Annotated in this window: 80 protein-coding genes and 2 riboswitches (1 of these 82 only partly in view); of the genes, 63 read left to right on the top strand and 17 right to left on the bottom strand. The window is 44.0% G+C overall.

What is annotated here, in order from left to right:
• Positions 1–272 precede the first annotated feature (272 nt).
• On the bottom strand, positions 273–1,448 hold the full coding sequence (locus tag G476_RS0119415) for a pyridoxal phosphate-dependent aminotransferase (RefSeq protein WP_026691552.1): 1,176 nt from the start codon (positions 1,446–1,448) through the stop codon (positions 273–275).
• A gap of 93 nt (positions 1,449–1,541) precedes the next feature.
• On the opposite strand from G476_RS0119415, the gene G476_RS0119410 reads away from it, so the two are divergent.
• Complete coding sequence (locus tag G476_RS0119410; RefSeq protein ID WP_026691551.1) at positions 1,542–2,330, top strand: carbon-nitrogen family hydrolase; 789 nt, start codon at positions 1,542–1,544, stop codon at positions 2,328–2,330.
• Positions 2,331–2,544: 214 nt separating this feature from the next.
• Here G476_RS0119410 and G476_RS0119405 read toward each other — a convergent pair whose 3' ends face one another.
• From G476_RS0119405 to G476_RS0119390, 4 genes are read right to left on the bottom strand one after another with little or no spacing between them, the layout of a single operon-like run.
• Positions 2,545–3,093, bottom strand: a complete 549-nt coding sequence (locus G476_RS0119405; RefSeq protein ID WP_026691550.1) for a cupin domain-containing protein — start codon at positions 3,091–3,093, stop codon at positions 2,545–2,547.
• A 13-nt stretch (positions 3,094–3,106) separates the two neighbouring features.
• Complete coding sequence (locus tag G476_RS0119400) at positions 3,107–3,733, bottom strand: methylthioribulose 1-phosphate dehydratase (protein ID WP_026691549.1); 627 nt, start codon at positions 3,731–3,733, stop codon at positions 3,107–3,109.
• On the bottom strand, positions 3,730–4,404 hold the full coding sequence (locus tag G476_RS0119395) for a 2-hydroxy-3-keto-5-methylthiopentenyl-1-phosphate phosphatase (RefSeq protein ID WP_026691548.1): 675 nt from the start codon (positions 4,402–4,404) through the stop codon (positions 3,730–3,732). The genes G476_RS0119400 and G476_RS0119395 overlap by 4 nt, the downstream gene beginning before the upstream one ends.
• Before the next feature lie 8 nt (positions 4,405–4,412).
• Complete coding sequence (locus tag G476_RS0119390) at positions 4,413–5,648, bottom strand: 2,3-diketo-5-methylthiopentyl-1-phosphate enolase (RefSeq protein WP_026691547.1); 1,236 nt, start codon at positions 5,646–5,648, stop codon at positions 4,413–4,415.
• Positions 5,649–5,729: 81 nt separating this feature from the next.
• Positions 5,730–5,845, bottom strand: a riboswitch (SAM riboswitch).
• A gap of 168 nt (positions 5,846–6,013) precedes the next feature.
• Positions 6,014–6,160: riboswitch (SAM riboswitch) on the top strand.
• A gap of 809 nt (positions 6,161–6,969) precedes the next feature.
• Here G476_RS0119390 and G476_RS0119385 point away from each other — a divergent pair.
• The 5 genes from G476_RS0119385 to mtnA are packed head-to-tail and all read left to right on the top strand — an operon-like array spanning position 6,970 to position 12,858.
• Positions 6,970–8,076 carry a sugar ABC transporter substrate-binding protein gene (locus tag G476_RS0119385; protein WP_026691546.1) on the top strand — a complete coding sequence of 369 codons (1,107 nt, stop codon included), beginning with the start codon at positions 6,970–6,972 and terminating at the stop codon, positions 8,074–8,076.
• 12 nt (positions 8,077–8,088) lie between these two features.
• Entirely contained in the window at positions 8,089–9,585 is a 1,497-nt protein-coding gene (locus G476_RS0119380; protein ID WP_026691545.1) for a sugar ABC transporter ATP-binding protein, read from the top strand.
• Position 9,586: 1 nt separating this feature from the next.
• The gene (locus G476_RS0119375) at positions 9,587–10,576 is read left to right on the top strand and encodes an ABC transporter permease (RefSeq protein ID WP_026691544.1); all 990 of its coding nucleotides are present in this window, start codon (positions 9,587–9,589) and stop codon (positions 10,574–10,576) included.
• A 15-nt stretch (positions 10,577–10,591) separates the two neighbouring features.
• Positions 10,592–11,800 (top strand): S-methyl-5-thioribose kinase, encoded by a 1,209-nt coding sequence (mtnK, locus tag G476_RS0119370; protein WP_026691543.1) that lies wholly within the window; start codon positions 10,592–10,594, stop codon positions 11,798–11,800.
• Positions 11,797–12,858 carry an S-methyl-5-thioribose-1-phosphate isomerase gene (gene mtnA / locus G476_RS0119365; protein WP_035187467.1) on the top strand — a complete coding sequence of 354 codons (1,062 nt, stop codon included), beginning with the start codon at positions 11,797–11,799 and terminating at the stop codon, positions 12,856–12,858. The genes mtnK and mtnA overlap by 4 nt, the downstream gene beginning before the upstream one ends.
• A gap of 165 nt (positions 12,859–13,023) precedes the next feature.
• Here the strand turns inward: mtnA and G476_RS0119355 are convergent, their stop codons facing one another.
• Positions 13,024–13,818, bottom strand: a complete 795-nt coding sequence (locus tag G476_RS0119355; protein WP_084405856.1) for a nuclease-related domain-containing protein — start codon at positions 13,816–13,818, stop codon at positions 13,024–13,026.
• Positions 13,819–14,144: 326 nt separating this feature from the next.
• The gene (locus G476_RS22605) at positions 14,145–15,437 is read right to left on the bottom strand and encodes a globin-coupled sensor protein (RefSeq protein WP_051314955.1); all 1,293 of its coding nucleotides are present in this window, start codon (positions 15,435–15,437) and stop codon (positions 14,145–14,147) included.
• 357 nt (positions 15,438–15,794) lie between these two features.
• Between G476_RS22605 and G476_RS22600 the strand changes: the two genes are divergently transcribed.
• From G476_RS22600 to G476_RS0119335, 3 genes are read left to right on the top strand one after another with little or no spacing between them, the layout of a single operon-like run.
• Positions 15,795–16,733, top strand: a complete 939-nt coding sequence (locus G476_RS22600; protein ID WP_245579706.1) for a glycoside hydrolase family 16 protein — start codon at positions 15,795–15,797, stop codon at positions 16,731–16,733.
• 1 nt (position 16,734) lies between these two features.
• Positions 16,735–18,099, top strand: coding sequence for a glycosyltransferase family 2 protein (locus G476_RS0119340; RefSeq protein WP_026691540.1), 1,365 nt, complete (start codon positions 16,735–16,737; stop codon positions 18,097–18,099).
• The gene (locus G476_RS0119335) at positions 18,096–18,422 is read left to right on the top strand and encodes a hypothetical protein (protein WP_026691539.1); all 327 of its coding nucleotides are present in this window, start codon (positions 18,096–18,098) and stop codon (positions 18,420–18,422) included. The genes G476_RS0119340 and G476_RS0119335 overlap by 4 nt, the downstream gene beginning before the upstream one ends.
• Before the next feature lie 304 nt (positions 18,423–18,726).
• Here the strand turns inward: G476_RS0119335 and G476_RS0119330 are convergent, their stop codons facing one another.
• Genes G476_RS0119330 through opp1C form a run of 4 tightly spaced genes read right to left on the bottom strand, consistent with a single transcriptional unit; the run spans position 18,727 to position 22,603 of the window.
• Positions 18,727–19,746 (bottom strand): ABC transporter ATP-binding protein, encoded by a 1,020-nt coding sequence (locus G476_RS0119330; RefSeq protein ID WP_026691538.1) that lies wholly within the window; start codon positions 19,744–19,746, stop codon positions 18,727–18,729.
• Positions 19,712–20,752, bottom strand: coding sequence for an ABC transporter ATP-binding protein (locus G476_RS22595; RefSeq protein ID WP_035187465.1), 1,041 nt, complete (start codon positions 20,750–20,752; stop codon positions 19,712–19,714). The genes G476_RS0119330 and G476_RS22595 overlap by 35 nt, the downstream gene beginning before the upstream one ends.
• Positions 20,753–20,770: 18 nt before the next feature.
• Entirely contained in the window at positions 20,771–21,694 is a 924-nt protein-coding gene (gene nikB / locus G476_RS0119320) for a nickel ABC transporter permease (protein WP_026691537.1), read from the bottom strand.
• Positions 21,695–21,715: 21 nt separating this feature from the next.
• Positions 21,716–22,603: a nickel/cobalt ABC transporter permease gene (gene opp1C, locus G476_RS0119315; protein ID WP_026691536.1), complete on the bottom strand. Its 888-nt coding sequence runs from the start codon at positions 22,601–22,603 to the stop codon at positions 21,716–21,718.
• Positions 22,604–22,923: 320 nt separating this feature from the next.
• Here opp1C and G476_RS0119310 point away from each other — a divergent pair, with 320 nt between their 5' ends.
• Positions 22,924–24,540: a glutathione ABC transporter substrate-binding protein gene (locus tag G476_RS0119310; protein ID WP_026691535.1), complete on the top strand. Its 1,617-nt coding sequence runs from the start codon at positions 22,924–22,926 to the stop codon at positions 24,538–24,540.
• A 785-nt stretch (positions 24,541–25,325) separates the two neighbouring features.
• A complete protein-coding gene (locus G476_RS0119305) occupies positions 25,326–26,228 on the top strand; it encodes a nuclease-related domain-containing protein (RefSeq protein ID WP_026691534.1) in 903 nt (300 codons plus the stop codon).
• Between the two features lie 685 nt (positions 26,229–26,913).
• Here G476_RS0119305 and G476_RS23060 read toward each other — a convergent pair.
• Entirely contained in the window at positions 26,914–27,456 is a 543-nt protein-coding gene (locus G476_RS23060) for a hypothetical protein (protein ID WP_051314954.1), read from the bottom strand.
• Positions 27,457–27,707: 251 nt separating this feature from the next.
• Between G476_RS23060 and G476_RS23055 the strand changes: the two genes are divergently transcribed.
• From G476_RS23055 to G476_RS0119230, 13 genes are all read left to right on the top strand, one after another.
• Positions 27,708–28,211, top strand: a complete 504-nt coding sequence (locus G476_RS23055; protein ID WP_051314953.1) for a YtxH domain-containing protein — start codon at positions 27,708–27,710, stop codon at positions 28,209–28,211.
• Positions 28,212–28,310: 99 nt separating this feature from the next.
• Positions 28,311–28,856: a hypothetical protein gene (locus tag G476_RS0119285; protein ID WP_026691532.1), complete on the top strand. Its 546-nt coding sequence runs from the start codon at positions 28,311–28,313 to the stop codon at positions 28,854–28,856.
• Positions 28,857–28,871: 15 nt separating this feature from the next.
• A complete protein-coding gene (gene gvpA, locus G476_RS0119280; protein ID WP_026691531.1) occupies positions 28,872–29,132 on the top strand; it encodes a gas vesicle structural protein GvpA in 261 nt (86 codons plus the stop codon).
• Positions 29,133–29,231: 99 nt separating this feature from the next.
• A complete protein-coding gene (locus tag G476_RS0119275) occupies positions 29,232–29,504 on the top strand; it encodes a gas vesicle protein GvpO (RefSeq protein ID WP_026691530.1) in 273 nt (90 codons plus the stop codon).
• Between the two features lie 6 nt (positions 29,505–29,510).
• Positions 29,511–30,707, top strand: coding sequence for a gas vesicle protein GvpN (gene gvpN / locus G476_RS0119270; protein ID WP_245579705.1), 1,197 nt, complete (start codon positions 29,511–29,513; stop codon positions 30,705–30,707).
• Between the two features lie 15 nt (positions 30,708–30,722).
• The gene (locus tag G476_RS0119265) at positions 30,723–31,481 is read left to right on the top strand and encodes a GvpL/GvpF family gas vesicle protein (protein WP_026691528.1); all 759 of its coding nucleotides are present in this window, start codon (positions 30,723–30,725) and stop codon (positions 31,479–31,481) included.
• Entirely contained in the window at positions 31,478–31,741 is a 264-nt protein-coding gene (locus G476_RS0119260) for a gas vesicle protein GvpG (RefSeq protein ID WP_026691527.1), read from the top strand. The genes G476_RS0119265 and G476_RS0119260 overlap by 4 nt, the downstream gene beginning before the upstream one ends.
• 4 nt (positions 31,742–31,745) lie before the next feature.
• Complete coding sequence (locus tag G476_RS0119255) at positions 31,746–32,582, top strand: GvpL/GvpF family gas vesicle protein (protein ID WP_026691526.1); 837 nt, start codon at positions 31,746–31,748, stop codon at positions 32,580–32,582.
• A 13-nt stretch (positions 32,583–32,595) separates the two neighbouring features.
• Positions 32,596–32,808, top strand: coding sequence for a gas vesicle protein (locus G476_RS0119250; RefSeq protein WP_026691525.1), 213 nt, complete (start codon positions 32,596–32,598; stop codon positions 32,806–32,808).
• Positions 32,801–33,103 carry a gas vesicle protein K gene (locus tag G476_RS0119245; protein WP_084405853.1) on the top strand — a complete coding sequence of 101 codons (303 nt, stop codon included), beginning with the start codon at positions 32,801–32,803 and terminating at the stop codon, positions 33,101–33,103. Before G476_RS0119250 ends, G476_RS0119245 begins: the two co-directional genes overlap by 8 nt.
• A gap of 39 nt (positions 33,104–33,142) precedes the next feature.
• Positions 33,143–33,454, top strand: coding sequence for a gas vesicle protein (locus tag G476_RS0119240; protein WP_026691523.1), 312 nt, complete (start codon positions 33,143–33,145; stop codon positions 33,452–33,454).
• 11 nt (positions 33,455–33,465) lie between these two features.
• The gene (locus tag G476_RS0119235) at positions 33,466–33,672 is read left to right on the top strand and encodes a hypothetical protein (RefSeq protein ID WP_026691522.1); all 207 of its coding nucleotides are present in this window, start codon (positions 33,466–33,468) and stop codon (positions 33,670–33,672) included.
• Between the two features lie 343 nt (positions 33,673–34,015).
• Positions 34,016–34,534, top strand: a complete 519-nt coding sequence (locus tag G476_RS0119230; RefSeq protein ID WP_026691521.1) for a VanZ family protein — start codon at positions 34,016–34,018, stop codon at positions 34,532–34,534.
• An 89-nt stretch (positions 34,535–34,623) separates the two neighbouring features.
• Here G476_RS0119230 and G476_RS22580 read toward each other — a convergent pair whose 3' ends face one another.
• The 4 genes from G476_RS22580 to pgsB (G476_RS22575) are packed head-to-tail and all read right to left on the bottom strand — an operon-like array spanning position 34,624 to position 39,725.
• Positions 34,624–36,540 carry a gamma-glutamyltransferase family protein gene (locus G476_RS22580; RefSeq protein ID WP_084405852.1) on the bottom strand — a complete coding sequence of 639 codons (1,917 nt, stop codon included), beginning with the start codon at positions 36,538–36,540 and terminating at the stop codon, positions 34,624–34,626.
• On the bottom strand, positions 36,537–37,895 hold the full coding sequence (locus G476_RS0119220) for a CapA family protein (protein ID WP_026691520.1): 1,359 nt from the start codon (positions 37,893–37,895) through the stop codon (positions 36,537–36,539). Before G476_RS0119220 ends, G476_RS22580 begins: the two co-directional genes overlap by 4 nt.
• Before the next feature lie 15 nt (positions 37,896–37,910).
• Positions 37,911–38,366 (bottom strand): poly-gamma-glutamate biosynthesis protein PgsC, encoded by a 456-nt coding sequence (gene pgsC, locus G476_RS0119215; protein WP_026691519.1) that lies wholly within the window; start codon positions 38,364–38,366, stop codon positions 37,911–37,913.
• A 39-nt stretch (positions 38,367–38,405) separates the two neighbouring features.
• Positions 38,406–39,725 (bottom strand): poly-gamma-glutamate synthase PgsB, encoded by a 1,320-nt coding sequence (pgsB, locus tag G476_RS22575; protein WP_245579704.1) that lies wholly within the window; start codon positions 39,723–39,725, stop codon positions 38,406–38,408.
• 960 nt (positions 39,726–40,685) lie between these two features.
• Here pgsB (G476_RS22575) and pgsB (G476_RS0119205) point away from each other — a divergent pair.
• Genes pgsB (G476_RS0119205) through G476_RS23735 form a run of 5 tightly spaced genes read left to right on the top strand, consistent with a single transcriptional unit; the run spans position 40,686 to position 45,356 of the window.
• Positions 40,686–41,885, top strand: coding sequence for a poly-gamma-glutamate synthase PgsB (pgsB, locus tag G476_RS0119205; RefSeq protein ID WP_026691518.1), 1,200 nt, complete (start codon positions 40,686–40,688; stop codon positions 41,883–41,885).
• A 16-nt stretch (positions 41,886–41,901) separates the two neighbouring features.
• Positions 41,902–42,351 (top strand): poly-gamma-glutamate biosynthesis protein PgsC, encoded by a 450-nt coding sequence (gene pgsC, locus G476_RS0119200; protein WP_026691517.1) that lies wholly within the window; start codon positions 41,902–41,904, stop codon positions 42,349–42,351.
• 14 nt (positions 42,352–42,365) lie between these two features.
• The gene (locus G476_RS0119195; RefSeq protein ID WP_035187462.1) at positions 42,366–43,529 is read left to right on the top strand and encodes a CapA family protein; all 1,164 of its coding nucleotides are present in this window, start codon (positions 42,366–42,368) and stop codon (positions 43,527–43,529) included.
• 9 nt (positions 43,530–43,538) lie between these two features.
• On the top strand, positions 43,539–45,188 hold the full coding sequence (locus tag G476_RS22570; protein WP_051314951.1) for a gamma-glutamyltransferase family protein: 1,650 nt from the start codon (positions 43,539–43,541) through the stop codon (positions 45,186–45,188).
• On the top strand, positions 45,189–45,356 hold the full coding sequence (locus G476_RS23735; protein ID WP_156906645.1) for a hypothetical protein: 168 nt from the start codon (positions 45,189–45,191) through the stop codon (positions 45,354–45,356).
• Positions 45,357–45,943: 587 nt separating this feature from the next.
• Here the strand turns inward: G476_RS23735 and G476_RS22565 are convergent.
• Positions 45,944–46,906: an LCP family glycopolymer transferase gene (locus G476_RS22565; protein ID WP_051314950.1), complete on the bottom strand. Its 963-nt coding sequence runs from the start codon at positions 46,904–46,906 to the stop codon at positions 45,944–45,946.
• Between the two features lie 236 nt (positions 46,907–47,142).
• On the opposite strand from G476_RS22565, the gene G476_RS0119175 reads away from it, so the two are divergent.
• The 34 genes from G476_RS0119175 to G476_RS0119005 all read left to right on the top strand — a co-directional run.
• Complete coding sequence (locus G476_RS0119175) at positions 47,143–47,892, top strand: YveK family protein (protein ID WP_026691515.1); 750 nt, start codon at positions 47,143–47,145, stop codon at positions 47,890–47,892.
• Complete coding sequence (locus G476_RS0119170) at positions 47,873–48,586, top strand: CpsD/CapB family tyrosine-protein kinase (protein ID WP_342664072.1); 714 nt, start codon at positions 47,873–47,875, stop codon at positions 48,584–48,586. The genes G476_RS0119175 and G476_RS0119170 overlap by 20 nt, the downstream gene beginning before the upstream one ends.
• Before the next feature lie 131 nt (positions 48,587–48,717).
• A complete protein-coding gene (locus tag G476_RS0119165) occupies positions 48,718–49,482 on the top strand; it encodes a tyrosine-protein phosphatase (protein WP_026691513.1) in 765 nt (254 codons plus the stop codon).
• A 43-nt stretch (positions 49,483–49,525) separates the two neighbouring features.
• Entirely contained in the window at positions 49,526–49,669 is a 144-nt protein-coding gene (locus G476_RS23850; RefSeq protein ID WP_169720901.1) for a hypothetical protein, read from the top strand.
• 342 nt (positions 49,670–50,011) lie between these two features.
• A complete protein-coding gene (locus G476_RS0119155) occupies positions 50,012–51,832 on the top strand; it encodes a nucleoside-diphosphate sugar epimerase/dehydratase (protein WP_026691512.1) in 1,821 nt (606 codons plus the stop codon).
• 18 nt (positions 51,833–51,850) lie between these two features.
• Entirely contained in the window at positions 51,851–52,738 is an 888-nt protein-coding gene (gene galU / locus G476_RS0119150) for a UTP--glucose-1-phosphate uridylyltransferase GalU (protein WP_026691511.1), read from the top strand.
• 312 nt (positions 52,739–53,050) lie between these two features.
• Positions 53,051–54,166 (top strand): DegT/DnrJ/EryC1/StrS family aminotransferase, encoded by a 1,116-nt coding sequence (locus G476_RS0119145; RefSeq protein WP_156906652.1) that lies wholly within the window; start codon positions 53,051–53,053, stop codon positions 54,164–54,166.
• Positions 54,166–54,822, top strand: a complete 657-nt coding sequence (locus G476_RS0119140) for a sugar transferase (RefSeq protein ID WP_026691509.1) — start codon at positions 54,166–54,168, stop codon at positions 54,820–54,822. The genes G476_RS0119145 and G476_RS0119140 overlap by 1 nt, the downstream gene beginning before the upstream one ends.
• A complete protein-coding gene (locus G476_RS0119135; RefSeq protein ID WP_026691508.1) occupies positions 54,819–55,916 on the top strand; it encodes an aspartate aminotransferase family protein in 1,098 nt (365 codons plus the stop codon). Before G476_RS0119140 ends, G476_RS0119135 begins: the two co-directional genes overlap by 4 nt.
• On the top strand, positions 55,913–56,926 hold the full coding sequence (locus tag G476_RS22560) for a peptidoglycan bridge formation glycyltransferase FemA/FemB family protein (protein WP_035187460.1): 1,014 nt from the start codon (positions 55,913–55,915) through the stop codon (positions 56,924–56,926). Before G476_RS0119135 ends, G476_RS22560 begins: the two co-directional genes overlap by 4 nt.
• Positions 56,927–56,953: 27 nt before the next feature.
• Entirely contained in the window at positions 56,954–58,252 is a 1,299-nt protein-coding gene (locus G476_RS0119125; RefSeq protein ID WP_035187458.1) for an ATP-binding protein, read from the top strand.
• Entirely contained in the window at positions 58,249–59,172 is a 924-nt protein-coding gene (locus tag G476_RS0119120) for an NAD-dependent epimerase/dehydratase family protein (protein ID WP_026691506.1), read from the top strand. The genes G476_RS0119125 and G476_RS0119120 overlap by 4 nt, the downstream gene beginning before the upstream one ends.
• Positions 59,173–59,237: 65 nt before the next feature.
• Positions 59,238–60,440 (top strand): glycosyltransferase family 4 protein, encoded by a 1,203-nt coding sequence (locus G476_RS0119115; RefSeq protein ID WP_026691505.1) that lies wholly within the window; start codon positions 59,238–59,240, stop codon positions 60,438–60,440.
• A gap of 35 nt (positions 60,441–60,475) precedes the next feature.
• Positions 60,476–61,627, top strand: coding sequence for a glycosyltransferase (locus G476_RS0119110; protein ID WP_026691504.1), 1,152 nt, complete (start codon positions 60,476–60,478; stop codon positions 61,625–61,627).
• A 14-nt stretch (positions 61,628–61,641) separates the two neighbouring features.
• Entirely contained in the window at positions 61,642–62,691 is a 1,050-nt protein-coding gene (locus tag G476_RS0119105; protein ID WP_026691503.1) for a glycosyltransferase family 2 protein, read from the top strand.
• Between the two features lie 93 nt (positions 62,692–62,784).
• Positions 62,785–64,107, top strand: a complete 1,323-nt coding sequence (locus G476_RS0119100; RefSeq protein ID WP_026691502.1) for an O-antigen ligase family protein — start codon at positions 62,785–62,787, stop codon at positions 64,105–64,107.
• A 416-nt stretch (positions 64,108–64,523) separates the two neighbouring features.
• Complete coding sequence (locus tag G476_RS0119095) at positions 64,524–65,645, top strand: polysaccharide pyruvyl transferase family protein (protein ID WP_026691501.1); 1,122 nt, start codon at positions 64,524–64,526, stop codon at positions 65,643–65,645.
• A gap of 13 nt (positions 65,646–65,658) precedes the next feature.
• Positions 65,659–67,185, top strand: a complete 1,527-nt coding sequence (locus G476_RS0119090; protein WP_026691500.1) for a lipopolysaccharide biosynthesis protein — start codon at positions 65,659–65,661, stop codon at positions 67,183–67,185.
• 66 nt (positions 67,186–67,251) lie between these two features.
• A complete protein-coding gene (locus G476_RS23395) occupies positions 67,252–67,539 on the top strand; it encodes a GDP-mannose 4,6-dehydratase (RefSeq protein WP_425387242.1) in 288 nt (95 codons plus the stop codon).
• A gap of 472 nt (positions 67,540–68,011) precedes the next feature.
• A complete protein-coding gene (locus tag G476_RS0119085; protein WP_026691499.1) occupies positions 68,012–68,782 on the top strand; it encodes an REP-associated tyrosine transposase in 771 nt (256 codons plus the stop codon).
• Positions 68,783–68,922: 140 nt separating this feature from the next.
• Positions 68,923–70,458, top strand: a complete 1,536-nt coding sequence (locus G476_RS22555) for a YifB family Mg chelatase-like AAA ATPase (protein WP_051314949.1) — start codon at positions 68,923–68,925, stop codon at positions 70,456–70,458.
• Between the two features lie 162 nt (positions 70,459–70,620).
• On the top strand, positions 70,621–70,767 hold the full coding sequence (locus G476_RS23730; protein WP_156906644.1) for a hypothetical protein: 147 nt from the start codon (positions 70,621–70,623) through the stop codon (positions 70,765–70,767).
• 271 nt (positions 70,768–71,038) lie between these two features.
• Complete coding sequence (locus tag G476_RS22550; protein ID WP_051314948.1) at positions 71,039–71,278, top strand: DUF4190 domain-containing protein; 240 nt, start codon at positions 71,039–71,041, stop codon at positions 71,276–71,278.
• Positions 71,279–71,354: 76 nt separating this feature from the next.
• Positions 71,355–71,678: a hypothetical protein gene (locus G476_RS0119060; RefSeq protein ID WP_026691498.1), complete on the top strand. Its 324-nt coding sequence runs from the start codon at positions 71,355–71,357 to the stop codon at positions 71,676–71,678.
• Positions 71,679–72,052: 374 nt separating this feature from the next.
• Positions 72,053–73,411: a glucoamylase family protein gene (locus G476_RS0119055; RefSeq protein ID WP_026691497.1), complete on the top strand. Its 1,359-nt coding sequence runs from the start codon at positions 72,053–72,055 to the stop codon at positions 73,409–73,411.
• A 222-nt stretch (positions 73,412–73,633) separates the two neighbouring features.
• A complete protein-coding gene (locus G476_RS0119045) occupies positions 73,634–74,875 on the top strand; it encodes a sugar ABC transporter substrate-binding protein (RefSeq protein WP_026691496.1) in 1,242 nt (413 codons plus the stop codon).
• Positions 74,876–75,006: 131 nt separating this feature from the next.
• Complete coding sequence (locus G476_RS0119040; RefSeq protein ID WP_026691495.1) at positions 75,007–75,888, top strand: carbohydrate ABC transporter permease; 882 nt, start codon at positions 75,007–75,009, stop codon at positions 75,886–75,888.
• 11 nt (positions 75,889–75,899) lie between these two features.
• Positions 75,900–76,715 (top strand): carbohydrate ABC transporter permease, encoded by an 816-nt coding sequence (locus tag G476_RS0119035; RefSeq protein WP_245579703.1) that lies wholly within the window; start codon positions 75,900–75,902, stop codon positions 76,713–76,715.
• A gap of 134 nt (positions 76,716–76,849) precedes the next feature.
• Positions 76,850–79,075: a beta-glucosidase BglX gene (gene bglX, locus G476_RS22545; RefSeq protein WP_084405848.1), complete on the top strand. Its 2,226-nt coding sequence runs from the start codon at positions 76,850–76,852 to the stop codon at positions 79,073–79,075.
• The gene (locus G476_RS0119025; RefSeq protein ID WP_051314947.1) at positions 79,076–82,420 is read left to right on the top strand and encodes a GH36-type glycosyl hydrolase domain-containing protein; all 3,345 of its coding nucleotides are present in this window, start codon (positions 79,076–79,078) and stop codon (positions 82,418–82,420) included. It abuts the gene before it with no gap.
• A gap of 75 nt (positions 82,421–82,495) precedes the next feature.
• On the top strand, positions 82,496–83,479 hold the full coding sequence (locus tag G476_RS0119020; RefSeq protein ID WP_026691492.1) for a LacI family DNA-binding transcriptional regulator: 984 nt from the start codon (positions 82,496–82,498) through the stop codon (positions 83,477–83,479).
• A gap of 37 nt (positions 83,480–83,516) precedes the next feature.
• Positions 83,517–83,678, top strand: coding sequence for an InlB B-repeat-containing protein (locus tag G476_RS23390; RefSeq protein ID WP_205620311.1), 162 nt, complete (start codon positions 83,517–83,519; stop codon positions 83,676–83,678).
• 293 nt (positions 83,679–83,971) lie between these two features.
• A complete protein-coding gene (locus G476_RS0119010; protein ID WP_035187455.1) occupies positions 83,972–84,973 on the top strand; it encodes a LacI family DNA-binding transcriptional regulator in 1,002 nt (333 codons plus the stop codon).
• A gap of 107 nt (positions 84,974–85,080) precedes the next feature.
• A protein-coding gene (locus tag G476_RS0119005) for an ABC transporter permease (RefSeq protein WP_035187551.1) crosses the window boundary here: on the top strand, positions 85,081–85,321 show its start. The gene runs 716 nt beyond the window's last position; 241 of the gene's 957 nt are visible here — the first part of the coding sequence; it begins with the start codon at positions 85,081–85,083; its stop codon lies beyond the right edge, outside the window.

The following is an 85,321-nucleotide window of genomic DNA, read 5'->3' as shown; positions in this document are numbered from 1 at the left end:
TTTGGGTAGGATTCTGCTTCTGATCATGGGCTCTTTTTTCTTAAGGTAGAAAAAATCGGATTTGCGGTAGGATTATTGCTTTTTGTGGTAGGAATATCTCTCTTTGCGGTAGAAAAAAGCGGCGTTTAGGTAGAATTCAGCTTCTGATCATGGGCTCTATCTTCTTAAGGTAGAAAAAATTAGATTGGCGGTAGAATTACGCTGCATTTCGTAAGAACCCTTCCTCTCTCCAGCACAAAAACAGCACCGCCCAAAAGGCGGTGCTGCACCATTTATTCAAACAACTTCAGTTCATCGATTCGACGCACGGCTTCTAGTAAAACGTCTTCATCGGCGAGGAGGCCAACGCGCAAATAGCCTTCGCCGCTCTTGCCGAATCCGTTGCCTGGCGCGGTGACGACGTGGGCTCGGTCGATCAAAATCTCTGAGAATTCTTCCGACGTATACCCATCAGGCACCGGGAGCCACGCGAAGAACGATCCTTTAGGCATCGGCACTCTCCAGCCGATCTCGTTCAACGCGTTAATAAAGACGTTCCGGCGCCGCTCGTAGGTTTCAACGAGATCATTGACCGCCGTTTGGTCGCCAATCAAGGCTTTGGCCGCTGCTTGTTGGACCGCTCCGAACAAGCTTACGTAGCGGTGATCTTGTATCAAGTTGAGGTACTTTATCACAGACGGATTGCCCACGGCAAAACCGACGCGCCAACCTGCCATGTTGTATGTTTTCGAGAGGGTGTACATTTCCACTCCAACTTCTTTTGCTCCCGCACTCTCAAGGAAACTACGGGGCTTTTTTCCATCGAATCCGATGGCACCGTACGCGAAGTCATGGACGATGCAAATGTCGTGTTTTTTTCCCAACTGAACGGTTTCATCAAAAAAGGAGCGGTTGGCCACTCCGGCAGTGGGGTTGTTCGGATAGTTCAAAAACATAAGCTTAGCCTGGTCCAACGTGTCACTGTCGATCGCGCCATAGTCGGGTAAAAAGCCGTTCTCCTCCAGTAGAGGCATGAACGCGGTTTTCGCATTGGCCAAGGCGATCCCGGACATGTAATCGGGGTAGCCTGGGTCGGGTAAAAGAGCGGTGTCTCCAGGGTTCAGGAGGCATTCACTGATTTCCACGAGGCCGGTTTTCGCGCCGAAGAGGACGGCCACTTCCGTATCGGGGTCCACGTCCACATCATACTCCCGCTTGTAAAATTGGGCGATCGCTTCTTTTAAAAAGCGGTGACCGGTGAAGGGGGAGTATTTGTGGTAAGTCGGATCCGTCGCGGCCCCTTGAAGTTCTTCGACGATGTGATCGGGAGTGGGGAGGTCGGGATTTCCTTGCCCCAAGTTGATCAGGTCGTGACCTTCAGCGGTGAGCTGTTGGACTTTTCCGGCGAGCCGGGCAAAAAATTGCTCGGGCAGGCGTTGTAATGTATGAGAAGGTTTGAACGTATGCATGGCTATCACTCCAAAAATAATTCTCGTAATACTTGAAATAGTAACATAAATCTTATACTGTTGATCACAACGAGTACGAAATGGGGTCAGACTATGAACATTGCAATCATTCAAATGGATATCGCTTTTGGCGATCCGAAAGCAAATGAACGTAAAGTAGAACAGTATTTTCACGAGGCGTGTCAAAGCGCGACGGACGTGGTTGTCCTCCCAGAGCTTTGGACAACGGGTTATGACCTTGATCGTCTCGATGAGATCGGCGACCTGGAAGCGGCCGGTGCGATTCAATTTATCGGCCAGTTGGCTAAAAAATACGGCGTAAACGTCGTGGCGGGCTCGGTTGCGAAGCGATCCCAGGATGGTGCGATCACGAATACGATGCTCGTGATCGATCGAGACGGGAAGCTCGTAAAAGAGTACTCGAAAGCCCATTTGTTTCGCCTCATGAATGAGGAAAAATATTTGCAGGAAGGCAACACGGACGGGCTGTTTGAGATCGATGGAGAGCTGTCCGCCGGCGTGATCTGCTATGATATTCGCTTTCCGGAATGGATCCGTACCCACATGCTCGCAGGGGCGAAGACACTTTTCGTTGTAGCCGAGTGGCCGAAACCTCGTGTGGATCACTGGCGGGCGTTGCTCATTAGTCGCGCCATCGAAAATCAGTGCTACGTGGTGGCGTGCAACCGCGTTGGGAGCGATCCGAACAACGAATTTGCCGGACATTCCATCATCGTAGACCCGTGGGGCAAGGTCGTTGCCGAGGCTGACGGGGTGGAGGAGACGGTCCTTCGCGGCGCCATCGATATGGGTGAGGTGGACGCCATTCGTGAGCGGATGACCATTTACGAGGACCGCCGCCCAGAATTATACAAGCTTTAGATGGGATTAGGGACAAGCCTTTTGGGCTTGTCTTTTTTGTTGTTTGAGAATGGGTGCAGAAAGAAGCCTCGTAATTCTTCCAAAAGGCGTGTTATTTCTTCCGGAAAAGGGCGTATTCCTGCCCAAAACAGCAATAATTCTTCCACCCAAAAAATACCTGCCCCCCAATCCCAAACAAATACACGCCCCCACCAAGAGAGCGTGCACAAAACCCTTACTTCGTCTTCGCTTCCTCAAACTCCGGATCGTTGAACGTGTGCGCCACCCAGCCCTCAGGATCGATGAACAAACGAACAGCCACAACTTGACGCTCATCACTCAGCGTAAAGAAGTGAGGCACGTTTACCGGAACGGAAATTACGTCGCCAGGCTCCAAATTCACATCAAAATAACCCGTATCTTCACCTTTAATCACAAACGTGCCTGAGCCCGCCGTAATCGCCCGCACTTCATCCTCTGTGTGCGTATGCACTTGCTCAAACTTCGCCAGCAATTTATCCAAATCCGGCGTGTCTTTATTTAACGCAATCACGTCCCATTTCTTGTAGCCGCGCCGCGCCGCCAACGAACGAATCTCCTCGTCAAACGTGGCCAGCACCTGCTCCTTGTCCTCGTCATTCAAATGGCAAACCCCTTGCAACTCCTCAGGCAATTTTGCCGGCTCCCAAAACTCATACAAAACCTCCTGGCTATCTAAAAACGCCCGAACGTTCTCTTCTCCGCGAATTTCCTCACCTGTGTTACGTACATGAATCACTGCCATCGTACATTCCTCCTTAAAGTTTGTATAATCGCTTTTTCAACGTATAGCTAAACAAAAATTCAAAGGCTTCCAAATGCTTTTTCGCTTCAAACCCATTTCGGCCCCACACGGTAATGCCGTGATTTAAAATAAGCACCCCGTACACGCCCGGCGCGATCTGCTCAGCCACCGCATCACCCAGTCGCTTGAGATCTGCATGGTTCTCCACAATCGGCACCGTAATTTCACCATCTTCTTCCCAAATGTTGAACGCCTTGATCAGCTCCTGCCCGCGAAACGTGACAAATCCTTGACCCGCGTACAAATCCGAAATCACATTGTTATCGACTGTATGAACGTGGAGAGAACACCCCGCATCGGTCCGCTCATAAATTCGCTGGTGAAGAACCGTCTCCGCCGACGGCTTCAGCGCCGTATCCTCAACAGGACGCCCATCAGCCCCAACGAGCAAAAAGTCCTCGCCGGTCCGCTTTCGTTTGTCCTTCCCACTCGCCGTGACCAAAAACGTCAACGGGTCATCACTCACCTTGATCGAAAGGTTCCCACTCGTTCCCGGAAACCAATCCCGCACAGCCAACTCATCTTTAATGTCAGCAAGCTCGTTCCATCGTTCATTCACTCGTTCCTTCGCAATCGTCATCGTCGTCCAGCCACCTCTCGCTGAGTCTCCAACTGCCCAATCACATCATAAAACGTCTCAAAAGACGTGTGATTCAAATTCAACTCACGGCACTTCTCGAGCAAGAAGTCGTCACAAGCAAACACCTGATCCGCCACTTTCGCCGCCTCAAGATCCGTAATCGAATCCCCAATCACAATCTTGTAATACTCATCATCCGGGTAATTCCTCAAAATTGATGCCTTGCAGCACCCGCAATCGTTCTCGCACCCCTCATCACACGCATGAGGCCACGTAATCCGAATCCTCTCACCGGAAAAATCGCTACCATTACAATACGTCTGATCAATCAACCCATAAGGCTCCACCAATGGATGAACGAAAAAATCAATCCCGCCACTCACCACTTTGAAATCAAGGCCCCTGTTTTTTGTGAAGGCTAAAAATTCGGCGAATCCCTTTCGAATCTCCGCCTGTTCCAAAACGTAAGCGGTTATCTCCAGTTTCTTCGCGCTTGAAAGAAGTGCAAACATCCGCCCCACGCCTTCGCGAATGGAGATTCGCTCGGCCAACACATCATCCTTCAACGCTTCCCATTCGGGCGGCGCAAATTTCTTCATAATCGCAATGATATTGTCTTTCGTCGTAATCGTCCCATCAAAATCACAAAAAATAATCGGCTGTCTTTTCATCAACCGGCTCATTGTGGCTGCCCCCAAAGGTCGAGCGCCGTCTCAAGCTCTCGCTTTTCTTTGGCCGTTTCAGAAAGAGACTCTCCTCTAAGTACCCCGTCGATCGCCTGACGGAACGCACGTGCGCCCGCTTCGGCACCACCCGGATGTCCATGAATCCCACCACCAGCATTGATCACCGAATCTACGCCAAAATCATTCGCGAGTAGGGGAGTCAGCCCCGGGTGAATCCCTGCAGACGGTACAGGAAACGCCGTTTTCAAAGCGTTACTTTCTTTTGTAAGAGCATGTTTGATCGCAAGCGTATCTTCTTTTTTCATCGCCACGCTACCATACGGAGACGGGAACAACACAAGATCCGCCCCTGCCAAACGAAGGAACTTCCCTAAAAGGACTTCGTTTGAAAACCCGTAAAACGGTGACGCCGTGAGCGCACCGGACACCGCCGGATGAGCCATGATCGGAACGGAAATCTCCGGATCTTCCGCAAGGCTTTGCAACACATCAAGCCCGTAAGCAAACACGTTAAACAGAAGAGCAGAAGCCCCAGCATCAACAGCCCGCTTAGCTTTCTCCTTTAGTTCAAACGTCCGCCCACTCAAATTCACAGCGTAAAGGGTTTTCTCACCCGTCGCCTCATAGGACTCCCTCACTACCGAAGCTCCTACACGAACCCGCTCATCAAAAGGAGTAAGAGGGTTATCAAACAAAATCTCATCATCTTTCACCAAATCCACCCCGCCACGGGTCTGACCCCGTAACTGTGTTTCAAATTCATCGATCCCTTTTCCGATCATCCCTTTAAAGATGCTCATCAATAGAGGGCGATCGTGGACACCGAGGGTTTCACGAATCCCGTTAATGCCTACTTTTGGTCCTGGGAACTTGGCTTCAAGCTCCTCACTCAATTCCACATCCACCAATTTCACTTCACCGTCCAAAGACAGTTTTCCGAAGATGGTCGTTAAAATCGCTGGAATGTCGGCGCTAAAGTTCGCCGCAGGATACTTTATTTTTAAAAGACCGGTCGTTCTCGTTTCAGGGAAGAAGCGCACCGCTTCCTCTGATTGAGGGATGGCTTCTACTGATACCACTTCTCCTTTATGCTTTTCAAGCTGCTTTTTTTCAAGGGATGGGAGGTGGGTCCACGAGCCGATCGTGAGGCCCAGGGCAATCGCTTCCCCTTTTTTCTCAAGGTCCCCTTTTTTGTCATGCACAAGGTACGTTGCTGTAATGTGGCTCAACGTGTAGCACTCCTTTCAGTGTTAAAAACTAAAAAACGTCCTCTTCAAAAGAGAAGAGGACGTAAAAGGTCAGGTCAGGTCCTCTTATCTGTCATGCTTTCGCTTGAGAGAATTAGCACCTTGAATCAGCGCAGGTTGCGCCAAAACAGGTTGCCGGGTTTCATCGGGCTCGTCCCTCCACCTGCTCTTAATAAGAGTGTTGCGTTTTTCAATTGCTTTGAATTATGACAGGGATTGAGTTGTCTGTCAATTGAAAAAATAAATTGTTTGAATCTATTGACAAAAGATCGTTCAGCTTTTAACATAAGGCTCAACATCTTTTTTCCAACCGCAGGCATCCGCTTGCACAACCAATTGAATACCATCTCTTATCGAGAGCTGGCTGAGGGAATTGGCCCTGTGAAGCCCGGCAACCGACCTAATCACCCTATGTGGTGAAGACTTTTAAAGGTTTTAAGGCACGGTGCTACATCCAACAGATAGCGACTTTTCGCTAGTCTGAAAGATAAGAGGACGGACACACACCTTTCCGCCTCTTTCTTTCATAGAAAGAGGCTTTTGTTTTGTAGTTTTTGAGGGTTAGAGGTTGAAGATTACTTGTCCAAAGAGTTCCATTGCGCTACAGGCGACTGTTTTTTGGAGCTTTGATTGATGAAGAGAGGAGGGGGATGCAGCCGACATGGCCTTCGCTTTCCGCGGGGGCGCCGGTGAGCCTCCTCATGCTTCGCATTGCGGGGTCTCACCCGGGCTCCCGCTCCCGCAGGAGTCTCGGCCCTCTCGGCTGCATCCACTTTCTTACAAACGGGAGTTGCGAATAAACAATTATTAACCATGCGTCTTGGTCTGAAACACCTTTCTCTATTTTGAGTTTTGGTTGATAAAAAGAGGAGGGGGGATCCGCTACAGGCGGGCGCTTTCCGCGGGCATCGCTTCAGCCTCCTCGAGAAAACCACTCTGCGGGGTCTTCAGCTGATGCTATTCCCGCAGGAGTCGCCACCTTTCGCTTCACTTTTCTTCTACAAGTAGAAGTACTTTGGTGAAAGGCATAATTCTAAAAAGGCTCTGTGCTACTCTAAGCCAACTTAAGGGTAAGAGAGCGATGAAGCCGGAGTGCCTGAGACTCCTGTGGCTGTGGGAGCTAGGCTAGACCCCGCACCGCGCAAGCGGGAGGAGGCTTGCCAGCACCGCCACGGAAAGCGAAAGGCACGCAGGCTTCATTCATCAATTCAGAGGGTTATAGAGAAAACAAAAAGCAAGCGGGCTTACATTTATTAACAGTCCAGAGGCACTCAGCCTCTACATAAAAGGGGAGAGATGAACAATGAAAAAAGCAAAATGGTTGAAGGCAACAGGGGTGGCACTCGCAGCATCGGTCTTTTTAGTCGGATGTGGAGCAGAAGACGAAGCAAACGAAGCACAAGGAAGCGTCGAACTAGACGGGGTACCGGAGCGATTTGCCAGTGGAGAAGGCTCCAAAGTAAAAGTCATCCGCAAAATCGGCGGTGACGATCACACGGCACAATTCCTAGCCGGCGTACAAGAAGAAGGCCAAGCAATTGGCTTTGACGTGACGACCTTCACAGCAAACGGCGACACCGCCCGCTATCACGACGCCATCGATCAGGCCATCAATGACAATTACGACGGCCTCATCCTTTCACACGGTGACGATGCAGCGACCTACGATGCCGTAGAACGAGCACGCGAAGAAGGCATCGAAGTTGTCGCGTTTGATTCGATCTCAGAACTTGAAGACATCGACGGCGTGACACTCACATCCCAAGATGACGAAGCACTCGCCCAGCTTGCACTGGATCAGCTCGTCGAAGACTTCGACGGAGAAGCGAATATTCTTTACCTATGGGTAGACGGTTTTCCACCAATGGTACGACGTAACAACGTCTACGAAGACGTGCTCAGCGAAAACCCTGGTATCAATGAACTCGGTCGTTTCGGGGTAGCTGCTGAAGATACGAGCACCCAAACGCAAAACGCCGTGTCGGCCCTTTTGAACCAACACGGTGAAGGAGAAATCGACGCTATTTTTGCCACATGGGACGCCTTTGCCATCGGCGCTGCCCGCGCGATCCAAGAAGCAGGCCGTGAAGAAGTGAAAATCTACGGCATTGACGTATCAAACTCGGACCTTGAAGTGATGCAACAAGAAAACAGCGCGTGGGAATACACCGCCGCCGTTGACCCGAAGCTCGTTGGTTCAGTGAACCTCCGTATTTTAGCCAAAAAATTAGCCGGCGAAGACACGCCTGACACATACGACCTTGAAGCCACCCTCATCAGCCGCGACCAGCTCTTAGAAGCCAATGAGCCCGTGAACATGGTGAACCTGGCCGACATCATTCCTGGCTGGGGCGAAACGGACGCATTTGAGGAAGACTGGATCAAAACCCTTAAAGACCATCACGAATAAACAGGTGATCGAATGACACTCACAATGACCGACATCACAATTGAATTTCCCGGCGTGAAGGCGCTTGATCGGGCCTGTTTCAACACCAGGCCCGGCATCGCCCACGCCTTAATCGGCGCAAATGGGGCAGGCAAATCGACCCTCATGAAAGTGTTATCCGGCGCCTACACCCATTACACTGGCCGCATCACAATCAACGGGAACGAGGTCACAATCCGCTCCCCGAAAGACGCCAGAAACCTCGGGATCCAAATCGTCTATCAAGAAGTGGACACGGCCCTCATCCCGTACTTGACCGTCGCCGAAAACATTATGCTAAACGAATTCGTCGCAAACACAGATAAAAAAACGCTCGTCGACTGGAAAACCATTCACACCAAAGCCAAAGACATCTTACGTGACCTAAACGTTCAACTATCTTCACGTACCCTCGTGAGTGATCTTACGTTGGCTGAAAAACAAATGGTTCTCATCGCCCGAGCTGTTTCAACGGACTGCAGCTATTTAATTTTAGACGAACCAACAGCGCCTCTCAGCTTCTCGGAAACCGAACAGCTCTTTCGCGTCGTAAACGACCTTAAGAAAAAACAAGTAGGCGTGGTCTTCATTTCTCACCGCCTCCCGGAACTCTTTGACATCTGTGAACAAATCACGGTAATGAGAAACGGCGAATTTGTCATCCAAGAAGCCATTCCCGACACATCCATCGCCCGCGTCGTAGAACAAATGCTCGGCGAACCGCTCGAAGAACAGTTTCCGAGCAGAACGAGCACGCCAAAAGACGTGAGGCTTCAAGTCGAACACTTAGCCGACGGTGACAAAGTAAAAGATGTCACTCTCAACGTTCGAGCAGGTGAAATTATCGGAATTGCCGGACTAGTTGGAGCCGGGAAAACCGAACTCTGCAAGCTCCTGTTCGGAGCTACTAGTAAAAAAAGCGGCCGCGTCGCAATCGATGGAAAAGAGATCACGCTCAAAACCCCCTCAGACGCAGTCCGCAGGCGTATCGCCTTCGTCCCGGAAGAACGGCGGAAAGAAGGGGTTCTCGTAGAAGAATCGGTAGTCACGAACCTGACCGCCGCAAGTGTGAACAACTTCCTAAAAGTGTTCAGCTTTCTCGATTTCAAAAAAGAGCGCTCAAAAGCAGGGGAGATGATCAACGCCCTCGGCATTAAAACACCGACAGCCGATACCCTCGTCCAAAACTTGAGCGGAGGAAACCAACAAAAAGTCGCAATCGGCAAATGGCTCGTGTCAGACGCCGACATCTACATTTTCGACGAACCAACCAAGGGAGTTGATGTCGGGGCGAAAAAAGACATTTTCGACCTCGTCTCCGCCCTCGCGGAAAAAGGGAAATCGGTCATCTATGCCTCGTGCGAGTTGGCCGAAGTAAAAGGAATCTCCGACCGGATTTACGTCCTGTACGACGGACAAATCACAAAAGAACTTTCGGCATCATCGACGAACGAAGAGGAACTGTTATACCTCTCCACTGGAGGCAAGTAGCATGGCACAAACAAACACAGAAACCACCAAACCACAATTTGATATTTTCAACTTTCTTTATAAATACGGCACGATCATCCTCATTTTCGTCCTGATCATCGTGTTCGCATCGGCCAATCCAGCCTTTTTGCAAACCAACAACATCATCTCGATTTTAAGGTCGATCTCTATCGTCACGATCATCGCGATCGGCATCACGATCAGCCTTTCTGTCGGCGGCTTCGACCTTTCCGTCGGCTCGGTGGCATCACTCGCGAACGCCATCGTGATCTCCATGTTCGTCTGGTACGGCCAGCCAACACTGATCGCGCTTGTAGCCGCCTTCACAGCGGCGTTACTCGTTGGTCTTTTCAACGCCTTTATGATCGTAAAAGTAAAAATACCGGACCTTCTTTTGACACTCGCCGTCATGTTCATCATCCAAGGCGTGGCCCTCACGTACACAAGAGGCGCCACCATCTCCCAAAACATGATAATGAGTGACGGAAGCTACGCCACCGGGCAAATCAGTCCGATATTCGCCAAGCTCGGGCAAGTACCCTACATCATTATCATCATGCTGGTGGCCGTCGTGGTCGTTCACATTTTTCTTACGTACACAAAGCACGGCCGCTACATGTACGTAATCGGCGGTAACGAAGAAGCGGCCCGCCTGAGCGGAATTCCGGTCAACAAATACAAAGTCGTCGCCTATCTGATGAGCGCTTTCTTCGCCGCTCTCGGTGGCATCGTCCTTGCTTCCCGTGTCATGACTGCGGAAATCAACGCTGGCGGCCCGTATCTCATGGATGCCGTCGCCGCTGCCTTTATCGGATTCGCCGTTCTCGGAGCGGGCAAGCCGAACGCATTCGGAACATTTATCGGCGCCGTACTCATCGGCATTTTAGCCAACGGACTGGTCATGATGAGCGTCCCGTATTACGCCATGGACATCGTCAAAGGAACCGTCCTCGCCCTGGCGCTCGCCGTAACCTATTACAAACTCAAATAATTCGGAGGGATTGTGATGACAAATTTTACAGCCGGTTATTTCACCATGACCGAACAAGAAGCTGTTGAATATGCCAAAGGAACTCTCGACTTCTTTGCCCCAGACGCGGAGCTTTCGTGCAAAGAAATCGGTGATGGAAACTTGAACTACGTGTTCAGAATTGTTGACGCACACACCGACCGTTCACTCATTATCAAACAAGCCGGCCCCGTCGCCCGCATATCAGACGAATTCAAGCTCTCCCCAGACCGCAACCGAATCGAGTACGATATCCTGCGCTTGCAAGGGGAGCTCGCACCAGGATTCGTCCCAGAAGTCTACCACTACGATCCGGTCATGAACTGCACAGCAATGGAGGACCTTTCCCGCTTCCAAATCTTAAGAACCGCTCTCGGAAAGCACCAATCGTTCCCTCATTTTGCCGACCATATCACGACCTTTCTCGTCAACACGCTCCTCTCCACGTCCGACCTCGTCCTCGGTCATAAGGAGAAAAAAGAGCTCGTCAAACAGTTCACCAACCCGGAGCTGTGCGAGATTACCGAAGACCTTGTGTACACGGAACCGTTTTTTCACTGCCCACGAAACGACGTGTTCGAAGGGACCCGCTCCTTTGTTGAACGTGAAGTTTGGGCGGATGAAACGTTAGCGTTGGAGACAGCAAAGCTCAAGTTCAATTTCCTAACGAACGCCCAATCACTTCTTCACGGCGACCTTCACACCGGCTCGATCTTCGTCACAGAAGACGAAACGAAAGTGATCGATCCTGAGTTCGCCTTTTACGGACCGGCCGGCTACGACATCGGCAACGTGATCGCGAATCTCATTTTCGCCTACGAAAACGCAAAGGCTACTGACGGCACACCCGAGTACCAACGCTTTTTACTAGAAACGATCGAACAAGTCGTCGATCAATTCAAGACCAAATTCACAGCCGCCTTCCGTGACCAAGCAACCGAACAAGTCGCCCGCTACGAAGGCTTTCTCGAAGACTATCTAACCGGCATTTTGCAAGACACCGCAGCGGTCGTAGGCCTCGAACTTTGCCGGCGCGTGATCGGCATCGCGAAAGTCAAAGACCTGACCGACATCGCCGACCCAGAGCGCCGAACCACCGCCGAAATCAACTGCCTAACACTCGGCAAACAGCTGATCCTGAACCGCCGCGACTACCAGACGGGCGACAGCTTCATCGCCGCTATCAAAAAGGAGGACACACCATGACCACCACCATCCCCATCGTCCAATCCGTCCGCCTTACAGCCGACGGATCCGGCGTAGTGATCTTAGACCAAACCCTCTTACCTGGGCAAAAAAAATACGAGACTCTCTCTACCCCTGAAGCCGTATTCGACGCCATCATCCACCTAAAAGTAAGAGGCGCCCCAGCCATCGGCATTGCCGCGGCCTACGGGGTCTATCTCGGCTTAAACCAGAGCACCTATGCTCACATAGACGAAGCCCGAGTCGCATTTCAACGCGTTAAAGCATACTTAGGCTCGTCCCGCCCAACCGCCGTGAATCTCTTTTGGGCGTTGGAGCGAATGGAGAAGCGGTTTGAGAGAGTAGAAGATGTTCGTTTAGTGGCCGAGGCGCTCCGTGATGAAGCAGAGCAAATCCGCCTAGAAGATGAGCGAGTATGTGAAGCGATCGGTGTGCACGCGTTGGAACTTCTTGAGCCCGGAGACGGCATTTTGACTCATTGCAACGCAGGAACTATCGCCACCGCCAAATACGGCACCGCACTCGCACCTATTTATTTAGGCGAAGAGCAAGGCTACAATTTTAAAGTGTTCGCCGACGAAACGCGTCCCCTCTTGCAAGGCGCGCGCCTCACCGCGTGGGAACTGAGCGAAGCCGGTGTGGACGTGACGCTCATTTGCGACAGCATGGCCTCCATCGTTATGAGCGAAGGCAAAATCCAAGCCGTTCTCGTCGGTTGCGATCGCGTCGCCGCAAACGGAGACACAGCCAACAAAATCGGAACCTCCGCCGTCGCGATCTTAGCCAAGCATTATGGGATCCCGTTTTACGTATGCGCCCCAACGTCCACAATCGACCTCGCATGCGAAACGGGAGCCGATATTGAAATTGAAGAGAGGGCAGCGGAAGAGATTACCTCAAAATGGTATGAAGAACCAATGGCCCCCGCGGGCGTGAAAACCTATAATCCCGCATTCGACGTCACGAGCGGCGACTTGATCACCGCCATAGTGACAGAGAATGGCGTGGTGAGAGGAGATTATTTCAGAGAATTGAAGACAGTGGTGGGGGAGAGATGAGACAAGCCTTTTGGGCTTGTCTTTTTTGTGGGGAGGAAGGAGGAGTCGGGGAATGGAAGATTCGCCCTCAATATGAATTAATTCACCCTGGATATTAAATAATTCGCCCTCAATATTGATTAATTCACCCTCAATCCAAATTAATTCGCCCACTTCCCCAAAAAGCTACCGCAAAAGTGAATCTAATAGATATCGTCTCCCTTTTGTAGCCCCTACTGAGCGCAGATTCAACTTGTTAAAAATTCTAGTAGCGCTCTTTGAAGTCTCAATACAACAAAAATCTCTCAATTGGCTATTAGTAATCGTATCTCCCACCATAAAATAATAATCTCGCAACGTTTCAATAATCGCATCATTAGAACGCAGCCCACACGCCCTGCAAACCCAATTCTTATGTTTACGCTCCATCGCGAGCACTCCACACTTGGGACAATGCACGCCCTTCTTAACCTCATCAAACGCCACACGATAGCGCTCTATCCCAGTCTTAAACGACGCCCGATGCCCTTCAAGCAACACCTTATCCAACCGTCCAAGAACCTCTTCACCCAATCGCTCCTCACGATGATGTCGCCCAAACTCCGACATCTTATATTCCAAGAAAGGAGCTCGGATCACGCGCCCCTGATCCCGGTAGTTCGCCGCAATAATTACCTCGCAGCTCGGATTAGCCATCACCACAAGATATTCAATTGGCATTGAAGGGAATCCGTTCGCACGCAGCCAAACACTCAATTGTTTGCGCTGCTGCTTCACTTGAAGAATCGGGTCGGGAAACGTCTTTTTTAAACCTTCATAAGAGAGTCGGGTAAGTTGATGAGGGAATTCCGAGAGGGTGGCCGACTGGCTGGAGATATACTTCACTTCTACAATTAACAAATATTCAGGAAAAGTAAGGAGGAGGTCCACTTCAAAAGTTTCATTGTTGTCGAGGCATAGTAACTTTAAGTTATGATAGATGTTACTTGAAGTAAGAGGGCAGTTTTTTTAAAAATACGCTACCGTCTTTTCCCCTTTAAATCCTGCAGCATACGCTTTGTAATCAGACTCCATAAAACCATATTGAGGGTGAGAGGAAGACACCCGCCTTAGAGCAACTTCACTAACGAGGAGATCAAGAGGTTTTTCGAGGGCTTACGAATGTTCAATCCACATCATCCTTTCTTAAAATCAATCAGCCTAAAAAACTCATCCACGACAATATAAAACGAGGTCACTGAAAAAGTAAAAAATACCTTTTTCAGTGTCATTTTTTTGATAAAACTAGGTTGCGAACTCCAAAAACCCTAAGCCATCTTCGCCGTCTCATTCAAATCTTCCGCCGAGCGATTGATCGAGTTGATCGCGTCGCTAATTTCATCCACACCTGCAACCAAGTGATTCATTTGTTCTTGCACTTCTTTCACGCTCCGCACATTTCCATCCATGGTCTCTGTAATCGTGTGGAACACTTGGTTGGTCACTTCGGACTTTTCTTTACCCGAGTGGACGGCTTTGTTTACTTTACCCAAGGCATCGTTAACGTTGGCCGTGTATTCTCTTGACGTTTCAATGAGCGCTTCAATGCGCGTAGTCGAGTCCTTCGTTTGTTCGGCCAGCTTTCTCACCTCATCAGCGACGACGGCGAAACCGCGTCCGTGCTCGCCGGCACGGGCGGCTTCGATCGCGGAGTTTAAGGCAAGCAAGTTGGTTTTGTCCGCGATATCCTCGACGATTTTGATGACCGCACTGATTTGCTTGGACGAGTTGATCAGCTCTCCAACCATCTCGTTCATTTCGTTCGTGTACGTCATCAACGCGTCGATTTGACCGGTCAATTCCGTCAAATGCTTTTGCCCATCACTCGCTGAACGCTGAGCGGACAACGAGTTGGCGTTCGTGGACGACACCATACGCTCCACATCTTTACTGTTCAATTTCAGGTTGTCCACCGACACAGACGTTTCCTCGACAGTGGCCACAAGTTCGCTGCTCACACCGAGAATGTTAGTGCGAATCTCAACTCGCACCGCTTCGTATTCCTTCTCTTTTTGCAGCATCGTCTCACGCTCGTACGCTTCCAAAACGATTTGCTGCTCCAAGTTCAAGATCTTCGTAACGGCAGAGATCGCCCGCTTTTTCTCCTCAACAGCCGGAACATGTTCAAAGATAATCTCTGTCAACGTGTCTTGCAGGTTTTGAAACGCACCCATATACCACGCCGGTTTGAGGCCGATGTGAAAATGAATTTTTGCCACACGCAAACGTTTGTCCAAAAAGCTATCGTCAATCTCACCGTTAAAAAGCTCAATCAAGTGCTCCTGAAGCGTATTGCGAAGGCGCTCGATCGTACTATGATTTCGAATCATCTGCTCTAGCTCCGGAACAGAAACGACCGTATCGTAAAACCCGTTCACCAACGTGCCGATTTTCTCTTTAATATAAGGCTCGAGAGCGTGAATAACCCTCAAATCGTCGATAGTCAGATGAATCATCTCAATTTTGGCCAATATCGCCTCGTCTTTTACCTGCATCTTTGCGTCAATCGTCTCCAAATCCCCAAACAACATCGTCTCTCTTTTCTTCCACTTTACAACCATTATCCATTCCTCCCACTGCGCAATCGCCTAAACCCCTTGAATCAAGTAAAAAGCGTCAATATTTTAACTATTCCCCTCAATAAGTATACCGTTATTTGTCGGAATATGTATAGAAAGACCCAGACCTTTTTGGCTAAAAAAGAAGGTTCACTCTCTGATTAGAGTGAACCTTCGAACGGCATATTACGATTTGAAGTCTTTAGGAGTCATGAATGTTTAGAGGTGTACATTTCTTTATATAGAAACATATTGTTGTATGATTTTAATCACATCTTGTTAAAAATTAAAAGTTTTTAGTTTACTTTAGAGTTTTATGGTAGTATTATTCTATATAAAGAACAAAAGGTTGTGGAAGAGGTGGTTTTTTTTAACGTTTTTGTTCTTTATAAAGAACTTCAGGGGGTGTTACTGATTAAGAGTATATTAATTTTTACTCTGGTCATATTGTTTGGAGCTATTCCTTTCATAGTTGGGAATTCGAACAGTCAAGAGAACACTCAAAAAGAAGAAATAACTGAAATAACGACACATGCAATGAGGATCGTGAATAGTGACTTTAAAAAAAATGTAAAGTTTACACATTTAATTAGACCCCAATACTACGATGAAGACGAAAAGCATTGGAGATTAATATGGAATGATGAATTTGATGGTGATTCATTAGATAAAACCCGTTGGAATATTGAATATTGGCCAGCTGAAAAGAACAATGAATTACAATATTATACTCCTAATAATGTAAAGGTGGATAATGGAAACCTTATTCTATCAAGTAAAGAGGAGTATTATGAAGGACGCTCGTATACATCTGGCGCAGTTCAATCTAAAGACAAATTCAATTTTAAATACGGAAAAATAGAAATGAGAGCTCGCCTTCCAAAGGGAAAAGGGATTTTTCCAGCATTTTGGCTTTTACCAAATGGAGAAGAAACATGGCTTCCTGAAATCGATATCTTTGAAATGATAGGTGATGAACCAAATGAAATATGGATGGTGGTTCATATGGAAGATAAGAATGGAAACCTTTTAAGGGATTATAGCTCATATGTTGGGGATGATTATTCCTATAAATATCACACTTTTGGAATTGAGTGGACCTCTACGGAAATAAGGTGGTTTATTGATGGCATTGAAAGGTTTAAAACCAAACGATTAGTACCTAACGAAGAGATGTACTTGTATATAAATACTGCGATTGGCGGAAATTGGCCAGGATCTCCGGATAAAACTACGTCCTTTCCTCAATTTTTCAGTGTAGATTATGTTAGGGTTTATCAATTAGAAGGGGGAGAGTAAAATGATGATTTTTACACTAGTTTTATTTACGGTATTTATCATTTTTCAAGTTCTGTATATCTTTGTGCCCCTATTCGTTGTGAAAGAAAAAAGAGAATATATTAGAACCAAAGATGAAAAAGCTATTACCATTTTAATACCAGCATTTAATGAAGAAAAGATAATCATGAACTGTATAGAAGGGGTTTTTCAGCTAGACTATGAAAACTATGAAGTCATTATTATAAATGATGGATCCCGTGATCAAACAAAAGAGTTACTGATAAAAGAATTAAAAATGAATAGGTGTATTAAGAGATCTGTGGGAGCTTTATCTTACAATCAAATTAAAGGTCTATATAAATCTACGGTTTATCCAAAAATAACTATGATTGATAAGGATAATGGAGGAAAGGCCGACGCATTAAATTCGGGTATTGACCATTCTGAAAGCGAAATAGTGATTACTTTAGACGCTGACAGTGTTCTCGACCCAAACTCATTGAATGTAATTAATAGCAAGTTTAATGACCAGTATATATTAGCTGCAGGTGGAATGGTGCAGATAGGGCAAGGTTTTTATGGGAAACTAAAGAACCTTAAACCAACTTTTTACACGAAAGGTTTAATAAAGTACCAAATTATTCAATATCTAACAGATTTTTATTTACACAGGTTAACACAAACAAAATTTCAATCTATGACAATTATCGCAGGTGCTTTTGGTGTTTTTAGAAAAAGTATATTGCTGGAAGTGGGGGGGTATCGGAAAACGGTTGGAGAAGACATGGATATCACGCTCCGTTGTCTCACATTAATAAAAGCGAAGTATAAGAAGCATAAGCTCGTCTTTATTCCCGAAGCCATATGCTACACAGAATGTCCTTCATCTTTTGTTGATCTATATAAGCAAAGAATAAGGTGGCAAAAAGCATTTCTCGACTGCATCCTTAACTATAAGACTGCTTTTTTTCATAAACTTGGTATAGCACCTTCCATCTATTTGTTGTTTGACTCTTTTATTCTTGGAACAATTAATGCGTTCTTCACAATAATTGTATGTGCCACCTTAGTGGCAACACAAGGTAATTATATGGTAGCTCTAGCATTCTTGTCTGTAACCTTCTTACTAGCTACTTATAGAAGTATAGTAGCTATGGTTATCAGCAGAAGGTTTGGTTTGAAATATGGCATAAAAGATTACCTTAGGATTTCCTGGTTTATTCCTTATGAAATTATAACTTACAGGTTACTAGGCTTAATCTTCGTTACTTTTGGAACATTTATGTATATAAAAAACAAAGAAGGATGGGACGTTTCAAAAAGGGATGGAAATAGTTTTCAAACTACCCCTGTTAGGGAGAGGATGAGGAAGGTGAGCTCATGAAAACTGAGTTAGTAAATATTCTTCTATTGGTAACCTTCGTATTTTTATTTAGTTCAATTGTTAACTACTATTATGATGACTTTGCATCTGCTATGGATGGTAATGTTGATCTATTAGTAGAAAGTGGATCAGCAGATTCTATAAAAATGATTGATCAAAAGAATCGAGAGTCAATGGAGCTCAGTCTCAGCGAAGAACAGGCAGAAACTGATTCTAATGTACAGGCGCAACTGTATAGTGAAATTAAGGCTAATTTCATAAAGAGTGCTTTTACAATAACCTCAAGGATATTTACAAAACTATACTTCCATTTTGAAACATAAACACAATCGTACACTTTTATGAGAGAGGTTATAATAACAATGGCAATTTTACATTTGAAAGTTAAATGAGGGATTGCAATCATATAAATTTTGGTTACTATTTCTCCCCTTATAGTCTATTCAAAATCAATCCATAATCAAATGGCGATAATATAGATAAAATCTGAGTAGTGTCGAGATAAGTGAATCCGTAATTGTTAAAAGGAATATTTTGTTTAAGCCCCACGTCAGAAATTCGACAGGGGCTTAAAGCTTTTATAAAAAGAGAGCCCCGCTTTATGTAGCGAGACTCATAGAAAATGATTCACGTATACTTCGGCTTCATCTCGCCGCTTTCGATCTCTTCAATATAATGACAAGCAGCGTTGTGGCCTTCTTTCATCATGTCCGCGCCGGTGTTTCTTAGCTCAGGCACTTCATTTTTACACTTGTCCGTTGCGAACGGGCAACGAGTGTGGAAACGACAGCCAGTCGGCGGGTCGATTGGAGAAGGAACGTCGCCTTTTAACACAATCTGATCGCGCTTCGCGTTCGGATCCGGAACAGGAATCGCGCTCAATAGTGTCTTCGTGTACGGGTGCTTTGGATTATCGAAAACCGACTTCTTATCGCCGATCTCCACAATTTTACCCAAGTACATGACCATCACGCGGTCGGAAATGTGACGAACAACACCCAAGTCGTGGGAGATGAACAAGTACGTCAGGTTGAATTCCTTCTGAAGTTTCTTGAGCAAGTTCAAGACTTGTGCTTGAATCGACACGTCCAAGGCAGACACACTCTCGTCACAGACGATGAGCTTTGGATCAACCGCAAGCGCTCGGGCGATTCCGATACGCTGACGCTGACCACCACTGAATTCGTGAGGGAAGCGGTCCAATTGGTGAGGTCCGAGACCAACCGTTTTCATGAGCTCCATCATGCGGTCGAGACGCTTCTCTTTTGGCACAACGTTTTGAATTGCCATTGCTTCGTTTAGTACTTGGCGAACCGTTTGACGAGGGTTGATGGACGCGTACGGATCTTGGAAAATGATCTGAAGATCTTTACGACGCTTACGCATCTCGCCCTTACTCAAAGAGAGAAGATCTTCCCCGTTGAACGTCACTTCACCGCTCGTAGGCTCGTCCAAGCGAAGGATCGCGCGCCCCGTTGTGGATTTACCGCAACCGGACTCTCCTACGATGCTTAACGTTTCACCTTCACGAACGCCGAACGTGATGTCGTCAACGGCCTTTACGTCGTTCACGCGGCGGCCGAAGATTCCACCTTTGATCGGAAAATACTGTTTAAGATTGTTGACTTGCAGCAGATTCGTAGTCATGTTTGACGTTCACCTCCGGGCCGTCCCACTTGTCGGTGTGAATCCAACAGCGGACTTGATTTCCGTTCTCTTCTTCCTCTAAATGAGGGAGGCTTTCGCGGCACATGTCACGTGCGAACGGGCAACGTGGGGCAAAGCGGCAGCCTTTAGGCATATCATCAGGTGTTGGAACCATCCCTTTGATGGTGCTAAGTTCACCTTCTTGATCAATATCGTGACGAGGCAAGGACTTGAGTAGTCCTACCGTGTACGGGTGTTTAGGATTTGCAAATAGTGAATTCACATCGGCATACTCTACGATTTTACCGGAATACATAACTGCAACGTAATCACAGGTTTCAGCTACAACACCGAGATCGTGAGTAATTAAGATTACACTCATGCCGAGCTCGTCTTGCAGGTTACGCATCAAGCGAAGAATCTGGGCTTGAATCGTAACATCAAGAGCAGTTGTCGGCTCATCGGCAATCAACAGTTCCGGGCGACAAGCGAGGGCGATGGCAATCATCACACGCTGACGCATGCCACCGGATAGCTCGTGAGGGTAATTCTTCAAACGAGCTTTCGGTGATGGAATCCCAACTAACTCAAGCATTTCCAACGCTTTTTTCAATGCTTCTTTTTTCGAAAGGCCTTGGTGAATCATGACCGCCTCGGCTATTTGATCCCCAACTGTAAATACGGGGTTCAACGACGTCATTGGCTCTTGGAAGATCATTGAGATCTGGTTACCACGGATGCGTCGCATTTTCCCCTCTGATTTATCGAGCAAGTTTTCACCGTTAAATTTAATTTCTCCGCCCTTTACTTTGCCGGGCTCGGCAATGAGGCGCATGATGGAAAGAGAGGTGATACTTTTTCCGGAACCGGACTCTCCAACAAGTCCGAGCGTTTTACCGCTTGGCACGGAAAACGTAACGCCGTCAACGGCTTTCACTTCTTTTCCACCAACAAAAAAGGATGTTTGCAGTTCGTTTACTTCAATAATATTTTGGTTGTTTTCCACAGAAGTACCCTCCTTTCCTTAATCCAATTCAATTCGTTTATTCAAGAATCGATAACTCAAGTCGACAATTAAGTTTACAAGTACGAATAATAGGGCAATAACGAGAACGGACCCTTGTACAATCGGGAAGTCCCGGGCATTGATCGCATCAATGACGAGTCGCCCCATTCCATTAATCGCAAATACCGTTTCTGTAAGCACCGTACCTCCAAGTAGAACACCGAACTGGAGACCTACAACCGTAACAACCGGAATCAGTGCGTTACGCAGGGCGTGCTTATAAATGACATACTTTTCTTTAACCCCTTTGGCACGAGCTGTACGAATGTAGTCCTGGTTGATGACTTCAAGCATGGACGAACGAGTCATACGGGCGATAATCGCCGCACCAGCTGTACCGAGAGTAATAACCGGGAGCACAATGTGACCAGGCGTTCCCCAACCGGAAACCGGGAACCACTGTAGTGGCGGGAGGGCAAAATACTGAATAAGCATAAGACCTAACCAGAAGTTCGGCATAGAAAGACCGAACAAAGCCACAATCATGATGCTCGTATCCCAAAATGTATATCGTTTCGTAGCTGAGACGATTCCTGCAATAAGTCCCAAGAATATACTCAGTATCGTACTGTATACGGCAAGTTCTATTGTAACCATTATCCGCGCACCAATTTCAGCTGATACGGGATTTCCGCTTCGGATCGAGTTTCCTAAATCACCTTGAATCACACCGCCAAGGAATTTCCCATATTGAACAACGAGTGGCTCATTAAGGCCGAGTCGCTCACGCATTTGTTCTACCTGTGTTTCACTGGCGCTTTCACCGGCAATGATTTGCGCCGGATCACCAGGAATCAAGTGCATCATGGAAAATACCAATATGGTAACCCCGAGTAGTACCGGGATGGTTTGCAATAAACGTCTAATGATATAAACCAACATTTTGTCTCACCTCTCTTTTAATTATTTCGTTTTAGGATCAAGAGCGTCACGTAAGCCGTCACCGAAAATGTTGAAGGCGAGTACGACAATGACGATCGCAAGTCCTGGGAACAAAGCAATGTGAGGGCTGTCCCACATATAGTTACGTCCAGCACTTAGCATAGCGCCCCATTCAGGTGTCGGCGGCTGTGCACCTAATCCTAAGAAAGAGAGTCCGCTGGCAGTTAAGATTGCCGTTGCCATACGAAGAGTGGCCTGAACGATAATTGGTGACATAATGTTTGGTAAAACGTGTCTAAATATAATTCGCGTGTCCGACGCGCCTAACGCACGAACGGCATCTACATACTCAAGTTTTCGAACCGCAAGCACCGACCCACGCACGATACGTGCAAACATGGGAACCGAGAAGATACCAACGGCAATGATTACGTTTTGCAAGCTTCCTCCAAGTACACTTACAATCGCAAGCGCAAGAAGAATACCAGGGAACGCAAGAAGCACGTCCATACAACGCATTAAAATTGCATCTACTTTTTTTCCGTAATACCCGGAGACTAACCCAATAAAGACTCCAACTATTGCCCCGATTAATACGGAACTAAAGCCGATGTATAAAGTGATGGACATCCCGTGAATAATTCTTGTAAAGATATCCCTTCCTTGGTGGTCCGTACCGAACCAGTTATCCGCAGATGGAGGAGCCATTCTGTTTGTCGGATCAATGGCGCTTGGTGACCCCGTCGTAAAGAGTGGGCCAAATATTGCCACTATTACAAAGAAAATGATTAAGTACCCACCAACCATAGCCGCTTTATTTTTGCGTAATTTTTTGAAAATCGTTTTTAAATTTTCAATCGTCGGCGATGGTGGCTTCGCAGCTGGTTTGTTAACTGTCGTTTCAGCCATCAAAGTCTTCCCCCTGTTCATAATTATTTGAAAGTTTAGTGTACAAAAGCGACTTTTTTCGACACATGCAAAATTATATCACCTCAATAGAATATTACAAGGGATAACGGGTTTTGAAATATATGTAAACCAATTAGATCAAGGGATGAAAGTGCTTACAAGATCTTTTGTAGGGGGTAAAAAATACTATATTCGGAAAATAATATTCTGAATTATTGAAAACGTAAAAGGTTTTGACAATTTAAACTTGTTTTTTAAAAGTATTTCATGTAGGTTAGTAATGAAAACGTAATATATTTTACACACAGGAGGACATACCTATGAAAAAAAGCACCTGGTTAAAATCCATTGCGATTCCAACTGTTATGGCAGTGGCTCTCGTTGGATGTGCTAGCGAGCCTGACGAAGGCGGCACAGATGGAGGAACAGACGGTGGAACAGATGGTGGCGGCGAAGAAGCTACAGGTGAAGAAGGTGGCGATCTTAAAATTGCCATGCAAGCTGACATCGTAGCATTAGACCCACACGGTTCTAACGATGTACCTTCAAGTAACATTCAGAATAACATTTTTGAGACCCTAGTCACTCAAAGTGAAGATATGGAACTTGAACCCCTTCTAGCAACAGACTGGGATCAAGTAGAAGACGACCTATGGGAATTCGAACTCCGTGAAGACGTAACCTTCCACGACGGCAGCGAATTCAACGCAGACGTAGTAAAAGCAAACTTTGACCGCGTTCTCGACCCGGACATCGGTTCTCCGCGTGTGTTCTTATTCGACATGGTAGAAGACGTTATTGTAGTGGATGAATATACAGTCCAAATCAAAACAGAATTCCCATTTGCTCCACTTCCAACGCACCTCGCTCACTCTGGTGGCGCGATGATCAGTAAGGATGCGATCGAAGCAGATTACGAAGCGATGGAAGATGGCGAAGATGCAGGAAGCTTCATTAACAACGAACCTGCAGGTACTGGCTACTTTAAATTCGAATCTCGCAACATCGGTACAGATGTTGTTCTTACAAAGAACGAAGACTACTGGGGTGACAACGCAAAACTTGACTCCGTTACTTTCCAAGTGATCTCTGAGCCAAGTACTCGTTTAGGTAACCTTGAAACAGGAGATGTTCACATTTCCTTCCCTGTTGAGCCAACAAGTAAGAGCCGTGTAGATAATATGGACGGAGCTAACGTGTACGAGCAGGAAAGCTTAAGTACTGCGTACGTTGGATTCAACACGGAAAAAGAGCCGTATGATGATCCAAAAGTACGTCAAGCTCTAACAATGGCGATCGATAAAGATGCGATCATTAACGGTATCCTCGAAGGCTATGCATCTGAAGCTACTGGTATCATCAGTGACCTTGTATTTGGTTACAGTGATGAAGCATCAGAACTCGAATATGATCCTGAAAGAGCGCAGGAACTTCTTGCTGAAGCAGGCTACGAAGACGGTTTTGAAACAACAATTTGGACAAACGATGGCGAGCGTGAAGACATCGCGATCATCATTCAAAACCAACTTGAGCAAATCGGCGTTGACGTTGACATCAATGTTGTTGAGTGGGGTACGTACCTCGATCAAACTGCAAACGGTCAACACGACATGTTCATCCTTGGATGGGTAACAGTAACAGGTGACGCAGACTACGGTATGTATCCACTGTTCCACTCTTCACAAAAAGGTTCACCAGGTAACCGTACGTTCACAGACAACGAAGAACTGGACAACCTTCTAGAAGATGCCCGTCGTGAAACAGACGAAGCCACTCGTGAAGAGATGTATAAAGAAATTCAAGAACTACTTTCCGAAGAAGCACCACTCGTAAACCTATACCACAACTACTACTTGGTAGGTCTACGTGACAACGTTCAAGGCTTCTGGAAGCACCCGAACGGCTTGTATCAACTACAAGAAGTGACGATTAACTAATTTTTTGGGTATAGGCACCCTCCCGCTTTTGGCGGGAGGGTGTTTTTGCGTGGGGCGGGGGCGGTTGATTATGAGCCAACCCGTATATAGGGGACGTGAAGCCGTAAAAAAGTAGAAGCACCCGGGGAAAAAGAGCTCTGCACCTGTAAAAACGAGGAACATTCTGTAGAAAAAAGCTCCCCAACCCGTAAAAACCCCCAAGCTAGGGGTGTGGGTATGGGCGAGGAAGTGAATTTGAGCCAACCCGTTAATAAAGAGCGTGAAGCCGCGAATCCGAGTTGAAGAGCCGTGAAAAGAAGAAGCTAAGCCGTAAATCAGAGGGGGGTTCCGTAGAAAGGAGAGCCCCAACCCGTAAAAATCCCCTAGATAGGGGTGTGAGCATGGGCGTGGGAGTGAATTTGAGCTAACCCGTAAATAGGGGCGGTGAAGTCGTAAAAAAGCAGAAGGAACCCGGGAATCAGAGAGACGAACCAGTAAATCAAAACACCGTACCGTAGAATAGCGACCCTCAACCCGTAAAAAACCACAAGCTAGGTGTTTGGGTATGGGCGTGGGAGTGAATTTGAGCCAACCCGTAAATAGAGAGCGAGAAGCCGTAAAATAGTAATAAGATAGGGGGAAAAAGAGAAGCGAAGTCGTAAATCATAGCTAAGTACCGTAGAAAAGAGACCCTCAACCCGTAAAAAAACCCCTTCCTTCACCTTGCTGATATCTTTCAATATAATTAGAGGATTATCCAAGACTGTGTCGAATCATAGTTTTTAAACACAGAAAGGATGATGCATGTGATAAGAAAGCCTCGCAAACCCTCCCTTGAGCTTCTCACTCTCCGAGCACTAGCCCCGCGATTCCCACAACAATACCCCACATACAAATATTTTGAAAAGGATCTTGGTCGGGCGGAATCAGGTTATAAAGGAGAACAATCGATCGATTATTATTTAAATGTGGCAGCCCGTTCAAATCACAATCTGATCTACCACCACCTCCGCCTACTCACTCCGGAATCAGCTTTCCAAATCGACACCCTTACCCTAACACCAAAGTTTATCCTTATCATTGAAATCAAGTATTTAGGAGGAGTCATGCTTGAATTTAACCACGAAACAAATCAGCTCAAGCAAACGTTCCAAGATCATTCAGTTGAGATGCATGACTGTCCATTACTACAAGTAAAAAGACAAGCAAATCACTTAAAGGATTGGCTAAACAAAAAAGGATATGATCAAATTCCAGTAGAGCATCTAGTCGTAATGACACATCGCAGCCCAGAATTAAAGTTTAGTAACGGGTTTCCAGAATGCAATCGAATCATAAGGAGCTCATTCCTCGACTTCTCTATCTCAGAAATAGAGCGGAAATACTCCCATACCGTTCTCAAATCACACGAACTCTCCAACCTCGATTTCACTCTCTTATCAAGCCACAAAGAAAAATCCCCAAACGTTCTACAAAAATATAACCTCCATCTCGACCAAGTAAAGAAAGGGCTTCTTTGTCCAAAGTGCCTCACCCTACCCATGCTTAGAGAAAAGAAAAGCTGGTATTGTAAGAGGTGCTCTAGACGTACAAATGAAAGAGAAGAGCTATTAAAAGCACTGCAAGAGTTCTCTTTACTAGTTTCCCCAACCATTAAGAACAGCGAATTTAGAGATTTTTTTGGGGTATATCCAATGCCAGACATGTAGGTTCAATCTTTGAGAATCTCAAACTACCTGCAGAAGGAAGGACCAAGGGAAAGAGGTATCATTTAGGCCATCTGGCTTTAGATCAATATAAGGTGAAACCAAAGAAGGTGAGAATAGTAAGTGGGGCTGATGGAAATTTGAGCTAACCCGTAAATAGGGAGTAGGAACCCGGGATTCAGAGCGACGAACTCGTAAATAAAAACACCGTACCGTAGAAAAAAGACCCTCAACCCGTAAAAACCCCCTAACTAGGGGTGTGGGTATGAGCGAGGAGGAAATTTAAGCCAACCCGTAAATAGGAGCGGTGAAGTCGTAAAAAAGCAGAAGGAACCCGGGAATCAGAGAGAAGAACTCGTAAATGAAAACACCGTACCGTAGAAAAAAGACCCTCAACCCGTAAAAACCCCCAAGCTAGGGGTGTGGGTATGAGCGAGGAGGAAATTTAAGCCAACCCGTAAATAGGAGCGGTGAAGTCGTAAAAAAGCAGTAGGAACCCGGGAATCAGAGACACGAACCCGTAAATAAAAACATCGTTCTGTAGAAAAAAGATCTCCAACCCGTAAATCCACCGCCGCCCTCCGTAGCCCCCCACCCCAAAACCCACACAAAAAAACCGGGGCCACAACCTCAACCCCGACTTTCTCCTACTAACCTATGAAATTGAAAAGATAATGCCCGAATGTTCTCATTCCCTTTCACCCATCACCTCACGAAACTTCTCCTCAAACCGTCGATCTGTGTACAACTCCACAAATCGATCCCGCTTCTCCGTATCCTCCACCTTCAAAAACAGTCGCCCGCGCTTCAACCGCGACTCCTTGGGCAAACACGACCACTCCTTGAGCGACTCCTCCTGTAGGGCACGTTCCACTTCACGTCGCAACGCCGCATCCTTCACGCGGTCCTGCTCAGCTGTGGCCGCAAGCTCCTCCATCAATTCCGCCCGGAGCGCACTCATATCAACAACGGCACCGCCCACCGGAAACGGACGCAACTCATACGACTCGTCAAGTTCCTGAAAAATCTCATCCAATGACTTGTTCTCCTCACGTTTTGCCTTGATCACTCGGGCAATCTCCAGATCAAACTCGTCGAAAATCCGCTCCTCGTCCGCACGATTTACATAATGAAGCTGCTTCTCCTCGAGCTTACTGAACCAATTACTAACGGTACTTGAATGCTTCTCCAACTCTTTCGCAAACTCGCTAATCTTCCAAAACTCAACCATGACTTGTCACCCCTAATCCGAATTTACATCCATACATTATCATTCTTGCTATGAAGCCTATTTCCCTCTTTCATAAAACTCAAATCATTTTAATAGGTAAGAAACCGTCCTTTTCGGTGGTAAATCATGGACGATTAGCATAATAAACCACAAGTATTACCTACTTTTTAACCATTTCTTAACAAAGTCGTTTTGAGGTTTCACAAAAGGGTATAGCTCGTAAAGAAACCAATTTCAAGGAGGAATTCAACATGTCTACAGAACAACCGCAATCAAACGAACAGCCACAATCAAACGAGCCGCAGGTAGATCAGCCAAAAGGTGGAAGTAAGAAGACATTCCTCACAGGCGCTCTAGTAGGAGCCGCCATCGGTTCAGCCGCCGCGATCCTCACAACCCCTAAGAGCGGGAAGGACCTTCGAGGCGACATCGCAACAGGCTATGAAAGCACAACACAAAAGAGCAAGGACACGATCCAAGGACTCAAAGACTCGTCCACTGAATCCGTATCCAAACTCAAAGAAAAAGTAGGCAACTGGCGCGCTGAAAAACAAGAAGAAATCGCCGACTCCCTCAGAGAATCCGCTGACAACGTCGCCGCTACATTAGAAGAAGGCTCCACTGAAGAAACAGACGAAGAAAACGAGTCCACCGAAGAAGCAACGGACGAAGAAACAGAAGAGAACGAAGAGGAAACAAACGAAGAAAACGAAGAAAACGAAGATACCGATAACGACGAAGATAAAAAAGACTAGCACAACTGTGAAAAAAGAGATGGTGCGAAGGCACCCTCTTTTTTGATACACAAATATCCCCTAATAGCAGGAATAAGGTCAAGAAAAGGAGCGGCTGCTATGGATAAAAAAACAAGTCAATCATCAAACACCAAATCAGCCCTTATCGCCGCTGGCGGGATCACCGTTCTAGCCGGCGGTTTATCACTACTTAACAGTAACGTCCGCACCAAAGTAAAAGGGACCTTGAAACGGGCAAAGAAAGAAACAAAAGAAGAAGCCAAAGATGCCGCAAAAGACTTCGCAGACGATCATCCAAAAGCCAAAAACGCAGCTGCAGCAACGTATATAGGAAAGAAATTCTACAACATGTTTGAAAAGGTACGAAAGTCCAAAGAAAAAGTCAAAGAAAACGTAGAAGAAGCCGGAGAAAAGCTTAAAGAAACCGGTGAAAAAGCCCAAGAAAACCTCAAAGTAGCAAAACGTCGTATCAAATCCAAGGGCGAAGACGCGAAAGAGGAAATCAAAGATAACGAATTAAGCGGCAGCAGTAACGATTCTGATGACGATAGCGATGGAATCAAGAAGTTGAGTGACGTGAAAACACCGTCAGATCTCAAAAAAGTCACGGATATCAAAAATGCGAGTAGCATCAAAAAACCTTAAAGGAGCGTGCAACTCATGGCTATTCAAAAAAGTACCGATTCATCAAGTTTGGCAGAAGTGATTGACCGTATTTTAGATAAAGGAGTCGTCATTGACCTATACGCCCGTGTGTCCCTTGTTGGGATCGAGCTCATTACCGTTGAAGCGAGAGTCGTAATCGCCAGTGTGGACACTTGGCTTCGATACGCTGAAGCAGTTGGCCTACTTCGAGATGAAGTTCAAGGCGAATTGGACGGATCCGAAGAAGGAGAAAACAGCAGACTAAATTTTGCCTAACACATAACAAAATGTGACTCATAAGGGGAAATCCATCCCTTATGAGTCCACTTTCTGTTGGCGTGAAAACGACTAATTGATCAAAGGGTGTGTGAATCCATGAAAATAGAACAAGTCATCAACACAGTAAAAGACTTCTTCCAAGAACACGTCTATCCCGTTTACCGAGTCACCTCTATCGTCACAGAAGAAAAGGCATGGGAAGTAGAAGTCGAGGTCATCGAGGAAAAAGAGTACATGAAAAAGTACGGACGCGATCAGCTTCTTGGCGTCTATCAATGCCGAGTCAACGAGGACATGGAAGTTGTATCTTTCCACCGTAAGAGCTTGAGAAATCGCGGCGCTACACTTGAAGCCAGCGAAGGGAGGTAGTCCAACATGGTCTTAAAAAAGCTCATGAACAAAGACTCTGACAAAGAAAAAGACCAAAAGACTGAACCGAAAAAACAACAATCGGCACCCGCCAAAAAACAACCTTCCAGTAAACAAACGACCAAAAAAGAATCCAGCACGAAAAACAACCAATCAAACGAGCCTAAAGGCGAGGAAAAATCCCAAAAAACTAACGAACCTCAATCCAAAGAAAACAAAGGAAATTCCCATAACAACAACAAAGACCAAACCAAAGATAACAAAGATAAGACCCAAAATAACAAAGACCAGCACGAAGAAAACACAGAGCCCTCAAAGAAAAAACAAAACATCGACTTGGACAATTTCGTTGTCACATCTGACATTGAAAGCCTTGTGGAGCGCTCAAAACAATACCTAAAAGCCGGATACCCGGTTCATTTCACGGGACCTGCCGGGGTAGGTAAAACATCATTGGCTCTCTATCTTGCAAGCCAATACGAAGAACCCGTTCTTTTTCTCCAAGGAAATCATGAAATGAACAACGTCGACCTCATCGGTGGATCGAGCGGCTTTACATCATCCAAGTCAGTCGATAACTTTATCCGATCCGTTTACAAACATGAAGAACGAGTAAACGAGAATTGGAATGAAGGCCACCTTGTCAAAGCGGTGAAGAACGGCTACACCGTGATTTACGACGAGTTCACCCGCTCAAAACCGGAGACGAACAACCTTCTTCTCTCGTTACTTGAAGAGGGCATTCTTCCTTTATACGGATCCAAGCAAAAAGACGCGTTTGTTCGTGCCCATCCGAATTTCAAGATGATCTTCACGAGCAATCCAGAAGAATATGCTGGCGTGTTCCAGTCCCAAGATGCCCTTCGAGACCGACTCATTACTCTCGAATTGAACAGAGGATCGACGGAAACGGAAATCAAAATGGTTCAAGAACGATCGGGAATTAAAGAAGACGAGGCGAAAGTGATCGTTCAACTCGTCGAAAGCATTCGTCAGCTCTGTGAAAAACAAGAAGTTCAAGGCCCGAGCTTTCGAGGCAGTGTCATGATCGGCGAGATTGCCAAGCAAAACAACATTGAGATCAAAGCTGACAACGACGCGTTCATTTCCTTATGTAAAGACGTACTTGGAGCATCTGTGGCACGATGCTTAGGAAAAAAAGAAGCATCAACAAAAATCGCAGACGAACTGAAGAAGCTGTAAGGAGGGGACACACCTATGAGTAAAGAGGGAGTATATTTATTCGGCGCAATTGAAACCGCAGAACCGAAGACCTTTGAAAAAGTGAAACTTGCTGGAGAGCACCGACGCGTGTACACCATCCCATACAAAAACTTGTCCATGGTGGTGGCAGATGCCCCGGTCGATATTTATGAACCGAGCAGGCAGAACTTAAAAGCCCATCAGGACACGGTAGCTACAATAATGAAAACGTTCACGATCATTCCCATGAGTTTTGGTAACGTACTCGAGTCAAAAAAAGATGTGGAGATTCTTCTTGGCAAGCTTAGTCCGCAGTTTAACGAGATCTTCCCTCGCATTCGAGGAAAAATCGAAGTGGGACTCAAGCTCGTTGGCAAAAAAGAATGGATCGAACACGTAGCTAAAAATGAACCAGCGATGAAAAAGCTTCAGACTAATGTGCAAGGAAAGAACGCTCAAGCAGGCTACTACGACCGGATCAAACTCGGTGAAGCAGCGCGTAACTTCATGACCCAGTTGCAAATCACGTTTGATGAGGCCGTTTTTCAACCGCTCGCGGAAGTTGCCGACGCAGCCAAAAATAATGAATCGATTAGTGAACGAATGGTGCTAAACGCTGCTTTTTTAATCGACAAAGAAAAAGAAGCAGAGTTTGATGCTCTCGTAAACGACCTTCACGAAGAGTGGAGCGATCGCGTCGACTTCAAATATTCAGGCCCGTGGCCCGCGTACAACTTCATCAATCTGAAAATCAAAGCGGAAGATGCCTCATGATCTTCAAGCTTTTCACCTGGCCCATCGATACCCTTGTGATGGTCGGTAAGAAAGTGAAAGAAGAAGTGGACAAAGAACTTTACGACCTGGAGCACATCCAGCAAAAGCTCATCCATTTGCAAATGATGCTCGAAATGGAAGAGATTTCAGAAGAAGCTTATGAACAACAAGAAGAAGAGCTCCTCAAGCGATACAGAATTGCCAAAGCCCTTGAGCAAGAACGCCTCAAGGAAAGTCTTGAAGAACACGAAGGACGGTGATCCCATGGAAACGCACGTAGCAGCAGACCAACTACTCTACCTTTACGCCTTTATCCCAACCAATGAACAAACCGATACACCCGACATGACAGGCATCGATCCCGACTCACCAATCGAATACATATCGCATGGCGATATAACCTCTATCATTTGCCGGGTAAAAAAAGACGAGTTCGACGAAACCCAACTGAAGAAGAACGTAGAAAACATGTCTTGGCTCCAAGAAAAAGCCTTTCACCATCACGAAATGATGAATCACTTTCACCAATCCTACACCATGATCCCGCTTAAATTCGGTACCATTTATGAAACAAAAGAGAGTCTCGAGTCGATCGTTCACACACACAACGAACGAATCACCGAACTGTTTCAAACCCTTAAACAAAAAAACGAGTGGAACGTCAAAATATACGCAGACAAACAGAAGTTTACCCAAAGCGTCCTGGAACACAGCCCTGAAATCGAAAAGAAAAAGCAAGAAATCGAACAGCTTTCAAAAGGGAAGCAGTTTTTCGAAAGACGTAAGCTCGACCAATTCGTAGAAAAGCAAGCCGATAAAGAAATCGCAGAGCAGTGCGAGAACCTGCATGAAAAGCTTCTACAATTTTCCGATCAATCAGAAGTGAAAAAGAACTGGAACCAAAAGGTGACCGGTCGCCCTGAGGAGATGTGTTGGAATAGCGCTTACCTGATCAATGAAAGCGATACGGATCGCTTCGTTCAAGTGATACAGGACGAGAAAAAGGAAGCCGTTGATAAAGAAAGCGGTCTTGATTACGCTGTCACAGGACCGTGGCCCGCGTATCATTTCTCCAGTTTCATAGAAGATAGCGACACGTAAAGAGGTGGATTAGGTGAGAAGAGAAAGTCTTGAGCAAAGTGACGTATCGCTACTCGATATACTCGATGCGGTCCTAGACAAAGGGGTTGTCCTACGGGGCGATATCACCATATCGATAGCCGATATAGACTTGGTATACTTGGACTTGCGCATCTTGCTCACGTCCGTAGAAACGTTAATTGAAAGCCAAAATAAGCCCCGAGAAGGAGAGACTGTAAATGAATAAAGGCGATATGGTCTTATCAGACTCCAAGCCGACTGGTCGCATTTCCCTTGATCCGGAAAAAGCGGAAGAAGGATTATCCCAACTCGTAATGACCGTCATCGAACTACTTAGGCAACTGGTGGAAAGACAAGCGATGCGCCGTGTAGATAGCGGCAACTTAACCGACGAACAGATCGAGCAGCTTGGTGTAGCCCTTATGAACCTAGAAGAGAAAATGGAAGAAATGAAAGAGATCTTCGGACTAGACGATGAAGACCTCAACATCAACTTGGGCCCACTTGGTAACCTGCTGTAGCACGAGCACATAAAATAGGAGTGAGTGAACATGGAACCGATGAAGACCCCGAACAATTCCAATAGCTTAGTAGACGTACTGGAAACCGTACTTGATAAAGGCGTGGTCATCGCCGGAGACATCAAAATCAATTTGGCAGATGTGGAGCTTCTCACGATTAAAATCCGCCTGCTCATCGCCTCCGTTGATAAAGCAAAAGAAATTGGCATGGACTGGTGGGAAAACGATCCCCATTACTCTTCAAAAGCATCAAAGCTGGAAGAAGAGAATACGTACCTAAGAGGTCAACTCGAAGACTTGGAGAAAAAAGTACAGCAAATCTCTTCAAAAGAAGAAAGTAAAACTGAATAAGAGGTGACGAAATGAAGAAAGACTTCTTTCAAGACCTTGGGCGACTCCTAAAAGACCTGGAAACGTCCGATCATTCCATGGTCGGACGCTCTGAAGAAAAAAGAATCGGCAACAAACAAACCGGACCAACCCTTAAAACAGACTACACCCTCCGTGCCAGAGTCGGCCTTCCAGGGAAGGAAAACCGACTTAACGAAAAACAGAAAAGAGAAGAATAACGAAAGAAATCAGCGCAAACAATGCCCTGGTTTCTTTTTTTGTGGAAAGGTGGGGACGGTTCTTTTGCTTCCTGCCCGCCCGTGGTAGAGGCAAAAGGGGGACGGTTCTGCTGAGGCCTCGAACATTCCCCTCCGCCGCACACCTCTCAATAAACGACCTAAAAGAACGCCAATCTCTTTCTTTTGCAACTTAAATAAACGTTTAATTAACGTGCACAATTGCTCGATTTCCCGGGAAACTTTCCCGAATTCACACAAAAATTGTCCAAGCTTTCCCAAATCACCAAAAATCTAACGTATAATGAACAACGACTCGATAATAAAATGATTCAGGTGATCTCATATGAACAATAAAGAAACGAATACATTACTCAGTCACATCGTGCCCTTACTTGGCTGGGTCGCACTCATTCAATATGCCTCTTCCCAGTCGTATGAAGAGCAAAAAGCAACTCCTTTTCTCGCTGCTTTTAACCTGAGCTGGGTGGAATCCACATTTGGGTGGGTGAGTTTCACGTACGGCACAGGTGTAGTAAGTCTCGAAACGAGAACAACCGAGCAGTTTGTGGAGTTCTTCATTCGTAAGGGAGCTCACGTTTTTGTATACTTCCTTCTCGCCATCCTTATCTATCGCGTTGTAAAGTTGGTACTACCAAACAAAGTGCCGGAATCAGCAGTACTTGCAATTGGTTTTGCCACCCTATACGCGGCCTATGATGAAATCCGTCACTACTTCCATCCGAATCGAACGGGGATGGTAGAAGATGTGCTCCTAGATATGGCTGGAGCCGCGATCGGTGTGCTTTTCTGGGTGTTGTTGACAGAGCGAAGGAAGAGAGGGACCTGGGACGACGTTGAATGATTTACATAGTACCAGGTACCGTACTTCACCAACACTACTCAACGCAAAAAACCGCCAGACCCTCTGAGAGGATCTGACGGTTTTTTCAGTTATTCTTCCACTTCATCATCTTCTGCACTTTGTTCTTCTTGAGTACCTTCGTGCGTACCGAGCTGCCATGCTCCGTTACGACGAGGGTCACCTCCACCAAAGATGCGTTGCACATTGCCATTATCGTCGTATTCAAGACCAAGGCCTTGAATACCTCCATAATAGAGGGCAGATGTCTGTATACTTACGTTGTAGCGGAAATCTTGCATAAAGATGTTCTCGATTTCTTCTGGGAGTTCCCTTTCAATATTCACGATATTATCTTCTGCGTAGAAGCGGCTTCGTGATATAGCTTCTTGTAATGTGAGACGTTCATCTCTTTCCGTGTGCACACCATACGTGTATTGCATCATTGTCTGGAATAGCATAGCCGGAATACGTCTTCCTCCAGGAGAACCAAGACCTAACTCAGCTTTTCCACTTTCGTGTTCAACAATAATCGGTGACACGAACGTTCGCGGACGTTTGCCCGGAGAGAAGCTGTTAGGCGAATCTTCACGAGGGCTGAAGTTTTGAAGCTGGTTATTCAAGAACATACCAGAAACATTTCGACCAGACCCGAAGAACTCTCCGAGAGAATGGGTTGAAGAAACCATCATCCCATCTTTATCAACAATCACAAAGTGGCTTGTGTGTCTTGCATCTTTTAATGATGCAGGTGAATCATATTGTTCATTGTAAGAGATTCGATCGAAGTTGATATTCTCAATCAAAGAATCGGTATATCCTTTTTCTGTGTATTGATCCATATCTATTTCAGGGTTAAACTGCGGATCCCCAATCGTATCAAGTCGGTCGCTGTATGCGGCTTTTGTAATCTCGCTTATTAAATGAACATAAACTGGCAACCATTCTGGTTCGTTGACGAGGTGACCGAGAGTCAACTCTTCGTCGGACTCCAAGTTTTCCCGCAAGTCAAGTTGTGCAAAGGCTTGAGCGTCTTCACCGGACTGGGCCAAGGCTTCCTCCAGATCAAGTGACTCCGCCATTTGCAGCATTTGAATTAATGTTATACCTGCAGAAGGAGACGCAGCACCGTAAATGGTTTTCCCGTTGAATTCTCCAACTGCCGGACTATGCTCGTAAACGTCATAGCTTTGAAGGTCCTCGGCAGTGAACCCAACCTGATCAATCATAGCCTGTGCCACTTCACCTTCATAAAAGCCGGCAGCCATTTCCGATTGAATTTTTTCTAAAGTCTGTGCTAGATTTTCCTGCACCAGTGATTCATGTCGCCCGATGGCCAAGCCATCCGGATAAAATGCTTCTCGTTCAGCCGGATCAAGACTTAAATATCGAGAGGCACTGTCGATACGGTCACTCAAAATGCGGTCTACCAGCACACCTTCTCGAGCATGGTCAATGGCAGGCTGTAGAAGGTGGTCCCACGTTAAGCCTTCTGCACCTGATCCGTAGTTTTCATAAAGCATTTCCATTCCTTTAACCATTCCTGGTACTGCAACAGCTCCATCGGGCCATTGTCCGCTGGCAGGAGCGGCTTCACGGTAATCGAAGCTTCTTGCCCCTTCGCCAGGTTCATGAACGAGCATCATTCCGCCGCCTCCAATGCCTGATCCGTAGGGTTCAACAACACCAAGGACAAAGGACATGGCAATGGCAGCTTCTACTGCGTTTCCGTCATTTTCCAATACTTCCATGGCAGCTTCCACTGCCAATGGATGAACGGAGCTTGCTCCGAACACATAACCTTCCTGTTCATCTGGTGAGGCTAAATTACCGTCCTCATCTGAACCATTAGAGGCTCCACCAGGCGTCACTTCCAAGCTGTCTTCTTCATTATCTGTTTCATAGGGCTCTGAAAGTTGCAATACAGAATCCATATAATAGATCTCCCAGGCGATAAGGCCAACGAAGATAAGTAGTGCCGATAGGTTTGTTATTCTTAACGCATTCATAGGCCTTGCTCATTCCTTTCAAAGATCCCTGCAGCATCCAAATCTACAATTAGTCGGCCATCTTCTACACGCCACAAGTTTTTATCAAGGTCTTTTCGTAAAGTACGGAAGATCCTGAAGTCACGGTACGATTTAAACAAACCTTGTGTTTCCCGCGGTGATCCATCAAGAACATTCATAGGAATAAAGGAGAGTTCGGAGCTTCCGTCGTTGAGAATATCCAGCTGTGCCAACACACTCTCTTTCGTACGTGACCATCCTTGGTCGAATACGAAGTTACCGAGCCCGTACATCACAAGGGTATTGCTTTCAACGGTTCTCCCGTCCATTTGATAGGAACCTTCCAATACACTAACTTCCTCGAGAGCATGGGAGTGGTGACCAATGATAACATCGGCCCCGTTGTCGGCCATATACTGAGCAAGACGTTGCTGATCGCGGTTGTAACCAACTTGGTATTCTTCTCCCCAGTGTACGTGTACCATCACAATATCTGCATTGTTTCTGGCTTCCATAAGTCGGGTACCAAGAAGGGCCCAGCCGGCCTGACCGGTTCCTGTCACGTTAGACGTAATAAAGACACCAGGAGAGTGGCCAGCAGCAAACTGTTGATAAAAAACATCCGTAATTCCGATTAACCCAATCGTTGTCCCATCTTCAAGCTCATGATAGGAGACGCGGGCCGCATCGAGCTCTTCATTTTCAATTAGTTCGTCCATAGATGGTTGATTGATATTTTCTTGCCCGTTCTCGATTTCATAGTCTTCTATTTCATCAGTGCCGAGAATATCCGAACTTCCTAATTGATGTCCGATTCCGACCAACTCAATTCCTTTGCCTTTCATGTGACGAAGGGTTTCTTCAAAGGAAAGCTCTCTATAGTCCATAGTATGGTTGTTTGCCAGGCTCAAAGAGTCGAATCCGGCGTTAACAAGGGCATCCACTGCACTTGTGGGCGCATAAAGGTGGATTTCTTTATCAAATTCAAAGTCTTCCATTATGGAAGCAATCTCTTCTTCATCGTCAGCCATAATCGGGCTTTCCAAGTTACCCGTTACATAGTCTGATTCATGAAAATAAGGAGAGACGTAACGGAACGCGCGATCAAAACCTTCGCCGCTCTGTTCAGCGGCGTCTTGAACGTGGCGTCCCATCATAATGTCACCGACCATGGAGATACGGTGTTGAACGTTGTCCGGGCGAGTATTCTCAGGCACAGGTGTGTTTCCCCAAAAAGGCTCCGTGAAAATAATAAGAATAACAATAGCTAATGCAATCAGAGAGTGGGGGAGTGCTTTCTTTTCGTGCCGTTGAGTCCATGCCCTCATGCGGTCTTTCATATTATCTGTTTTCATAGGCAAGATCCCTCTCTAGAACAAGTGATAGATTGTAATGCAAAGAAAAGTTAAGAATGAGATAACGAGAGTTGAGCTGAATGTGGGTATGACCCCTTGCTTATGAATGGTATTGGCAATCAGCCCGGGCACTATAACCCCAATTCCTCTGAGCTCAAAGTTTTCAAAGGGGACAATGGGGGCTCCATAAAAAAAGTCAAAACTCATTTTTAATAGAATACCAACCGCAAGCATTGAAGCGAACTTTCTCCGCCCATACATAACGGTAATACGTCCGATCACCTGGGTGACGATCAGGAACGTTAGTAAGCTTAGTAAAGCGACGACAACAACAGCCATCAAGTGGTCAAAAATCAACGCAACATAGCCGGGCACGATAAGCCCGGCTGGCATAATTCCTGTTTTTTCAACGTAAATCAAACTGAGTATAATTCCTAAGACAATCGCTATATAAAGATCTGTACCGAACACGGTAGCGACAACTCCTTCATCATTTGCTGGATTATTGGTTTATTTTAATGGTAACTGTGCTGTTCCTACTTTTACATCATTAGAAGAGACTGGTTGCTTTTGTTTAGAACGTCTTCTTTCAGCCAATTTATCGTTTGGCAAGAAAGTCACTTCGTCTGTTCTGTAATCTTCCAGCGATACTTCTTTTAGTCCTTTTTCTTCAATGACGGCAGCTAGTTCTTCACCGCTACCTTTAATGTTTCCGATTCCGTAAATAACAGAGTTACCTGGAATCTTCTCCAATTCTTCCATAACCACATCTACAGACCTTTTTTCCAAATTGATTAAGTTCTCAAATGGAAGTTTCCCGTCTTTATGGGCTTGTACGATCGGGCTAGTCCCGCGACCGATCAACACAAGACTGTCTGCGTCCAAGTGGGGAAGAACGTCATCCACGAATTGCAACGTGCGATCCATTCGGTCATCACGGCAGTTCATGATGATCGTTTTATGATTCATCGGATAATCCAAATCTTTCACTCGATCCCAAATGTTCAACGTAGAAGTGGCGTCATTCGCCGCAAATCCGTTAAAGAAATATTTCGGAGCCAATTCTTTTCCAAAACGGTGGACCCTCATGGCACCTGGATCGACTGGAGCAGTGAGCATCCCTCTTAGGGCCACGTCTCGATCAATTTCTAAAATATCGGATACAGCAAGGGCAAGTGCTGCGTTTTCCGGAAAGATCATAAACGAAAACTTCTTTAAGTACTCTTCGTCAATGTCACTTTCTCGGGCGACCACAACCTGACTGTTTTTCTTTTTGGCAATTTGTTCAAAGTAGCGCTGATACGTTGTTTCTGGAATGACAACATAGCCGTTCTTCGGGATGGTAGAGCTAAAAGCGGCAGCAATGTCGTCCACAGTCGGTCCCATCACGTCCAAGTGGTCTTCCATAATGTTTGTAATGACGGTGATGTTCGCTTGAACGAGCTGGGCTTGAAAGATTTTTTGGTATTCAGGGTTAACGGCCATACACTCAGATACGAACGCATCGGCTTTTCGCTTCACCACTTTTCGCGCCATATGCTTTTGTTCACTAATATTTGGACCTTGAAGACCGCGGATAATCGGTTCCTCTTCCTCTTGATCCCAATAAAACATACGAGCGGACGTACCGGTCGTTTTACCTACAACTCGATCGCCGTTTTCTTTCATAATCCCCATGATTAATCTCGTAACCGTAGATTTACCTCGAATCCCGTTTACCAGAACACGGGTAGGTATTTTATTTATGTTCTTTCTTAATCTGTTCCGTTCTATGATGCCAAGTGACAGTGCGACAGTGGCAAAAAGGAGTAAATACGTAAGTTCGTTCACTCGGAAGCCTCCATTCATGTGTTGTAAAGAAAGTGACACTTACAAAATTCGTCGCATACCGAGAATATAAGAGGTATTTTGGAAATGTTACATAATCACTAGGGCGAATCTTGTACTTCTATAACCTCCATACCCTAAAAGGTTACATTTAAAAGCGTTTTTTCAAATTTCCCTTCAAGAGTCCTAGTAACAATGTCGAAAATGAGCGGGGTCTGACCCCACGCTCACTGCTTCACACAGTGCCAGACCCCACGTTCACTTTATCACACAGTGCCCGGCAACATGCGTGATTCCCAACAATCCACTACCTCTCCCAATATGACCCACAACTTTCAACCACCAGCCCTAATCTATCAATCCACCACTCTCCCAAACTTTCACACAATCTCCCTATGAAACCCCTTAACCGTGAAAAAACCTCCACACTGTTACATCTACATAACAAATTCATAAACACCACGTAACAACTGTTTCAAATGAAAAGTTATCGTAATATAATGTCATCTAATTTACCCTCAAGAAACCCCCATCTGCTTCGATTAACTGTAGATGGATTCATAACAAATACTAAAATTAAGGGCGTTATCCACCCGAAAAATTGATACTACTGAAAGAGTACATTTACAGTACCTTTAGATGAGGTGCGATGATTCCAATCAATTGTTCGAACCCGAGCACGGGTACGTGTTTATTGACGGAGCGGATGAAATATACGTAGACTCCTGCGGGATGAAAAGCGAAGGTGAGACCCCGCAGCGCGTAGCGTGAGGAGGCTCAGCCGCTTCCTGCGGAAAGCGAAGTATATTTCAGTAGCGGTTTATGTGCATTACGGCTATAAATACACATCTATCTATGTGCTCAAAGAGATAACCGCCACGCTCATTGCATTCAAGACACTAAAAGGTAATTACCCAACCTTTCAGTAGCACCCCAAAAAACCAAACAGGAGGACACACACAGATGTGGACAACGGAGTTACTCTTCACCGGCGCACTGGTTGCGATCTGCTTTTACCTCGGTGTAAGAGAAAAACGAAAGCACCAGGAAAACCTGGACAAGATTCCCATCAGAATCAACATCAACGGCGTGCGGGGAAAATCCACCGTCACCCGCCTTATCACCGGCATCCTGCACGAAGCAGGCTACAAAACGGTGGGCAAAACAACCGGAACCGATGCACGAATGCTGTATTGGTTTGATGATAAAGAAGAACCGATCAAACGGCGAATGGAAGGACCGAACATCGGAGAGCAAAAAGCCGTCATCCAAAAAACAGTCGACCTAGAAGCCGACGCCCTTGTAGGAGAATGTATGGCCGTTAACCCTGATTACCAAGTCGTCTTTCAAGAACGATGGCTACAAGCAAACATCGTCCTCATCGTCAACGTCCTCCATGACCATATGGAAGTGCTCGGACCAACATTAGACGAAGTGGCAGAAGCCTTCAGCGGAACGATCCCGCACAACGGCCACCTGATCGTAAACGATAGCCCGTACGTGCCGTTCTTCCAGCAAATCGCCGAAGAGCGCAACACCGAAGTGATCGTCATCGACACCTCAACCGTGTCAGAAGCGTACATTAAAAAATTCAAATACATGGTGTTCCCAGAAAATATCGCCCTCGCCATGGCTGTAGCCGAAGTCCTCGACATCGACAAAAAGACCGCCATGGAAGGGATGCTAAACGCCTGGCCGGACCCGGGTGCCATGAAAGTTCTCCCTGTAGGAGACGAAGCAAACCCGTCCTTCTTCATTAACGGATTCGCAGCAAACGACGCCACGTCCACGATCAACATCTGGAAACGCATTGTCGACCTGGGCTATCCGACGGACGACCCGATCATTATCGTCAACTGCCGAGAAGACCGAGTCGAGCGGACCGAACAGTTCGCCCGCGACGTACTTCCATACATTCCGACTAATAATCTAGTCCTGATCGGCAACGTCACGGACCCGATCGTACAAGCCCACAATGAAGGGCATATTGACGTGAACAATCTCATCAATTTAGACGGCGCAACTACGGACGAAATTGAAGAAAAACTTCAAGACATCATGCCGGGGCGCGTCATGTACGGCATTGGCAACATTCACGGAGCGGCTGAACCGCTCATCGAACGCTTTGAACAAATGACTCAAAAAACCAATAAAACAGCGTAGAAAACGGAGGCAAACCATGTTTGGAGGAGAACTCTATGTGGCGCTCATTGTAGGCGCATTAGTGAGTTTATTATTTACAGAAAGATACGGCGTACTGCCGGCAGGACTGATCGTACCGGGCTATTTAGCACTCATCTTTGATCAACCCTTATTCCTGGTCGTCATCCTCACCATCAGCGTGATCACCTATTTACTCGTCACCCAAGTCGTGGGCAGATTCGTCACCCTTTACGGACGACGAAAGTTCGCAGCCATGATGGTCGCAGGCATACTGCTTAAAATGATTTTTGACTATTTTTACCCGGCCATGCCCTTTGTGATTAACGAATTCAGAGGACTCGGTGTCATCGTGCCTGGACTCATTGCAAATACCATCCAGCGCCAAGGAATATTGCCAACACTCGGCTCAACCCTTGCCCTAAGCGGAGTAACGTTCATCGTTCTCCTTATCTATCAGCTATTTTAGGAGGCCCACACATCATGGTAACGGACGAACGACCATTAACGTTAAAAGAAAAGCATTTAAAACGAATCAAAAAGCATAAAAAACGAGCCCTTCGCGACTCCCTCGCACTCCTTGCCATCTGCCTAACCGTAATCGCGTCGTACCAGCTGTTTGATCACCTTGCAGCTGACGCAAGCGACACCGACGCTCCCCGTGAAGAGAGCGAGCTATCCATCTCCATGGTCGGCGACATTATGCTCGGCAGATACAGCGGTGAAGTACTCAACCGACAAGGCACCGACTATCCGTTCGCTCATGCGAAACCGATCTTTGACCAAACGGACATCGTCACCGGGAACTTCGAACATCCCATCCTGATTGGCGACCCAAGCGAGTACGAAGACGTCCGTCTAGACAAAGACATTACTCTTCACGCCAACCTTGACGCAGCAAATGCCGTGAAACAAGCGGGCTTTACCCATGTGAACCTGGCCAATAACCACATGTCTGACTACGGCATTGTCGGGATGTACGACACCCTTGAAACGTTCAATCGACTCGACATCCCAACCACAGGTGCTGGGCTTAACATTGACCAAGCCCGCGAAATCCATTACGAACAAGTAAACGGCATGACCGTCGCCACGCTCGGGTTCAACGACGCCTATATGACCAATGAGCGCCGAGCCACCGCCACACAAGAAGGCGTGGTGCCCATGGAACCTGAGTACGTAATCGAAGACATTAAAGAAGCGAACGAGAACGCCGACTTCGTGATTGTTCACGCCCACTGGGGAGAAGAGTACGATAACACCGTGCACCCTCGCCAGCGCGAACTGGCCGAAGCCATGGCTCAAGCCGGCGCCGACGTGATCGCCGGACACCACGCCCACACTCTTCAACCAATCGAAGTGATTGATAATACGGTCGTCATCTACGGCCTCGGCAACTTCGTATTTGATCAAGGCTGGTCCATGACCCGTGAAACGGCCGTTGTTCAGTACGATCTCTATTCCGACCGAGCCGAAGTGACCGTACACCCGATGTATATTGAAGAATCACAGCCACGACCGGCCACCAACCGCTACCGTCAAGAAAAGATCTTCAACTCCATAAGCACGGACTTCGTCTTTACCGACAGCTTCAATGATACGTGGACGAGAGACGAAGGGAGGCTTGTGAAAACGATCGAAAGGTAGGTTCCCGATATGAATAAAACGAACGCGATCACACTGGGCACCGCCGCCCTCCTGTTAGCAGGAGGAGGCTATTACTTCTGGCAGCAATCAACGGAAGCTGATTCCGGAAAGGTTCCTGACTTAACCGAACGCCCAGCGTACGTAGCGGAAGAAACGGACGAACCAACCGAATACGGCGTCACAACTGATAACGACATTGCCACCCAAATCGGCATGGACATCCTAGAAGACGGAGGCAATGCCGTCGACGCGGCCATCGCCGTCTCCTACGCCCTCGGCACCGTCGAGCCCTACGCATCAGGCATGGGAGGAGGCGGCGTGATGATGGTCCACCCACCGAAGGAAGAGCCGACCGTCTATGACTACCGAACGATGGCCCCCGTGAGCGGACCCGTCCCCGACAGTGGTACAGGTGTTCCCGGGTTTGTGGCTGGTTTGGAAAAAATACACGAAGATTTCGGGTTCGTAAGCTTGCCTCGCCTACTGGATCCCGCCATCGACCTTGCGGAGAACGGCTTCGAACCGGACGAAGACTTTGAACGGAGACTCATCAACGCAACGCACCGAATGCCTGTTGACGAGCTCGATGCTTTCTACAAAGACGGCTACCCGATCCGCGCAGGGGAGACCTTCATTCAAGAAGATCTGGCCGAATCCATGAAGCTCATTCAAGAAGAAGGAGCCGAAGCTTTTTATGAAGGAGCCATCGCTGACACCATTTCAAGCGATGTGATCGGAGTGAAGAGAGAAGACCTTCGGGCATACGAAGTCCTCGAGCGGGAACCCCTAAGAGGGTCGTTTTACGGCTATGACGTATACGCACCGCCGGCACCGTCAAGCGGAACGATGCTCATTCAATCCCTGCAAATGACCGAACAATTAGGTATCGAAGACATAATGGAAGACGAAGGCGCCCTCGCCGAACTTCTCGGTCAAATGAACCGTACGGTACACAAAGACCGAAACGAAAACATCGGCGATCCCGACTTTGTGGACGTTCACGAACGAACTCTCACATCTCGGGACTATACGAGAAACCTAGCACAAGATGTGACGAGCGAAACGTCGTTTGTCCAGCTGGACAATGACGCCGACCGAGAAAACCACGCCAACACAACCCATTTCGTGATCGTCGACAAAGACGGCATGATGGTTTCCGGCACGAACACAATCAGCAACTTTTTCGGCTCCGGTATCTACGTGGACGGCTTCTTCATGACCAACCAACTAAGAAACTTTAGCGACAGCTCCACGTCACCAAACCGTTCCGAGAAAGGGAAGCGCTCAAACAGCTACATGGTTCCGAGCATTCTCTCTCATAACAATGAGCCCGTGATCGGAGTGGGAAGTGCGGGAGGAAGACGAATTCCGTCTGTAATGACCCAAACCCTTCTGCGATCGATCGTTGACAAAGAGTCCGTCCAAGATGCAATCGACGCCCCAAGACACTACTTGGAAGTGTTTGAAGATACGCTATACACAGAAAACCCAGACGCCATCTCCGGCGCCATGCATGACAAATACGACATCAAACAAGCCATCGATCCGTTCAACTTCGGGAGCGTAAACATCCTCGTAACTGACCCTGAAACCGGCGAACTCACCGGTGGAGCCGACCCAAGACGAAACGGAACATGGAAAAAAGGAGGAGACCAATAAATGAAAAAAACCGCAACCTTTCTCTACCCACTCGTCGTTCTCGTCCTTTTCACCGGCATCCTAGCCGGCTTCAAACACGAAGACACCTTGACAGAAGAAGAGAAGCAGGAGATACAGGAGCGATTAGTAGAAAAGCAAGAAGAGGAAGAAATGGTAGTGGAAGAATAAAGAAAGACCCGCAACCAACTCGTTGCGGGCCTTCTCTTTAAACATATTGTTTGAAAGTAGAATTCTACTTTGAAAGACTATTAATATTAATTTCGCTACAGACGGACGCTTTCCACGGGCATCGCTTCAGCCTCCTCGGCAAAAACAGCCTGCGGGGTCTTCAGCAGATGCTATTCCCGTCGGAGTCGCCGCCTTTCGCTTCATTATTTCTATGCTGCATAAATGTGGTTGGAAAAAAGAAGAGAGTGTGCGAGATTTCTTCTAATTTAAGATACTTCTCAATCGTCCATGATGAAAGAGGATGATGAACAAAGAAAGTTCAGTAAAATTGTGTGGGTGTTTAGAGGTCAAAGGTATAGTTATAAGTCTCTTAAGAGCCCTTACAAATATTAAGAGAAGGGATGAAGCAGGAATATCTGAAGACTCCTGCGGAAGTGGGGGCAAGACGAGACCCCGCAGCGAAGCGAGGAGGCTCGTCAGCGCCTCCGCGGAAAGCGAAAGATATTCCTGCTTCATCCATTTTTTAAATGCATTTCATAAAACATAAAAAAGCCCGGATCCACTAAAGATCCAGGCTTTTCCTCTAATTACGACTCATCATCTTCTCCATCATCACTCACAGCCACTTGCTCGCCGCCATCTAACCCTAAGTGGGCACGAAGCTCATTGCTCACACGTTGGCGTTCGTTTTCTTCAACGATGTAGTACCAAATGTTATTAATACGGCTACCACTACCTGTAATCTCTAATGTTTCAGAGTTATGACGAGCATCTTTGTAGTTGGACTGAATCTTCACCATCTTATCAAACGTCAAGTCTGTTGAAATGTTGTTTCCAAGAGCATCCAAAATCTCCCCCGCTTTTGTAATCGATGAGAATTGAGCTCCTTCACGAATAATCGCGTCTACCACTTGGCGCTGACGTTCGTTACGGCCGAGATCACCGCGTGGATCTTCGTAGCGCATCCTAGAAAATTCTAGTGCTTGGGAGCCATCTAAATTAACGGTTCCTTCATTAAATTCATAAGCCCCTTGCTTAAAGGCAAAATTGTTATCGACTGTCACACCGCCCAATGCATCAACAATATCCTTAAACCCATCCATATTAACCGTCATAAAGTAATCAATAGGAATATCCAAGAAGTTTTCAACAGTTGCCATTGCCATTTCAGGTCCACCGAAGGCGTATGCGTGGTTAATTTTATCATCTGTTCCTCGTCCAACCATTTCTGTACGCGTGTCTCGCGGAATGCTCATCATTTTCATGGATTCATCAGCCGGGTTGACAGTGACTACCATAATCGTGTCTGTTCTTCCTTTTTCTGTGCGACCATTACCTGTGTCTACACCCATTAATAAGAAAGAAAGAGGTTCTTGATCTTCAATGTCCACTTCCAGTTCGCGCTTTTCTGACTTTTCACGATCGACTGTGACATGCATTTTGTTATCGACAGTGTTTTGGACGCTAGAGTACATATAGTAACCATAGCCGGCAATCGACCCAAGAATGACAAACATAACAAGACCAGATATTAATAAGAATTTTTTCATAATTTGAGCTCTCCTCATAGGTTCGTTACTTTCGATTATATTTCTTACAATGTGAATGGACAAGGGGTATTTACAATAAATACTAGTATTATTTCAATCATGTCGAATGTAAGCGCTTTATGTAATGCTATTGTAAAATACTATGCAAAATTCCGACTTTTTTACCAAAAAACCATTTACATAAACTGATATTTCCAGTACCATAAACAAAGGCATAAAGGAAGCAGGAGGAAAAAATGGAAGAAACGATTAGCTTAAAAGATATTTTCCAGACGTTAAAAAAGAGACTAGTATTAATCATTAGTATTACAGCAGTCGCAGTGGCTGCGAGTGCGTTAATCTCATACTTTTTACTTACCCCTATGTATCAAACCTCAACACAAATTCTAGTAAATAAGTCAGGTGAAGACAGTACCCAGCTGACTCAAGGGGACTTACGAACCAATTTGGAACTCATCAATACATATAACGTGATTATGACCTCCCCTCGTATTCTTGAACCTGTGATTGATGAATTGGGGATTGAAGCAAGACCTAGTCAAATTAGAGATATGGTAACCGTAGGTAGCGAGCGAGACTCTCAAGTGGTAAATATTCGAGTGGAAAACGCGGACCCGGCTCTAGCGGTAGAAATCGCCAACACGATCGCTCTTGTGTTTCAACGAGAGATTGTTGACATCATGAACGTAGATAACGTATCCATACTATCCAGTGCTGAGCTTTCGGATAATCCAACTCCAGTAAGCCCGAATCCAACACTAAACATGGCGATTGCCTTTGTTGTAGGAATGATGGGAGCGGTAGGACTGGCTTTCTTGCTTGAGTTTTTGGATAACACGATTAAAACGGAAGAAGATGTAGCAGAAGCTCTGGATCTACCAGTACTAGCGAGCATTCCTTCTATAGATAACAAGACTGTCGACATGAGTGCGGTCAAAGAATCATCGAGAACAAACAGAACGGGGCGTGGATCGATTGGCGCGTAGACGGAACAAAAACCAGTTAACAGACAAACAACGAAGCTTAATTGCTTTTCACGCACAGCGTTCACCTGTGACCGAGCAATTCAAATCGTTACGTACAAACATTCAATTTGCAGCTGTAGATAAACAGATTAAACGATTACTCATCTGCTCATCCGGTCCTGCTGAGGGGAAATCTACCGTTATCGCTAATTTGGCTACGGTTTTAGCCCAACAAGGGAAGCACGTGCTTCTAATCGATTCGGATCTTCGAAAGCCGACGGTTCACTTTACGTTTCAACTTGATAACACATACGGACTTACGAACGTTTTAACTCGTTCGGAAACGTTCGAGTCGACCGTTCAAGAAACACCGGTTGAGAACCTCCACGTTTTGACATGTGGTCCGGTTCCTCCTAACCCAAGTGAGCTGTTAGGGTCAAGAGCGATGGAACGTTTCTTAAACGACATCGATAAAGATTATGACTACATTCTTTTTGATGCTCCTCCGGTGAATGCCGTAACGGACGCTCAAGTCCTCTCCACATTAACCGATGGTGTTGTTTTTGTTTTGAGAAGTGGGAAAACGGAAAAAGAAGCTGCTGTGAAAGCAGTAGATGCATTAAAGAAAGCGAACGCAACCATTCTAGGCACCGTTATTAATGATCGTGAAATGAAAGAAACAAGCTATTACTACTATGGAGAAAAGAAGAAATAAATACTGAAAAATGTAAGAATTTTCTCCCTTTTTTGGTAATTTTGTGATACCATGGGTTGGTAGAAAGACCCAATAGGGCATGGTTCGATAATCCTGGACAGATATTTTCTCTAAAAGAGGGAGGACTCATCTTGATCGACATTCATTGTCACATCCTACCGTCACTTGATGACGGACCGGGAAGTGTAGACGAAGCAATCGAAATGGCAAAAGCGGCATCGGCAACAGGAATTCGAACCATTATCGCTACGCCTCACCACCAACATCCACACTATACAAACACAAAGCAAACGATCCTCTCTCATGTAGATGAACTGAACCGACAATTACAGGAACACGATGTTGATGTCACGATCTTACCGGGACAAGAAACAAGGATTTACGGTGAGTTACTTGAAGACTTTGAAAAAAACGACATACTTACTCTGAATCAGGGAAAGTATTTTTTTGTGGAATTTCCTTCAAGTGACATTCCGAGATATAGCAAACGACTATTGTACGACGTCCAACAACAAGGACTAAAGCCTGTCATTGTTCACCCAGAACGCAACCAAACGGTGACGAAAGACCCGGATAAGCTGTATGACTTTATACAGTCTGGTTGCCTAGCACAACTTACTGCAGGGAGCATAACAGGGGATTTCGGGAAGAAGATTAAGAGACTGTCGGAGGATTTAGTAGAAGCAAACCTTGTTCATTTCATCGCAAGTGACGCTCACGATACGAAACGGCGACCGTTTCGTTTAAGTGAAGCATACGATCACATTGAACATGAATTCGGAGTTGATACGCGATTTTATTTTCAAGAAAATTGCGAATTATTAATAAGAGGTAACCGTGTAATGGTAGAACCCCCACAAAAAGTAAAACAAAAGAAATTCTTAGGAATCTTTTAACCTGAATTTACATTATGAAAGTAGAGTGAAGAGGAGGAAGAACGTGCGTCCGTTCGACGAATACCCAAAATCAATAAAAAAAGCCATCCGCTACATTAAACAAGATGGACCACTCGATCGTTTGGACGAGCTCGAGAAACTTCTTCTTCTCACGATTGAAAAACGGAAAGAATCAAATTCTAGTTAAGCACGAAATTAGGTAATGCCTCCTCACCTTTATCAACGGAGGTACTCGGCCATGCTGTGGGTCCAATGGACCTTAGACACTCGTTGTCACCGGTGGGGTGTGAGGTTAGGTTTAATGCCTATTTTTAATAATATATATTACGAATACATATTTAACTTTGTGTCCGTAATTTGTAAAACCCTTAACCGTGCTGTCGTTACGAACGATTCACGGTTAAGGGTTTTAATATTTAAAATGTGTATCGTCTTATGTCAGTGTACAAGGCTTCGCTTCACATAAAAGGGACCTTAATGACTAAGTTGCAATGCTCATTACACTTATAAACATTTAGGAGGGAACGAGTTGGACTTTAAAACACGGTTAAGTTTGTTGGTTACCGCTGACTCACTGATAGTTGTATTTTCGATCTTCGTCGGTTATTGGCTGCTAGTCCCAACATCGTCGCTATTACCTGAAGCCATTATTGTTAGTTCGATTGCGTTATTTTTTGCTCATCATGTGTTTGCGCACATCTTTAAACTGTATAAACGGGTTTGGCAGTATGCAAGCATTCAAGAGTTGAGTGCTATCTTCGCAGCTGTGTCTTTATCCATCGCCGCAGTTGCCTTAATTCAGATTATCGGATATCAAACGATCTTTGCTCGTACATTGATCGTCACATGGATGTTACATATCTTGCTCATCGGAGCATCGCGCTTCTCGTGGAGACTTTATCGTGACTCCTTGATTAAAGGAAACCCAAACAAAAAACGTACGCTCATTATCGGTGCCGGTAACGGCGGGACACTTGTCGCTCGCCAGCTTATGAACAGCATCAAGTCAGAACTTCACCCGGTGGCATTCATTGACGATGACGTTTCAAAGCAAAACTTGGAGATCATGGGTATCCCTGTGATGGGCCGCACGAAAGACATTGAAACGGTCGTGGCTGAAAAAAACATTGAACACATTATCATCGCGATTCCGTCGTTAACGAAAGAAGACTTGAATACGATCTTCGACGAATGCTCAAAAACAAAAGTTCGTACGCAAATCATGCCTTCAGTTGAAGACATCATGAGCGGAAAAGTGACTGTCTCCCAGATTCGCGATGTCCAAGTGGAAGACCTTTTGGGTCGCGAACCTGTTGAACTCGACACGAAGAAAATAGGACAAGAACTGACCGGAAAAACGGTACTCGTCACCGGTGCCGGGGGATCTATTGGGTCAGAAATCTGTCGCCAAGTTTGTGCCTTCGAACCGGCCAAGTTGATTCTTCTTGGTCACGGAGAAAACAGCATATACGGCATCGATATGGAACTGAAAACCACACACGGTCACTTACATGTAGAAACAGAAATCGCCGATGTACAAGACCGCGAGCGCATGTTTGAAGTGATCGCTCATCACAAACCAGACGTGATCTACCACGCAGCGGCACATAAACACGTGCCATTAATGGAAAAAAACCCTCACGAAGCCGTTAAAAACAATGTGATCGGGACAAAGAACACAGCAGAAGCGGCAAACAATGCGGGCGTAAACACGTTTGTAATGGTATCAACCGATAAAGCGGTAAACCCAACGAGTGTCATGGGAGCCACAAAACGAATTGCGGAAATGGTCGTTCAACATATGGACGTGATCAGCGCTACCAAATTTGTAGCTGTTCGTTTCGGCAACGTACTCGGAAGTCGCGGAAGTGTGATCCCGCTCTTTAAAAAGCAAATCGAAGCAGGCGGTCCGATAACCGTAACCGATCCGAAGATGACACGCTACTTCATGACCATCCCGGAAGCATCCCGCCTCGTTCTTCAAGCCGGATCTCTCGCAGAAGGTGGCGAAGTTTTCGTTCTCGACATGGGAGAACCAGTCAAAATCGTCGATCTAGCGAAAAACCTGATTCGACTATCAGGATTTAGAGAAGATGAAATTAACATTAAATACTCTGGCATGCGCCCTGGAGAAAAACTATTCGAAGAGCTACTCGGAAAAGACGAAGTCCACGACGAACAAATCTTCCCAATGATTTACAGAGGAAAGACACCAAAAGTAGAAGTGGATGTCGTGTATGATTTGATTCAACAGTTTGAGGAATTCCCTGTGGAACGTTTGAGGGAACATACATTGGATTTAGCGCATTTTAGGTTGACTAAGGTGAAGCAGTTGACACTCGTTAAATAAAAGAAGGGACGATGACAAATGGCAAAAGTAAAAAAAGCGATAATCCCAGCAGCGGGACTGGGAACTCGTTTTCTACCAGCAACAAAGGCCATGCCAAAAGAAATGCTTCCGATTGTGGACAAGCCAACGATTCAGTACATTGTTGAAGAAGCAGTTAAATCAGGCATTGAAGATATCATTATTGTAACCGGTAAAGGAAAACGCGCCATCGAAGACCACTTCGACCACGCCTTTGAACTAGAACAAAACCTGTTTGAAAAAGGAAAAACCGAACTGTTGGAAAAAGTGCAGTACTCTTCCAAAATGGTGGATATCCATTACATTCGTCAAAAAGAGCCAAAAGGGCTCGGACATGCTGTATGGTGCGCCCGTAAGTTCATCGGTGACGAGCCATTCGCTGTTCTTCTAGGGGATGACATAGTAGAAGCAGACAAGCCTTGTTTAAAGCAGCTTATCGAACAATACGATGAAACAAGAGCATCCGTGATCGGTGTACAAACGGTACCGGAAGAAGAAACTCACCGTTACGGAATTGTTGATCCGCTACAGCAAACAGGAAGACGTCACAGCGTCAACCAATTCGTAGAAAAACCAGCAAAAGGAACAGCACCGTCAAATCTCGCGATCATGGGACGTTACATCTTAACACCAGAAATTTTCATGTTCCTTGATAAGCAGGAAAAAGGTGCAGGTGGCGAAGTTCAGCTGACTGATGCAATTCAGAAGTTGAACGAAATTCAGCGTGTGTTTGCTTATGACTTTGAAGGAACTCGTCATGACGTTGGTGAGAAGATGGGGTTTGTGAAGACGACGTTGGAGTTTGCTTTGAAGGATGAATCACTTAAAGGTGAGTTGCTTAAAGTGATGGAAGAGATGTTAGAGAAAGAGAAGAGTTTGTTGAAGTAGTGTGAGAGCACCCTGATCTGCTTTGCTTATGTGGGAGCGGGTTAGGGTGTTTGTTTTTTTGTGTGGGGATAGTAATTGGTAGTGGGGGTGTTTCGTTGGCTTATATAATAGGAAAGAACTCGGTATGGTTCATGTGTGATGAGGTGTTTAGAGGTTTTCTTTAATAGATTACATAGGAGCAAGGAATAGCGTTTGGATATCGGTAACTTTAGTAGGTTAGTAGTTGGTTGGAAAGAGGTTCTAATGAAGTACTAAGCGACTAACGTAATAAGCCATTACAGGAAGGAAGACCTTGACATGACGACAACAAAAGTGAACAAAAGAATTTTCCTTTCATCACCGCATATGAGTGATGAAGGTTATGAAATGGAATATGTAAAGGAAGCTTTTGATACAAACTGGATTGCTCCTCTTGGAGAGAATGTGAATGGATTTGAAAGAGAGCTAGCAGAAAAGGTTGGTTCTAGAGCAGCAGTTGCACTTTCTTCTGGAACTGCAGCTATTCACTTAGCTTTAAGAGCTGCGGGAGTTGGTGAAGGAGATATCGTATTCTGTCCAACACTTACATTCTCAGCAACTGCCAACCCAATTATTTATCAAAATGCTACTCCGGTTTTTATAGACAGCAATTATGAAACGTGGAATATGTGTCCTAAAGCATTAGAAGAAGCGTTAAAAAAGTATCCTGAAGTTAAGGCAGTTATTGTTGTTCATCTTTATGGTTTGTCTGCTGATATGGATAGAATCGTAGAGCTTTGTAAGAAGCATAATGTTGTATTAATAGAAGATGCTGCTGAAAGTTTAGGGACTTACTATAAAGGTAAGCATACAGGAACTTTTGGAGATTATGGTATCTTCTCTTTTAATGGGAACAAAATCATCACCACTTCTGGTGGTGGAATGCTAGTTTCTGATAATGAAGAAAAAATGGCGAAAGCAAAGTTCTGGGCAACACAATCTAGAGACCAAGCAAGACATTACCAACATAGCGAATTAGGATTTAATTATCGTATGAGTAATGTGGTTGCTGGTATTGGTAGAGGGCAGTTAAAAGTTTTAGAGCAACGTGTAGATAAGAAGAATTATATCTATGAGTTTTATAAAAGAGAACTTGGTGAGCTTGAAGGAGTCAAGTTTATGCCTAGTAATGATTGGGATGCACCGAATTACTGGTTAAGCTCAATGACATTGAATGGTATAGTGAGACCGAGTGATATTTTTGATGCATTGGAAGCTGAGAATATTGAGTCAAGACCGGTGTGGAAGCCAATGCATATGCAGCCGTTCTTTGAGAAATATGATTTTATAGGTGCAGGTGTATCGGAGAAGTTGTTTGAGAATGGTGTTTGTTTGCCTTCTGACACGAAGATGTCCGATGCTGACTTGACGAAAATTGTAGAAATTATTAAGGGGTTGTGGTGTAAATAATGAATAATTCAAAAGGTGGTATTTATAGGAGATTTATTAAAAGACCGATGGATTTTATACTTTCTTTTTTCGCTATTATCCTTCTTAGTTCCGTGCTTTTAGTAGTTGCTATTCTAGTGAGAACGAAACTAGGAAGCCCGGTATTGTTTAAACAGAAACGTCCGGGTATAAATGATAAGGTCTTTATGATGTACAAGTTTAGAACGATGACTGATGAAAGAGATGAGAATGGAGAGTTGTTACCGGATAGTGTGAGGTTAACGAAGTTTGGTAAGTTTCTACGTTCTACATCACTTGATGAGCTTCCAGAGCTATTCAATATCTTAAAAGGTGATATGTCGTTTGTAGGACCGAGGCCATTGTCTGTTAAGTATTTACCTTATTACAATGAATATGAAAAACAGAGACACGATGTTCGACCAGGTCTAACGGGGTTAGCACAAATTAACGGAAGAAATAGAGCGAATTGGGAACAAAGATTTGCTTTAGATGTCGAGTATGTAAGTGAATTATCGTTTATCAACGATACCAAGATTTTTGTTAAAACAATTTTGGTTGTTTTCAAAAGAAGTGATGTTGTGATTAGGGGAACTGGAACCGTAGAAAACTTTCATCAATATCGTATGAAACAAAAAAAAGAAAGTGAAAGCAAATGAGGGAAATAGGTAGCGAATTTTGGTCGGAAGACAATCTAAATGATAAGAGTAATGGATCCTTTCATAACCTAATTAATTTTGGTGATGACAAGAAGCTACTTTTTTCTGGAAGGACGGCAATAGATTATGTTTTAGAAGACATATCAAAACCTATTAAAAAGGTATATATGCCTTCTTATTGTTGTGCTTCTATGATACAGCCGTTTAATGATAGAGATATTGATGTTGAATATTATGATGTAATTTCAGATAGAGAAGGTTTAAAGTATAAAATTAATTATGATACAGATATTGATGTTTTTTTTGCAAATAGTTATTTTGGCTATGAGGTCACTGCTATGGACTTCATTATCGAAGAGTTCAAAGGTAGAAATATTATTGTTATTGAAGACATAACTCATCGTTTACTTAGTGAAAAAAACTTTTGTGAAAAGGCTGATTATATTGTTGCTAGTTTAAGAAAGTGGTTTCCAATTCCAAGTGGGGGATTAGCGGTTAAGCTAAAGGGCTATTTCAAAGAAATAAGGTTATTATCTCCTTCGACAGAAATAGTAGATAAAAAAATTGAAGCTATGAGTAAAAAGGCAGCGTTTATGAGCGGATTGGAAAGTAATAACACATATTCCGAACATGAAAAATCTAATTTTTTAAAGCTATTTGCTGAATTTAATAAGAGTCTGCATTTAGAATATAAAAACATTAAAATAGATGATACTTCAGCGGACATTTTATCTAGAATAAATATTTTTAATATCCAGAAGAGGCGTCGTGAAAATTCGAAATATATACATGATGCTCTTAATCATTCAAAGAATATAGGCTTCCTTATTACTGAACCTAACTTTAGTAGAGACTGTCCACTTTTCGTACCGATAATGGTTAGAGCAGAAAAAAGAGATGAAGTTCGAAAACATTTAATAAAAAATGATATATTTTGTCCTGTACACTGGCCAATACCGAATGATGATTCATTAGGTGACAGCACCGTTCAAATATATAACGAAGAATTATCGTTAATCTGTGATCAAAGATATGGACATGATGATGTTAAAAGAATAATTACAGCGTTAGGAGAGTATATAGATATATTATGATAGATATATATTTTGAACCTAATTATGGAAAGTTATATGAGAAGATTGAAAATGGCGTTTGTGATGTGTTTCGTCACGTTAGCCCTCATGGTACTATACATCATATGTTTATTAAACGTGTGATTCCTATTTACATCAACAACCAAACATACTATGACTTGGTTTCTCCATATGGATATGGGGGACCTGTTATTATTAATTGCGACAGAGACCATAAGAGTGAACTAATCGAAGATTTTAATATCAACTTTCAAAAGTATTGTGAAGAAAACAATATTGTTAGTGAATTTGCACGTTTTCACCCTATCGTTGGAAATGCCGGAGATTTCCAATCAATATATAGAGTAGAGAATATTAGAAAAACAGTAGGAACGAATTTGCACGATTTTGAAGACCCTATTACTAAAGAGTTTTCAAAGAGTACTAGAAAAACTATTCGAAAGATTTTAAATTCAGGAGTAACTTACAGGATAATAGAAAGTCCTAACAATATTAATAAATTTAAAGAAATATACTATTCAACAATGGATAGAAATGATGCTTCTGACTATTATTATTTTGACGATAACTATTTTGACAACTGTTTAAAGTATTTTAGAAATCATATAATTTTGGTAGAGGTTCTATTTGAAGATACGGTTATAGCCTCTGGGTTCTACTTTGTATATGGAGAAGTGGTTCATGCACATTTATCGGGTACATTGAAAGGATACTTGCATTTTTCACCAGCATATATTATTAAACATGCTACAGGTGAATGGGCAATAGAACATGGTATCAAGCTAATACACTATGGCGGTGGTACAAGCAATAGCTTAGACGATCCATTGTATCAATTTAAGAAAAAGTTTGGGAAAAATACTGAATTTGATTTTCAAATTGGAAAAAAAGTATGGAATACGGATGTTTATAAGCAGTTATGTTATAAGAAGGAAATTGATTCAGATGTAAACTTCTTTCCCGCATATAGGTATAATTTAAGTTTATATAAGGAATTTAATAAACAGTAGCAAAAAGATATGGATGGAGTTGTATTTATGTCCGATTTAACAGGAAAAAGATTATTGGTTTTAGGTGGTTCTAGAATTTCAAGTGAAATAGTGAAAAGAGCGCAAGACCTTGGAGTTTATACAATGGTTACAGATTGGTATAACGAAGATAAATCACCTGCAAAAAAGATAGCCGACAAGGCTTTTATGACAAGCACTGCTGACATTGAAGCAATGGTTAAATTAATAAAAGATGAAAAAGTTGATGGTATACTTACTGGATTTACTGACTCGTCCTTACCATATTATGCTCAAATTTGTGAGGCAGCAGGATTACCTTGTTATGGTACAAAAGAACAATTTGAAACTTTAACAAACAAAAGAGTATATAAAAAAATCTGTCGTGAATTTGGTGTTCCAGTAGTAGAGGAATACAATATTAAAGAAGGTGATTTAGATACGGATGTAGTTAATAACATTATATATCCAGTATTAGTAAAGCCAGCAGATAATAGTGGGGGTAGGGGAATTTCTATCTGTAATAATAAGGAGGAACTACTCCACGGTTATAATAAGGCACTTGTTTTTTCGGAGAGTAAGGAAATTATTGTAGAAAGATATATTATTGGGAAAGAAGTAACGGTTTTCTATACATTACAAGATGGAGAAGTTTACTTAACTGCATTAGGTAATAGACATATTAAACACAATCAAGATAATGTTATAGCACTTCCAGTAGCATATACTTTCCCTTCTATACATTTGCAAGATTATGAAAAAAACATAGAGCCACGGGTAAAAAAGATGTTCAAATCATTAGGAATGAAGAATGGTATGGTCTTCATGCAATGTCTGATTGAAGATAATGAGTGTATTGTATACGATATAGGTTATCGACTAACTGGTTCGTTAGAATATAAACTACTAGAAACAATTTGTGATTATAGTCCATTGGAGATGTTAATTAGATTTGCTATGACTGGAAAGATGGCGGAGTATCCTTTAAATGAAAGGGTAAATCCTGAGTGGAAGAAATATGGTTGTAATATATCCTTTTTAATTAGACCAGGCGTTATAGATAAGATCTATGGTATGGATGAAATCATCAAACTCCCTGGAGTTATAGATGCAGTATTGGCTCGCACTGAAGGCGAAGAAATTCTAGAATCAGATAAAGGAACTTTGAAACAAATAATTATAAGAGTTTTTGCGACGGCCTATAGTCAAAAGGAATTAGGAGAAACTTTGAATAAAATTCATTCTAGTTTGAAAGTTCTATCAACAGATGGAGAAAACATGCTATTAGAGGGATTTGATACCGAAGATTTAAGAGGTGCATTAATTTGAGTATAAGGGAGATAAATCAAACTATATTAGTAAGTGGTGCAAGCGGATTTTTAGGAAGTGAGATTGTAAGACAGCTGCTCAATGACGGAAGCTATAAAGTAATTGCGATGTCTTCTAGAAAAGGTGTATTACATGCTAAGTTTGGGAATAGTCCTAACCTAAAAGTGGTGAATACAGCTAACTGGAGTAATGAAATAGATCAAAATGTGAAGATAGATATTCTAGTAAATTGTGCATTTCCTAGAACCGCTAATGGAGAACAATTAGCTAAAGGATTACTATTTACTGAAAAATTGGTAAAAGGCTCGATAAATTTAGGTATTAAGAAAATCATTAATATTTCTTCACAAAGTGTATATAGTCAAAAAGCAAAGTCTATAACTAATGAAGAATCTCCCGTTATACCGGAAACTTTCTATGGGATGACAAAATATGCTAGTGAAAGAATTGTTTCAACAATATGTGAGAGTTCAAATGAGAATGTAGCTTTTTCAAATATCAGATTAGCTAGTTTATCGGGTATTGAATTAGAAGTGAGAATGACTAATAGATTTGTAAAATCTGCCCTAGCTGGTAATCCCATTGAAATACATGGCGGTAGCCAAAGGATATCATATTTGGATGTTAGGGATGCAAGTTCGGCGTTGGTTGCTATGGTTAAAAGTAGTCCAAGTGGTTGGAGTAAGGTTTACAACCTGGGGAATAACAGCTCTTTTACAATTTTAGAATTAGCAGAAACAATTAAAAGTATGTCATCTAAATATACAGAAAACCAAGTTAGGCTATTAGTTCAAGAAGGGCAGAACAGTTTTAGTAATCAGATAGATAGTGACTTGTTTTATAACGATTTCAATTGGAGACCATCCATTATAATGCCCGACATGGTAAAAGATCTTTTTGAATATTACTTACTAGTATAATGATAATTTAAATTGATAGTAGTTTAAAGTCAAAAATTTTAACGAAAATTGGAAGTGTTGGCAACGTGGAAGATATTCTAATAATTGCACATTATACAAAGGCTCCTAATGAAAAAGGGAACGGTAGATTTCATTATATTGCTGATAAACTAGGTAATAAAAGTAAAAATGTTGAGGTTGTTACAAGTAGCTATGCACACAAGGGAAAAGTACAGAGAAAGTTATCTAATGAACATATAAAGAGCATTCCTTATGAATTTACTACAGTATATGAACCAGGATATAACAAGAATGTTTCATTGGAAAGATTCTACAGTCATTATATATTCGGAAGGAATTTAAAAAAGTATCTAAAGAATAGAAAAAAGCCAGATGTTATCTACTGTGCAGTCCCATCAATTAATGCAGCGAAAGTTGCCGCTGAATATGCTCATAAGAATAATATTAAATTTATAGTTGATGTTCAAGATTTGTGGCCTGAAGCTTTTCAAATGGTCTTTAATATCCCTTTAATCAGTAATGTAATTTTCTATCCTATGAATAAGAATATAGATTATGTATATGCCAAAGCTGATAAAATTATTGCAGTTTCCAAAACATATAGTGATAGAGCACTCAGAACGAATGATAAATGTAAAGAAGCACTCAGTGTCTTTTTAGGAACTGATCTATCATACTTTGATTCATTAGTATCTGAAAATCGGTATTTAGAGAAGCCAGAAAGTGAAGTATGGCTAGCGTATATAGGTACATTAGGTCATAGTTATGATATAACTACTGTCTTAGATGCATTAAAGATTATAAAAGATAAAGGAATTAAAAATATTAAGTTTGTCGTTATGGGAGATGGACCACTTAAGTCTAAATTTGAAAATCACGCTAAAGAAAATGAAATATATGCCAAATTTCTTGGTAGACTTGATTACGGTAAGATGGTAGGAGTTTTAAAAGTTTGTGATATAGCAGTAAATCCTATTAGTAAAGGTGCTGCTCAAAGTATTATAAATAAGCATGGAGATTATGCTGCTGCAGGATTACCAGTATTAAATACACAGGAATCTAAAGAATATAGAGATTTGGTGAAGGAATTTCAGATGGGATTTAATTGTGAAAATAATAATGCGGTAGATTTAGCAGATAAATTACTAAAATTATATAAAGATAAGCAATTAAGAGAAAGTATGGGTGACAACAGTCGGAAATTGGCTGAACTGAAATTTGATAGATCCAGCACATATCAAGAAATAATTAAAGAGATACTTGAATAAAAAGATTTTAAAGTAGTGTATGCGGGAGGAATTAAATGTATGCATTAGTAATAGGAAGAGCATACCCAAATAATAAAACTGGAATGATTGGTATTTTTGAGTTTGAACAAGCGGTAGCCCTAAGCAAATATGGCAGTAAAGTAGTATATTCCTTTAGCGATAATCGTTCAATAAAACGCTTGATGAGTTTTGGTCCTAGAAGTTTTAAAGTTAATGATGTTCCAATATATGGATATAATCTCCCTGTGGGAGGAACGCCTCAGAAAGTATTTTCTAGTGTAAAGAATTGGTGTTATGAAAAAGTTTTAAATGAAATTATCAAAGATGAAGGAATACCTGAAATCATTCATGTTCATTTTCCATTATTGAATTTAAATCATAAAATGTGGGATTTGTTAAAGAAATTGAAAAGGCCGATTGTTGTTACTGAACATTGGACAAAGGTGCAGATAAAGAGTTTGCAGCCCCAACAAATTACTTTGTTGAATAAGATAGTTAATGAAGCAGATGCTTTTATATGTGTTGGAGACCTGCTAAAAAAAAGTGTTTTAGAGCTAACTAATACTAATAGGGACATTAAAGTTATACCAAACATGGTAAAGCCAATTTTCTTTTACGAGGAAACTAAGCAAAAAAGCGAGCAGTTTGAATTTATTATGGTAGGAAGGTTGGAAGAAGTAAAAAGATTTAGTTTAGTTATAGATGCTTTTAGTAAGGCTTTTAAAGATGTTAATGAAGTACACTTGAATCTAGTTGGGGATGGCCCATTATACGAAAAATTACAACAACAAATTACAGAGCTAGATATGAAGGGTAAAATTACAATGCATGGATTACTATCGCGTAATGAAACTGCAAAAATTATGAAAAAAAGCGATGCATTTGTTTCCGGAAGTATCTTGGAAACCTTTGGGGTCCCGTTTATTGAAGCGATGGCATGTGGAAAACCTGTAATTGGTATTAAAAATGGACCAATAGACAAATATATAAACAATTCTAACGGTATTCTCTTTCAGCAGGATGACTTAGATAGTTTAACAAATGCATTAACAAAATTATATGATAACAAGGGTTCATTTGATGGAAGAAAAATTTCTGAAACTGCATATAACATATTTAGTGAAGAGGCTGTCGTTAAACAGTTAAACGATTTATTTCTAAGTTGCCTAGATCGTTATAGTCAATAAATGGAGGAAATGTAATGCCACTAATAAGCATTATTGTGCCTGTTTATAATGTGAGTGAAGATTATTTAAGGCAATGTATTGAAAGTCTAGTTAACCAAACCTTACATGATATAGAAATTATATTAGTTGATGATGGTACACCTGATAATGGGGGAATTATTTGTGATCAATATGCAAACAAAGACAAGCGAATTAGAGTGATTCATCAGGAAAATCAAGGGGTTTCTGCAGCACGTAATCATGGAATAGAGGCAGCAACAGGAGAGTGGATTACATTTGTTGATGCAGATGATTGGCTTGAATTGAATGCGTGTGAAATATTAAAAAATAATGTCTTACAAGAGGATAGTGATTTTTTGATTTTTGCTTTAAAAGTTAACTTTCCTGATAGAGAGATGATAAACCCCTTTTGGAACTCAGACTATGAATATCTTGATAAATATGCAAGGGAAGAGTTGCAGATTCAGTTACTTTATAAAACAGTATCACAATTTAGTCCCCCTTATAACATGGTGGGAGTAGCTGTTTGTAAGTTATATAAGAAAGACTTTCTACAGACATTTAATATGAAGTACAATACAAATCTATCACTATCTGAGGATGGAGTATTTGTTTTTCAAGCATTAGAGAATGCAAATAAAATATTTTATATAAATGAATTCTTATATCATTACAGAAAGCATAGCGAGTCAGCAACACAAAGTTTTAGAGAGAATGCCGAGAATGATTATGGTAATGGATTAAAAGAATTAGAAAGATGCTTAATAAACTCTGGGAAGAGTGGGAAATTCTATACTGCGTTCTATTTCAGAGCTATTTTCAATATATTTACAATAACGAATCAATTTTACTGCAGTTCTAAAAATCGAAATACCTATTTTGAAAAAATTAAAGGAATTAGAATGTTATGTAATTCAGAACCATATTCATCCGCTATTAAGAAAATTAGTGTAATACAGTATTCTGAAAAAAGTAGTTTTTTTCGGAGTATTGGATTCTTCCTTCTTAAACTTAGAGTATATTCTATATTTTATTTTATATCATTACTAAAAAACAAATTATAATAACACTAAAAAAATCACCTGAAATAAAACACTATGCATTATTTCGAAAAGGCTATAACTTATTTAACCCATTAAAAAGGAGAAGACAAAATAATGCGGCATAATGGGGATGTTTCTATTAATCTAAAAGCTATTAGCATTACCTTATTGACAATATTTATGATAACGACTTGGATTTATGTAGCTGTCTTTAATAGCCTTTTTATTCAGATAGTTATCTTGGTTTCTATTTTAACTATTTTACTATTCAATGAACTTATAAGAAAGCAAAAGTATTTCTTTGAGAAAACAGATATGTTACTTTTGCTTACTATTTTTGTTCCGTTAGCAAGTTTAAATAATAGTATGTTAACGACCAATGAAGTAGCAGGTCCAGTTATATTTAGTTTAGGAATCTTAATTTCTTTTTTTGTTCGGGGGGATGTAAGGAATTATAATAGTTCAATTAACCTTATCAAGTGGGGTGGAGTCTTTTTTGGTTTATCGGTAATTTTCTCCTATTTATTTCCTGTTTTATATAATAATCTTTTTTTATCTCAATTACGTCCGATTTTTGTAGAACGAATTTTAATTGGAATGGAAAATGGTTACTATACTGGATTTACAAGTCAAGTTGGCTTGACTGCTGGCTATATTGTCAACGGAATAGGAATAATTTTTTGTAGCTGGATTATTAATAGACACGGAAAGTCAAAAAAGGAAATCCTTTTATTTCTCATAATGTTTCTCGCTTTATTGCTAACCCAAAAAAGAGGACATTTATTGTTAATGGTTTTGACAATTTTCTTTGTTTATATACAGTATTCCAGTTTTAATTATGAAAGATTCAAAAAAATGTTTAAGGCATTTTATTTTTCAATATTTGTAATAGTCTTTTTTATAATTATCACACTTCTAACTAATATAGGAGATACTTTATTTTTAAGAGTTATTGCAACCATTGAAGCTCTATTCGCAGGGGAAGATATTACTAGTAATCGTAATACATTTTGGTTATTCGCATGGGGTTTGTTTGTGGAAAATCCTCTTTTTGGAATAGGTTGGGGTAATTTTAAAGACACAGTTATTGGTAATGTAACAGTTCATACGAAAATGGATGTTCATAATATTTATCTGCAATTGCTAAGTGAAACTGGAATTGTTGGTTCTATGTTGATATTAACCCCATTTTTTCTAACGTATTTCTATACTATTAAAACAACACGAATGATTAATAGGAATAAAAGTAAGTATTCAAGCAAGTGGGAATTTGCTGTTCTCTATTCTCTGTACACACAAACCTTTTTCCTGTTATATGGTTTAACTGGGAATCCCTTATATGATTATAGTTATTTTATTATGTATTGTTTAGCTTTTGGATTGATTTATTCATTTTGGAATTTTAATAAAAAGGCAGTAGCTAGTGAGAAAGTTTAGTCAGTTTTTTAATTATGTATATGTTTAGTAATTAAAAAACATGCTTTATATCAAAAAGCATTTTATAGCTGGAAAATGTAGTGATTTTTGAAATGAAAACAGTACCTGTAGCATTTGAAGCATTATACGGGCAAAAAGCAAGGTTACAGTGAGAACATTTATGTGTTAGTTTCAAGTCTAATAGGACAGACACTTTATTATTAAATTTATTGTTTCTGTTTGGTCTAAATCCTATTCTTCCACTTGGGTTCCATTCAGTTTTTTTGCCGAGTTTACTGAATGTGGATTCTCATTATTAAGGGTTTAAATGAGAATTGAAAGCTTTGTAGTGAAATCTAGAAATAATTAAACATTAGTATTGATTGTTTAGCAGTAAGGTGTATGAGTTTATTTAGTTGACTGAGGAGTGTAAATAGGTGGAGAACTTAAACTATAAACAAGAAAATGATTGTGTAGGTATTATCACGTATCATAGAGCAATTAATTATGGTGCTATTTTACAAGTGTATGCTTTACAACAAAAAATTAAAGTACTAGGTAAAGAATGTCATGTAATTGATTACATTAATGATCATATTGAAAATCAGTATCGTCCAAAAAGTATTAAAGAGGTTAGAAGTTTTAAGCAATTAGGAGCATATTTTCTAATTTATAGAAACCGTAACGCTAGATACTACAAGTTTCTTGATTTCTTAAATAACTTTATTGAGCTCAGTGTTGAATGTAGAAATTCTTCAGATATTGCAGCTATAGAGGCAAGATACACAAATTTTATTACGGGTAGTGATCAGGTCTGGAATCCTAAACTTAACGGAGAAGATATGACATACTTACTAGACTTCACCAAGAATAATTCAAAAAAAAATGCTTACGCTGCTAGCTTTGGTACCGAATCGTTACCAGAAAAATATGTAGATAAATTTTCTGAGTTACTTTCGGGTTTCAATAAAATTTTAGTTAGAGAAAAGCAAGCTGTAAACATAGTCAATGGAATTACAAATAAAGAGGCTAAAGTTGTATTGGACCCGACATTATTACTGTCGCAAGAGGAATGGAATCAAATAATACCTCAAAATAAAAGGTCGAGAAAGTATATTTTTGTGTACGCATTTTCTGGGACGAAAAATATCGAAAAATTAGCTATGAAAATTTCAGAGAAATACGGATATGAAATTTTATGGCTGACTTATGGCTATGAACAATCCAGTAAAATAAAATATATAAAAAACGCAGGTCCATTAGAGTTCTTAACTCTAATTAAGAATGCAGAATTTGTAATTACAAATTCATTTCACGGCACAGCCTTTTCCATAAATTTTAATAAACAATTTTATATAGAATATTTATCAGATAAATATGAGGTAAACTCTAGATTGGAAAATATTGTAGATCTGTTCGAACTCGATCAAAATATTTTAAATGACAAGAGTGTGGAAAATCCGTTAAATCAAATTGACTATAAAAGAATTAATAAGAAGTTGGATCTTAACAGAAAGGAATCAATAGCTTTACTCTATGAACTGATTCAAAAAAGATGAGAAGGATAAAATTATGGACAGAACATCAAAGTTTTTAAACAATGCTCTCTTTACTGCTATCTTTAAAATCATTTCAATGTTGTCTGGAATTATAACTGTAAAGCTAATACTTGATAACTATGGATCAGAATTAAATGGTTTAGTTTCCTCAATAAATCAATTTATTGCTTACTTTAAATTAGTTGAGGCAGGTCTATCAGCTGCTGCAGTGTATGCTTTATATAAGCCTTTGACAAAAAATAACATAAACGAAGTAAATACAGTAGTTTCAACTACTAAAATACTTTATAAAAAGGCTGGATATATTTTTATTATCTTAATAATAGGTTTAGCTCTATTTTATCCTATATTAGTACCTATTCAAAACAGTAGTCCAAGATTAGTTGGGGGTTTAGTTTTGGTCTTAGGAATAGGCGGGATTTTAGACTTTTTTACACTGGCAAAATACCGAGTACTATTAACTGCAGATCAAAAACTTTATGTTATATCAATAGCTTCCATTATACAAGTTGTTATTAACACTACAATTATCTTTGTGTCAATTAATCTAAACTTGAACTTTCTTTTACTTTGGTTACTAGCAAGCACCTCAATCTTTGTAAGGACACTTGTTTTAATAATATATGTAAAGAAAAAATATAAATATATTAACTATAATTTGAAGCCAAAACTTTCAACAGTTAACCAAAGGTGGAGTGCGATTTACAATCAAATTTTAGGCGCTATTCAAACAGGGGCACCCATCTTGATTTTAACCGTAATAACTGGAGATTTAAAATTAATTAGCGTATACGTAATTTATTCTATGGTAATTATAGGTATAAATGGCATCCTTGAAATTTTTAAAAGCGGACTATTTGCTTCTTTTGGAGATGTTATTGCAAGAAATGAAACAGAAAACTTAAAAAAAACTACTCAGGAATTTGAAGTTTTTTACTATAGCATAGTAGGTGTGGTTTTTTCAGTTACATTTTGTATGCTGTTACCCTTTGTTAAATTATTCACAATAGGGGTTAATGATGCAGAATACGTATTACCGTTGGTGGCGTTTTTATTTGCTTTAGATGGCTTCCTATATAATATAAAAGTTCCCCAAGGAATGTTAATAATATCAGCTGGACTTTTTAAAGAAACACGTAAACAAGTGACTATACAAGGATTAATTATTGTTGGGGTTGGATTAATGTTGGCACCTAGTTTTGGTATAGTGGGTGTTCTAATTGCTTCGATTTTATCTAATATATATCGTACGATTGATATGTTAATTTTTGTTCCTAAAAAGATTACGAAACTTCCTAAAAGACTGAGTGGAATTAGAATGCTTCGAACTCTTTTGATTGTATTATTATACTTTAGTGGTTGGGCCTATTTCATAGGTATTGAAATTGATAATTTTATCCAGTGGGTATTTATTGCTGTGCTATTAACAATTATATCCATAGTGCTTTTTGTGGGTGTTAACTATATTTTCGATAAAGTTTTGACTAATAGCATAGTTTCACGATTCAGAAGAATATTAAAAAAACAAATGAAAGTATAGTACAGGGTTTTCACTAGAATAACTTAGCTGCACAAGCCGGTGTTCGTTATTTGATTGAGAATCCAGATGTCTACATCCAAAGGAACACATTGGATTCTACAACATCCGGAAACTTGTTCGCCACTTTCCAGTCGATCACTAGTGTATGCTTCGTCTAGCTCTGTTTATGGTACGAATAAGAAGGTTCCATTTGAAGAGACAGACTTTGTTGATAATCCAGTGTCGTTATATGCTTGTACAAAGAAGTCAAATGAGTTAATGGCTCATACATATAGTCATTTAAAGAAGCACCGGGACGGATCTGGTGCTTCCGACCTATGTGGAATGCACACTCTAAATCGTTTTATTGTGTGAATCCATCTTTGCATTTGATCCACTTCTGCCATCGAATTGATCTACCGCTGTCATAGTAAGGACCAATTGAAAGTAGTTACAACAATGCAATGTCTCATAATAACAGCTTTTCTTGTTGCCCTCAGGAAGCGCGGGGACAGGTCTTTGCTTCCTGCTGTGAAGGTAATCAAGGGAGTTGAAGCAAGGAGAAGCCGTCCCTGAGCTTCCTTGTTTTATTTTGTAAGAACTTTTGTTCCCCTTTTGGATTCGTTGTGTTATATTATTATCAAGTTAGTCCTCCTTCTTTTCTTCTAGAATCTCCTTAACAATTTCACTCCTTCTTTATCAACTTGCTTTCTACTCTATTTTTTTACTTAATTGTTTGTTTTACTTAATCCTCTTTGTGTATACTTCGTAACTTCTTACGTAATCCTCTTATTTTTTATCCAATTCTTATCTAATTTCGTTTCTTTCATGCAAAGGTGGTGGTTGTGTGCCTCGTGTTGCGAGGGTGAAAAGCCGAAGTGGGATCTACCATATCATGTGGAGAGGGGCGAGTGGCCAAGAAATCTTTCATGATGACGATGATCGTATGAATTTTTTAGAAATCATTCGAAAGGTTAAGCGTCGCTTCCATTTGAAGATCTATGCCTGGTGTTTGATGAGTAATCATGTCCATTTTCTAATAAAAGAAGGCAACGAACCTGTGTCCGATACGATGAAACGGATCGGTGTGAGTGTGGTGAAGGTCTACAATTTTAAATACAGGACAACGGGGCATTTGTTTCAGGATCGCTTTAAAAGTGAGAAGGTGGAAACAGATCAGTACCTCCTAACGGTGGTGAGGTATATTCATCAGAACCCGGTCAAAGCAGGGATGGTTACGCGTGTGGATGAGTGGAAGTGGAGCAGTTGCCTTGCGTATTACAAGGATCCTAGTGCTGCTTTTCCTGATCTGATAGATCAAAGCTTTGTGTTATCCCGGTTTGCTAACGACTTGGTGAGGTTTAAGGGCTTTAATGAAAGAGCCAATGACGATCAGTGTCTTGATCTCACTTCAGCTATGTGTCGTTTAACCGATGACGAAGGACGAGCGGTGATTGTGGAGCTGTTGGGAACAGGTGTGAACATTGCGCAAGTAAAGAGTTTGCCGAAGTTGGAGAGAGACCCGATTCTAAGGAAAGTGAAGCAAATTGAGGGGTTGTCTCAGCGGCAGGCAGCGATAATCTTGGGGGTGTCTGCTAGTTTGATTTTTAAGGCATAAGAGCAGAATATTTCTTATCATTCCAGGAAGCGCGGGGACGGTTCTTTGCTTCCAGAAGTGGGGCTATTCAAGGGGAGGAAGCAAGGAGAAGCCGTCCCCGAGCTTCCTTTGGTCCTTCAATAAAAAAAGGGTGTGATGGTGTGTCGGCTGTGGTGAAGAGTATTGGTTTGAAGGGTCTTGAGGGTTATTGTGTGCAAGAGGAGGTGCAGGTGATGGAAGGGGTGGAGTCGATGATTGTGGTCGGGCTGCCTGATGCTTCTGTTAAAGAATCTCGAGAGCGCGTGTCGTCAGCCCTACATAGTATGGGGCATCCGTTGGCCGATAAAAGAGTGGTGGTGAACTTGTCTCCGTCAGAACAACGAAAGAACGGACCGTTGTTTGACTTGGCGATTGCTCTTGGTGTGTTAAAAAGCGGAAAGTTTATAAGAGAGAAGATCCCGGTGGGTACGGCGTTTATCGGAGCGGTGTCGTTGGATGGATCGGTTGTAACTGTTCAAGGCATGTTGAGTGCCGTTTTGGCGGCGAAACGAATTGGGATGAAGCGATTGTTTTTGCCGTTTGATCCCGGCTTGCCACCGATTGACATTGACGGGTTGGAGCTGGTCTATGTTGGATCCGTCCAAGACGCGATCCAGTGTTTGGCGGGGCGGAACACGCTCCCTTTTTTCCCACAAAAGGAATCTGAGTCTGTGGAGTGGGTGCATGAGCGGGATTTTTCGCATGTGTATGGCCATGAGTTTGCCAAGCGGGCGCTGGAAATCAGTGCGGCGGGAGGTCACAATGTGCTGATGGATGGGCCGCCGGGATGCGGGAAGAGCCTTCTTGCGGAAACGTATCCGAGTATTTTGCCTCCTTTGTCAAAAGAAGAGCAGCTTGAGAAGGTGAGCTTGTACCAGTTGGCGGACGCTTCTTATTCTGTGTTGGCGGCGTCTCCTTATCGACATCCTCATCATTCGGCTTCGGCTGTGTCTATTATCGGTGGAGGTTCGAACCCAAAGCCCGGTGAAGTGTCCCTTGCTCATAATGGAACGCTCTTTTTGGACGAGCTGGCGGAGTTTACGAAGAAAACGTTGGACATGCTCAGGCAACCGTTGGAGAGCGGGAAGGTGACGATCAGTCGGGCTCATTCGACGGTCACGTACCCGGCCAAATTCACGATGATCGCGGCGATGAACCCGTGCCCTTGTGGTTGTTTGGGGTCTAGTCGTCATTACTGTACGTGTTCAGATAAGCAAGTGGCGTCCTATCGAAACAAAGTGAGCGGTCCGATTCGAGATCGGATGGATATCTTACTTCGGTTGAATGGCGTGTCGTTGGTAGATGGGGAGAAAGAGGAGCGGGAAGATTCAGCTGCGGTTCGAAAACGAGTGGAGGGTGCTCGAGGGAGGCAGTATAAAAGGTATGGGGAGCGTGTGTTGAACGGAGATGTGACGTACGATCGGTTAGTGGCTGATGGGCCGTTGACGAGAGAGCAACAGGAGAGAATTCACCGACTGTGTATGAAGCATGGACTGAGTAACCGGGTGCAAATCAAAGTGATTCGGTTGGCCAGGACGATTGCGGATTTAAGCGGGACAGAGGTGATTTCAGACGAGATGATTGATGAGGCGTTTGGGTTAAGGGGAGTTGGAGGTAGGGTGGTGCCTGTCACTACCCAAACTGTGTCGAAACGGTAGTCTTTTATTCAAATTTTTAAGGTAGCTAGATTTATACGTTGTTAAAAAAATGATTTGGACTTTGGACTATTTCCCATCGCTTGCGGGAAGCTAAACGGCTGCTGACAGCCACCCCCTTCAATATGTTAAGCTTATGACAAATAAGTGTTTGGAGGTACTTAAATGAAGATATTCATCACTTTGCTTTTGCTGATCGCGATCATAATGACAGTTACAGGCTTTGTTAAGAAAAACCGAAAGATGACAGTGACATCTGCAGTGATCTCTGTCAGTCTTCTCGTACTCTATATGGTCTTATTTCAAATTTAGGGCGGTTCTATTGCTTTCCTGAAGTGGGGTTATGGGGTTATTAAAGGTGAGGAAGCAAGGAGAAGCCATCTCCAGGCTTCCTTTTTTTGATGACAAACTCAAAAAAATTAGCGCCCATCATGGTGTTGCACTCTTGTTATGTAAGAAACGTCCATGCAAAATATTTTCGTTATAGCGTGTTCAATTCTTTGTGCTTTGAGCATAAATATCTGATTAGCAGCAGTGTGCTGTCTGTTCTAATGTTTTCTACTAAAGTTGAGAGGGTGTGGGTGTGATAGGGGAGAGTGTTGGGGCTGTAAAAGAGAAAGTAAACGGAAAGGCAGTGGCCTCTCTTGTGCTGGGGATTCTATCCCTGATTATTCCGTATGTAGGTTTGATCACAGGAATTATTGGGATTGTCCTTGCGCAAATGGCTCTAAAGGAAACCAAAGTGTCTTCTGAAGGTGGAAGAGGTCTAGCAATTGGGGGACTGACTGCAGCATTATTGCCACAGTTCTATACGGTATTTTAGTTATACTGATGGTTGCTGCTTTGGGATGGGTAGCCCTTTTTGAAGTTTAGATTCACTAGGTAGGGGAGGCGAAAGCTTGTCAGTATCAAGAATCTTAAAGTGGATCACTGGAGGACTTGAGGCAGTACTGGGGATACCGTTTTTGGGCGGGATGATTGTCATTAGTTTACTTTATACACCTTTAGTATTTATGCTGGCGTTGCATATCGTCACGTTAATTCTTACGAAAAAGGATGGAGGGGAATCTACAGGAAGCATCTTGGGTATTATTACTTCATGTATTGCTTGGATACCAGTTGTAGGTATGGTCATGCACATCCTCACAGCCACCTTTCTTATGATCAATGCAGCAAAACCTGATCAGATTGAAGAAAAGGCTGTACAAACGCAAGTAGAATAAGGGGCAGGTGGGGAGACCGATTGGGGACGGTTCTTTGTTTCATTATGAAACAAAAGAACCGTCCCCATTTATGTAATTTTAAAAAAACTATTGAAAGGGCTTACAAAATGAACTACAATCAATTTATTGAAACGTTTCACTAAATCTCATCATCTTTCATCAAAGAGTCATAGTAGATCATTCGTAAGTAACATGTAATTTTAGAGAAACGTTTCAATTTTTGTATACGGATATGAAAGCGGGTAAAAGAGTACATACTTTTGCAGGTGAATGCGCAGGAGGTGATCGCTTAAGCTGCCGGTGTGATGAAAGGATCCGTAACTTTCTCACTTGTCATGTAAATAAACTTCCATAATGAAAGGGCGATTTAGGTTATGAAAAAGGTATTCAGCATCATGTTAACGGCCGTTCTGGTTTTTGCATTATTACCATCCACTCAGCATGCCCAGCCACCTCATGAAGGACATCCTCCGGGGCATGACGTTGCACTGGAAAAGCAGATGAAAGCGATTGCGAAGAAGACATTCAAGTATTTTGAGGATTTTACGGATGAAGAAACGGGTTTGACCTATGATATTGTCCGTCTGGATGAAGGCGAAGAAGGAAAGCATACTTCCCCAACGAATATCGGTCTATATATGCTGAGCGTCATTTCAGCTGAAGAAATGGGCTTTATTGAAAAGGAAGAAGCGGTTGAAAGAATCAGTAAAACGATGAACAGTCTCAAGGACATGGAAACGTGGAACGGGCTGTATTATAACTGGTATTTTACGGACGATGCGAGTCTCATGACAGACTGGGGACAGTTTATCTCCCAAGTGGATAATGGATGGCTGACGGCAGCATTGGTTGTCGTAGCGGAAGCCTACGAAGAGCTTGAGGAAGAGGCGCTTGTACTTGTTGACAATATGGATTATTCTTCCCTGTACGATTTTGATGAGAACCTGTTCCGTGGAGGATACGATGCGGAAACGGACAGCCTGACGGATCATCATTACGGAGCATTTTATACGGAACCGAGAATCACAAGCTACCTTGCGATCGGGAAAGGCGACGTTCCTTCTGAGCACTGGTGGCACATGCACCGTACTTTTCCTCCGGAGTGGGATTGGCAACGTCAGACTCCACAAGGCTATGAAGTGGAATATGACGGCGTAACCTTTTTCCAGGGTCATTATGAGCACAATGATATCAAGTACGTGCCTAGCTGGGGAGGAAGCATGTTTGAAGCGTTAATGCCTGGATTGCTTGTAAAAGAAAAAGAGCTCGGAACAAAAGGTCTTGGTTTGAATAATAAACGTCATGTAGAACTGCAGATCGACCATGCGAAAGAAGAAGGCTATCCTGTATGGGGCTTCTCTCCGGCATCGGTTCCTGGTGATTATCGAGAGTTCGGTGTACCTGCGGGCGGTATGGAAGGCTATCCGGAAGACGGTACTGTTACACCGCACGCGTCTTTCCTAGCACTTGAATATGCACCAATGGATGTGTTTGAAAACGTAAAAGAGCTTCGTGCTCTGGGCGTATACGGCCCGTACGGTTTTTATGACACAGTTAATGTTCACACCGGAGAAGTGACAGAAGCGTATCTTGCCCTCGACCAAGGTATGATCATGCTTTCCATCGCCAACTACCTCCATGACGGTTTGATTAAAAACTATTTTCACCAGAACGAAATCGGGTCTAACCCGGAACATCTGCTTGAAAGAGAAGTATTTTCGATTAACGAATAGTCAGTAGGCTGGCTGGGGCCGGGAGCGTTTATCCCGGTCCTTCCCTTAAAAGAGGGGTTTCAGCGATATAAAGAACCGGGATCGGGATTTGAGAGGAGCTCATGGCCGACAACGGTCAAGGCCCAGGATATGATGAGAGAGTGAATGATAGTTGGTCCTTTTCAGCCATTCTTTTTTTTGACAAAAAATTGAAACGTTTCACTAAAATGAGGAGGAGTCAGGATGACATTTAAAAAGAGTTTAGTGATGGTTGCCGGCGTTCTTGCAATAGCCGGTTGCGGAAATGACAACGATACAAGCGGGGAAGAGGCAAATGACGGCGACACGGTCACGCTTGACGTGTGGGCCATGGGTGAGGAAGGAAACGCTCTCGGCTCATTCGTTGAAGCGTTTGAAAATGAACATGACAACGTCGAAGTTAACGTACAGGCGATTCCATGGGGGAATGCACACGAGACTCTGCTGACGGCAGTTGCCTCAGGGAACGGTCCTGACGTTCTACAGCTTGGAACCACGTGGGTGGCCGAATTTGCAGGCGCGGGCGCATTCCTGGATCTGTCAGAGTACGCAGATGAGTACGACGTGATCAGCAATGACGATTTCTTTGAAGGGGCCCTTGATACAACCGTTTACGATGATGGAGTGTACGGTGTGCCTTGGTATGTAGATACACGTGTCCTGTTTTATCGTACCGATATCCTTGAAGAGCACGGCTTCAGCGAGCCGCCTCAAAATTGGGAGGACATGCTTGAAGTGTCCCGTTCTCTTGCCGACCGCGGTGAAGGTATGTACGGCTATGATATCGATCAGAATGACCAGCTTGTTCCACCGATCTTTGCTTGGCAAAACGGATGGGAGTTTAACGAAGAAGAAGCAGAGGAGAACTTCAGTGATCCGGCATTCAGAGAAGCGATGGAGTACTATCATACATTCTTCAATGAAGAACTAGTTCAGGTAACGGAAGGTGTGCCGATTGAACAAGGGTTTGAAGAAGGAAGCAAGCCGATGTTCTCAAGCGGACCATGGATGGTCAACATCCTTCGTGACAGTGCCCCTGATATTGACGGAGACTGGGATGTTGCCATGCTTCCGGGCAGTGAGCGTAATGCTTCTGCGATCGGTGGATCTCACTTGAGCGTCTTCGCTGAAACAGAGCATGTGGAAGAATCTCTTGCGTTTATTACGTATATGTCCCAGCCGGAAACACAGATCGAATGGTTTAAGGAGACGAACGCACTACCTGCCCGCCAGTCTGCGTGGGATAATGAAGAGCTTCAGCAAGATGAGAAACTTGCCGTCTTTGGAGACCAGCTGGAAGAAGCGGTAGCTCCTCCGGTATTAAACCAGTGGGAAAACGTAGCCCAGGATCTCTTGTCCTCTCTTGAGCGCATCAACCGCGGCGGTGCCGACCTTGACGAAGAACTGGATGATTTCCAGCAGAATGCCGCGAGACGACTAAACTAACATGCGGTAACGGTTATTGTTGTTGATGGGAGTGCAAGGCGCGAAAATCAACAACTAGCTTAAGAGAGAAAGGTTTTCTAAAAGCCTTTCTCTCTTCTTTCAACGAATATTTGTACGAGGAGGAAAGGAATGTGAATCATAAAAACGCCCTCACACCATGGCTGTTCATCGGGCCTGCCGTCTTGTTGCTGATTGCCTTTTCACTGCTGCCGATTCTGGTAAGCCTACTCATCAGCTTTACGGATATGAATCTGATCGGTCTTAGAAACTGGGACGTGATCAGCTTCGTTGGCTTTGAGAACTTCATTGCCCTGTTCCAGGATTCCCTGTTTCACAGGTCGATTGTAAACACACTCGTGTATGTCAGTATTGGTGTGCCATTAGTCATTGTCTGCTCTCTCAGTGTTGCACTTCTTCTTAATTATATGACGAACAAGCTGTTTACCTTTTTCAGGGTGCTCTTTTATGTGCCTTCCATCACAAATATCGTTGCGATTGCGGTTGTCTGGGGCTTTCTCTACAACATGGACGTGGGCCTGTTCAACTATATCTTGAACACACTCGGTTTTGGAAAAGTGCCGTGGCTGGAACACCCGTTCATCGCAAAAATCTCGCTGATTATCCTGGCAGTATGGAAAGGAATCGGCATTAACATGCTCATTTACCTTGCAGCCCTTCAGTCGATTCCGCGGTCATATTATGAAGCTGCGGATATGGATGGAGCGAATAAACTCCAGAAGCTACGATACATTACGATTCCTTCGTTAAGCTATGCGACCTTTTTCGTAACCGTAACAACGCTGATCGGCTGGCTTCAGTTCTTTGAGGAACCGTTTGTTATGACAGGCGGCGGACCTCTTGACGGCACGATGTCGATGGCTCTGTTTATTTACGAAAGTGGTTTCCAGTATAACGACTTCGGTTATGCTGCGGCAGCGTCCTTAATCTTGTTCGTCTTCATCATTGTGGCTACGTTAATCCAGTTTACGTTTAATAAATCGAAAGAGAATTGAGGTGAACACTGTTGAAAAACAGATTTGAAAAGCTGTTCGTCACATCCGTTTTAGTTGTTGGTGGTTTCCTTGTTTCAATCCCATTCATTTGGATGATTCTGAGTTCCTTTAAGCCTGAAAGAGAAGCACGCATGATGCCGCCTACATTTTGGCCGCAGGAGTTCACCTTTGAGCACTATATCAATCTCTTTACAAACCTGAACTTCGGTACGTACTTTATAAACACGATGATCATCGTTCTTTTCGCCATGTTCGGCTTACTGTTTAACACAATGGCGGGCTACGGGTTTGCAAAGTTCAAATTTAAAGGAAAAGAAGTGGTGTTTCTCGGTGTTCTCGCAACGATGATGATTCCGGCCCAGGTTTCCATGATTCCGGTTTATCTTCTTTTAAACCAGATGGGTCTTACCAATACGATGGCTGGGATTATTCTCCCAGGGCTCATTGCTGCCTTTAACATCTTTTTGATCCGCCAGTTTATGACGACGATCCCGAACGAATTAATTGAATCTGCCCGTATTGACGGGGCAAAGGAATTCCGGATATTCTTTCAGATTATCATTCCATTATCAAAACCGATTATTGCCGTACAGGCCATTCTTACGTTTGTAGGTGCCTGGAACAGCTTTCTCTGGCCTTTAATCGTGGCAAACGATCAGGCACTGTATACCCTATCAGTTGGCCTTGCGCTTCTTCAGGGTCAACATTCAAGCAGCTTTGCCTTGCAGATGGCTGGTGCGACGGTCATGGTTATTCCTGTGCTGATCCTGTTCCTTATCGTACAACGGTATATTGTTGAAGGCTTTAATACGACAGGGATTAAGTAGTTGGTTAGAGGGCTGTTTTTTCAGAAAAGCAATTGTACAGGGCTATTTTCCAAGTCAGCTGAATCGGTGCTGGCGAACGGACGACATTATGATTCAACTTAATTATAGCGCTACATTTCAGGAGGACAGACGGTATGAATGAATCGAAATTACATGATCTGATCAATAGCATGACCCTTGAAGAGAAAGCGGCCCAGATGTCGCAGGTGGTTTCTTCCTTTCTTCACGAAGGAAGCGGCGAAGAGAAGATAACCGGGCCTTTTGCAGGAATGGAAGTGGCCAATGAAGATATGAGCGGAAGCGGATCGGTCCTCGGGGCATCAGGAGCAGACGACCTCCGCACGATTCAGAGAGCATATTTGGAGCGAAGCCGGTTGGGAATCCCCCTTCTGTTTATGGCGGATGTGATACACGGCTATAAAACCGTGTTTCCTGTTCCTTTGGCGCTAGGGTGCACGTGGGATACGGAGGCTGTAGAAAAGAGTGCTGCAATCGCCGCAAAAGAAGCGGCAGCTGCGGGGCTTCATGTTACGTTTTCACCCATGGTTGACCTTGTACGGGACCCGCGCTGGGGAAGAGTGATGGAGTCCACAGGTGAGGATCCGTATTTAAATGGAGTGCTGGCCCGAGCGTTCGTCCGTGGTTATCAAGGAGACGATCTGAAGAACGATCAGTCCAAGCTTGCTGCTTGTGTGAAACATTTTGCCGCTTACGGAGCTCCTGAAGGCGGAAGGGACTATAACACGGTCGACATGTCCCGTCGCCAGCTGATGGAGTACTACTTGCCTGCCTATGAAGCTGCCCTCGATGAAGGTGCTGAACTGGTGATGACCGCTTTTAACACCGTTGAAGGTATACCGGCTACAGGTAACAAGTGGCTTATGAGAGACCTGCTCCGAAAGGAAATGGGGTTTGACGGTGTGCTTATATCGGACTGGGGTGCCGTTCAGGAAATGATTCCACACGGTGTGGCAGCCGATAACCGTGAAGCGGCGATCAAAGCGGTGACGGCAGGGCTCGATATCGAAATGATGACCCCATGCTACATACAGCATGTAAAGACACTTGTGGAGGAAAACGTTATCCAGGAGGCACTGATTGATGAAGCGGTTCTCCGGATTCTGAAGTTGAAAAATAAGCTCGGTCTGTTTGAGAATCCTTACCGAGGAGCAGACAGGGAACTGGAAGAAACGGTTACGCTATCTGACGTTCACCGCCAAGCGGCCCGGGATACGGCGGCTAAATCCTGTGTGCTTTTGAAAAATGACGGTGTTTTGCCGTTAAGAAAGGACCGGAACATCGCGTTAATCGGCCCGTTTGCCGAAAGCACGGATCTCATGGGTCCTTGGTCGATTTTCGGAGCGGAAGAGGATGTCGTATCCGTCAGAACGGGGATATGCGGCAAGCTCGACATTGAGCCGGCGGTTGAAAAGGGATGTGACATCGAAGTCATCTCTTTTGAACAACTCGAGGCGGCCGTTGAAGCTGCAAAGAAGGCCGAGGTGGTTGTGCTGGCACTCGGTGAGCATTCCGAGATGAGCGGCGAGGCAGGGAGCAGAACAAAAATCAAGCTGCCTGACGCCCAGCTTCAACTGGTATCGGAGTTGAGGAAACTCGGTAAGCCGCTTGTGACCGTTCTCTTCAACGGACGTCCCCTCGATCTGCATGGCGTGATTGATGAATCGGACGCCGTCCTTGAGGCGTGGTATCCCGGTACAGAAGCCGGACATGCGGTGGCTGATCTTCTGTTCGGTGATACGAATCCTTCCGGCAAACTGACGATGTCCTTCCCCCATAGCGTAGGGCAGGTACCGGTTTACTACAATTCCTTTACTACAGGACGGCCGCACAATCAAATTCCTTCCGAATACCGGTTTGCCTCCAAGTATCTGGACGCACCGAACGAGCCCTTATTTCCATTTGGGTTTGGCCTGAGCTATTCGGAGTTTACCTACTCAAATGTTGCCCTTTCCTCGGAGATGATGGAGGAAAGTGGCACGATTCGCGTATCCGTTGATGTACAGAACACAGGAGCAGTGGCCGGTGAGGAAACCGTCCAGATGTACGTCCGCGACCTCGTTGGAGAAGTAGTGCGCCCAGTGAAAGAGTTGAAGGGCTTTAGGAAAGTTCATCTAGAGCCTGGTGAAACAAAACAGGTGGTGTTCGAGCTGGATGAGGAAAGCCTGAAGTATTACCACAGTGATTTGACCTATACGTACGACGCAGGTGAGTTTGTTGTCAGTGTTGGTCCCGATAGCAGGAACACAGAGGGACGTCGGTTTACCTACAGTCCTGCCATAAGAGTCCGGTCAGCGGTAGGAGAACACACCACCAGAGTATACGGCGAGGAGAGATTTTAGATGAAAGTAGAAACAAAACCAATCAATAATCACACGATCACATCCGGTGATTTAACTTATACGTTTTTACCGACCGGTGATCTCTTTGAGATCCGTTCGGCGCACGCAATGATCAACCAGTTGAACGGCAATACGATTGACGGCTCTTTGAATAACCTTTATTTGCGGATTCATTCTGGGGAAGGAATCCGGTGGAGCCCGATGCTCGGCGTAAAGTCCCCGTCGCGTCTCTCTTTCGGGGACAAAGGCGTGCAGTGGAAGGGAAGCTTTGAAACTGTCTCGTACTTAGTCACGTTTTCACCTGACCCCTCAGGTACGTGGTTTTGGAAGGTGGACCTGCAAGGGAACGGAGTCGAAGTGGATGTGGTGTACGGGCAGGATCTCGGACTCGGCGCAAAGGCGATGGTCCGGACCAATGAAGCGTACGCCTCTCAGTATATCGACCATCAACCGTTTGAGACAAAAGACAAGGGTTATGTGATCGCAAGCAGGCAGAATCAACCGCAACCGGGTGGAAATCCGTATGTGCAACAAGGGTGCCTCACAGGTGCGGATGGCTATGTAACGGACGGCTTTCAGTTTTTCGGCCTCTCCTATAAAGAAACGGACGAGCCTGAGCTGTTAACAAGCGAGTCGTTTCCGAATGAAAACTATCAGTACGAATTTGCCTACACCGGTCTGAAAACGGCTCGGGAGACGCTAAACGACAACCTTACGATGGTGTTTTACGGGCTGTTTAAAGACAATCATCCAGAACCGGTAAAGGAGCTTGAATTTCAGGATCAGCTTGAAGCTGCCTGGGAGCGAGTAGAGCACGAAACGTACGAGTTCAGTGATGGTGAAACAGGTCCGGGACGAACACGGATCGGGAAAAACCTCCAAACATTCCCGCTAACGGCAGAGGAAGTTGATGCTCTTTTTCCTGAAAAACGGTTTGAAGAAAAAGTGGGAGACCAACTGGCGGCCTTTTTTACACCTACGCATGAGCATGTTGTTTTTCCCGCAAAGGAACGTCAGGTGGAGCGCACCCACGGGCATATTCTGATGACAGCCGATCACGGAAGCGAGGATCAGGAATTAATCACCACAACGGCCTACATGACAGGGATCTTCAACGCCCAGGTGGCTGTGGGGAATACGTCACTCAATAAACTGATGACCAACCCTCGAAATGCTCTAAATATCCCGAAAACGTCGGGCCAGCGGATTTACATTGAAAAAGACGGCACATACTCCCTGCTTACGATGCCGTCCCTGTTTGAGATGGGCTTTAACTACGCTCGCTGGTACTATAAGACTGAAGACGATTTGATTGTTGTGACAACGTTCACCTCGGTCGATGGTGCACAAGTGACGATGGACATTGAATCGAAACAACGAAAGTCTTACCGGTTCCTGGTGACCAATCAGCTGTCCATGGCTCCCAACGAGTACGAAGGGTCTTTTCATATTGAGCAAAAAGAAGAGGCCTACATTGTGACCGGTGACGAAAACGCCCCAAGCAAGGACGTGCATCCTGACCTGAACTACAGGTTCACTTTCAGCGTGCCGACCGTGATGACAGACGAAAAGGCGTTAATGGACGGCCCGGGTTACGGTACAGCGTCCTTAATCGCCTTTGAGGTTGATAAAACGTCCGAGTGGCGCCTCACGATTGCCGGCAGTGTTACCGGAGATTCGGACTTCGATTCCGGTAAGGATTTCGAGCAGGAAAAGGAAAGATATCGTGGCTATTTTTACGAGTTGATGAACGGGTTTAGTCTTAAGCATCATGGCGAAATGGCTGAAGACGTGGAAAAGCTCAATACGCTTGCTTGGTGGTATACCCATAACATGCTTGTCCATTACGCAGTGCCGCATGGGTTGGAGCAGTATACGGCAGCGGCATGGGGCACAAGGGATGTGTGCCAAGGTCCGGCAGAATACTTCCTGGCCATGCAGAAATACGAGCGGGTAAAAGACATTATCAAAACCGTTTACGCCCACCAGTATGAGGATACAGGGAACTGGCCGCAGTGGTTTATGTTCGATGAGTATACGAAAGTCCAGCAAGAGGAAAGCCACGGGGACATTATCGTTTGGCCGCTGAAACTGCTGGCTGATTACATGAAGATCACCGGTGACACGGCTATTCTCCAAGAGGAGTTGCCTTACACTGACAGAAGCACCAAGACGTTTACCGGGCACAAACCTGCATTACTTGAGCACGTAAACAAACAGATTGCCTATATTAAGGCGAACTTCCTACATGATACGTTCTTGTCTTCCTACGGGGACGGCGATTGGGATGACACGCTGCAGCCGGCGAACCAGGAGCTCAAGCAGTATATGGTGAGCAGCTGGACCGTTGCGCTAACATACCAGTCGTTAACACGCCTCGGTGACATGCTTGAGCAAGCAGCTCCAACAGAAGCAACCGAAGTTAAGCGCCTTGCTGAAGGGGTTAAGCAGGATTATAAGAAATTCCTTCGTGATGATAAGGTCATCTCCGGATTTTTATATTTTGCGGACAAAGAAAACCCTGAAAAAATGGTTCATCCTTCCGACAAAAAAACCGGCATTGAATACCGGCTTCTGCCGATGACCCGTAGCATGATTAGTGAGCTGTTTGATGAAGAGGAAATGAACGAGCATTACGAGCTAATTCGAAAACATCTTTATTTTCCCGATGGTGTGCGCCTCATGAACAAGCCTGCGCGCTATGACGGAGGTGTGAGCAAGCACTTCAAACGCGCCGAGCAAGCGGCAAACTTCGGCAGGGAAATCGGATTGCAGTACGTGCACGCCCACATTCGCTTTATCGAAGCGATGGCGAAAATCGGCAAAGGTGAAGTGGCGTGGGAAGCATTGAAGGTCATTAACCCGGTAGGTATCGGCGATGCAGTACCGAATGCCGACATGCGTCAGAGCAATGCCTATTACAGCAGCTCCGACGGGAAGTTCAATACCCGCTACGAAGCGGCTGAGAAATTTGCCCAGCTGAAGAGCGGCGAGGTGAAAGTAAAAGGGGGCTGGCGCATCTATTCCAGTGGACCGGGAATCTACCTGAATCAACTGGTGTCAAATGTACTTGGTGTCCGTGAAGAAGGAGATATGGTTATTTTCGACCCGGTCCTGGATCCAAGGCTGGACGGTCTAACATTTGCCTTTGCAATCGGGGGACGCCCGGTTACGATCAGGTACAACCTTTCAGGAGAGGAACATGCGAGCGGCGGGAGAGTGATGGTCAACGGGAAAGAACTCCCAACCGGTGCGCTCTCCAATCGATACCGGAACAGCGGTGTAAAAATCAGTAAAAAACATATGATTTCCGGTGAAAAAAATGAAATAGACGTTTTTGTGTAGTAAATTAGTAACAGGATGGTCGGCTTGCGTCAACGTAAGCCGACCGGAAACCGAATCGAGAAAGGAGGGACACCAATGGCTACCATTAAAGATGTTGCGAAGCGGGCGGGAGTGGCAGTATCAACAGCGTCCTATGCATTGAGCGGGAATAAAAAAATAAAGGGTTCAACGAGAGAGAAAGTCCTTTTGGCAGCAAAAGAACTGAATTACAGAAAAAACGGACTGGCTATGGACTTAAAAAAGAATAAAACGAAAACGATCGCATTGATACTAAGTGATCTTACCGGTCCTTTTTACTCCGAACTGATCCGAGGGGTCCAGGAACTCGTGCTTGAAAAAGGGTATGACCTGATCGTCTGCAGCTCCTACGGGGACGAGAGCTCAACGGCTGTTAAATTCCTGCGGGAAACACGGACTGATGGGGTCATCCTGCTTGCACACAATATTGAAAACAGCTTTATCCAGGGGTCGGCACGTGAAGGATTTCCGATTATCGTGCTTGACCGCTACGTGACCGGCGATCCTAATATTATCAGCATTAATGTAAACAACGTGACCGGCGGGTACGAGGCCACAGATTACCTGATCCAAAAGGGGAAAAAATCGGTGGCGTTTATCAGCGGGCCCTCCAATTCTGCAGACAGCAATGAACGTTTTAAAGGGTATGTAGACGCGTTAAAACACCATGGTCAAACGCCTTTGTCAAAGTGGATTCTGAACGGAAACTTTACACAGGAGGGCGGCTATCAGGCCACGAAAATGCTGATTCATCAGGGTGAAATGCCCGAATCGATTTTCTTTGCCAACGACGAAATGGCGATCGGTGGCCTAGAAGCCTTGAAGGAGAGTAAGGTAAAGGTGCCAAAGGACATTTCCATTATCGGGTTTGACGACATCCAGCTTGCTCCGTACCTTTCACCACCGCTAACGACGATGCGCCAGCCCAAATACGAAATCGGCAAGCTCGCCTCCCACGTCATCTTTCAGGTGCTGGAAGGGGTGCAGGTGAAGGAGAGCTACTCGTTTGACACAGAGCTGATTGAGCGGTCGTCGTGTTGAGTGGGTGTTGAGTGGGTGTTAATTGGGGACGGTTCTATTGCTTCCAACCTACACGATTACGGCAGTACCTGACTCCGGTTATACATTTGCCGGGTGGACCGGGGATCACTCCGGAAGCAGCAGCAGATCAGCAACCATCACAATGGACGTGGATAGAAGTGTGACGGCTTTATTTGAAACTGAATACGAGAATGATTAAGGTGTAGAGGTTGTCTCTTGGAGGCAGCCTCTTTTTTTTCACCAAAGCCTGTGGCTTTTCGCGGCCATTGATGACCTCGCACTAAGGAAAGAAATGCTTTGGATACACCACTATTGCAAATAACCTTAAAGCCCCTTGATCCCTTCAAGGTACGGGTCTGAATCCTGCTAAGGATCTTGTGACGAAGAATATTCAGAATTTTGTTGACATTAATATAAAATCAGGTATAAACTTAATGTAATCGATTACGTAATCGATTACTTGAAACTAAATCAGAAAATGAGGGCGCTTACATGGTGAACGCAAGTATGAAGGATGTTGCTATTAAAGCCAAGGTATCCACGGCAACGGTGTCTCATGTGATTAACGAGACGCGGTACGTGGCAGAGGAGACGAAAAAGAAAGTCTATGCAGCCATGAGAGAGCTGGATTACCAGCCCAACTCCGTAGCTAGAAGTCTCAGAAGCCGGAAAACAAATATTATCGGTCTGCTCGTGCCCCTTGTGGCATCAGATACGTCAAACTTTTTCTTTATGTCCATTGCGAATGGGATTGAACAGGTGTTAAAAGAAAACGGTTACAATCTCATTTTGAGTAACAGTGGCGAGGATCTTGAAGTGGAGCAGAATCAGATCAAAGTGTTTAATACGCAGTTCATTGATGGGCTTATTGTGGCGCCGGTGGACTCGAAGGAGCATGACTACAGAGAAAACCTCCACGGTACATATCCAACCGTCTTTATTGACCGGGAGCCAAAGGAGCGTGTCGGTGATACGGTACTGATTGACAGTGGCGCCGGTACCTACGATGGGATCACTCTTTTAATTGAAAAAGGACACCACCGCATCGGCTATATAACAGGACCACTTGGAATTACAACCAGTGATGAACGACTGGCAGCATACCGCCGGGCGTTTAGAGATAATGGTCTTGCCCTGGATGCAGCGTTGATTAAAGAAGGGAAAGCCACATTTGAGACCGGAGAAGAACTCACAGAAGAATTGGTGAAAGAAGGGGTCACGGCCATTTTCGTAGCCAATAACGTCATGACAATGGGAGCGGTTAGGTACCTGCAGGATCAAAAAGTTAAGATTCCGGACGATGTCGCCATTATTGGGTTCGATGACTACGACTGGCTGCGGATTACTTCCCCACCGTTATCAGTTGTTAAACAGCCGTCCTATGAACTTGGAAGAGCTGCGGTGGAATTTCTGATCGATCGGATTAATGGAAATGAAGAGCCTTATCGTTTGCACCGTTTACCGTCTGAACTGGTGATCAGAGGATCATGCTAATCAGCATGATTATCTTCTCAGGGTTTACGTAATCGATTACGTAAACAAAAACATGAAGTAGAGGGAGGGGTATGATGAAACCAGGTTTATCAAAAGAGTCCAACTCGATGCCGACCCCGGCTCCAATATTGACAAGGGGAATTGAAAAACCCCCTAAGTATCGGAAAAACTGGTGGAAGTTGATAAAACAGAATTGGGAGTTGTATTTGTTTTTACTGCCGACGCTTGTGTACTTTCTTATCTTCCACTATTGGCCTATGTACGGGGTACAGATTGCGTTTCGGAACTTTTCTCCGGCACTTGGAATTAGCGGGAGTGAATGGGTTGGATTAGAGCATTTCATTCGTT

It is taken from the genome of Alteribacter aurantiacus DSM 18675, from assembly GCF_000429705.1.
GTDB lineage: Bacteria > Bacillota > Bacilli > Bacillales > Salisediminibacteriaceae > Alteribacter > Alteribacter aurantiacus.
This window is presented reverse-complemented; position numbering and strand designations above follow the sequence as displayed.

What these genes read in the sequence shown, in the direction of transcription:
- G476_RS0119415 (WP_026691552.1), bottom strand. Translation starts at nt 1,448, where the DNA reads ATGCATACGTTCAAACCTTCTCATACATTACAACGCCTGCCCGAGCAA.
- G476_RS0119410 (WP_026691551.1), top strand. Translation starts at nt 1,542, where the DNA reads ATGAACATTGCAATCATTCAAATGGATATCGCTTTTGGCGATCCGAAA.
- G476_RS0119405 (WP_026691550.1), bottom strand. Translation starts at nt 3,093, where the DNA reads ATGGCAGTGATTCATGTACGTAACACAGGTGAGGAAATTCGCGGAGAA.
- G476_RS0119400 (WP_026691549.1), bottom strand. Translation starts at nt 3,733, where the DNA reads ATGACGATTGCGAAGGAACGAGTGAATGAACGATGGAACGAGCTTGCT.
- G476_RS0119395 (WP_026691548.1), bottom strand. Translation starts at nt 4,404, where the DNA reads ATGAAAAGACAGCCGATTATTTTTTGTGATTTTGATGGGACGATTACG.
- G476_RS0119385 (WP_026691546.1), top strand. Translation starts at nt 6,970, where the DNA reads ATGAAAAAAGCAAAATGGTTGAAGGCAACAGGGGTGGCACTCGCAGCA.
- G476_RS0119380 (WP_026691545.1), top strand. Translation starts at nt 8,089, where the DNA reads ATGACACTCACAATGACCGACATCACAATTGAATTTCCCGGCGTGAAG.
- G476_RS0119375 (WP_026691544.1), top strand. Translation starts at nt 9,587, where the DNA reads ATGGCACAAACAAACACAGAAACCACCAAACCACAATTTGATATTTTC.
- mtnK (WP_026691543.1), top strand. Translation starts at nt 10,592, where the DNA reads ATGACAAATTTTACAGCCGGTTATTTCACCATGACCGAACAAGAAGCT.
- mtnA (WP_035187467.1), top strand. Translation starts at nt 11,797, where the DNA reads ATGACCACCACCATCCCCATCGTCCAATCCGTCCGCCTTACAGCCGAC.
- G476_RS22605 (WP_051314955.1), bottom strand. Translation starts at nt 15,437, where the DNA reads ATGGTTGTAAAGTGGAAGAAAAGAGAGACGATGTTGTTTGGGGATTTG.
- G476_RS0119340 (WP_026691540.1), top strand. Translation starts at nt 16,735, where the DNA reads ATGATGATTTTTACACTAGTTTTATTTACGGTATTTATCATTTTTCAA.
- G476_RS0119335 (WP_026691539.1), top strand. Translation starts at nt 18,096, where the DNA reads ATGAAAACTGAGTTAGTAAATATTCTTCTATTGGTAACCTTCGTATTT.
- G476_RS0119330 (WP_026691538.1), bottom strand. Translation starts at nt 19,746, where the DNA reads ATGACTACGAATCTGCTGCAAGTCAACAATCTTAAACAGTATTTTCCG.
- nikB (WP_026691537.1), bottom strand. Translation starts at nt 21,694, where the DNA reads ATGTTGGTTTATATCATTAGACGTTTATTGCAAACCATCCCGGTACTA.
- opp1C (WP_026691536.1), bottom strand. Translation starts at nt 22,603, where the DNA reads ATGGCTGAAACGACAGTTAACAAACCAGCTGCGAAGCCACCATCGCCG.
- G476_RS0119310 (WP_026691535.1), top strand. Translation starts at nt 22,924, where the DNA reads ATGAAAAAAAGCACCTGGTTAAAATCCATTGCGATTCCAACTGTTATG.
- G476_RS23060 (WP_051314954.1), bottom strand. Translation starts at nt 27,456, where the DNA reads ATGGTTGAGTTTTGGAAGATTAGCGAGTTTGCGAAAGAGTTGGAGAAG.
- G476_RS23055 (WP_051314953.1), top strand. Translation starts at nt 27,708, where the DNA reads ATGTCTACAGAACAACCGCAATCAAACGAACAGCCACAATCAAACGAG.
- G476_RS0119285 (WP_026691532.1), top strand. Translation starts at nt 28,311, where the DNA reads ATGGATAAAAAAACAAGTCAATCATCAAACACCAAATCAGCCCTTATC.
- gvpA (WP_026691531.1), top strand. Translation starts at nt 28,872, where the DNA reads ATGGCTATTCAAAAAAGTACCGATTCATCAAGTTTGGCAGAAGTGATT.
- G476_RS0119275 (WP_026691530.1), top strand. Translation starts at nt 29,232, where the DNA reads ATGAAAATAGAACAAGTCATCAACACAGTAAAAGACTTCTTCCAAGAA.
- gvpN (WP_245579705.1), top strand. Translation starts at nt 29,511, where the DNA reads ATGGTCTTAAAAAAGCTCATGAACAAAGACTCTGACAAAGAAAAAGAC.
- G476_RS0119265 (WP_026691528.1), top strand. Translation starts at nt 30,723, where the DNA reads ATGAGTAAAGAGGGAGTATATTTATTCGGCGCAATTGAAACCGCAGAA.
- G476_RS0119260 (WP_026691527.1), top strand. Translation starts at nt 31,478, where the DNA reads ATGATCTTCAAGCTTTTCACCTGGCCCATCGATACCCTTGTGATGGTC.
- G476_RS0119255 (WP_026691526.1), top strand. Translation starts at nt 31,746, where the DNA reads ATGGAAACGCACGTAGCAGCAGACCAACTACTCTACCTTTACGCCTTT.
- G476_RS0119245 (WP_084405853.1), top strand. Translation starts at nt 32,801, where the DNA reads ATGAATAAAGGCGATATGGTCTTATCAGACTCCAAGCCGACTGGTCGC.
- G476_RS0119240 (WP_026691523.1), top strand. Translation starts at nt 33,143, where the DNA reads ATGAAGACCCCGAACAATTCCAATAGCTTAGTAGACGTACTGGAAACC.
- G476_RS0119235 (WP_026691522.1), top strand. Translation starts at nt 33,466, where the DNA reads ATGAAGAAAGACTTCTTTCAAGACCTTGGGCGACTCCTAAAAGACCTG.
- G476_RS0119230 (WP_026691521.1), top strand. Translation starts at nt 34,016, where the DNA reads ATGAACAATAAAGAAACGAATACATTACTCAGTCACATCGTGCCCTTA.
- G476_RS22580 (WP_084405852.1), bottom strand. Translation starts at nt 36,540, where the DNA reads ATGAATGCGTTAAGAATAACAAACCTATCGGCACTACTTATCTTCGTT.
- G476_RS0119220 (WP_026691520.1), bottom strand. Translation starts at nt 37,895, where the DNA reads ATGAAAACAGATAATATGAAAGACCGCATGAGGGCATGGACTCAACGG.
- pgsB (WP_026691518.1), top strand. Translation starts at nt 40,686, where the DNA reads ATGTGGACAACGGAGTTACTCTTCACCGGCGCACTGGTTGCGATCTGC.
- pgsC (WP_026691517.1), top strand. Translation starts at nt 41,902, where the DNA reads ATGTTTGGAGGAGAACTCTATGTGGCGCTCATTGTAGGCGCATTAGTG.
- G476_RS0119195 (WP_035187462.1), top strand. Translation starts at nt 42,366, where the DNA reads ATGGTAACGGACGAACGACCATTAACGTTAAAAGAAAAGCATTTAAAA.
- G476_RS22570 (WP_051314951.1), top strand. Translation starts at nt 43,539, where the DNA reads ATGAATAAAACGAACGCGATCACACTGGGCACCGCCGCCCTCCTGTTA.
- G476_RS23735 (WP_156906645.1), top strand. Translation starts at nt 45,189, where the DNA reads ATGAAAAAAACCGCAACCTTTCTCTACCCACTCGTCGTTCTCGTCCTT.
- G476_RS22565 (WP_051314950.1), bottom strand. Translation starts at nt 46,906, where the DNA reads ATGAAAAAATTCTTATTAATATCTGGTCTTGTTATGTTTGTCATTCTT.
- G476_RS0119175 (WP_026691515.1), top strand. Translation starts at nt 47,143, where the DNA reads ATGGAAGAAACGATTAGCTTAAAAGATATTTTCCAGACGTTAAAAAAG.
- galU (WP_026691511.1), top strand. Translation starts at nt 51,851, where the DNA reads ATGGCAAAAGTAAAAAAAGCGATAATCCCAGCAGCGGGACTGGGAACT.
- G476_RS0119140 (WP_026691509.1), top strand. Translation starts at nt 54,166, where the DNA reads ATGAATAATTCAAAAGGTGGTATTTATAGGAGATTTATTAAAAGACCG.
- G476_RS0119135 (WP_026691508.1), top strand. Translation starts at nt 54,819, where the DNA reads ATGAGGGAAATAGGTAGCGAATTTTGGTCGGAAGACAATCTAAATGAT.
- G476_RS22560 (WP_035187460.1), top strand. Translation starts at nt 55,913, where the DNA reads ATGATAGATATATATTTTGAACCTAATTATGGAAAGTTATATGAGAAG.
- G476_RS0119125 (WP_035187458.1), top strand. Translation starts at nt 56,954, where the DNA reads ATGTCCGATTTAACAGGAAAAAGATTATTGGTTTTAGGTGGTTCTAGA.
- G476_RS0119110 (WP_026691504.1), top strand. Translation starts at nt 60,476, where the DNA reads ATGTATGCATTAGTAATAGGAAGAGCATACCCAAATAATAAAACTGGA.
- G476_RS0119105 (WP_026691503.1), top strand. Translation starts at nt 61,642, where the DNA reads ATGCCACTAATAAGCATTATTGTGCCTGTTTATAATGTGAGTGAAGAT.
- G476_RS0119100 (WP_026691502.1), top strand. Translation starts at nt 62,785, where the DNA reads ATGCGGCATAATGGGGATGTTTCTATTAATCTAAAAGCTATTAGCATT.
- G476_RS0119090 (WP_026691500.1), top strand. Translation starts at nt 65,659, where the DNA reads ATGGACAGAACATCAAAGTTTTTAAACAATGCTCTCTTTACTGCTATC.
- G476_RS23395 (WP_425387242.1), top strand. Translation starts at nt 67,252, where the DNA reads ATGTCTACATCCAAAGGAACACATTGGATTCTACAACATCCGGAAACT.
- G476_RS23730 (WP_156906644.1), top strand. Translation starts at nt 70,621, where the DNA reads ATGAAGATATTCATCACTTTGCTTTTGCTGATCGCGATCATAATGACA.
- G476_RS0119055 (WP_026691497.1), top strand. Translation starts at nt 72,053, where the DNA reads ATGAAAAAGGTATTCAGCATCATGTTAACGGCCGTTCTGGTTTTTGCA.
- G476_RS0119045 (WP_026691496.1), top strand. Translation starts at nt 73,634, where the DNA reads ATGACATTTAAAAAGAGTTTAGTGATGGTTGCCGGCGTTCTTGCAATA.
- bglX (WP_084405848.1), top strand. Translation starts at nt 76,850, where the DNA reads ATGAATGAATCGAAATTACATGATCTGATCAATAGCATGACCCTTGAA.
- G476_RS0119025 (WP_051314947.1), top strand. Translation starts at nt 79,076, where the DNA reads ATGAAAGTAGAAACAAAACCAATCAATAATCACACGATCACATCCGGT.
- G476_RS0119020 (WP_026691492.1), top strand. Translation starts at nt 82,496, where the DNA reads ATGGCTACCATTAAAGATGTTGCGAAGCGGGCGGGAGTGGCAGTATCA.
- G476_RS0119010 (WP_035187455.1), top strand. Translation starts at nt 83,972, where the DNA reads ATGGTGAACGCAAGTATGAAGGATGTTGCTATTAAAGCCAAGGTATCC.